Here is a 97,919-nt window from a genome sequence, read left to right on the forward strand (position 1 = left end):
GCCGACTGCTCCTCGCTCCACAAGAACTACCCGTCGGCATCGTAACAACCTCAATCGGATCAATCTTCGTCTTCCTACTGCTCTTCAGAACGGCCAGAAAGCAGCGATAGCTGCTTTCTGATTTGAGGATCAAACGATAGCCAGGGCGTCGTCTTCGAGACGCGTGACAGTGAACACGACATCCTCATAGTCCTGATCGCCACCGCCGGTCAGGTCTTCAAATCCGATGATCATCGATTCGCCGCCTTCGACAATGCCCGACAGCGCGTGCTGCGCGTCGTCAACATTCAACGACGCCTTCTCTGCATGGAACGTGGTTTCGCGTGCGGCCCGGCCATTTACGGTCAGGATCAGATCAAAGTCATCGTCGACATCGGCAACTTCGCCATCGCTTGAGCGAAATTCCAGCACGTCACTGTCGGAAATCGAACGTGCCCAACTTGCTGCATTCTGAACGATAAAGAAGCCAAGACGCGCGCCATCGGCCACGTCATTGATCGTGACAGTCCCGGAGTCTCGGTTGGTGTTGTCATAGATCAGCCGGACATTGGTGATCTCTCCATTGTCCAGAATATCGTAGACACCCAGCACATTGTTGTAGCCGGCATGTCCAATGTCGTTCAACTCGATCCGAAAATCGGTCGCGCCGTCCCCGGCAAGGAATTCCTTGTTGACGATGCCGTTCACCTGGCTGCTGCTGACCCGGTTGCCATCCGAGAGGCTTGGAAGGTACTTGGCATAGCTGATGATGGTATTGCCATCGATGGTGATAGCGAAGATATCCCCACCCGAGCGCGCCTCGGTCAACGAAATCGTCACGTCCACATCTCCATCGCCATCCGTATCGATGGCGATCTCGGAATTGCTGTTGAAGCGGACGTTTGAACGGCCTGTTTCGACACCTTCCAGGATCAGCTTCTTGCCTTCGTCAAAATTGCTGACCGTGTCCCGGTTCAATTCGGCAGGCGAACCGCGCAGAACGCTGTTCGGACCGCTGAATTCAAAATGTTCGCGCGAAGATGTTGGCTCGGGGCCGCTGTCCTGATCGGGAGAATCAACGACGATCACCGGGTCAGAAGGGGCAGGTCCCGCATTGCCACCTGTGTCCAACTGAACGCCTGCCGAGGTGCGGGCAAAGTTCTGTGTGACCATGACTGCCGGATAGCCGTCAAAGGTACCGATCTCGATTCCGATGCCGATATAGTCAACATTTGGGTTCAGGATATTTTCTCGGTGGCCTTGGCTGTTCATCAGCCCCCTGTGCAGATCGACCACGTCATCGCTGAACCCCGGCACACCGCGTTGGCTTTGCCAAGCGATGTTTTCCGCCGTTCGCCAAGACCCCGACAAAACGAAGCCGGAATCGCGAATCCGGTCGGTCGCCGAACTATTGCCGATCCCGGTGTGCGAAAACCGATTGGTATCCAGCATCCATTCGCTGTGATCTTCCGCCGCCGCATTCAGCCGCAATTCCAACTGAACCGGATCCAGCCCGCGCGACGTGCGCTCGGCATTGATCAGGTCGAGCATCTCGCGCTCAAGGGAACTTGCCCGTGACATCCACTGTCCTCCAGAAGTTTTTTGGTATGGTTGGAGGCAATATTGTCAGGATTTGGGCGAAGGCTTCTCACAATTTCATGACCCGCCTCAAGTGGCGAGTTCCTGCCGGTTAATCGGACCGAACCGGCAACATTCCAGCAAAACCGGCCAAAAACAGGCGCGGCTAAGGCGTGACACACCACACGCCACGCATCTGTCTGCAACTACTGCAACTGATCACCGACTCATTTGCCGGGATCACCACGCCAGGCGCTGGAACGAATCCCCTCCGGTTAAAAATCCACACCACGCTGGGCTTTGATGCCGGCCTGGAAGGGGTGTTTTTCTTCGGTCATTTCGGTCACCAGGTCAGCATAGTCGCGCAAGGCCGGGGGTGCGTCGCGGCCTGTCAGGAACACGCTGGTCTTGTCCGAACGTGCGTTCAGGCCGTCGATCACCTGATCAACCGACAAGTATTCGTAGCGCAGCGCAATGTTGATCTCGTCCAGCACCACCAGATCGTAGTCGCCGCTGGACATCAGTGCGCGCGCCTTGTCGAAGGCCGCGTTTGCTGCGGCGATGTCACGCTCTCGGTCCTGCGTATCCCAGGTAAAACCTTCGCCCATCGTGTGCCAGGTCACGAGATCACGTTCCTCAAAAAAGCGCCGCTCGCCGGTTTTCCACTTGCCCTTGATGAACTGGACGACGGCGACCTTCTGACCCCATCCCAGCGCCCGGATGACAACCCCGAACGCCGCCGAGGATTTGCCCTTACCCTTGCCGGTATTGATCAGAACCAGACCGCGACCGGGATCGACGGCCTCGGAGACCTTTTTGCGGTGCTGGGCCTGCACCTTCTGCATCTTTTCCTTGTGATCCTGCGCGTCGCTCATCTGGGCACCTCTTTGATTGCCCGGCCCAACCTAGGCGAAGTTTTCGAAAGGTAAAGTCAGGCTTTGGGGTCCGTGACCGAACGTGCCTTGCCACGTTCGAGGCCCAGTTGGTGTTCGCGCCAGATGACGACCACATTGCCCGCGATGACCAGCGCAGCGCCCAGCAGGATCGCAAGCGTGGGCAACTCGTCAAACCAGACATAGCCGATGACGATGGCAAACAGCATGGTCGTGTAGTCATAGGGCGCCAGCATCGAGGCCTGCCCGAACCGATAGGACGACGTCACAAGAATCTGCGCGACGCCACCGATCAAGCCCATTGTGATCAGTATTAGAGCCTGATTCAGTGTTGGCATGGTCCAGCCCCAAAATGCTGTCAAGGCGGACAACAGCGTGGCCGTCATCGAGAAATAGAAAACGATCGCCGCAGGGTGATCGACCTTTACGAGTTGCCGAATGTGGATCTGCACAAAAGCGCGGGCGATGGTTGCACCCAATACGCAGGCGGCACCGATCGTGGCGGCAACCTCGATTTCGGTGCTGCCCAGCCGGGGCCAGATCATGATCAACACCCCCAGCAAGCCGATCGCGACCGCGCCAATTCGGATCATGCGGATACGCTCGCCCAGCATAACTGCGGCCAGAATCAGCGTGAATATCGGGGTGGCGTAGCCAATGGCGGTGACCTCGGGCAAAGGTAGAAGGCTTAGGCCGGTAAAGGTCAGGCCCATTGCCCCCGTCCCAAGGACCCCGCGCCAGAAATGCCCCATCGGTTTTTTGACGACAAAACCCTGCGCCAACTCCCCGCGTGAGAGAAGCCAGACGATGATGATTGGTATGGCAAACAGCGAGCGAAAGAAAACCAGTTCGCCAGGTGGGAAATCTTCGGACAGCGCCTTGACCAATGCCGACATCGAGGTGAACAGCATCAGCGCAGTCAATTTCAGACCCACGGCCAGCATAGGTCGATGCGATGTTAACGATCGTGCCATTGGCGGCGACCCTGCGCTTTTGGTTTCGAAAGATCAACGGCTGGATTGTACCAATCAGGACGATTTCCAGTGATCCGGCAGCGGCCAGCCAATCTCGTCGCCGAACGCCTCCAGAAACCTGATCATCCGGGTTGCGCGCTCTTGCGCAAGTTCCGCGCCTTTTGTGGTCAGCATGTCGCCTGGCAGGTTCAGCAGTTTGACTTTCCAATGGTCAATCGAAAACGCCAGATCGTCGAGTGGCCGATGTTCGGCAAACGGGTCCGTAGAATCGTACAAAGCCCGCCCCAGCGACCCCGCAACCGAGAATGTCCGGGCGATGCCCACGGCCCCAAGCGCGTCCAGGCGGTCGGCATCCCGCAATATCCGCGCCTCGGCAGTTTCGGGCGCGATCCCGGCCGAAAAGCTATGCGCGGCAATGGCATGTTGTGTCGCTTTGATTTCGGCCTGGGAATATCCCAGTTCATCCAGAATAGACTCTGATTCTACGGCCGAGCGTTGCGACGCAAGATGGCGGTTGGGGTCGTTCTTGGGTAGATTGACAAGATCATGCAGGTAACTGGCGGCCAGCAACACGCGCATATCCGAAGTCTCATCCGCAATCGACTGCGCGTTCATCCAAACCCGGTCGAGATGCGCCAGATCGTGCGCGGGATCCGTTTTCATCCGCTGGGCGACGATGGCCCGCAGATGTGCGCACAGATCAGCCGATCCGTCCACGGTTTTCTCCGATCTGACCGCGATGCAGCAGCAGGTGATCCAGGATCACGCAGGCCATCATGGCTTCGCCCACCGGTACGGCGCGGATGCCGACGCAGGGGTCGTGGCGGCCTTTGGTGATGATCTCGGTCTCTTCACCGGATTTTGTGATGGTCTTGCGTGTGGTCAGAATCGACGAGGTCGGTTTCACCGCGAACCGCACGACGACGTCCTGCCCGGTCGAAATGCCACCCAGAATGCCGCCCGCATGGTTCGAGCTGTATTGCGGACCATTTTGGCCCATGAAGATCTCATCCGCGTTGGCCTCGCCGGTCAATTCGGCTGCGGCCATGCCCTCGCCGATCTCGACACCTTTGACGGCGTTGATCGACATCATCGCGGCAGCCAGATCAGTGTCTAACTTGGCGTAAATCGGCGCACCCAGCCCTGCGGGAACTCCGCGAGCCACCACTTCGACCACCGCACCAACCGAATTGCCGGACTTGCGCAGGTCGTCCAGATAGGTTGCCCAGTCTTCGGCGGCTTGCGCATCGGGTGTCCAGAACGGGTTCTGTTCAATCTGAGACCAGTCGAAATTGGCCCGATCGATCTTGTGGGGTCCGATCTGCGTCATGTACCCGGTAATCTGCACATTCGGCGCGATCTGCTTGATCGCCTCACGCGCCAGCCCGCCCGCCGCCACGCGCGATGCGGTTTCGCGGGCCGAACTGCGACCACCGCCGCGATAGTCGCGAATGCCGTATTTCTGCCAATAGGTGATATCGGCGTGACCCGGGCGGAACTTGTCCATGATGTCGCCGTAGTCCTTGGACCGTTGATCGGTGTTCTCGATCATCAGCTGGACCGGGGTTCCGGTGGTCTGGCCTTCGAAGACACCAGACAGGATTTTCACCTGATCGGGTTCACGCCGTTGGGTGGTAAATTTGTTCTGCCCCGGTTTCCGCTTGTCCAGCCAATGCTGGATCATCGCCGCGTCAATCGTCACGCCCGGAGGGCACCCATCAACGGTCGCACCCAAAGCGGGCCCGTGGCTTTCACCCCAGGTGGTAACGCGGAAGAGGTGTCCAAAGCTGTTCATCGACATGGGGCATGCTCCTTTGAGCGTCGTGATTAGCGGGCAAGGCCCTTGGCCTCAAGCGGATTTGCGGTCGGGGCCAATGAGGCCCCGCCCCTTCTGTCATCACGCAGCAGAAGCCAAAAGCGCGCGGGTCTGGGAGATTTTTAACGCGGCCTGCGCGGCCTCGCGCCCTTTTTCCACGAAATGTTCGCGATAGATGGCGTTGTGATGATCCGTCTCCTGGTACTGATGCGGGGTCAGCGAGACCGACAGGACCGGAACGCCCGTATCCAGCCCGGCGCGCATCAGGCCATCAACTACGGCTTGGGCGACGAAATCGTGCCGGTAAATGCCACCATCCACCACGAAAGCGGCGCAGGCTATGGCAGCGTATCTGCCGGTTTGCGCCAAATCCCGCGCCAGCAGTGGCATCTCGAACGCGCCCGGGACATCGAACACGTCGATTTGGTCGGCGGGGATGAGTTGCTGAAACCCGTCAAGCGCGCGATCAACAATATCGGAATGCCAGTTGGCTTTTATGAAAGCATAGCGGGTGTGTGTCATCATGATCTCCTTTCAGTTTGGTGGCCTGCTGGCGGTCGCGAAAACCGGTTCCCACTTTTCGCTGCCAGCCCGGCATGACACGTCACCCAAGGCGATCACGAGCAGGCGCGCCGCTACGCGACACGCTGCACGTTCTCTTTCATCCGGACTATCACCGTCGGCTCTGGCCTCTCACCAGATCTGCTTGTCACCCAGTCGTGGTTCCACAATTTGTCCGAAAACCGGTTCCCACTTTTCGGATCGTGGACACTGCTGGGCCGCTCGCGGGCTTACGGGTTGATACCCGCATACCGCCGGTGGGGAATTTCGCCCCGCCCTGAGAACGCTGTGGACCTTGCATGGAACGGGCCGCTTCTGCAAGAGATTTGGCAGGAGGTTCCAAATGCACCCAAATCCCGCCTTTCGCGCCGAGGACCGCGCCCGGCATATCGAATTTGCCCGGGACCGGGCGTTTGGTGTGCTGGCGCTATCGACAGCAGACGCGCCGTTGCTGAGCCATGTTCCCTTTTTGCTGAGTGAAGACGGACAGATCGCTGAGCTGCATCTGGTTCGGTCGAACCCGATTCTGCGCGCATTGAAGCAACCGCAAACGGCCCGTATCGCGGTTTCGGGACCTGATGGCTATATCTCGCCGGACTGGTACGGGATCGAAGATCAGGTTCCGACATGGAACTATGTCGCAGTGCATCTGACAGGTACACTCGAACAATTGACACCTGACATGTTGCGCGGTCTGCTGGACCGTCAGTCGGCGTTCTACGAAGCGCGTTTGCTGCCGAAGCCTCCCTGGATGGCCGAGAAGATGTCGGACGAGGCATTGACGAAGATGATGCGCATGATCGTGCCGTGTCAGATGCGGATCGAAGATATTCAGGGCACTTGGAAACTGAGCCAGAACAAACCCGATGCCGTTCGACTGAGCGCGGCCGAACACGTGGCGGCCGATGGTTTTGGCGTTGAACTGGACATCTTGCAGGGATTGATGCGTACCGCCGGGCAAACTGACAATTGAAGGGTTCAGATTTGCGCCGCGACGTCTAAGGTGCCATCAGCAAGGAGACAGGACATGAAGCTCTATCACAGCCCGACCTCACCCTATGTGCGCAAAGTCATGGTGCTTTTGCATGAAACCGGGCAGTTGAATGATGTCGAAGTGCTACCCGCATCGGGCACGCCGATCTCTCCGGCAGGTGAATTGATCGGCAAGGCCCCGTTGACGAAAGTGCCCGCGTTGGAACGACCCGATGGCCCGACTTTGTTCGACAGCCGGGTGATTTGCGCCTTTCTGGACGCGCGCGCGCAGGCCGGGCTCTACCCTGATGGGTCTGCGCGCTGGGATGTTCTGACGCTTGAGGCGCTGGCAGATGGCATTCTGGATGCCGCCCTGCTGATGACCTACGAAGACCGATTGCGCCCCGAAGGCATGCGATGGGACGCTTGGCTCGATGCGCAGTGGGACAAGATCGACCGCGCCTGTGCCTCGCTGACCGAGCGCTGGATGGCGAATCTGTCCGGTTCGCTGGATATGGGGCAGATCGCTGTGGGTTGTGCACTTGGCTATCTGGACCTGCGCCACGACGCGCGGGGGTGGCGAAGCGGCAATGACGCACTGGCCGCTTGGTATGCCGAATTCAGCGAACGCCCCAGCATGGTCGAAACGCGCCCGCCCAGCTGACCTGCTTTGGCACATGAGGGCAGCGCACATGCGGTGCCCCCGCCCGATCAATCGCCAAATGTCGCAAGATAGGCGGCGATGTCGTCGGCCCCTTCCCTGAGTTTGACGCTCATATTCGGGCGGGCTGTGTCATCCTTAAGGTAGTCCTGGATGAAACCGATCGGGTCCAGAGAATAAGCGGCGATGTTTTTCTGGTTCCAGACCAGCCCCTGCTCTCCGGCGCGGATCATGTCATCTGTGAACATTCCCATCGGCAGGCGTTCACTGCCATAACGGTAGTCGTTCTCGGATCCGGCGACACGGCCCACGACGCCATAGAGATTCGGGCCGGTGATGCCGCCCTTTTCAAGAACCTCGCCATCTTTGATGATCGCGTGACAGGATGAACAGCGGTTATACAGGGCCTTGCCTTTGGCCGGATCGCCCGCAGCAAAGGCGTGAGGGGATAGGACAGTTACAAGCAGATAGGCCAAAAGGGTTGCTTTGAGCATGGGGTTTCTCCGTGTTGGAGTTCGCGCAATCCGCGATCTGAATCATTCCCGCGGCGAGTGCAACATGGAACGTGTCGCTCATGGCAGGAATGAAATATCTATTTAAAAATAATATTTTAAGAACTGCGCGCCCTTGCCAAGATCTGCGAAATCTCGACCTTCCCGTGTTGGCGGCATGGCTAAACATTGGCGTATGCCAATTGCTTTGCTCGGCACGGCGACCTGTCGCGCAGGTCCTTGGGTCCGCACGAATCACGAGGGCAGAGGAGGAGGCGAACACCCAAAAAACGCGGCACGGGGACCACGCCATCTTGAATTTTTAAGGCCGCGTTGTGACCTGAATACCCAGATGCGGCGTATTGCGCGCCTTTGACCGCTGGACGAACCGTATTCTCCCCGATAGATAGCGCGGTTAAGACATCGCATTCGTGCGGTGCGCGAGCTATATGCCCGTCCGCGGGCGCCAGACAATCGGAGAGAACCTCGTGTCCCACGCTGAAGACCACGAAGGCACCCGCAGAGACTTCCTGTACTACGTCGCTGGCGGCGCAGGTGTTGTTGCGACAGGTGCAGCAGTATGGCCCCTCGTCAACCAAATGAACCCCTCGGCGGATGTGCAGGCGCTGTCCTCGATTCGTGTGGACGTGAGCGGGGTCGAACCAGGCACGCAGTTGACCGTGAAATGGTTGGGCAAACCCGTCTTTATCCGTCACCGGACCGGTGCCGAGATCTCTGAAGCGCAGGAACAGGACGCCGAAGGTGTCGATGCGCTGCCCGATCCGCTGGCGCGAAACTTCAACCTGAACGCCGACGCTCCGGCCACCGACGCCAACCGCGTCATGCCGTCGCCCGAAGGCGAAGCGCCGGGCGCATGGATCGTTCAGATGGGTGTATGTACTCACCTGGGCTGCGTGCCTTTGGGGGATGCCGGCGACTTTGGCGGCTGGTTCTGCCCGTGCCACGGTTCTCACTACGACCTTGCTGGCCGTATCCGCAAAGGCCCCGCGCCTGAAAACCTGCCCGTCCCGCCCGCTGAGTGGGTGGACAACAGCACAATCCGACTCGGCTAAGGGAGACCCAGAATGTCAGGAATTCCCCACGACCACTATGAGCCCAAGACCGATGGCGAGAAGTGGCTGAACAGCCGTCTGCCGATCGTCGGCCTGATTTATGACACCATCATGATCCCCACCCCCAAAAACCTGAACTGGTGGTGGATTTGGGGCATCGTGCTGGCCTTCTGCCTTGCGTTGCAGATCGTCACCGGCATCGTTCTGGTGATGCACTACACCCCGCATGTTGATCTGGCCTTTGCCAGCGTCGAACACATCATGCGCAACGTGAATGGCGGCTATTTCATCCGCTACCTGCACATGAACGGCGCGTCGCTGTTCTTTGTTGCGGTCTACATTCACATGTTCCGCGGCCTGTTCTACGGTTCGTACAAGGCCCCGCGTGAAATCACGTGGATCATTGGCATGCTGATCTACCTGATGATGATGGGCACGGCGTTCATGGGCTATGTTCTGCCCTGGGGTCAGATGTCTTTCTGGGGTGCGACAGTGATCACCGGCCTGTTTGGCGCGATCCCGTTTGTGGGTGAGGCGATCCAGACCTGGCTGCTGGGCGGACCTGCGGTGGACAATGCCACGCTGAATCGCTTTTTCTCGCTGCACTACCTGCTGCCGTTCATCATTGCGGCGCTGGTGATCGTGCATATCTGGGCCTTCCACACCACCGGCAACAACAACCCCACGGGTGTCGAGGTTCGTCGCGGTTCGAAAGCCGAGGCCGAGAAAGACACTCTGCCCTTCTGGCCATACTTCGTGATCAAGGACCTGTTTGCGCTGGCCGTGATCCTGGTCGTATTCTGGGCCATCGTCGGCTTCATGCCGAACTATCTGGGCCACCCGGACAATTACATCGAAGCCAACCCGCTGGTTACACCTGCGCACATCGTGCCCGAATGGTACTTCCTGCCGTTCTACGCGATCCTGCGCGCCTTCACCGGCGAGGTTTGGGTCGTGCAGTTCGCCAGCTTCATCACCGGCGGCATCATCGACGCCAAGTTCTTTGGCGTGATTGCGATGTTCGGTGCGATCCTGGCGATGGCGCTGGCCCCGTGGCTGGACACCTCGACCGTGCGTTCGGGCAAGTACCGCCCGATGTTCAAATGGTGGTTCTACCTGCTGATCGTCGACTTCTTTGCCCTGATGTGGCTGGGTGCGATGCCGGCAGAAGAACCCTATGCGACGTTCTCGCTGATCGCGTCGGCTTACTGGTTCGCTTATTTCTTCGTGATCCTGCCGATCCTGGGTGTCATCGAGAAACCGCAGGTTCCGCCTGAAACCATCGAAGAAGACTTCAACGCGCATTATGGCAAGGCCAACGCCGACGCCACGCCCGCCGAGTAAGAGGGACAGAGATCCATGTTCAAGAAACTTGCAATCGGTGCCGCGTTTGCCTTGGCTTTTGCGCCCGCCTCGACCTTTGCGGCAGGCGGCGGTGAGCAGCACATCGAAGACTTCGACTTTTCCTTCGAGGGGCCGTTCGGCACCTATGACCAAAGCCAGCTGCAGCGCGGCCTTCAGGTTTACACCGAGGTTTGCGCCGCGTGTCACGGCCTGCGTTATGTGCCTCTGCGTGATCTCGAAGCGTTGGGCTATTCGGAAGAACAGGTCATCACCTATGCGGCCGACAATTTCGAAGTGTTCGATCCCGAGCTGGACGATTTCCGCCCTGCAATCCCGACCGACCACTTCCCCGTCAATGACGGTGTCGGCGCGCCAGACCTGAGCCTGATGGCCAAGGCACGCGCCGGGTTCCACGGCCCATACGGTCTGGGCATCAACCAGCTGGTCAAAGGCATGGGCGGCGCAGAGTACATTGCGTCCCTGCTCGACGGATACACCGGTGAGGAAAAGGAAGAGGCAGGCGCGGTTCTTTATGAGAACAAGGCTTTCCCCGGTGGCTGGATTTCCATGGCCCCGCCCCTTTCGGATGATCAGGTCGAATATGCCGACGGCCACGCCGCGACGGTCGAAGAAATGTCCAAGGACGTCTCTGCCTTCCTGATGTGGGCCGCCGAGCCTAAGATGATGGACCGCAAGAATGCAGGCTTTGTCGGCGTTCTGTTCCTGACCGTCCTGTCCGTGATCCTGTATCTGGTCAACAAGCGTCTGTGGGCGCCGGTCAAGGGCAAGAAGAGCGTCTGATCCAAATTCAGAACCGAATTCAGAGCCCCCGCACCATTTGGTTGCGGGGGTTTCTTTTTTCTCAGGGCTAGACACATGAAATCCAATCTCCAAATAGCGAAGAGAAACCGCTGAAGGAGTGGGCGATGGGTGACCGGATCGAAACCACGAACAAACAGGTTGTTATTCGTCACTGGGACGGCAGCAAAAAGTACATGATGGCCCCAAACGAATATGTTGGCGTCGTCGTCGGCAAAGAAGCAACCAACGGTGAATACGTGATCTCAGATGGTGTCATGGCCCCTGGCGGCGCGGTGCCCGACCACTATCACAAATGGGAAGACCAGACGTTCCACATCATCGAGGGCACAGTCGATGCCAAGATTGGGGATGAATGGATCACTGCCAGCGCAGGGGATACGATCCACTGTCCGCGAGGCGTTTCGCACTACATGAAGAACAACTGCACCCAGACCGTGCGAATGATCAGCTATATCTTCCCGGGCGACCGTGCCGAAGAATTCATGGCGGAAACGTCGCGGCAAAATGAAACAGGCGAACGGAATTTCGATTTGATCGAGCGCGAGTTCGGCGTTGTCTATCTATGATCGCCGCGCATTGAGCCCTACGCCTGAAGCTGTGTATTGGTGCTGCCGCTGATCAACGCCGGTACGATTTCGCCCTCGGTTTGGTGTTCGGAGAAACTGACTTCGGTGAATTGTTCAGTGCGGCCCATATGCGGGTTCTCCATCAAAACCTGATGGGTCTTTCCGATCTGGGCACGCAGATGTTTGACGACCTGGGTTTCACCGGCAGCACGCAGGCGCGCTGCGCGGTCCTTGATAACGTTTCCGTTGATCTGCTGCGGTATCCGCGCCGCGGGCGTGCCCTCTCGTTTCGAATAGGGGAAGACATGCAGCCAGGTCAGGTCGCAATCACGCACCAGTTTCAGCGAGTTCTCGAAATGCGCCTCGGTCTCGGTCGGGAAGCCTGCGATGATGTCGGCCCCAAAGGTCATTTCGGGGCGCAGCTTTCGCGCCTCTTCGGCAAAGCGTATCGCGTCGTCGCGCAGGTGGCGGCGTTTCATTCGTTTCAGGATCAGGTCGTCGCCATGCTGCAACGAAAGATGCAGATGCGGCATCAGACGCGGTTCCGTCGCAATCGCTTGCATGAGGTTTTCATCCACTTCGATCGAGTCGATCGAGCTGATCCGCAGGCGCGGCAGGTCCGGCACCAGCTTAAGGATACGCATCACCAGATCGCCCAGTTTGGGCTGCGCAGGCAGGTCCGCGCCCCACGAGGTCAGATCGACACCGGTCAGGACTACCTCGTTGTACCCACGGTCCACCAGCCGCTTGATCTGGTCCACCACGACGCCCGCAGGGACGCTGCGCGAGTTGCCACGGCCGTAGGGGATAATGCAGAAGGTGCAGCGGTGGTCACAACCGTTCTGGACCTGCACATAAGCGCGCGAGCGGGTGCCAAAGCCATCGATCAGATGCCCGGCGGTTTCGGTGACGGACATGATGTCGTCGACCTGAACCGCCTCGGTCTCACCGATGAAATCCGCAGCCATGCCTTTCCAGGTATCGGGTTGCATTTTTTCGGTGTTGCCAATGACCGCGTCGACCTCATCCATTTGAATGAAGGTCTCAGGCTCGGTCTGCGCCGCACAACCGGTTACGATCAGGCGCACACCCGGGTTTTCCCGACGCAGCTTGCGGATCTCCTGCCGGGCTTTGCGAACAGCCTCAGCCGTCACCGCGCAGGTATTCACGACAACGGCATTGCTGAGCCCTGCCTGCTGCGACAGCTCTTTCATCGCCTCGGTCTCATAGGCGTTCAGGCGGCAGCCCAATGTGGTGAACTTGGGGACGCTCATCCCAGCGACCTCAGGAATTCAGGCGTTAGCGTGCCCGAGAACACATGGCAGGTCGGACCGGTCATCCAGACACCGTCCTCGCGCCAGTCAATCCAGATGGTACCGCCGTCCAGCTCGATCTGTACCTTGCGACCGGTCAGCCCGCGCCGCGCCGCGGCCACGGCGGTCGCACAGGAGGACGAGCCCGAGGCCAATGTTATCCCGACGCCTCGCTCCCACACGCGCATGCGGATGTGATCAGGCCCAATGACCTGCGCCACCTGCACGTTGGTGCGTTCGGGGTAGAGCGGGTGGTGTTCATAGCGTGCGCCAAATTCGCTCAGCGGAATCGCCTCGGCATTTTCCACAAAGAATGTGCAATGAGGATTGCCCATACCGGTGGCCGTCGGGCCGCCTTCGATCGGCAGTTCCAGAGTATCCATCTGCTCGGCCAGAGGAACCTGATCCCAGGCCAGCTGAGGTTGCCCCATATTGACCGAGGTAAGGCCATCTCCGGCGTCCCTAGCCAGCAGGGTGCCACGTTCGGTTGTAAGCGTAAGCTCGGGTTTGCCGGTTTCCTCCATCAGGAAACGGGCGATACACCGCGTGGCGTTGCCGCAGGCCGCCGAGGTTGATCCGTCAGCGTTGTAGAATACCAGATGCGCGTCCCCGTCACCGTTTTCGATGATGGCCAGCTGGTCAAAGCCGACGCCAAACTGGCGGTGCCCGATTCCCTTTGCCATAGCCGGAGTAATCGCCGCGGTTTGAGCGCGGGCGTCCACGATGACGAAGTCATTTCCCAGCCCGTGCATTTTCATGAAGGGCAAATTGGTATCGTTCGAGCGTTGCATGGCGGGCATATAACGCTGCGCAAGACCTGAATCCACCCCGCCCTGAAGATTCCTGAAAAAAGGACTTGACCCCCCCGCGTCCCCTGCCTAATTAGGCCGCCTATCGGGGCGCCGGACCAAGGGTACTTGTCGGCGAAACGAGGTGCGAAATTAGGCCTTGAACCCAGCCGGGAAAATGCCTTACAGAGCGCCACGGATCCAAAAGATCCAACAAAAGAGTGGGCCGTTAGCTCAGTTGGTAGAGCAACTGACTTTTAATCAGTGGGTCGCAGGTTCGAATCCTGCACGGCTCACCACTTTTTAGCCATTAAAAACAGAGACCTGCGGTACGTATATCTCTTATACGTATGGATTGACGTGCGCCGAACTTCCGTGTTGGGGGACATATGGGGGACAAAAGGGGTGATTTTCGCCCTATTTTTTCGCCTGTCTCTGGGTAGGTAAATTTGCCGACCCTGAATGTTGGTTGTCCCCGCTCTCCATTTTCACCATTATTAAATGGCTACATGCAACTGAGACCTTCTAAGGCATCGGGACGCTGCAACCACATAGCATAAAAGGCCGCGTCGACCGGGACAATGAGAAACCAGACCCACAGATAGATACTTGCATGCCAAGTCAGGCGAGAAACGCCTCGCATTAACTCCTGAGCGTTTTTTGCAAGCTCCGCTGGCGAACTCGCTATTTCGATGTGAGATTGCGCCCCTGGGGTTTCCATTTCTTTGGTTTTCTCCCGAAAGAGTTCCTTAACTTTGAACGCGAAGAACTCTAGTTGGGAGTAAGGCCTGTTTTTTTCCTCGTCTATCGTGCCCTTGTGTATCTCCTTTCCTGGGTGGTTCCATGCGCGAAAGCTGCTGAAATCGCCAAGCCACGAAAGCACATGGTTGACTAGCAGAAAGCCAATCATGAGGTTTGTGATGGTCGTCAGTTGCGACAAGTTCGGTGACACACCAAGGAAGGTAAAACCCTGCAGGCATACTCCCGAATAGACCGTGAGGATTTTTGCGAGCGCCAACGCCATAAGGCTTCTATTTGATACATACGTTGCTCTTGAAATGAGTTCTTGTCCCTGAAAATTCACGATAACCTCTTGATGGATTCCGAATGACTTGGCCTAATGTTGGCGGGCGATAAATAAGCCCGGTCTGATTATTTATACTCTAAATTCAACGGCCAACTGTTTGCCAGAGCATCAAGGATTTGCCCGTGCATGAAACTGTAAAGAAGATGCTTCGAATGGTGGCCGGGGGCTTCCCGCTAAACCAACCAATCATAATCGATGACGGCAGCGGCACACCTTCGGTGGTCGCTTTCTTCTCAGACCTGGAACTCGACGTTTACATGCTGCGTTTCGTTGATGACGGGGCTGTTGAACTGGTTACCGACGGGTTTGAACATGTAGCCTTTACAGCGGATATCCTGACTAGCATCGAGTACATGATAGAAGAAGGTGACGAGTTATGGAACAAACTGGACCCGTTCTGGAGCGACGAGGCGCAGAACTGGGTCGGCTGGGAACATCTTGCCACGCAGCCCGAGGATATCGAGTGATAGCCCGTCATCCACCGTTAGAAAACGGTCCCCAATGAAACAACCGCCCCAAAACTGGGGCGGCTGCAAGCTGGGGCATTCAGCTTAACTCACGATACCATTCGTTTACTTCGTCCAAGTCCAGACAGTATGGCGAGATTGGTGACCTAGCATGCACCTTTCCGCCCGTGCTGTGGTCGGTGATTTGCGTCCGCACTGCGGACAAGGCCGCCACAAAGTACGGCTCGTAATGAACCCGCTTCAGGGCCTAGCGGTCATTGGTTGGCTTAACCATTTGCTGTCCGCATTGAGGCGTAGTACCTTCTATTCCCAAGGCAATTGTTGCTCAAACTGTCCAAGTGCGACACTCTTTGCCAAAATCCAACAACGTCGGCAACTTTTTGACGCCGGAGTTAGCTACGTGGAATTGGCCACTGTCAGCGTTTTTGACCACGAATGCCCAGTTTCGTCCAGTAATGAAATCTCGTAAGTTACCGCCCAAGTGCCCTTCGGGAAGAACCGGCGGACATAGTACGAAGCCCGCTCATCGCTATCAATTCCGGGAGTTCTTGTGACTCCCCGAACAGTTTCGGCAGGCACACGCCACTTTTCTCTTGGGATTTTTTCCTGTTTCGAGCTATTGCCTGCGCCGTGAGTAATTATTTCTACAGACGGTTGCGGGTTCCAAATCGTATAAGCACCTGTATTCTCCAATGTGACCATCAAGACGTGCATCAGTTCGTCGGTGTCAGTTGGATGTACAAAAGCCTCCGCGTGCAAAATTGCCTTAGGTGAAAAAATGCGCCCATGGAAGAACTTGAAGTAGGAGAACACGGCTCCGAATGAAATCACAATTGTGGTCGTAATGCTTTGAATTGCCGAAAAAGCCTCCCTATTTCTCGCCAGTGATTCAAGGTTCAGAAAACCAAGTTTCCAAAGTATTGCGAGAACTAATGCTATAATCGCTAAGGACAATGCTGCGACCGTCACAGCAAAATGGCGGGAATGCATTTCTACGCGAATATGAAAACAACCACCAATAGCGCGACGACTGCCGCTAATCCAAGAATCAGGTTCTTACTAATCTTTGGTTTTTGAGGAACGTGACTCATCCATAATCTCTTTGCTGCATTGCGTTAGAGTTTACATAATCAACCAAGATGGCTGGGACTTCATTTCCTGTCAAGTTTGAGCCCAATAGAATGCTCATCGAAGCGACTGTATTAAGTTCTCGAAACCCCGATAATACGTTTTTTTTGCAATAGCCTACGGGAGACAGCGCTCTTTCGTTATGGTTGGTGACGTAACCAGTGCAGGCTTCTGTGCATCGCTCAACACCGGTGAATATGGGCTCGAAGCAGACATAAGATAAGCCGCCGAGTTCAAGGACGGCGGCTTGCTCTTAGTCACCGAAAATTTCTATGCGCTCGTTGGTAAGCTGCCGCGCTTTGTCTTCCCAATATGGACTTATATAAAAGGCGTGCTGGTAGCTTAGATGTTCACGTACCCGAGCAGCCTGTCTGCATCGGCGCGGATAAGTCGGTGGTGATTGTCATCAACAACCCCGTCAGAACGAGCTGATATCCGGCCTTTGATAGCTAGGTCTTTGAAGTCCCGCGATGGAATTTCCATCATCTTGTCTTCAAGTGCCATGAACTCGTCGCAGAGAGGCTCAACGCACTCTTTGTAGTGGTCTTCTATCAGTCCGTAGCGGTCTGGATTACTTTCAGCCAGCAAGCGTTTTTCAACCGCTTGGTTTTCGTCAATGGCGTTGCCGTATCGGTTTCCAAGGTCCGCCCATTGGGGATACAGGCGTTGAATGGGCGTTGCCGCTTCTGGGTCAAGGATTTCACCTGCCAACGCACCCGTTGCGATTGCTGCCGTCAAAGCAGGAAGGCTCGATTTCAACATTGTTCTACGGTGAATAGTCATGTGGTCACCTTTCAGGCTAGGGATTTCAGTGTGGCGATAACGTTGCGCAGGACATGGACGTCCAAGTCCCCACCGACATTTCCGGTCAGGTCAAAGTTGGCTTCGTCGCTCAGTGCGAATTCCAACTGGGCGGCTGCGCCTACTGCGGTTGTCGCAGGTGTCAGGCAGATGCGGTGTTCAATTTCTCTAGCCCGCGCCCAATCAGGGTTATCATCTTCAATGTCCGGCGCATCAGGCGCGAACACGCGGGTCAAGATTGCCTTGTGTTCTGCGACCCATGCGGAATGCGGGTCAGATGCGTCCGCTGCGACTGTGCCAGCAAGGGCAACAAGCGGCGCGGTTTGAATGAGGGTGCGTCGGTCAATCATGATGTATCCTTTCGGGCGGTTGCGCTTTGGGTTCTCAGAGGGTCATTCGGTCAAGGGCTTTGTTCAGCCGGGCCGAGTGAGTTATCGCCATTTCGGTTAGCTGTGCCTGCTCATCCTCAGAGCCGGGGATGCAGAGCATTGCGTTGAGTGTCCGCAGTAGGTTTTGGACAATCACAGCCTCGGTTTGCATCTGCTCTGTGGTCATTGTGTTCTGGCTTGCCATTGCTGGCCCTCCTATTGCGTGAAGTGGTGAATGTGGCCGTCAGCGGCGATACGGGACACGGTTGCAAGGTTCACAGAGCGCGGGGCCTGTGCCTCGGTGTCCCAGACCGCCAACAGGTGCGGGTGGCGACGTGCGCGCGTCTCAATGGCCTTGCGGGCCGCTTTGGACGCTGAATCGCCTTTGACGTTCTGGCGCAGGGTGGCGGGCTGTACGCGCATGGTGCGCTGTGTGCCGTCCTGCTTGGTGAAGGTGACAGAAACAAACCGGCCCTTTGCCTTGGCAATCAGGTCGCGCTTCTCGGTATAGTCGTCTGCCTTGGCTTCGTGGTCCTGCGCAACACGCAAGGCCAGTACCAGTTCGTCACGCTTGCGATAGTCCGCCTGCGTCCACGTGTCTTTGTTATCCAACAGGTTCATGGCTTCGCGGATATGGTCAACCTCGGTCATGCTGGCACGGCGTACGTCCTCTTTCGCCTCGTCCCATGCCTGCCAAAGTGCATTGCGCCAGATAACACGGTGAAACTTGCGTCCTGCCATGATGGCCCAGGCGCGGTTCATGATGTTCTGGCGGTCATACATGGTGAATTTCCTTACCTTGTTATCAGGTGACTACATGTGTATTTAATAGATACAACCGTATTCGTCAATACACTTGTATTCAAAATGGAGAGTTTCAGGGATGGCGGAACTAACACCAGCCGCAAATCGGGCAGCTCGCGGAATTGCTGGCTGGTCAATTAGAGAGCTTGCGGACAATGCAGATGTGGCCTTTTCTACCGTGCACCGCTTCGAAAAGACTGGCGTTGCGACGGACACAACCAAAGACAAGTTGAAGGCCGCGTTTAGGACTGTTGGAGTTGAGATAACCAACGGCGAGGGAACCGGAGCCAGATTGCGGCCTGGGTTTGAAGACCCGAAAGCCGACAAGAATCAGAGCGACCAGTGAGCATATCCGACCACCCCAAGCGGGGCACGATTGTCACCGCCGACTAGAAAGTTGCGTCAATCGTCGGGATGTGGTGCAATACAGAAATACTTGAAAGTTTACGGATAGCTTAGTGGTTTCGAAGAAAGATTTGCTTGCCCGCATGGAGGCAAACCCAAAGGCGGATTGGCGCTTTGCTGATTTCGAGACTGTTGCAAAGCAACTCGGGCTTCGCGTAAAGAGCCCGCGCAGGGGTAGTCATTTCACAATTTCCAGTGAATACTTGCCCACAATACTGCCGGTGCCATTTAAACGGCCCATTAAGCCCGTATATGTAAGAAAGTTCGTGAGATTTGCGAAATCACACAAACAAGCTAGGGGGAGAAAAGCATGAGTATTCGTGATTATCCTACGCTCGTAATGCCGCTGTCCGAAGAAGACGGCGGCGGTTATGCTGCGTACATCCCTGATTTGCCGGGTTGTATGGGCGACGGGGACACGCCGGAGGCAGCAGTTTCGGATGCGTACGAGGCGGCAGAGGCGTGGCTTGAAGCCAACGAAGACCTGGAACGCGAAGTACCTGCGCCGGGGTCTTCTATCGACGCTGCGCGCGAGCGTCAGGCAGCGCTACTTGAAGCGCTGAAAGCCGCTCTCCACTACGCCGACCATGCAGACGGGCGCATTGCGAAACTTGAGCGGCAAATACAAAATCTAATCGCCCTTATGAGCGATGACCGAAAGAGCATCGATATGACCGTCGCGCTCGATAGCCAAAGGCGGAACAAACAACTTTGCCACTAGGCGTGGCGGCACTGCTGCAAAGCATCCGCATTAAGACCCTACCAACGGCCACTGGCCATCAGGACGAACGCAAGTCTCCGGCCAGTGCTGAATACGGCCCCGCTTCGGCGGGGCCTTTGCTTTTGAGTGTACTTTTACCAAATTGGTAAATGGCCACTTTTCACGCGCTTTCCCGCGCATCGTAAAAATGCTGTTGAAGCATTTCGACAATCTCAGGGTACTCGCCAGACTTCTGCTTGAAACCCATTGTTGTCTCAAGAACTTCGCAGCTAAACAGGATCTGTTCCCATTCCTTCAAATCCTCTGGCTCGGCTTTGCTTAGGTCTATTGTTCGGTCATACTCAAGGCCGATGTCACTAAACTCCATCTGCAAGCCGACCCCGGTTTTAGCGACGTCCACCAAATGCGTTATTGCCGTCATCACATACTCATGAATCTCTTCAGGGCTTAACTGGGTCATATCAACTCATCCACTGTAAATAATGGGATTCTAGTGGCCCTGGCGCGACCTCGCAATCAACTTGTGCACTGTGTAACCCGCATCACTGACGGCCCAGCGGAAACGGCCATAGTGGGGACATTAACGAGTAAGCGTTGGTGTATTTGAGAACGCTAGGTTTTGGTAATTCGTTTGGTGGCGCGCGCTTTTGGGGAGCGTGCCCTTTTTTCTTAGGGCCAAAAACTTCAACAGTGCTGAAATTGGCAGTTACGCACTGTTGTGCCTTTGGCAGCCAAATCAGTGGTGGTGATGTCCATGTCCACCGTGTCCTTCGTTGTGGTGTGAGTGGTGATGCGAGTGGCCGTGCCCGTTGGAATGCGCATGATGGTGTGGTGATGGCTGATACAGAGGATACGGATAGTACGGCGGGAAATGGCATTCCGGGTCTTGAGGTGCATGGTAGCAGTACGGTCCCGGCGCTGGATGGTAAGGGTGGTAGTATTGGTTCCAGTACGCGAACCAAGGATACGCCTGATAGTGGTTTTCCCAATATGCCTGACTGAATTCTACAATTGCGATACCCAGTGCCGCAGCCAGCACAGGGTTCATTACCTTCTTTTGCCCATCACTCTCGGTAAGAATGTAGTTCGAGGAGATCCAGCCACGCGCAGAGTTCCACGAAGTGTCGCACCAGTTATACCCGGTTTGGCATCCATAGATTTCAATTGTCGCATCTTGAGGTAGCGTCGCTACAACAGGATAGTTGGTCCCAGGGCCAGCGCGCATGTGTACAGTAGTAGTTGTAAAGCCTTGGGTTTGCGCATTCGCTGATGCAATCATCAGTGGGAACAAAAATAAAGTAATCAGCATCGACACGATGTAACGCATTTTGGCATCCTATCCGGTTTCTCAAGCAAAATTAGTACATCGTCGGAAGGGGACACAGTCAAGTTGCCCAGCAAAGAACCTTACCCCATCTACTGCAATCCCCTTTGAAGGGGGTATGCTTTGCCGGATATAGGGTTTCTGCCCCGAGAACGTCTCATGAGTGTCAAACTTCACTGTTCTTTGATTGCTAGAATGTTTGATGTACTGAACGAGTATCCAGATGAGGCACTGATGAAGCACGTTCCCGCTACAACCCAAACAGTCGTTTCCCACGCATATAGACTCGGAGACAACGATGCAGAGAGGCATGTCGCGCTGTGGGCGGGAAGCCAACTTATGGCTCTCTATGGCAGCCGTGCAAATATCTATCAGGAACACGCTGATATCTGGGCTGAAAAGCTCGAACCCCGAGCACCTCTTTCTGCGGCGAAGAAATGAAACAGCGCTCCCCAGAACGCATAATCGAGGTGTCGGAGTACCTGAAAGCCTTCACACACGATGCCCGCCTGCAAATCCTTTACCTGCTTGCCGATGGTGAGAAATCTGCTGGGGAATTGATTGACGCCTTGTCGAAGGGACAGGCATCGGTTTCTCAAAGTGTCAACCGCTTGCGTCTTGGGGGCATGATAGAGGCGCGCCGAGACGGCCACCATATGCACTACAAAATCTGCGACGAGCGGGTACACCAAGTTCTCAAATTACTTGATAAGCTGTTTTTCAAAGACCAGAAGACCAACTAGAAAAGTTACCTCGGAGACTTGCCCGGTCCTCTTTGGGCCGGGTTCTTTTTGCCCTCGATTTGGCAGGGCCCAACAAACCCATTTCCTTCTGTTTACACTCGCGTCGCTGCCGCTTGGCTCGACACATGTAGGTTCCGAAAATCCCCTCTCAAATCCACCGCGTATGTCATTGAGTGTTTACCCTCTGGTAGCGCCATATCTGCAAGGGTTGTGGTCATGAGAATAAGCAAAATTTAACCAAAGGCTGAACTCCGCTTAAAAATTGCTCAGCATCGTTCAGACTTACACAGCGAGGGTTGGAAATCGGCTGAGTGCAACCAACACTTTCTTAGCGTCTAGGTGAGGCAAAGGCCATGGGTGGAACAAAGAATCTGGTGTTAACCGCAGGTGCTAGTTTGTTGATAGCGTCAGTCGGAATAGCCGAGGAGACGTATATCGGCTGCGGTACGACGGAGTTGCTGCATAGCAATACATCCATACGCTTCGTTGGAGCCAATCCCGCAAAGGCACAAGTGGGCGACCGCCGCATCCTACATTGGTATCTTGAGGATCTAACTGGCCTCTATGTTGGCTCATTCGATGTCGTGACAACTGTCTTGGGCGGGACTTCTGAAATGGGCCATTATGTTCGCGTTGATGGTTCGTTGGGTCTTCCTAATGGAAATATATTTGTCGTCACGCGAACATCTCTTGACGACGCGACGGACACACTAAGTTCAGGCAAAGCACATGACGTCATTGACTGGGCCGTGGTTGGGGGAACAGGCGATTTTTCGAATGCAAGTGGGGTTGTCTCTATCGAAGTGCCGGACCAAGGGGTTAACCATCTTGAGAACCGCCCAATGACCTTGGCCATAAACTGTTAGGTGATTAGTTTCGCTGGAGCGGTAAGTTTTTTGGTTACGGAACCAGATTGCCAATGCAACCGTGTTTACACAAACAAGCTATTACACCCGTTCCACTTGCCGTGCCAGTGCTATCAGCCGCTTACGCTCAACCCATACGGCTACATTGGCCTCGGAGATGCGTTTGCGGCCCTCAGCGGTCTTTGCCCCAGTAGATGCCCCACCGTGCTTGTGGCAGCGTGTCTTGCCCTCTACGGGAGCCGCTATGCATACACCGTCCTTGGTCCTGGCTCCGCAAATCTTCGTTTCGCTTGTCATGTTGTGCCTCCTGTCTGGATTGTGGCGGGGCGAGTTCCTACCTTGGTGTTATGCGTAGATTGATTATCGCCCTTGCCATTGTCCTCATTTTGCTCTGCGCCCCGATTACCGTCTTTGCTGTCGGCTGGGGATACATGCAGATTTACCATCAGTTCGGCTTCATTCCTTTTTTCATCGCCTGCATCAGCGGTACGGTGTGTGTGCTAGGGGCCGCTTGGCGCTCTGATACAATCCAAGAGCGGTCGCACCAGCCACCACACGGCCAATAAGCTGGGCTTGTGCGTCTTTGATGGGTTGACCCTTTAGCGCCTCCCTAACGGCTTTCAGCGCGTCCTGTGCGTCCTTTCCCTTGATACCGGTGAGGGCTTTTGCGATTTCGGCAAACATGCCCCGTTCACGCGCCGACATGCTGCGCGGATCTATTGCAGCGATGGACTGCGTAACTTCACGCGCCGCGTCGAGAGGATTGCCCAGATTGCCCGTCGTGCGACGCACAAGACCGGGCGCGGTTTCTTCTGCCACTTGGCCTTGAATGGATTGACGAATGGCTGTTTTGGAGTTCTGAGCTACAGCCGCCCGCAGCTCCAACGCCGTTGCCGAACGGTCCAGTTCCTTCAACAGACGCTCCGCACGTGGTCCACCGAGGACAAGGCGCAGTTTCTGGATGTTGGCCCGGCTGGACATTTCCTTAACCAGTTGCATGGCCTCTCGAGCATCAACATTGGGGTCTGTGATGGTTCGACGAACATTAGACAGGTTTTGCTCAATGGCTTCCCTGACCCCCTGCCTCACGGCCTGACGTGCTTCATTGGATATGCCTTGGGTCAGGAAGGTTTTGACGTCTTCAACAGTAGTGTTTTTGAACAGGAGGTTTTTACCCAGGGCTAAGCCTTCGTCCTGCTGAACCTTATCGCCACCGATGCGCAGCGCACGGCCATAAATGGGGTTGGCCTCTTTCAGCGCTTCCCGCAATTCGGTAGCCAGTTTACGGGCTCTGAGACCTGCTGAGGTGAGCCTGCCGAACTGGTCAACGGACTCTCGGGCGATACCATCAAGCGCCTTCTTGATTTCGTCCAATTGCTGGACATTCGGCATTTCTTGAAAGGTCACGCTACCATCATCTGCTATCTGAGCCATAATTTGCTGATTGCGTTGACCATTGGCGGTCATGGCTTCGTTGGCCTCATCAATCGCGGATTTCAATGTGCGAGGCGGAACGCGGGACAGAACGGATTCAATCTGCCGTCCTTTGGCGTTGGAGTAGTCAATCGGCTTGGCATAGGCCGCGTCATAGGCCCTCTGCCTTGCGGAGGCAGTGCCCTGTGAGATTTCCCTGGCGGCTGTTTTGATGCCCTTGGATTTGCCAAAGACGCTATCCAAAACACCGGGGAGACGCTTGCCAACCACGGCTGCGCGCCCGTCTGCGGCCTCTCTGGCGCTGTTGAGGGCCTTTCCGCCTGTAGTGGCCGCTGCATCCAATAGAGCGCCTGTAGACGGCCCTGCATCGGCCAAGAGTGCATCTTCGCCCAATTGGGCGAGACGTGTCTGTGCCTCGTCCAGATTGTCGCTCATGATGCCTTGTTTGACGATACGCGCCGCCTGCGGGGAAATGCCCAGTTCATCGGCAATGGTTCGGACATCCAGTTTCTTTACGCGCTTGGCGACATGGACAACACCTTCACCCGCCCATGACGCGACAGGACCAAGAAACGCCGCCAGTGTTCCACCAATGCCCGCGCCTTTTGCGCCTTCAATCGCGCGGTTGCCGTCATCTGCGCGACCGGCAAAGCTGGCAGCACCTTCAACGGCACCAGCGGGGGCAGCAACCATGCCAGTCCGAGCGCCACGCGTGAGCCAGTTTGCACCTTTGGCAATGAAGTCTGCGGCCTTAGCGCCACCTGCACCCGCAACAAGCGGAACTGCTGTTGCGATACCACCTGTGACATTGAGAGCGGCGGATTGGCCGGGGTGTTGACGTTCCATCGCGTCGGACGTCAGGCGCATGTTTTCCGCTGCCTGCGGGCTTACCATTCCAACGGCCTCGTCAGCCCATTCACCGACAAGTGGGGCACCCTGAACGAATTCCTGAGCCCGAGCCGCAATCGGGTTTTCTGCGATACGTTCCTGGTCAACGTCACGCTGAATCAGATCCACCGGTTTTGCACCCTGCATGATTTCCGCGATACGGGCTTGGTCATTCGTGGCATAGCCCGGCGATTTGAACGACAGCGACCCGTCCTCAAGCTTGAACACCCGCCCACCGTCATCCGTGGTGGCGACAACCTCACCTGAAAGCTGCTGTCTACGCTTGGCAATCCGGTCCTGTACCGATGGCCCAGTGCCTTGCCCGGCCAATTCTGCGCGCCGCTTGGCGATGCGCTGTTGAACATCCCCACTCATAAGCCCAACTCCTGAAAACGGCGCTCCAAAGCGTCAAGCTGGGGTCCGGTCATCCTCTCAATTGGCACTTGAATAATCTGCGTCCTGTCCATCTGCAGGATGCTTTCGGGCGTGTAGCTCATTGCTGGTTGGCGGCTCAAATAGCTTTGCCAATCACCCTCTGGGTTGGCTTTGATGCCGTTACCGTCTTCCGAGATAAGCGGATTATCCCGCATGTACTCGGACCAGACCTCTTGTGCGCCCTCCAGGCTGCCATGCTTACGCGCCCAGTTCTCGAAGAATGCAGCGCGAGATTGCGCCCTTGCAGCACCGGCCTTCATGACCTGAGCAATTGCCTTGTTGCCGTCTTCGGTCTGACTAAGGTTGGGAACGGCGGCACGGAACATACCCATTTCCCGGTCTGTGATTGCGCCTTTCGTCTTTTCCGTGAAAGTCAGTTGGGCCTCCATTGCCAGCGACTTGAACGCGCCACGTGCGCCGCTGCCACCAGGCAGGAACCCAACCAAGTCATCAACGAATCCGTAAGCCTCGCCACCAGGGCCGGTGTATCCAACCTGCGGAGTAATAGTCTCAAGCTGGGTCGCAAGGCTTTCGAGGTCTGTTGCCGTACGTCCTGCCGCGTTGATTTCCTCAAGTGCGGCTGCGTCCTTCTTGGATAGCTCTTTACCCAATTGAGTGGCGTTGCGAGGTGTGCCAGTTGCGTCGGGGTTCTGGCCGGGAGGTATATCTCCTTGCCAGCCATGCGTAACGGTTGTTCCGTTAGGTGTGGTTACGCTGAAACCGGGCGTTCGCTGGCTGCTTCCAACAACTGAAGGACCGCCTTCGGTAGAAAGGTCGTAGAGCTGATTGCCAACGACTTTGAAGTTGCTGAAGTCCTGCTCTTGCGGTTGGAACTGTGCAAGGACCTGTTTTTTAATAATATCAGGCACACGCGGGCTGTTAAGTATTTGCGCTGCGCGTTCCGGGGAAAGATTGGCGAAGCGTGGCTGCGGTGTCTCACCCGGCATTTGAATGCTGCGGGCAATCGCCTCCACTTTCTGCCGGTAGTGCGGATCTGTTGCGTATCCCGACTGACCCAGAGCCTCTAACTGAGCGTCCAGGCCCTCAGCGGCCAGCATATTCGAATAGCGGGGATTGCTTTGGAGAAAATCGACATACCCGGCAACAGAGTCACCCATGCCGCCGTATTGACGAAAACTGCCGCTGGTTGAAAGCCGCGTACCGTTTTCAAACTCTGTTGTCGCCAGCACATTACCGCCGGGCAGTCCATGAGATTTGATGCCAAAGAAGTTGTTGCCCGGTGCAGACTTGCCGTAACCCGTTTCCAGCGCGGATTGTGCAACGATTAGTCGGGGGTCTAATCCTGTAGTTTTCCCGGCTTCGCGGGCATATGGCAGCATGGCCGTAATGAAGCTATCCCGGTCCCCCGGCGTAAACGACGCCTTGCCAAGCGCTTTCATGGTGTCAGCACCAATTCCGGCAGGGGTATTGTTATCAGGTGGTGTGTAAGAGGCGGTGTTGCCCTGCATGTCTCTGAACAAATCAGTTGTCAGCTTCAGGCCTTCTGTGCGCTCAGCTTTCTCGCGCGCGGCCTCCTGCTCCAAACGGTTCGACTGCATCAGATGATTCATGACCGGAGCAGCGCTTCTGCCCCCGATGATTTCGCCTAAGCCATAAAGCAGCATTGCCCGTTTTTCTCGGTTCTCCGGCCCCATAAGCGCAGAAAGCCCGCCGCCGTCTTTAGGTGAGCCGCTAAGCATTTTGGTGAGTGCGCCCTGCCGGTCTTGTGTGGCAATATCTGTGAGTGTCATTATTGATTTCCTGTCCAAATCCGTTTCATTGACGCAGCCTCCAGCCCAAAAGCAGGTGATTACCCACTTTGGCTGGAATCTCGCCATTGACGACAAATCCCGCCTGTAGGGCATGCCAAAGGCTGTCTACGTCTTCGTGGATGATAGCCGTCACGTAGTCCGGCTTCTCAGCCAGCCAGAAGGCCCGAAGTATGTTCCCGACAACTTCACCTTCCCGGTTCCACTCTTGGAAATCATCCAAAAGCATGAAGGTGGCATGCCAAACGCCATTAACTTCAGTTTGGCGCAACGTGACCAAGACGCCTTGGCCTTCCCAGAACTGATACAGGTCGTCAAAGACTGAGGCATCCAGCGAAAATGCGGCAACGCTTGGCATTTGCTCGGGCAAGACCCGTCTCGGCTTCCCGCCGCCAATTTGCGTTTCTTGTGTGCCCGTCATTTGTGCCTCCGATGACTGCAGAGGTATCATATTACCGCTAAAAATGCAAGAACGAATAGGGGGTGTTAGCGGAACATAAAGGGATTCTGAGATTGGTGCGCACAAGCTTCGGAATCGTAGTACCGTGACGATTATGGATTGTATTTAATGCGCCTATTTTTGGCCAAGGAGATACCAATGGAGATTACCAAGGAAATTATTGAACTGATATTGAAGGCTTCACTTGTTGGATTTGCAATATTGGCAAGCGGCTTAACGGTGGTGTTTGGCATCCTTTTCTGGAAAAACGCGGATGGAAGTATCGAGAAAATTGGACTTCTCGCAGAAAAGATGCAGCTTCTTAAGTTTGCCACGACAATTCTAATCGTTCTCTCTGCATCCCTTTTGGGTCTGCTAGGTATAATTGAACCCAACGCTGTGGTTGCTGTTTTGAGCGCGATAAGTGGTTATGTACTTGGCTCGGAAACGGCTGCTCGTCGAGACCGACCGGCAAACCCAACACCCAGTGAAAGCTGAGTGCCTGTCCGAAAAATTTCAGCAATGTCTTAATGCAAGGCTACCGCGTGGCAATCAAACGCCACTCGTAGCACCATAAAGCTTGAAAGATCCTTCGCCGCATATGTCCGCGTCGCCTCGCGCCAATTCCAGTTCAAAAATCTCAATCAGTGGAGCAATTAACTGCGCATCCAGAAGATAGAACGACATAGCATCCCTGGCACCACGAGATAGGACATTGTCCGCATTCCACCCCCAATGCCCTCGGCCAGCGTGGGTATTGAGCCAAATCTGAATCTCATCAATCCGACGGCCAAAGCCCTTTGGCGGGACACGCACGCGTATTCTGATTGGGAAGAACTTCTCGTCTGATGTTTTCTTTCGGGATCTGCTGCGCGTGGCCATCAAGCGTCAATCGATTCAATAAGCTCAGGCCCGTCGTCATCTCTGCCAATGGGAGCGACCTTGTAACAGCGCATCCTGCCGTCCCACTCGGTTCCAAGTTCCTGAGCTGCGTCGTGGTCGATGTCGCCCGACATCCAGGGCACCAAGTTTTCATTGGATAGAATAACCGGCGACCTTGCGTGGATGTGTTCGATTTGATGCAAAGCAGGCCGGGTCAGAATTGTGCAGGTGTGCAGGCCGGATTTCAGTCGTGAATACAGCCCTGCAAAGTACATGCAGGGATCATTGGTTTCGGTCTTAATAACCCAGGGCTGTTTGGCACCTTTGGGACCAGTCCATTCATAGTAGAAACTGGCGGGGATAATGCACCTGCTGTGCTTCAATGCCACCCGGAACGACCCCAACTCGTGCACCGTCTCAATTTTTGCATTGAACGTAGTGGGTTTCCATTCCTTCAAATCACCTTTGAACCAATGCGGTACAAGCCACCACCTAGCCGTTGAGCTTATGAACTTGTCATCTCGCAGAAAGCCGACATCCACCATCTGCGTTGGCTTCACATTCCAGCTCATCGATAGGTCTTGAGCATTCGGATCGCGTTCTGTCGGGATTGGAACGCCGTTCACGATCCAGTTCTGCAGAGCATAAAGCTCCGCCCAAGTCATTTCAGGTCTACCGATTCGCCCGCACATGGTTTGAGCATAGCGAAGTAACCGGAACGTTTGGTGAACTCATTTCCCTAATTTGGCGTTCCAGTTGGCCAGAGTTGCCGTTGCCTCCCCATTTATAGCGGGCTGAATATGAAGGGGTTCCTTGGGTACACTTCGATTGCGTCCCAGTCTGAAAGCTGAGCAATCCCACCTTCTCACAAATGATTGAGAGTGACGGTGGGGCGAGGGGCTGGCTGAGGGGGTAGAAGCCAGCCCCTCTTCTTAGACTCGAGGGGGTGTGAGTGTTATTTCTGAATCCAAGATACGTGTTTTGCGAGTTGGACGATATTCGGGGATTCCCGTAAAGCTGCAAATTTGTGCGAAACGGTTTGTTTCCACTGTGCAAACTGTAAGTTTCGTAATGAGTCGTGGACACAATTCTGCCGCAATGCGATATTCATGACGTGGGCGGCATGTCTTGATTTTAGCACGTTCTGGTTTTTCCAACTGGATTTGAGGGGGTTATCTAGTACGACGTGTCGCCCAACGACCTGCACGACAATCTGATAACAATAAAGATTACGTTTTTTGAATGTCGCGCCGTTACCGCAGATTTCTTCTAACGGTCGTAATCAGAACACTTCACACAATTATCAAGATGACGCGGCGCGCCTTGATGGGGTTTAGCGATTTCAATGAGGGGGTACGAGTTTGGCGCGTCGCACCCTAAATCCCCACTGTCCGACGAGCATGCATGCGGCGTGAAACTCACGCAATTCGGTGTTACTATTGTACTGTACGAGAATATGCGTTCTTTGATTGGCGAACAGATGGAAATCGGTGACAAAGTGATAGCCAATTTTCCTGACAATACCAGGAGCGAAGTTGGAACGATTGTGGAAGGCCCAATCGTGAGAAATGGGATGGCGGCTTTTAAGGTTCACTATGTCGGCTTCGACAACTGGCTACCCGCCGCTTGGTTAAAACCCTACCTTCAGGCCGTTAATGAAAAATAGGGGCCGCTGTAATCGCTGCGGGACACGCCCTAGACTGCAAAAAAATACTCAGGGGGTCGTTACAGGCACCTAGAGACACCAGCGGCCAAATCACGGCTCAAACGGGCCAGTTATTGTAGGTAGCAAATTACAGCAAATAAATACAATATCTTGATAGCGGCTAAGCTAACAGTTAATACTGTTGGAGAAACTTTATATATTTTTATGTAGTGATGGCAAAGATGCTTTTTAGAAGCGTGGTAGCGTGTATTTTGCTTTTTCTATGCTCAGCTTTGTCTGCGCAAGACATCGGGCTGGTGGCAGGCGAGGATCGCTATATCTCCCTGAATTATAGTGGAATTACACCAGATAATCAGAGGATGTATTCAGGACACGTCACAACATTTGATGCATCGCGCGGCTTTGTGCATAGAAAAACACTTGGCTTTTTGGATCAAAGCGGAAGCCAAATGAACTTGGAAATGCAAGATAATCCTGGCCCGTTTGCTTCGCTTTCCAATGCGTATGTGCGCTCATCTGTTGACGGCAATACAGCATGGCAAGCTCCGGATGCATGTCCATACTGTAACTTATTGGGTACAACCTTTAGGAGAGACGCTGGGGCGCTAGAGTACCTCAGGCAATACGAAAGAAATCTTTCAACAAGTTCACTTGAACCGAGAGATTACCTAAGCTTTTCAGCTGCTTCTCAAGTATTCTGTAAAGCGGGATTTACGCAGTTTTGCAATCAGGCGCCTTCAGTTGGGGTTGTGATGGATAACTCTCAAGTTGGAGCTCTAAAGATTGTAGCATCTGCGTTAGGCGCAGATAGCAGTATCGCAACTTTTTCAAGCTCTGATAGTTTTAGTGCGATGGTTGTTACAGAGCCCAAAGTTCTTTCAGCGGCGTTTCGATCCGTCGGTACAAACCTGAGCGACGGTGTGCTGGATTTTAATGAATGGCGGGTAGTCCCTGCAGCTATGAGCGTGCCAAAGGGATTTCACAAAGTTCGGATTGAGGTGACCCACGATCCTGAGTTTTTTGGAGATATACTGGATCGTTCGCGTGCCATTAGTGAAATCAATAAAAAGATGAAGGATTTTTTCTTAGAACTAACTGAGGATGCGGATTCTTGCAGCTACAACTATGTGGATTACACGCCTACTATCGAGTGTTTTTTGCATAGTGGACTGTTACCGATCAACTTCAACTCTGTTTGGGTTAGGGCGTACTGCAGCGCCGTGCTTCGCCGTTCCCAGAACGGAATTGTTGGTGACTTGTTTTTTGTTTTTGAGCGAAAGTTTGATGCAAAGTCAAGAAAACCTGACCCTTCACTCTACACAGACATAAATTATGATGATTTGAATGAGGCATTGCTTGCACAAAGTGCTACAAACTACATAGCGAATAAGCTCCAGGCATACTTTGAAACACGAATTAGTGTCGGGAGGTAATATTCATGCCCAGAGGCGTGGTAGCTCTGATAGCCGGATTGGTTCTACTAAGCGGACATGTTCTTCTTTTCATAGCAGTTTTTTCAAACAGTTCCATTAGCCCTTCGTCGAAAAACGACATTGTCGCGTTAATAATACCGCTAACTGTTGCAGCGTTTACCAGTGCAGCGCTATACGCCGCACGCAACGCTGAAATTGACCTAAGAAAAACTAAGAAGGTGAACTCTTTTTTCGTTACCTTTGCGATTCTGGTTCCAGTGATTTTTCTAGGGTTGTTGCTTTATGGCATATTTAACTTGGACGGTGAGCAAAGTGTTAAAAACTTCAAAGGTTATATGGTTGCAGCCGAGGGTTTCTTTGGCGCAGTGTTTGCAATAATGACCGAGGCAGTATTTAGCACTTCGAGAACGCGACAAGAAGCGCAAGAGGGCGAAAACAGTGATGAGTCCAACGAGGGTGGAACAACTCCAAGCGGTGAATAGTGCGGTTCGCGAGAAGTTGCTTAACGTTACATTGACTCAGGTGGTGTAGGTGTTACATAATCGTCACCGTCTAGAGGTTTAACAATGTCAAACGGAATAGAGATTTATCTTATTGATAACCCAATGGTTTTGGCGCTTTTTCTTGCTTGTCCAGTAGTTATTGTTGCGGCCATATTTGCGCTGCGCGAAAACTTAAGACGTCCATAATAGGGCGTTTCGCTCAAATTGGTTATCACCCATTGGCGTAAACTGTGCCAGAGTAGTTCAATTGTGGCACAGTGTTTTACTATTTCTCACCTAGTAACGCCTGCTCAGTTTTGCGCGCCATCAGACTCAGTCTTCTGACGACTTCCAATGAAACGCGAAGACCTTGGTTTCATTAGAAAACCCTTGTTCACGCCGCACTTTCTGGACATGTGCGTCCAATTGCTCTTCGGTCAGTCCCGGCTCCACCCATGTGTAGTGTACCTTTGATTCAGATGAACTGGCTTCCAGTTTCTGCAACCGGTTGTTCAGATTAGGCATTCGAATCTCCATTATCTTTGAGCTTGGCCAGCAAGTTTGAATCGTGTGCAGCTATCACGGCTCTAAGAGCATCGTTGCAGGCCTTCAGTGTCGGGCCGTCCATAAGCTCATAGAAAGCGCCGGAGTGCCCTGAATGCGCCTTTACTAGTTCAAGGTGGACACGCTGCCTAAATGCGGCTTCTGCTTCGCCTTCCAACCGATTTACCTGCGACAGCCCAAGCTCGGGTAACTCGGCGACATTCACTTTCCCGGAAGGCTCTGCGACAAACCTGACAGACAAGGACTCCGCCTCAATAGGAGCGGCCCTCTCCAGCTTTCCAATTCTCGTTCGGATACTCATTCCAAACCCTCCACAACACGGTCAGCACGGGCTTTGAATTCATCCCGCGTTTCATCCGCGTGTCTTGAAAGTTGGCTACCGGCCTTTGGGCCTTTCTCAATGTATGCCACCCGAGGTTCACCACCATCTACAGTTTCTTCATCCTTAGACTGCAGTTCGCATAGATAGATGACGCTCATCTCAATGCCTCGCTTCATTCCGGATCTGCCTTCGATTTTTTTGACTCGTGCTTTCAGTCTCATCTAGCTGCCTCCAATGCAGTGATCCTGCGCTCAAGTTCCGTCGTTTCCAGAACCCGCCTGTACTGCTCGACCAGACCCATGACAGTTGCACCTTCCAGTGGGGTTACTTCACCCTGAGAAACTGCCTGTAGAACCGCCTGTGCCGCCTCCGAGGCATCCTCGGCGGATTTGATTGGCGGAAGGTCAAAGTTGACGGGCGCGTCTTTTCTCGCGGGTGCTATCCGCTCCAGGCAAAGGCGCAGAGCCGTGCCGTCGCCCTCAAGCGCCATCTCAACCGCCTTCTGCGTGATTGCCTCCGATTGGCCCTCAAGCAGCTCCTCAACCGCCCGTGTGACCCTGTGCCGGGTTCCTCTCGGCTTGCCGGGGTTGCCGGTGGCAAAGGTGCCGTCAGAGTTTCTCTCGTCCGTATTCGTTCCGCTTTTGCGGTCAGTTTCATCCGTCATCGCTCATGCCTCGCTGTGTTGGATTGTTGGTGTGAAAGGTGTCCGTTTCCCCCAGACCCCCTGGTAGGTTAAGGATGTCATCATTATTGGGACGGAAGACCCACCGAATTGGGGTGTTCTCGGCACAGTTTTTGGGACGGGCCGTCATCATTTTTGTGCCGCCTCTGCTGTTCCCGGCACAAATTTTAAGACGGTGCCGTCACGGTTTTGATGACGGGATTTTTCTTTTCCGTTGGTCCCTTTGGGATTGTGAGTCGGGGCTTTGACGACCGGGAAATCCGCGCCGTCAGACCACTGCTTGTATAGCCTGCGACCACTGTTCCCATTCGCCGTTGGCAAGGAAATCTCTGTCAGCTCGAACTGCGGAGAAGACGCCACTCCACTATCGCCCAGTTTGGGTGGTTGGGTGACTGCGATAAAGCCCTTGGCCTGTAGCTCGCGGAAGGCGTTCGAAGTTGTGTTGCGGGTCACACCAAGGCACTCTGCGGCCTGCCGGACACTCATGCTGATCCTACCGTTGTTGTTGCTGTCCGGGCCTTTCCATTCCAGCTTGAGCCACGGGTACAGGGCCTGCGCGGTAGATGAGAGGGCCCGCCAAGCGGGCTCCTCCATCATGTTTCGCGCCATCTTGGTCCAGTGTTCACCACGGCGCTCGTTTTTCTTGTCGCGCCCCATCTAAGCAGCCTCCGTCTTCCTGAGCGCGTCAATGAACTCCGGCAGCAATTCAGCCTTGAAGGCTACACCCTGCTTGCCGGGCAGCATCTCTCCGTCTTTTGAGACGAAGAACACGCGGATGTTGATGAGGTCATGCCCCTGGAAGTCATCTCGGCTGACACGAAACTCCTCCCGGCTGTTTTTGGGGATCTGGGTGATGAGGGCCATTAGCGGCCCTCCCCATAGTACAGCGTTGCGACGATGCGTGCAGCGGTCTCTGAGAGGCCATGTTTGCGGCGAAGGGTAGATACTTGCAGGTCAACGGTTCTCATGCCGCCACCTCGCGTGTCTCAATCAGCTCAACTTTGCTGATGAGGAAATAGATGCCGAACTTCTGGCGTCCGGTGTCTGTATCGCCTCGGTACATCTTGCATTCGATGTTCACGCCGTCATCGCGTCGAAGAGGGAGCACCTGGTCCGACAAGCGGCAGTAGCTGGCCGCGTATATTGGCGACCGCATAAGACCCTCAAGGACTTGGCGCTTGTGCTTGGAAGCGTAGATTTCACGCGGTTCCTGACCCGGATCGGTGACTCGGTACAGCGCCGGGGCTGTAAGGTTGGGAAGGTCTGCCCAGCGATACACTCGCAGTGCGTTTGTCGGGGGTATTTCTGCTTCTGTTGTCTGGTTATCTTTGAAAACCATTTTTTATTGTCCTTCTATTGTTGAAAGACATCGGGTTTTCGGCTACGCTTTCAGTACCACCTAAAAGAATTCGCCTCTGCCCGTGCCTCGGGTGGGGGTTTCTTTTAGGCGGCAACACGCTGCGATTTTGCTTCTTCAATTAGGCTTTGAATTTCGCTTTGTACCCAACGCGTAGTTCCATCCAGCTTAACCGGCTTCGGGATTTTTCCTGCTGCTGACCTGCGCCAAACAGTGGCGACACAGCAGCCGAGAATGGATGCTGTTTCACTCGCCGAAAGCAGGCGGTCTCCTGTGATTGCGTTCATTTTCAACACCTCGCGGTTGTTTGCGATGAGTTGACCCTAAGTGATTGTAATACCTAGTAAACGATGCAAAAACGCAGAAATGCCGCTCAGTGTTTTTGCGTGGAGTTTTTGCGTGAATTTCTTACATTATTGCGGTCTGAAGGGTACGAAGACTTACAATAGGTAGGCCCTTTTGTCTGAGAATCTCGTTGACCTCATCCAGCGCTTGAATCCACTGCAGCCCCTCTGCCTCATGGCCATCTTCGAAGCGACGCCAATACTCAAGCGCAGCAGCTTTGCTCTTATTGGGAGCTCCGGAGATCCCCTTTGGCAAAAGGCTAGCCAACCATTGCTCCACGTCTCGAGCTTTAACGACCGGCAACTTGCCAACGAATCCAAAGCAATCGTCATTGCGTTCGATAACGCCATACCAGAAGCAGTTATCGAACGCCTCAGTGTCTGTTTCTATTTCTCCGGGCCAAGCAGCACTTGGGATCACAGAGTTGGTTTCATAGGCGCGCGCTAGAATCTCTCCCTCGCGCAAGGCGTTCAGCAACCTTAAAGGTGACTTCGCAACCCAATCACTGCGCTTGACGTCAAGGTTTTCAGTTAGAGCTTCAATTGCGTGACATATCTCAAATAGTCGAATGAACTTATCATCATCAACTTTGGGAACGTCTTCAAACAGGCCCCAAATACAATTCGAACGTGCATCTGCGATTGCGGAAAGGACTTTGGCCGGGACTTTACTCATGCCCTCCCTCCAATTGCCAACACATCCGCGCTTTCCTGCGTTACCAGTTCTGCCCACTTATCCAGCGCTACAGCGCGTTCAGCGAGCAATTCAGCCTGATTGTAGACTCGGGCAACAGCGCTTGGCTTTGATCCGGTTGCAGCGTGGTTCAAGATCCGATCCACAACAGACTCAGATATACCGCGTTCGGCCATGTGTGTTGCGAATGCAGTACGTATGTCGTGAAAGCGCCAGTGTTCGAATTCGTCACCTAGAAGCTTGTCCAAGCGAGATTTCGCTTTGCTCCAGCCTGATACTGGTGTTCGTCCGGTAGTGCTGAACAGGTAATCCTCGTGCGCATCCTCCATCTGACCCAGCCGCTTTAAAGCGTGTTTGACCTCAACCATTGTTGGCGGCGATAGATGCGTTATGTGCGCTCGGTCGTTCTTTTCGTCGGAGATGGCCTTCTTGAACCGGGTGTTCGTAAGGTCCAGTTCACTCTTGCGTAGTCCTGTGACAGAACTGCGGCGCTGTACAGTAAGCAGTAGCAGCCTGAGCAACGGTCCCCATAAGTCACCCAGTTCGAACGACTTGGTCCAGATTTCGCGAACCTCAGCGAGCGATAGAACTCTCTCACGAATGCGCTCTTTCGTGGCTCGCTCTAGTCGGTCGCCCACATCCTCTTTCAGATACTCGCGTCGCCATGACCAGCGCGTGAAGTGCTTAAGTGCGGCCCTGATGCGGTTAGCCATAAACAGTTTGCCTTCCTTGGCCTTGTCATCAATTGGCTTTTGGAGGCTGGCGCGGGTCAGGTCACCAACCGAATGCTCAAGGTGATTTGAAAGTGCGTCCAGTAGCTGGCGCTTTCGCTCATCTCCTGATTTCAGGTTGGAGAGGTGCAACTCAGAATATGTATCCAGCACATTCTGGACCGTTTGTACGCTCGCCGCAGCTTTCTGCTGTTCCCGCCGTGCGTTCTCCGCGTCCAACACGCGGTCAAACCCTCGAGCAGCTTCCGCCTCGATGTCGAGCGCCACCCTGCGGGCTTCCGCCAATCCAATTGGGCCTGTCTCACGCTTTCCTGCGGCACTCCAAGTGCAGTAGACGCCCAGCGTGTGTTTTCGTTTGGCACCAGCCTTAACCCGCTTTTCGTACATCCAGACTGCCCGACCTGACGAGTACACTCTCAGTCGCAGACCAGCGCGCTTCGTATCCGATATCTCAAGCCGACCAACCTCCGGCGGCTCCAGCCTCTTTAGATAGGGTTCGTTTAGCTCAAGCTTCACTGAAATCACCTCTGGGGGACTCGTGGGGGACAAAATTCGCTAGATTGCATGATACGGCTTGAGACTAGCTTAGACACTCTATGACCGGGGGACAATAGAGTTTGGTCATATTTTAAAGGCGTATGAACCAGAATTCGCGGCTACGTGAGACGACATGACACAAGCTGCAATTCATTGTTGAATCGATGGTGTTTCTGACTTTTAATCAGTGGGTCGCAGGTTCGAATCCTGCACGGCTCACCACTTTTTTCAAAGACTTTGTCATTAACGCATAAGCGTGCAAATGCCGTGTTTAGCGGTAGATGTCACCGCAAAGCTGCGTGATCGTTTTGGACAGATTTCATAGCAGGCGGGCTTAGTTTTAAGCTTTTTTCAGGCAGTTTGCCCGAATCCAAGATAGCTTGCCGGCACCTTATCTGTGAGCCAGACACCATTGTCTGCACAGAAGAATTCGAAGCCGTCGTCGAACATTCGCTTAGCTTCGACACGTAATACAACTGGCTTGCCGTGCCGCTGACCAACGCGCTCGGCGGTTTCAGGGTTGGTCGAGAGATGTACTTGACGACGTCGCCCAGGGTTTAGTCCATCGGAAAAAATTGCATCTAAATTTGCACTGGCTGTTCCGTGGTATAACTCGTCTGGTGGACGCCGAGATTCTAAGCCAAGGTCCACATCTACCGAATGACCTTGCGCTGCCCTAATCCGGGAACCATCCTCAGACAACGTGAACCGTTTTTTGTCGCTGCTTTCCACAAGCTGAACGAGCTCGTCGCGACTTAGCTTTCGGTTTGCCTTTTTCAGCTTTCGCAGCAGTTCTTCAACGAGAACCCACCCATGCTTATCTAGCTGAAGACCGATCTCTTCAGGTTTGTGCCGAAGCACTAGGCTTAGGAATTTGCTCTCTCTACTCATACCCAATCCGCGAATGCGCGTTAGTCCTGTCGGTGCTTAACACGAACACCGTCGCCTAGGAATTTTATAGTTAGGCCTTACTGGTCCGTGGGTTACTTGAGCGCAATACATCAGCAGTCAAATCAGCTATCCGACTGAAAAGGGGGGCTTGGACTTCACTTCTGTGAATGAATTCAGGACTCGGAATGGCGCACCTCTCCAAACTAGTTCATCGTCCATCTGTCGAAAGTGGGTCGCTGCGGGTATAAGGTTCTCATCTGGCCATGGGACAAGGGCATTCGGATTATGATAAATCTCAAGCTCATCTGCCCAGTTTTCCTCGTACTCACCATTCTCAATGTTCAGGTCGAATGGAATTCCTTCTAGAGCTCCGGGCTCTGGATTAGAAAGTGTGCCGGTTCTTCTAACCGCAACTGTTGGATCACCAAATCCTGCTAGAGTTCCCATGCGAGTGAACTTTGCTTTTGTACCCGCATTTGAAAAAATCACAGCCGAAATATTCTCGCTACCAGGCTGAGCGAAGAAGTTCGCTGGAATTGATTTCTTGCCCTTGACATGTGTTTGAAGCGGTTTTGGCATCGCGACCGGCTGTCCGTCAGGACCCAGGACCTTCTCAACGCTGGTTCCGTACAGATAGATTGAAAGCGCAGTTTGGGACCAGATCATGGAACCCGGCGCGTGAAAATCGGCAATGGCAAGAGCAAATGGATAGCCCTTCACATGCTCCTTCTCCCAGTAGGATTTCTGCAACTTTGAAAAGAGCGGAGAACCAAAGATAATCGGCATGTCGTTTTCGATGAACTTCCAGAAATCATCCGGCCTCGGCGTAGGGCCTGCTGTCAAGTCCACAACCTTGTTGCTACGGGCGTTCGCAGTGACCGCTTCGACGAACAATTTCTGGCCATCTAGCTCCAAAGCAAAGTCGGGTATCGCGACCGTTTGGTCAATTTTCATGTCTAACGCATGAAACACCCTAAATAGGTACAACTCCCAAAGACGCGCGTCCGTACCGGCTGTCTGAAATTCTCTTACAAAGTTACCGTCCCCATCGACGAACCAATGCGCGATCTCTTGAAGCTGTTGTCTTGCTGCCTGCGAATGCTCCGTATCCCGGATGTTAACAAAGACAGGACTCAATTCTCCGTCATGACTTGTTGTGAAAAGATCGACGCCCGGCTTTCCCTCGCCGGCTGGACAGGCCAGTTCGGTAGTCCTCTCTTCAATTCCTTTGAGTTTCTGACAAATAGAAGTCTCACCCTCCCGCAAAGTTCGGAATGGGATCAATGGTCCGTAAGGGACAAACCTGTGCTGATCGTTTCGCAGGCACAGCATCCCTAAATAACTATCAGCTTTCTCTACATAAAAAAGCGCCGCCAAAGCGTCTGAGTCGTGTGTCGACCAGTATGCGACCTCGTTCCAGTTCTCTTCGTCACCCGAGCCTCTAAATCCAAATGTAAACTCATCAAATCTTGCTTTTTGGATACGCGTGGGCATTTGAAATCTCATTGATCGGTGCAGGTTATATCAAATCTGGTTAAACAAACCCATTTGAACCATCAATCGCTGTCGCCAGTTCTGCAGTGCAACCCTTCAACGCCGCCGTACTCTGCAGCAGCCAACAGGATGCGCGCCCAAAGTTCAGAGGAACGCTCAAAGACCACCGCTTGCGTAGTAGAAGCAAAGGAAGTGGTGGGACATTCGTCCCACCTAGGCGACGAGTTGAGCGACACTGACGAGTAACGCAAGCACCGCTATAACGAGCATGATGCGGCGGTAATTCGTTTCGTTTTCCATGAATATACCCCTATCAAGCCCGCGAACGGCGTTTCTTTAGGCCGGGACGTTCTGCTGCCCGCTTCGCCGCTTTTGCCAACTTCTCAGCTTGCTGCATGTCTTCGACAATTGGTTGGAGTTTCTTCACAAGCGGAGAAAGATCGTATTCGTTAGAAGTTCGCCCGCCCGTACTGTGATAACGTTCCTTGCGTAGGACGAGTCCGGCAGCTTCAAGATTGACGATTGCACGTTGCACTGTCTTTGTACTGACCATTAGGCGCTCGGCGATTTTGCCCTTTGAGGGCCAAGGCATGTCCTCGGGCCTCCACCAATAGTCCATCAAATGGATAAGGACTGCCAGTTCGTTTGCACCTATACCAAGCCGCGCTTGGCCGCGCAGCAAGGCAGAGGGGACTACTGTGTAGCCTAAATCGACCGTTGCTTTCCCCCATTTCTTTGAGAGTGTCCGAGGATCATCTGTTTCCTTGTTGTGGTTCTTGCTGATGGGAATGACATTTTTGGTTTCGGTTGACATTTCCGCCTCCGTTTTAATTGCGTCTGCTCATCAGATGAGGCATAAAACTGTGCAATGTAAGAGCTTTATAAGATGTACCTATGGACATATTTGTCCTAGATAGTGGACTTTCAAGTCCATGACCCATATGGACGACATCGTCCACTAAATAAGAAGCCCTTTAGTTATCAGTACGAAGGCTATTAGGACGCGAATATAGACCCTTTACCCCCGGACACAATTGTCCATAGCATAAGCTTATTTTGGGGCCCAAAAGTGCCTTTCGCCGGTGCAATCGGCCCAAACTTTTCCGGCTACTCCATGCAGATTAGCCAAACGTAGTAGAGAACGAGGGAGCCGGGACCGTGTCGCGACGAACTGGTAACGACAATTGGCTTTGGATAGCCCTTGGCGCTGGCGTCGGAGCAACGGCACTTTTTTTTCTCTTGTTGTACGCTCCAAATGGGATGTGGAAGCTAGCACTTGTTGTTTTACTCGTGGTCGCACTCGTTGTTTTGCTGGCCAATCCACGCAATCGACAGCTGGCGATTGGCACTACATCCGCCCTCACCGGGCTCGCCGGCTTTGTGACGGACATCTCGTTCAGCTTATCAGCAACTTTTCCGGGAGGCGGCATCCTTCAGGGTGGAGTTGAAGGCGGTACGGATATTCCCCCGGTTTATTTTATTCTGCTTTTGATCGTCGGGCTGGTGGCAATTACGGTGGACGCAATTGGCCGGGGATGGATTTTCCCATCCTTTCGAAAGAAAGATGAGACACGCCCCGAATTGTCGTTCGTCTTGAGTGACGCGGATGTCATGCTCACTGGCGGGCTTTCAGGCAACGGTCAAAAGCGGTTCCACATTCGGCTTTCCGTCTCCAAAGATTCGGGCAACGCTGTGAAGCTCAATAGTGTCGTGATCAAAGATGCGACAGTAACAGAATTTGCCATCGGATCAGGCGATGGGGTGCAAGTATCTCAGACCGTCGAAGGGAGCAGTGCATCAGAAATGAGCATATTGGGTGATTTTCCACGAGCGAAGCTGTCCCGCGGCAGAGCAAAGCGCAAGGTAATCATTGTGGATGAGTTCAGCCGTTACTGGTTGGCTGGAACGGTTAGACTGCAGGACGCAAGTTAGATGCCTGTGAGACCTTGCATGAGTTGGAGCATCAGCGAGTCATCCGTTTCCCGACTCGAGTCGGGCAGGATCACTTTGACTTCAACCACGTCCTGGCTTCCGTCGTATTCATAGCCCACAGTGAGGTCTGCGACCTGAAGCCGGTATCGAGGCAACTCGTTCGATATCGGTATCGCATCTGGTGGAATGGGGTTAGCTACCAACGAGCGAAGCTCCGGGATCAGCACGTCTCTAGAGCGCTGATCTAAACCGTTAAACACGCTTCGTGCGGTGGCTCCCAGAATAACACGTCTCGAATGATTCAACGGACCTTATCGCGCCTCTTACTTACCCTGTTCAGCGATTACGTTTTCAAGATCATAGAAAGTCTGATCTGGGTTTCGATCCGCCTCATCCATAGCTGCGTTTACGCGCGCGTTTTCCATCAGATGCACGAGCGCTACCGCGACTTTCGAATACTGAATAGGGAGAACAGTCGCGACTTCCTTCCCGTAAGACGTCAGAATTGCGCCGGCAGTGTTGTGGCTTACTCGACCGACGATTTCTCTTTGCTCTCGACGGAACTCTTCTACGCCCTTTCGTTCGAGCGAACCACTTACCTGTGCCCAAATCTCATCTATCAACTCAGATGACAGCCCTTTTTTTCCTACTGGGAGGTCCGAAAAGTCGAGTTTCATCTCTATCCCCTACCTGCTATCTTGAACCTATAGGTCCTAGAAGTTTGTGAGAACCTATAGGAACTATAGTAATTTTAGGGCATATGTCAAGATACACCGCCAGACAGCTCCCTCTGCAGGTGCTCGACGGCCTTCGTCTCCCACTCTCCAAAACCTTCCGGGTCCGCCCAGAAACTGTCCCAAGCCTGGTTTAGACAAAGTGCGACACCAACGAGCCTGCTAGGTTCGGCACGCTTTAGTCCGATGTCTTCGAAGGCCATAAACGCGCTGCTTACAACTTCTTCGAGAATGACGTCCGGAAAACACTGGCGAAACGCCATGTCTTCAGCATGTCCTGTTGTTTGAACTTGGTTGATCCACAGTGCGGAGCAACGATCGGCATCGTCATCGAACCCAAGACGTCGCAAGCCCACAAGCATAGCATTCATTCTAGCGGCATTTGGCGGGTGCTCTACTTTCGCTTGGCTTGGCGTCGCGAAAGGATTTCCCGGAAGCTTGAGGCACAAATGACAATTCGACCAAGCATATGCGGGTCCGAGCGTAAAAACCGCAAAGAGGTCACAGTAGAATTCTTCCAGCCAGTCCGGCGCCCAAGATGCAAGCCATGCATTCAAACGAACCATTTCCTGCGCAGGTCCTTCCCTCCGATCAAGTTCTTGCATCTGTTGCGTCAGTGCTTGGCTCCTGTCGTACATCATGGTCGAGAACTGAGTTCGAAAAGGCTTCAAATTGGGCAGTTGGTTGTACTCTTTTGAGAACAGCGGATGGCAAAGCTCATGGTAGAGATCCGGCAAGTGGAGCAGAAACCGGCTCTCCAAGGGCGGAACAAACATAAGATTAAACCGCCGCTCGAAACGATAGTGAGTGCGCGATGTTTGGCTCACGGTCGGTGCAAGCACGGGAAACCCTATGTCGCTGCAGACCTGCTGCGTCAGTCGGGTCAAAAATGCGTCGCTCTTTGGCGAATGGATCAAGGAGAAGACGCCATTTCGCTCGATGATGAAAACCTGATCAGAAAGATGTCTGTAAAGGTCTAGGGCTACCGACGCATCCTGTCGCCAAATGTCTTCGATATCCGAAAAAAGCAGATCGATGTCGGCCAATGTGTTTTTCAGCCTTTCAAGACACTGCCTTTGGATATCCCGTAGATCCGGGCGCGGATTTGCAACTGCGACCTCCTGCAAATGGAGCGCGCGTTTCTTGACCTGCAGCACCGCCCCCAGAAAGAGATCAAACACCATCTTTCTAAGCGCCTCCGTAACGATGTCGTGCGGAGGTTCGTTCGTTCTCTAGAGACTCAGCTATGCTCCTCAAGCGTTCGCTTGTTTTCTCTGAGATGCTTCCGTCCAAAAGGCTTTGCCGAAGTTCTCTCAAGTCTGCGTCCTTGAACCCGAGACGCGTTCGCAAAAAAACCTGAAACACAACCGCATCCAGAGTTGCGTTTTCTCGCTTTTGTGGCACGAGCAGATCTGCAAATGCCGACAATGACGTCGTATCCGGCGTACTGAGTGACAATGTTGCTCGTCGGGCTTTTGTTGCCATTAGGCTGTATTCGTCTAGTCGGTCCGCGACAACCGATAGACGCGTATCTCCGCTCACGCGGAGGCCTCCCCTGTATTGCCATCGGCAAAGCGCACCACGTCCATGTCGTAGTCCGCCGCGTCATCAAAGAGCGCAATATCGCAAAGCTTGATGGTCAAAGGCAACCGCATGCATCCGTCAGGCTTAGGCCACGTCAGGCAGCTCAGATCGAACACATCTTTCAGAGCGTCTTCGATCGACATGGTGCCAAACGCTCGTCGCACGTGCAGCGGATCCGCGGTTCCCTGGAGCAATAGCGGGGCACCGGTTGTGCAGATGTACCCGTCTTTCTCGGAGAGTTTTAACCATGAACCCAAGACAGGATTGATCACACCGTTCGGGTTGCCTTTTGTAGGTTCTTCGAAACTAAAGAGTCGCAATGGTGCCGGAGATGACTTCAAGACTTCAAAGACGCTCACCTCGACATCGGCTGCTACCAGGCCATCTTCAGCCATCGCGGCAAAAGCCCTTCTTGCGCCGGAAATCTCTGGCTGCCAGGCGCGCCCGTCGCGATGAATAACGACCCGTCGGATCGGGTTCCGCATGTCGGGGAGATCCTTTGCAAGCATCTCCGTTATCACTTGCGTTACCTGCCCTTCCAACAGTTGCTCGCGCTGCCTCGAACGGGACCGTTGAACTCTGACGATCCGACCTCCCTCGGCGACCATGGTGAATACGGCCATGTTGTTTTTCACGTCTATCCCGATCACGACATCTGCGTGAAGCGGGTTTTTAAGGACGAACGGCCAGCGGCTGTTTCCAAGGCATACCTTGTTCAAAGCGGCCCCCTTAAGGTAGCCCTTTATGTTCATCCCACGTCCTTTTTGCTGGACGTAAACAGGCTTGTCATCTCTGAACACCCGTTTATAGCCACGACCGGGGCTATCAGAATGGATGACTTGGACGCGCTTCCCGTACCGAGCCTCAAACTCATTACACACCATGGCTGCAAGCTTGTCCTGCGATCTAGGCGCTCCGTTGATCCTGTTCAGCATAACGAGAACGTCGCCGGACAGTATCTCACCGCGTTCGGCGACTTCAATGAGTGCCTTCATCTGGCCAGGCACTCCCCCTCCATGCGCTTTGTCTTTGTATTCGACGACGTCTGGACGGTATCCGCCAGCCGGATAAAGGTCCTGCACGGTGTTCATGAAGTCTGAGACAAATGCGGTGCCCCAGCTTTTGTTGACACTTTCCGGTACTAGTAGTGTTTGCGGCGGCAGCGGCGCCTGATGGTAGAATCCTACTTTCTTATCGAGCATCATTGTCCGACGCTTGCTCGAATATTCTTGCATCGCAACAAAGCGGTCTTTGCTAGAGTCTGGAGCCAATACCACACCATTTCCGAAGCTCAATGCCGGTGGCAAGTGCGTCTCGGTGAAGAAAGCATGTGCGCGCGAACCGACCGATAGCTTTACATCGCCGATGTCCAAGTCAGACAGGTAGCGCCTGATGAAAGCATTCACCCGGGATCGTCGTTCCGATGGCGATAGGATTGTTTGACGTTGAAAGCGCGCCGCTCTTTTCCCATGCGTATCTTCAATCAAGAAACAAAGCTCTGCCGGTGCCATGCGTCGCTCGTTGGTCGAAGTGAAGTACTCCAATGCACCCCCATCCGGATCAAGATCAATAACGCTCTTGGGCGCGGCGTTGCCTGCGGTTCTGACGAGCTGCTGTGCCAAACTGATCGGGACATCGCCCTCGAACAGTGAGGGCTCACCGACTTTCCAGTCTGATACCGCGTCGATCCGGAACTGATACCAATAGTCCCCCATCTTGTAGAGACAGCTTCTTTTGATGAGCTTGCCGAGGCGCTTTCGATCTGAGCGCGCGCCGATCGGTGCGCGTGTGATGAACTTGCTGCGTGCGTCACATACAATGCCAAACCCACCCTCTGGGTGGCGTGCCGCACGGACTGAAACACCATCGTAAAGATCTATGTCATCAAGACGCTTGAGCGGCTTTTTGTGGAAGAACGGTTGTCCTGAGCCGGGTTGCCAAAGGTGATGGTTAGCGAAAAGCGGTCGCTGCAGAACGAAATCTAGATACCTTAAGCGCAACCCATCATATTCGTCATCAGAAGTGTCGAACCGGAGGTGTAGCGGTTGGCCAGTTGGTACTAATTTTACCATCGCTCGAACAACGCGATGATCGACGGGAAAGTCGGTTACGTCGCTCGGCACCGCAATGAACTGTTCATCGTCCCGCGTCAGCGCGACAAAAGGTGCCCTCATCGTGAAAGACAACCGTCGCACAAGGAGATTTACGTTCTTGTGGTACTCCGTTTCATCTAGGCCACTGAGCCCTTTGACCGCATACAACTGATAAGACGCTGTCAGCTTTTCTAATCCTTCAAGTGGAAAGAGCGTTGTCTCTAAAGTCATTGAACTACCTCCATGCAAAGGGCCTGATATACGCAGGCTTCGCAAGCTGTGCCGTCATGAGCCGTTCGAAAGTCACTGATATCTAATTCGGCGTATTTCTTTCCTTCAGCGAGGCACTCCATCTCATAAAATGATGATGCGATGAACGTCTCCACATCCGCGACATCTTCTTCGTCTAGCTGATAATGTGTCAGCCGATCTAGGAGCAGTTGTGCCTCGATGAGGTCAATCTCGGTAGCCGGCCGCTGCCAATTGGGCGGGAAATCAAAATGTGCTTTGCTGCACATACTCAGCGCGAGAGCGTATACCGCAAGCTGTCTGCGCGCATTGTTCCCGGCGTTTGCATGAACCTTCCAATCAATGATTGTTGGTGGCTTGTCCGCGAAAAAAGCAATTAGATCGGGAAACGCGACACCCTTGGCGCCATTTGCTAGCTCAAAGCTTATGGAGCGTGGCTGAGAAACCAGACCTGTTGCTTCGTTCAGAACAGACCAAATGGTTTCTGATTTCCAAAAGTTTGCTAACGAAGTCTCGACTTCCATCCAGGCGCGCTGGAAATCGACTTCAGACAGTGGATCTTGAAACTCGTTTTCAAAGAGGAGTGCGAACTTGTCCCCTTCTTTGCTGATCGTCACATCTGTGGTGGCCGCGCGATGGATTTCGGCATACGCTCTCTGCTCGTCGAACAATCGGCGGGCAATGCCAAGGCCGGCTTGCAAGCTCATTGGCTCTTCGTTCAGTGGATCACTGAGCGATGGCACCACATGCGACGAGATAACCGTATCAACCAATCTGCCCCGCCACGCGCTAATTGTATTCAACTGGCCGTAGTACAGTGCTCGACGCCTTACCTGGTCTTTGACCCGTGGCTGCGCTGCAAAGTTGCTGTAGAACCATTGTCGCTGACATCGTGCGAAGGTTCGTTGTGCAGAGTAGGACCAAATCATGAACGTTCCGCACTTCGTTGGCGAAGGAACTTAAGGTAGTCAATCAATGCATCGGCCTCAGAGGGACTAACATCACCAATCCGGGATGCAAGTTGACTGGCTGTCTTTGGCAATTCCGGGCCCGATCCTTTGGGTACAGGATATCCCGCCAAACTCATGTAACCCTCGTAGGATGCCTCGTAGAGGACCGACAGCTTGTGTAAGGTGCTCGGTGACGGCGTCTTGATCTTCCCAGTCTCGAGCTGGCTGACGTAGGCATTCGAAACGCCCGTAGCGGATTCAACCTGTCGAAGTGTCAGCCCCTTGCTCTTCCGGTCTGTTCCAAGTGCTGCTGCAAGATCTTTCATGCGATGCCTCCTTCTTTGCTAAGTACATCAAGCATGCTCAGTTTGTCAAGCATTCGTGCCGCAAGCATGATTTAGGCGACTGTTCGTGCAGATAAGTTGACTAATTCGTTGCCCACACCTGCCAAAGCTAACAAGTCCCCTTAGGCCAGACGCCGCGATGGTTTTTTGACACGAATCTGCGACTCTCCCTGTAAACCTGCGATGCGGCTTGCCCCAATTCGAAGCTCAAGGATCCTGGGAGTCCAGTTTTACGTGGTCTCTAAGCATTTCAAGAATCCCGTTGCGCAGATTGTCCCTAGCGTAAGTTACAGTGAGCAGTACTTGGTCAATCTTTTCGTCGTCGCCGGTTGAAAATGCCTCCTGCAGCAATGCAAATTGGGCTTTGCTGTCCTTTGCGAAAGCGTACTCTTCCTCGATACTATTGATGACATGTTCTCCGGTATCAGTTAGCGGCAATGATCTTACTGACCAAAATACCGAAAAAAAATCGATGGCAATATCTATATGTTGTGTTCGCCTGCTATCCCAGTGTGATAACTAAATCTTGTCGAGCTTTCTCAAAGTATTCTCGGGACTTAGCTATTCAGCTACGAAGTAACATGTGGAGAATCCAACAGAAAAAGTCAGCTCATATGTAAAAAGTCAATTTAATCATTAACTTAATTATGTCAGCATGACTGTCCTAGATACTCTTGACAGGGGATTCTTGAGCGTTGCAGAACATAAAAGAGAATTAAGCTTAATGCCTGCATTCGGTGGTCTCCCTGCTATGATGACACTAGATATAGAGCTGCATAAACAAATCCTAGATCGCTTGCATGAGCGTGGTGTCACGCTTGCCCAGGTAGCTCGCGAGCTCAAAAAATCTCCAACTTTGGTGACATATGTTTCACAGGGGCGATGCCGTAGTCGACCTGTTGAAACTGCCATCGCCAGGCATTTGGACTGTGACGCGGCCGACCTTTGGCCAACGCGCTATCAAAAGAAGGAGGACAAATGAACACCGAATAAATGCAAAAGGTCCGGAGGTTGCAGCCTCCGAACCCTTAAAAATCCGGGTATCAAGGACACCCTTCTCTGACTTCCTTGATCCCCTTTTTCGAGCTAACAGTCAAGCCTTTGGTGTCCTCACCAGGCCACCAAAGCGCTTGACCTGTACGAAAACAGGAGAGGCACGTGCTGAGTAAAACTCCAGGGAAACAACCTTATTTTCACAACAGGCAACCACATCTGCCGGACGCTGGACATAGTGTCAGACCGCTTGCGCTAAGTGTCAGTCTTCAAAAGAGAGAAACGCCGCAGTCTTTTGTGTCCCGTCTTTCTGTGCGCAACGGCTGCGCGACGGTTCAGGATTTTTGCCGCCATATGGGCATCAAATGGATCGACGTCGTAACCGGAAAAGGAGCAACGCTTCAACATGTCGGTTTCTTAGTCGGCACGAGTGCCGATGATCTTGAACGGTTTGCAGTTAAGACCCAAGGCTACCAGCGATACACCGTAAATGGCCAAACGCTCACATCTTGGACAACCCGGCGACAAGATCTTCGCTTGTGTCCTGCATGTTACGTGGAGGACATCCAACAAGATTGCGCAGATGCAGCTTATGGCCGCGTAGAGTGGCAGCTAAGCGGATTTCGAATTTGCCCTCGCCATTCGCTGCAGATCCTGACGCTGCCGGCATCAGAATATCCCAGGTCACCCTACGATTTCGCGGGTAGGGTTTCAGATCATCATCAGAGGATTCTCGCAGCTGCAGAAGAAGCGAAACCTCAAACACAGCAAGCTGTGGTCGAACCCTACTTGATCACCCGCTTGACCGGCGGCTCCAGCGCATCTTGGGTCGACCGCCTGGATTTGGACATTGCTTGTAAGTTCATCATGACACTTGGTGTCGTGCTTGAGTTTGGCGCCCATACAAGGCCAACAACACTTACCGAAGAGCAGATGTCACAGGCTTGTGGTGTAGGTCTTCAAGCGGCGGGTTCGCGCATTGATGATTTGTGCTCGACATTCGAGCTGATTGCCAAGCGCTCTACAACGTCCGCCAAGAATTTTCACAAAGACTTTGGTGCTCTGTCATGCTGGTTGTCGCGTGTCGATCACAGCGATGCCCGTTATGAAATACTGCTCGATTGTCTGTCGAAGTTTGCCTTTGATCACTACCCGTTTGCGTCGGGCCACAATCTGTTCGGCCGAGATTGCGCGCAGCGCAAAGTCCATAATCTTGTCAGTGCTTCGGCAGAATTCGGCGTTACCATCAGTCGCCTCAGAAAGTTCCTGATTGCAAAGAAGTTGCCGCACAACACGTTTGACATTGGCGTTGCCTTTTCGGCTGAGCAGTATCGCAATGAGCTAGTAGAGTTCGCTCAGTGTCTCTCAACCACCGAAACCGCTGCTAAACTGGGGCTCAGCTACGATGGTTTCAAAAGAGTCCGCCAATCAGGAAAGCTCGCAGCTCGTTTCAATTTGCCGGGTATGAACTGCTGTTATCATCCCGATGACATCGAAGCATTTTGGGCTGATGTTCTCAAGCAAGCGACCCAAGTTAGCTGCGTACCGGCCAACTACGAGTGTTTGACGTCGTTGTGTAGAAAAACCAGATGTCCGGTAGATGAGATTCTCGACATCATCGCTTCAGGAAAACTAAGTTCCCTGGTGTATTCTGACCGCCGCCTCGGATTTATGGGGCTGTATGCGGACCCTGAAGAGATTTGGAATCAGCTAACACTAGAGCCGCCGAATGGATTCAGCAAAGCCGAGCTAAAGCGGCTGCTACGCATCAACGATACGACCATAAAATTCTTGGTGAACCGGGGTTTTCTGAACTCGAAAACGATCAACCGCAGTCACACGAGGCGCCCGATCGGCATAGTTAGTGGTCAGTCGCTGCAGAAATTCCTGCAAGACCATGTCACGTTGGGCCTGCTCGCTTCTGATGCCGGCGTACAGGCACAGGGTGTCTATTCTCAACTCAGTTGCCTCAAAGTCAGCCCTCTGCCGCTTCCGAGTGGGGTCAGCATAATTTACTCGAGATCTGCGTTTTCTGATTGCAACTATGTACTAAAGAGTCCCGCCCGGCATTTCGAACACGTTGTTCAGCGTTTGTACCGGGAACTACGCCCCAACGCGACAAGTTCATCAGCGTCCACCATCAAATACGCGGGGGCCGAATGATGCGCGATGAATTGCATATCGAACACGATGCCTGGGCTTACGGCTTGCCCAAGATCAGGTCTGCGGGAAAAATCGAGCTTGGTCCTGTTTATGGTCTCTTGCCATTCAGCGGTGTTCGCAACCCAATCTCCGTCAGCAATACATCTCAAAAAGTTATGCTGCCTTACAAGACAATGGCGAATAGTTGGGTGCCCAAGGTCGGCGCAGCTGAGAGTGCTGCAGAGGCTGCGGTTGCGGAAGAAGCGCTCGTTCCCCCGCAAATCTATGATGTTGAATTTCAACCGGTCGAGTTTGGATATGAGTTTCCAGCCGGCCGACGGCGCAGCCATACGATTGACCTGCGCCTTACCTTCAAATCAGGTCTCAAGAGATTTGTTTTTGTGCGCAACCGGCGAAGCTTGGAGAAAGCTGAAACTCAGGACGAGATTGAAGCGATAAAGCTGGCCGTGCCCAGAGAGGAAGCGCACCAACTCGCCGTTGTTGATGCTGACGCGTATTCGCGACCGCGCCGAGACAATCTACGAAGAATGCACCGCGCCGTTTGCTTTGAACCTGATCCACTTGCCGATGAAATTGTTTCGCAGGCAGTAGAGCGGCTGCCGAACCTGTGGAGAATGTCAGACATTGGAAAACTGGTAGAAATCTCAAACGCGCGTGTTTTCGATTCATGTCTGCGTCTGATTGCCAATGGCGTGCTGGCGGCAAACATGGATGCCGTGATCTGCCATCACTCTCGGCTTTGGAGAGCGGTGCCATGAAAAAACCTAACTACTCAATTGAGGACAGAACGAAGCTTATGATCGCCGGGCAAACACGAACCGCGATTGCGCGGAGTGACGATGCCTTTGACATCATCAATGAAAGCAACGGATCCTGTGTAGTATGGAGCTACAACGAAGTTTTGAGCTTTCTGACAATGCCTGGAGCGTCAACGGGGCAGTTTTTGAGTTCTGTGTCTGCTGCTGCCGCAAAGGTTAGAGACGGTGGTCGCACTTTCAAGGATACACTGTCACCGGTAGCGCGCGATCAGATCGATTTCCGCAAGGCGCTTATCTTTGGCGTTGACGCATTGGAAGCCAGCGGGCTGGAAGTGTACGCTGCGGCATTGGACAAAAAGGAGTATGTCCCGAAGATCATCGAGGTGGCGCAGAAATTCTATCGAAGGCTCCCCATTGTCTCCAGAGAACAAGGAAGGTTGGCAGTTAGGGGTGGTTCTTCGAAACACGTGGCGGTGATGCCGCAGGGACGGACAATCTGGAAGTATCGCGAAGACTACCATGACTCCGGCTGCAATGAGATGGTCTTAGCAGATAAGACCCACCTTCGCGGAAATCGGACAAATCACGGTGTGTCCCCACGCGTTTGGGAACTGATTGCTCAAGCAATTGAAGAAACGTACCTAAACCGAAAGGCCCCCCTGCCTGCGGCCGTTCTGACAAAGCTACAAACCCTGATAACCGAAGAAAATTTCAAAAGAGACGCCCTGGGCCTACGTCCACTGAAGACAGTATCCTATCCAACAATACAGCGTCGTATAGCAAGGATTAGTCCCACCGCTCAGGCCGTTGCCCGAGATGGATTGAACGCTGCATCGAATGCTCGCATGAGAGGGCGCACGGACACGAGAGCCCTTAAAGTGGGTGAGCTGCTTGAAATTGACGAGTGCAAGTTGTCGTTGATGACAGCCTGCAAAAAACAGGGGTGGTGGGAACGTTTCACCGCTGAAGAAAAGATTGCCGTCGAAGAAATTGAAGAGATTATCAAAACTAGGTTGTGGCTGATTGTTGCACTAGATGTCGCCACACGTATGCCACTGGGCTGGGCATTGACGGACAAGCCAGGCCATGAAGCAACTTTGGAAGTTCTGCGAATGGTTACGCGGGATAAAACCAAAGAAAAGGTTGTTTACGGCTGTGAATCCGATCCAATGCCTGCCGTTGGTATCGGTGCAATTAAAACGGACAACGGGTCTGGCCTGCGCAACTCAAAAGTCAAAGAAGCAACGCTCGGCCTACTTTCTCAATCCATGGATTGTCGAACCTACAGTCCGGGAGAACGACCCCACATCGAGAAACTCTTTGATTCATTTGAAAGCACGGTTGCAAACCTGATCCATGGTTATACCGGCCGTAAGGCCGGGCATTTAAAAGGGTATGACCCAACCAAGAATGGCGTCTTCGACACAGACGAACTGTTTGGAATAGTTACCAGGTATTTTGTTGATGAATACCCTTTCAGGCCTCACGGCGGTAAGACGATGTGTGGGATGCGCCCAATCAAAGCTTATGAGCGAGCCAATGAAGAATATGGTTGTATCCAGTTGATACCTGAAATGGATCGCCGTATCCAACTTGGCTGGCGAAGTGAGGTGACAGTTACGGACGAAGGGGTCACGGCATTTAGTTTGCCTTATTGGTCGCCAGAGCTTCAAGAATTAAGCGACAGCCCAAATAGAAAGGTCACTGTCTATTCAGATCCTGACAACGCCAATGAAGTCACCGTTTTAGTTGAGGGTAGAAATGAACCCATACTTGGTGTCTTAGCATGGACGGCTTTGTCAGACCTGACCATCCCGGAGGCGCTTGAATTTCAAGTGATGACTTGTGCTGAAGAACCCGGTGAGACGAAAGATTTTGAAGCGCGGTTGGCGCGGGCACGGAGGCGACGTTTCGACGAAGTAGAACGAAAGGGTGTAGAGAAAAAGCTTGCTCGTAGTTTTATGACCATCGCAGAAGCTGAAGCCAAAGCTGATACAATTGTGTATGCCCGGAGCCCGCATCAAGGCCCTCATCCGGGTTCGATACCACCCGGAATGATTGGCTCTGAATTCACCACTGATGGCGTCCACAATATCGGCGATGGCTTCGACGATGCGTTGGATGCTCAGACGAGCGCGAGTGATGAGCCACGGCCGATGCAGCCGGTCCGTGAGTATGGTCGACCGAATTCGGAGGGCAAGCTCAAATGACGTTCGTCAATCAAGCCAAAGCGAAGCATTTGAAGATTTTGAAGGATGCTCACTATGAATTTCCACGGACGCATCGGCTCAACGAAGCAGTTGAATGGGCATTTACGGACTATTTCGTTAACGCGGAAATTCGACAAGAAACAGGAAAGGGGTTTGAAGCCAGAGCCTTGCTTGTTGTTGGACCTTCGCGTGTGGGAAAGTCCGTAGAAGTCGACCAGATTCGTTACGAGCTGGATCGTTGCAAATTATCGATGCCGGATGGGCGTCCCGCGAAAATGGTCAAAGTTACTTTGCGCGGTATTTCATCGTGGAAATCGCTTGGGACACACACATTAAGCGAGTTGGGTTTCAATAGCAGAAGTTCTTCGAACCAAAGCCAGATTTGGGATCTTGTCGCGTTCCATGCCCAGGCTCATGGGGTGGTCTGCATACACTATGATGAATGTCAGCACATCTTTTCTGGTAAGTCAGCCGATGTTCAAGACAATCTGATTGACTGTTTCAAATCACTCCTCAAGCAACCTGCCTGGCCCTTAATGCTCGTGTTTTCCGGCGTGCAGCAGCTCAAAGAATTTATCCTGCGGGAAGAACAGCTAAGGTACTTAGTCAGGACTGTCACTTTCAATGAAATAGACCCCCTTTGCGAAGAAGATCTGATCGAGCTGAACAAGCTTTGCTTCGCCTACGCCGATCGCGTCAGCGTAGATTTTGCGGAGATCAGCAACTCAGATTTTCACCAACGCCTCTCTTATTCCTGCGCTGACCGGTGGGGCCTGGTTATAGAACTCTTGATTGAGGCTCTGACATTGGCAAAAACAGAGAGCCAAAGAAAGATTGAGAAACGGCATTTCTGCAAAGCATTTACTGACCGATTTGAACTCAAACCAAACCATTCACCTTTTTCAATTGAGCAATATGAAGAGTTCTTCCGTCGCGAAGCTATCTTGGAGATGTGGTTGCGCGATCAAGACTAAGCACTTCCAGAAGTCATGCTGTGACACCCGCTTTCAGCGGGTGTTTTTTTGTCGGCCTGCATGTGTTTCTGCAAGGTTATGAGTTTCGCCTGCACGCAAATGGTTAAATAGCTGATGGTTCGGGGATTTTCTACATATTATCAGATGGTTAATTGTGTTTCATTTAGATTGGATCAAAAATTGCACTCTTATGCGTTACTGACAGACTTACGGCAGACAAGCTGCCAAAGCGTCTTGATTGGGTACCGCTGTGGGTACCAAATTCATCGCTGATCGTATCGAAATCCGCAACTCGTTTAAACTCGCGGACTGGAATTTCCGACACAGCACTTCTTCGAGCCTCTCACATAATTCCGTGGAAAGATTGCCCCGCAGACGCCGAGCGCTTAGGCGTTCATATCGGACTTCTACTGTCAGCTTTGTGGGACGCCGATTTCGATCGTGGGCTGGTCACTTTTGACGACAGCGGTCGCCCTGATTTCTCATCGGCTCCCAGCGCCTCAGCGGTGGACGAACTGCAGTGGACCGAACCTTTTCCTCTGACCGACAATCATCGAGAGCGTCTCGAGTACCATCACTCAAAAGTGTTTAGGCCCGCCGACTACACACACGACCAACGCAGGTCTATTGTAACGTTCTGTAGGCACCTAACCCTCTAACTTTCCGCGATTTTTCGAGAAGAACTGGTGCCGCTGAAGGGACTCGAACCCCCGACCCCATCATTACGAATGACGTGCTCTACCAGCTGAGCTACAGCGGCTTTTGGGACCCTACTATGGCCCTACTAGTTCTACTCCTTTGCCGCGAATTCTTTGGTTTCGCAAGCCATTCTCGCGGGGACCCGCTAATTACGAAGGACCTGCTCTACCAGTTGAGCTATTGAGGCAAACCAAGCGTGCATTTAGACGGTTGGCGCGTGTCTTGCAAGTCGGATTCAGATCGGATTACCACCCAAGTCGGCCCAACAAGCCCGGTCGCAAAGCCTGGCCCTTAGACTGTTGCGCCCTTCAGGCGGATCGCTGTGCCCAGACTACCAGCGCAGACGCCCACGATTACGGCAATCACCAATTCCAGCGGTTCAACATGCGCGAATTGCCAGCCCGCAAAAACCAGCGTTTCAAGCACACCGATGACACCGCCCATCAGCGCACCGAGCCACAGTTTGCGGGTCATCATTCCCAGCGCCAGTCCCAGAATGCCGGGCAGGCTGAGGATGTTTCCGCCGATTGTTCCAAGAATATCAAGCATATCTACCCCACCTCAGTCAGTGGTCGTGTTCAGGAAATCGCGAATGTCATCACCGGCCGCCGCGTGTTTTTCGAGCCGGTCGCCCGCGCGCGCGCTAAGGCCCTCGGTGACGTTCTGGTACTCTTCCAGGTATCCAGGAGGCAGGCTGTGGGCGATGCCCTGATGGCAGTCGATACAGGTCATGTTGTTGTCGATGGCGCGTTGATGTTCCGAAGCGGCGCGGGCCTCCTGAATGGTGAAGTCCATATAGTCGAAATTGTGGCAATTCCGGCACTCGCGACTGTCCGAGGCTTTCATCTTTTTCCAGACCGCCGCCGCCATGCTCAGCCGGTGTGCCTCGTATTTCTCGGGGGTGCTGATGGTGCCGGCCAGTTCGTGATAGACATCCTTGACCGCCATGATCTTGGCTTTGATCTTGTGGTTCCATTCATGCGGAACGTGGCAATCGGAACAGATGGCGCGCACGCCCGAGTGGTTGTTGTAGTGGATGGTCTCGCGATATTCGCCCAGATTGACCTCCATCGTGTGGCACGAGGTACAGAATTCCTCGGTATTGGTCAGTTCGAGCGTCCAGTGAAACCCGCCCCAGAACAGGATTCCGCCCAGAAATCCGGCGATCAGGGTGAAACCGACACTGAGAACCGGGATCGGGCTCCAGAACCAGTTCCAGAGACGACGGATGAATCCACGGTTGTCTTGGGAGTCTGCCATCTTACGTGCTCCTTTTTCGATCCGTTTCGGTCAGTTGTCGTAGGACGGGACAAAGACGTTCTCGACCAGCGGGTCGGTATCGGCCTGTGGAACATGGCATTGATTGCAGAAATACCGTGTGCCCGCGATGTGATCCAACTCGCGGCCTTCGCGATCCAGATAATGGGTCATCGAAAGGGTGGGGGCATTGCGTTCGCCAGCCTTGGTCCAGTCGTGGCAGGACAGACACTGATTGGTGCGGATATCGATCTGATATTGCGAGGTCGAATGCGGAATCAGCGGAGGTTGCTGGCGGTAGTTTCGCACCATTCGCCCCTCGCGGCCTTCCCATTGCAGTTTCGTATCCACGATACTGGGCGCATCCACTGGCGTGCCGCGCAGATCCCGAACCTCTTGCGCAATCGCGATGGTGCCAAGCGCGGTCAGAAGGGCTGCGGCTGTCGTGACTATCTTGTTCATCTTGCAGGTTCCTTGTTGCTTGTCCGGATGGCGCGGTTCAGGCGCGTTCCACTTTGCAGGCACATTTCTTGAAGTCGGTCTCTTTCGACAGCGGGCAGGTCGCATCGAGGGTCAGCTTGTTGGTCAGCTGGCCTTCGTCGAACCAGGGCATGAAGACCAGACCCCGCGGCACCTTGTTGCGGCCACCGGTTTCGATGCGGCTGTTGACCTCACCGCGACGGGTGGACAAAACGATCTCTTGCCCTTTGCGAAGGCCACGGTCCTTGGCGTCTTCTGGATGCATATAGACCACCGCGCCCGGGTAGGACCGGTGCAACTCGGGCACTCGACGGGTCATTGAACCAGAATGCCAGTGTTCCAGCACGCGTCCGGTGCATAGCCAAAGATCGTATTCCTCGTCCGGCACCTCGGGGGCGGGTTCATAGGGGGCAAAGATGATCTTGGCCTTGCCGTCCTTATGCCCGTAGAATTTGACGTCGGCCCCGGCAGGGACGTAAGGATCATACCCCTCGCGGAACCGGTAGAGCGTTTCCTTGCCGTCCACGACCGGCCAGCGCATGCCGCGCACCTGGTGATAGGTCTCGAACGGGGCAAGGTCGTGGGCGTGGCCGCGTCCGAAATCGGCATATTCCTCGAACAGACCTTTCTGGACGTAAAAGCCAAAATGTTCGGATTCGTCATTGTCGAACCCGTCGGCGGTTTCCGACAGCGGGAACTGGTCGACCGAGCCATTGGCGTACAGCACATCGAACATCGTCTTGCCACGATGTTCTGGCATCTTGGCGAGCAACTCTTCGCCCCAGACCTCTTCTACGGTGAAGCGTTTTGAGAATTCCATCAGCTGCCACAGGTCGGATTTCGCCTCACCCGGGGCCTTTACTTGCTGTCGCCAGAATTGGGTGCGGCGTTCCGCGTTGCCATAGGCGCCTTCTTTCTCAACCCACATGGCTGTGGGCAGGATCAGGTCGGCCGACAGCGCAGTAACGGTGGGATAAGGGTCCGACACCGTGATGAAGTTTTCGGGATTGCGATAACCGGGATAGCCTTCTTCGTTGATGTTGGGCGCGGCCTGCATGTTGTTGTTGCACTGCACCCAATAGGCGTTCAGTTCGCCATCCTTCAGCTTGCGGTTCTGTAGAACGGCGTGAAATCCGGGCTTGGGCGGAATGGTGCCTTCGGGGATCTTCCATGCGGTTTCGCAGATCTGGCGATGCTCATCATTGTTGACCACCATGTCAGCGGGCAAGCGGTGCGAGAACGTGCCAACTTCGCGTGCGGTGCCACAGGCCGAGGGCTGACCGGTCAACGAGAAAGGCGAGTTGCCAGGTTCGGAAATCTTGCCTACCAGCAAATGCACATTGTACATCAGCGAATTCACCCAGGACCCACGTGTGTGTTGGTTGAACCCCATGGTCCAAAGGCTCATGACCTTGCGGGTCGGGTCGGCGTATTGCTGAGCGAGCCGCTCAAGCTGTTCTTCTGGGACACCTGACAGTTCCGAGGTGTATTCAAGCGTATAAGGCGCAACCGCTTCGGCGTATTCTTCAAAACTGATCGCTTCCAACTCGCCGGAATCCGGATTCGCCGCCTCTTGCTGCAGCGGATTGGTTTCCCGCAGGCCATAGCCGATATCGGTCGCGGTTTTGGTGATGTTGACGTGGTTGCGAACGAAGAACTCGTTCACCGCGTTGTTCTGGATGATGTAGTTGGCGATGTAGTTCAGGATCGCCAGATCGGTTTGCGGCGCAAAGACAATGCCATTGTCAGCCAGTTCAAACGAGCGGTGTTCGAACGTGGACAGCACGTGGACCTCGCAGCCCGGCTTGGTCAGGCGCGTATCCGTCAGGCGAGACCACAGGATCGGGTGCATCTCGGCCATGTTCGAGCCCCAAAGCACGAATGTATCGGCGGCCTCCAAATCGTCATAGCAGCCCATCGGCTCATCAATGCCGAAGGTGCGCATGAAACCGACCACAGCAGAAGCCATGCAATGCCTCGCGTTAGGGTCTATATTGTTGGACCGGAACCCCGCCTTCATCAGTTTCGATGCGGCGTAACCTTCCCAGACCGTCCATTGACCAGACCCGAACATGCCGACGCTGGTCGGCCCTTTGTTGGCCAGCGCCTCTTTCCACTTGGTGGCCATGATGTCAAAGGCTTCGTCCCAGCTGACCGGTTCGAACTCGCCATTCTTGTCGTATTCGCCGTTGGTCTTGCGCAGCAACGGCGTGGTCAGGCGGTCCTTGCCGTACATGATCTTGGACAGGAAATAACCTTTGATGCAGTTCAGCCCGCGGTTCACCGACGCATCAGGGTCGCCCTGCGTTGCGACCACGCGCCCGTTCTTGGTGCCAACAAGAACCGAGCATCCGGTGCCGCAAAACCGGCAAGCGGCCTTGTCCCATCGGATATCGGGGGTCCCGATCTGCGCATCGGCCGGTCCGGTCGCAAGCGGCAGGCCAGCCGCCGAAGCCGTCGCGGCGGCGGCGGTTGATTTCAAGAAGGTCCGGCGGGATTCAGAGATGGTCATGATAGGGTCTCCGGCGTTACATCTGGCGAGAAGCGTTGAGGTGCGGACGTGTCTCCGCAGGGTCTTCGAAATGGTGATAGGTCAGCGACAGGGTGATCACACCCGGGATCTGGTGCAGATCCATGATCGTCTCCGAGGCGAGACGGTCGGGCGTGTCTTCGACGACGACGACAAGGCGGCCGTCATCAGTGGCGGCGTGAACTTCGGCTCCGTTCACGTTGTTGATTGCGTCCTGCGTGTTTTGCACCAAGGCGGGCGTGACATGGACAAGACAGCCGCAAATATTCATTGCGCACCCTCCGGGCTGGTGTGTTCATGACGCTCGAAACTGACGGCGCCGACGGGGCAGGCGCTGGCGCAGGCGCCGCAACCGGTACAGGCATCGAGGTCCAGAACCGGTTCGGCCCTTCCGCCGAGTTGCGGGCGAAAACGCAATGCGCGCGCGTCGCAGGCGTCCTGACAGACGCGACAGCTTACGCCGTTCATTGACAGGCACGTCGCTCCGATGCTCGCCCGCCACGGCCAGTTGGCCATCTGTTCAGGGTCCAAAGCGCCGGTCGGGCATGAGGTCGCGCACTCTCCGCAAAAGGTGCAGGGGCTGGTGTCCAGACGAACCTCGGGCCAGCCTTGCGAGTCCAGGGCGATGATGTCCTGCGGGCACGCCTCAATACAGGCGTCGCAGTCTACGCACAGGTCGAAAAACCCGTCAGCCACGGCACCGGGTGGCCGGATAGCGGACGGGTCCGGACGCAGCACTTTGCCGCGTAAAAAAGCGCGCCGGCTTGCTAGCTTGTTCATTCGCTTGCTACCTCTGGGTCGACGGACGCCGTTCCTGACATCCATGCGCAATCATTAGTCTAGCACGACGAATTCGAATTTGACTCAGATCATTTCGATAAAGCTATAAATTTAATCATATATTGGAATTTAAGGTCTGATCTTTATCAATAAGTGGCCTGCTGCGGGCCCAAGCCATACCGCGCAGCGCGTCCGAAAGGAGGTCACGCCCGTTTTTCACCGATCGACGCCACACCAAGCACTGCCAACACCTTGGCCTCGATCTGTTCGGCGTTCATACCGGCAGTTGCGTACATGTCGTCCGGGCTGGATTGATCAATGAACGTATCGGGCAGGACCATCGACCGATACTTCAAACCCTGATCAAAGACACCTTCATCCGCAAGCAACTGGGCCACATGACTGCCGAACCCGCCGATTGCACCTTCTTCAATGGTGATCAACGCCTCGTGCCCGGCGGCAAGGTCAAGGATCAACTCTCGGTCCAGAGGTTTGGCAAAACGCGCATCCGCAACCGTTGGCGTGATCCCGCGCGCCGACAGCGCCTCGGCAGCTTTCTGAACCTCCGACAAACGTGTCCCAAAGGACAGCAGAGCAACGCGTGCGCCCTTCTGGATCAGGCGACCCTTGCCGATTTCAAGAACCTCGCCGCGTTCCGGCAAGTCGACGCCGACACCCTCGCCACGCGGATAGCGAAATGCGATCGGCCCATCGTCATGAGCAGCGGCGGTGGCGACCATATGCATCAGTTCTGCCTCATCCGCCGCGGCCATCACCACAATTCCGGGCAGGTTCGACAGGTAGGCGATGTCGAACGACCCGGCATGCGTCGCACCATCGGCGCCCACCAGACCCGCACGGTCGATGGCGAAGCGCACCGGCAGACGCTGGATAGCCACATCGTGTACGACCTGGTCATATCCGCGCTGCAGAAAGGTTGAATACATCGCGCAGAACGGCTTCATCCCGCCTGCGGCCAGCGCCGCCGAGAAGGTCACGCCGTGTTGCTCGGCAATCGCCACATCGAAACAGCGCGAGGGGTAGCGTTCCGCAAACAGGTTCAGCCCGGTGCCGTCGGGCATGGCGGCCGTCACCGCAACAATCTTGTCGTCGCGTCCGGCCTCATCCACCAGCGCCTTGCCAAACACCGAGGTATAAGAGGGCGCATTGGACGGGGTCTTCTTCTGCTCACCCGTCACCACATCAAACTTGGCAGTGGCATGGCCTTTGTCGCGCGCCTGCTCGGCGGGGCCATAGCCCTTGCCCTTTTTGGTCAGCACATGGATCAAGATAGGACCGGTCGCCTTGGCCTTGACCGTGCGCAGGACCGGTAGCAGCTGGTCCATATCGTGCCCGTCGATCGGACCGAGATAGGAAAAGCCTAGCTCTTCAAACAGCGTGCCGCCTACAGCCATGCCTTTCAGCATTTCCTTGGCGCGCTTGGCGCCTTCGCGGAACGGTTCGGGCAGCAGCGACACCGCGCCTTTGGCCGCAGCTTTCAGATCGTGAAACGGTTCCTCGGCATAGATGCGCGATAGATAGCTGGACAACGCGCCGACCGGCGGTGCGATACTCATCTCGTTGTCGTTCAGGATCACGATCAGGCGTTTTTTCAAGTGGCCTGCATTGTTCATCGCCTCAAAGGCCATTCCTGCCGACATCGAGCCATCACCGATCACCGCAATCGCATCGCCCAGACCTTCGGGGGTGACGCCGCCCAGATCGCGCGCCACAGCAAAGCCCAAAGCGGCACTGATCGAGGTGCTGGAATGCGCCGCGCCAAAGGGATCGTAGGGGCTTTCGCTGCGTTTGGTGAAACCGCTGAGCCCGTCTTTCATGCGCAGGGTGCGGATACGGTCGCGGCGCTCGGTCAAGATCTTGTGCGGATAGCATTGGTGCCCCACATCCCAAATGATCTTGTCGCGCGGTGTGTCGAACACCGCGTGCAACGCCGTCGTCAGTTCCACCACGCCCAGACCTGCCCCCAGATGGCCGCCGGTAACGGACACGGCCGAGATCGTCTCGGCCCGCAATTCCTGCGCAACCTGGTGCAATTGCGCGTCCGAGAACTGCTTGAGGTCCGCAGGGCGGTTCACAAGGTCCAACAGAGGCGTATTCGGGCGGTCAGACATTTGGCGCGTTCCTGGCTTAGCTGTCCCGGGCAATAACGAAGCGGGCAGCCTGCTTCAAGGTTTCAGCCGATGCGCCGTACCCGTCTAGGGCGGCACAGGCCTGGTCCACAAGGTCTGCAGCACGGGTCTTGGCCGCATCCAGACCCAGCAGCGAGACAAAAGTCGCCTTGCCCGCATCCGCGTCTTTTTGCAGGCGCTTGCCAGCCTTGTCGGCGTCACCTTCGACATCCAGAATGTCATCGGCGATTTGAAAAGCAAGGCCAAGGGCTTGGGCATATCGGCGCAGCGGCGCAGGATCAGCCTGCGCCAATCGCGCCCCGGCGCAGGCCGACCAGGTGATCAGTGCACCGGTTTTTCCGGCTTGCAGGCGTGTTATTTCTTCCAGCGTCAGCGGGTCTGTGGCTGTTTCGGCGGCGATATCCAGCGCCTGGCCCAGCACCATCCCCTGCGCGCCGCTTGCTTTGGCCAGTGTTAGAGCCAATTCCGCCCGTACCTCGGCCGCGCCAACCTCGGGTCGGGTACAGAGCTCAAACGCCAGAGTCTGCAGCGCATCCCCTGCCAGCACCGCCGTCCCTTCATCCCATTTGACATGCGCCGTCGGACGTCCGCGCCGCAGGTCGTCATCATCCATGCAGGGCAAGTCATCATGGACCAACGAATAGGCATGGAGCGCCTCGATCCCGGTCGCCGGCCAGATCGCGCGGTCGGCATCGATGCCGTGAAGCCGCGCCGTTTCCAGCACCAGAAACCCGCGCAGTCGCTTGCCACCTTGCGTGGCATATGCCATCGCCCGGGTCACATGCAGATCGTCCAGAGCACCCAGAACCAGGTCGAACTGCGCCTGAATGCGGGCCGCATCCTGCGCGAGACTTTTGTCAAACATCTACTGGCCTTCGACGGGCGTCGTTCCGGTTGGCTGACCGTCCGCATCCAGCGTGATGGCGGCGACTTTTTCTTCAGCGCGCTTCAGCTCATCCTCGCAGCGCTTTTTCAACGCGGCCCCGCGTTCATACAAAGCAATGGACTGATCCAGCGCCACGTCGCCGCGCTCCAGCTGGCCGACCACGGCCTCAAGCTCTTTCATCGCCTGTTCGAATGTCATCTGCTCAACTGGGGTATCGGTCATCGGACTGCCTTCATCAGTTCTTCCACATGGGCGCGTGTCGCCTCGGCCAGTGCGTTCAGATCATACCCGCCTTCCAGAGTCGAGACGATACGACCATCACAAACCTCATCCGCGATCCTGCACAGCTGGGCGGTGATCCAGGCGAAATCGCCGGTGGACCAGTTCAGATTGGCCAGCGGATCGTCCTGATGCGCGTCAAAACCGGCCGAGATGATGATCAGTTCCGGTTTGAACGCCCGCAAGCGTGGAAAGGCTTGTGCCTCATAGGCGGCGCGCATTTCGGCGCCGCCCGACCCCGGTGACAGGGGAATGTTCAAAACCGTCTCGAACGCGCCGGTCTCATCAGGTCGCCCCGAGCCCGGCCAAAGTGGCATCTGTTGGCTGGTGATGACCAGCGCGCGGCGCTCATCCCACAACAGGTCCTGCGTGCCGTTGCCGTGATGCACGTCGAAATCCACCACCGCAACCCGGTTCAATCCATGGTGATCCAACGCGTGCTTCGCCGCCAACGCCGCGTTGCCGAACAGGCAGAATCCCATCGCTGTTTCTTTCTCGGCGTGATGCCCGGGCGGGCGAATAGCGCAGAACGCATTCGGGGCCTCACCGCCCAGAACCAGATCGACCGCTCGCACCACGGCCCCGGCTGCGCGATAGGCGGCATCGACAGAACCCGGGGACATGAACGTGTCCCCGTCAATCTGAGCAAACCCTTCGGTGGGGCGGGTATCGAGAATATCGCTGATATGGCTTTGCGGATGAACCCGCAGCAGGTCGTCATCCGCCGCCATGGGTGCAGTGACGCGGTTCAGTTCCAGCCCCTCAAGTGCGTGCAGTACATTCTCTAGCCGCGCGACCCGTTCGGGGTGTCCTTGCGGCGTCACATGGCCAAGACAATCGGCATGGGTCAAAAGGGCAGTCTTCATCGGAATCCCATCTTCATCTGGCTAAAACCATCCTCACCGAAGGCAAAATAATCGCCGCACAACGACTGTCTCAGTCCGGTGCCAGCATATAACCGGCCCCGCGCACGGTCTGCAAATACCGGGGCTGCTTGGGGTCCTGTTCGATCTTGCGACGTAGCCGAGTGATCTGCACGTCCACCGCGCGTTCCTGCGCCTGACCCTTGTCGCGGCCCAGATCTTCGACCAGCTTGGCCCGGCTGATCGGTTCGCCCGGCTGGGTTGAAAAAATCTTCATCAACTGGCTTTCCGTGGCGGTCAGCCGCACCGGATCCTCGCCCTGCCACATCTCGCCCCGCTCGACGTCATAGCGGATCGGGCCCAGATGCAGGATCTTTGCCGCCGCATCCTGCGCCGGGGTCTCGGGCATACGCCGCAGAATGGCATTGATCCGCAACAGCAATTCCTTGGGCTCGAACGGCTTGGCTAAATAATCATCCGCCCCGGCCTCAAGCCCGGCAATCCGATGCTCGGTTTCACCCTTTGCCGTCAGCAGCAGGATCGGAGTGGTGTGCGTTTCACGCAGCGCGCGTGTCAGGCTGACGCCATCCTCGCCGGGCATCATCACATCCATCACGATCAGATCGAAATCCAGCCCGGACAGAACCCGCCGCGCATGGGCCGCATCACGGGCCGCAGTGACCAGAAACCCGCTGCGCATCAGGAATTTCTTGAGCAGATCCCGAATGCGCTCGTCATCGTCGATAATCAGAAGATGGGCGTCCATGTCACTCATGAAGTGGTATCCCGCAATTTGGTATAGGCATGACGCATATCAGCATCCATCATCGCTTCAAGCACTTTGCGAAACCCGGCAACGGCCTCGGGACCTGCATCCTTGAAGGCCGCCCGCATCCGCGCTCGCTGAGCGTCAGACAACCGGGTTTCCAGCGCTTTACCCTGTTCCGTCAAAAATAGGTGTCTTTCGCGCTTGTCCAACGTGCCCACACGGCTTTCAACCAGGCCATCTTCGACCAGAGTGCGCAATACACGATTCAGAGACTGTTTTGTGACCCCAAGGATCGCCAGCAGGTTGTTGACGGTTGTCCCGGGCGCGCGGTTGATGAAATGAATTGCCCGGTGATGCGCGCGGCCATAGGCCATCTGGGCCAGAATACGATCGGGATCGGCGGTAAAGCCGCGATAGGCAAAGAACATTGCCTCGATACCTTGCCGTAGCTGCTCATCCGTCAGAAACAGCAGACTTTCCCCACCAAAGACCGGAGCGGGCCGGATTTCGGACATGTCGCGCCTCATTGCTTGTGCGGGCCAAGCTTATGTCAGCGTTGTTGACATTCCAAGGCCGCAGGAGTATCGATCCCCGGATTTTGCGCAACATTTACGTGAAATTCCAACGGATTTGCGCAACATCTGAAGCTTCATCCCGGTTCAGGAGGGTTCGCATGGCGGGGTACGACGATCGTGACGGTGTCATTTGGATGGACGGCAAACTGGTGCCGTGGCGCGACGCCAACGTCCACATCCTGACGCATGCAATGCACTATGCGTCCTCGGTTTTTGAGGGTGAGCGCGCCTATAACGGCAAGATTTTCAAAAGCCGCGAACATTCCGAGCGTCTGATTGCCTCGGCCGAGGCGCTGGACATTCCGATGCCCTACTCGGTCGACGACATTGAAAAGGCCAAGGAAGAGGCGCTGGAAGCCAGCGGATTGCAGGACGCCTATGTGCGCGCTCTGGTTTGGCGCGGGTCCGGTGACGACATGGGTGTTGCATCGGCCAAGAACCCGGTCCGCATGGCCGTCGCGGTCTGGCCCTGGGGTGCCTATTATGGTGATGCCAAGATGCAGGGCGCCAGGCTGGACATAGCCGAATGGAAACGCCCCAGCCCGGACACCATTCCGGTGCATGCCAAGGCGGCGGGCCTTTACATGATCTGCACCATTTCCAAGCACAAGGCCGAAGCCAAAGGCTGTTCCGATGCGCTGTTCATGGACTGGCGCGGTTACGTGGCCGAAGCCACGGGCGCCAACGTGTTCTTCGTCAAGGATGGCGAGGTCCACACCCCGCTGGCCGATTGCTTCCTGAACGGTATCACCCGCCAGACAGTCATTCAGATGCTGAAAGACAAGGGCATCACCGTGCACGAACGCCGCATCAAGCCAGAGGAAATGGCCGAGTTTGAACAGTGCTGGCTGACCGGCACCGCCGCCGAAGTCACTCCGGTTGGTCAGATCGGTGACTACACGTTCGAGGTCGGCGACCTGACCCGCGAAATCGCCGAGGATTACGAGCAACTCGTACGCGCCTGACGCACGGGTTCCGAAGCAATCACAAACCCTCGCTCTCGGCGGGGGTTTTCTTTTTGCAGCCTATTGAAATTCAAGATAAAAACAGTCAGATAGATGCTGCCCATCAGGAACGATTAACAGGCCAATCAAAATACACCATCTGTGGGTGCGCAGTCGTCAGTGCTCAGGACTTGCTGAGCGTGGATTGGCTTTTGCGCCATGCCAGATCCGTCTCGCCAAAAGAAGTTACGCGACCGTGGTCAAAGATAAGCTTGAATTCTTGCAAAATCGTCCAACAACTAAAGTCGTTTGGGTTTGCATCTGCTTGTTCGGACAATTGACGCTCACTACCAGCGCCTTGGTTCATGAATATCATCGGAGCGTGCAATGAGGCCTGTTGGCCGTTGTTGAATTGAGTGCATCCTATGCTCTAGGTTGATCCACAAAGGTGCCGCCTGTCTGGCGCAGCGCAAGTGGGGGTTCGTTAGAGTGACCGCGGAGTCAAAATCCGAACTGAACGAAGCGTTGGGGGTCGACGACGAGGTGACCGTTTGGCTGGGCGACCGCCTTGGTGACCGGCTCGAAGACGACGCCCGGACCCTGTTGGCGTTTGCCTATGCGCTGGCACCTCAAAAGACCTCATCGACAGGGCTGGTTTCAACGTCGACGGTATTCTTGGCGGCGATCGAATGGGGTATGGCGGAGAATCCTTCGACCGAACCGCCGCTTCCTCTGCGAAATCTGGCAACATTTGTTCGAAACCACGCCGCAGACGCTTACACGGAAACCAGGGCCACCTTCTTTCGTGATGGCGTTGAGCTCCCCGATGCGACCCTTCTTGCGCGAACCGATTTCAGCACGATTGCAACCGCGTCGAACAATCTGGACATGCTCGTCGGTTTGATTGGCCTAGATGGCCGCTCGGCGGATGCGGCGCAAGTGGTGCTTGAGTTGCTGAATTTCGTTCAAGTCCGGGACTATCAGGGAGACTCATTCCACAATCTGCTCAGGCAGCTTGGCGGATTGCAACCGGTGCACTATGCGGCGGCGTTGTTGCGGCGGGGTGGCGTGGACCATGCGCTAAGCAACGACAACAGCGAATTGTCGACTGCTTTGACCGACCGACCCCTTTGGCTGTGCCAGTATCGCCGAACCGACAGCACCCAACTGGAAGGGCGAATGAGCCCGGGATCGGTGGAATCTTGGGATATCAAACCCAAATCGTCGAGCGAGCTGCAAAGCGCCATGAGGCCAGGCGATGTGGTGGCAATCTGGCGAACGGTGGACAACAAAGAATACAGCGGGAAACCCTCCAGCCGCGGCGGCGTCGTGGGATGGGCGCAGATCGAGGCGCTTCCGACGTCTGAGAGCGATCAGATCTCCCTGCGCCTGCGCGACAGTTTTCCGAACTCACCCATTTCACGCGACAACGTTCTTCGTTTTGTTGAAAACACGGGCAAAAACTGGCCGGGTCAAATTTCGCTGCGAGAGCTCGAACAGGGTGAGGCCGAAATATTCCGGCATCTTTTTTCGGTTGCGGAAGATCCCGGCGCAAGCGGGGATCGCCCGACCGAAGTGACCCTGTCCTCGGACCGGGCCGAGACGACCCGTGATCTGCTGGATCGTGGACCGCTGGCCTTTTCGCTGGCCTCGCTGATCAACGCGGTTCAGGACGATCTACTGGCCGCAGGCGACAGCGGCAAGGTCCCGTCCGAGGCCGCCTTTGTCCTGCATATCGACAGCCCGTGGGGTGGGGGCAAGACCACCTTTGCCAATTACATCACGCGGATGCTGAACCCGTCGCAATACGGGATCGATCTGCATCAGTTGGGCAAAGACCCCGGCGGCGACGTTTCGGTCTTTGCTGCGGTGGCGGAAAAAATTGCGTCGCGCTGGCCCCCGCGCTGGCGCGAACGCAAATGGATTTCAGTGCCGTTCAACGCGTGGCAGCACCAGCATGTGTCACCCCCTTGGTGGGATTTCTATCAGACCATCCGAAAGGGATACCTGGAAACACTGCCCTGGCCAAAGCGGGTCGTGAACCACCTCTCGGAAAGTTGGTGGCGCCTGCGGATGCCGGGGGTCTGGATGCCCTTTGTCGGTCTTTTGATATTCGCGGCGCTCTTGTTTGTGGTCGCAATTCTGACCAACGCGTTCAGCGGACAAGAGGCTGCCGACCAGAACTGGTTCAGTTCGCTATTTATTAAGTCAGAATCCGGCCCGGTTGGTTTCTGGCCCCTGTTTCTAACCCTGGTCGGCGGCGGCTCGGGTCTGGCGCTGATCAACTCGCTGCGCAACGGATTGCAGAACGTGATCGTGACGGCAGGCAGCGCTGTGGATTCTGAAAAACTGGGCGATTCTGACCCGCTAGATCGCCTGCGCCGCCGGTTCGCCAGCCAAGCCGCCAAGTTGAGCCGGCACGCTCAACGCCCGCTTGTCGTGGTAATCGATGATCTTGACCGATGCGAGCCGGAATATGTGGTCGAATTGATGCGCGGCCTTCTGACCGTCTTCAGGTCACCCTATGTGGTTTACCTGCTGCTGGGCGACAAACATTGGATCGAGGCGTCCTTTGCGCAGGTGCACGACAACATGAGGGACGCGCATCGCAGCGAGGATATCTCGTTTGGGGCTCGGTTTGCCGAAAAGGTCATCCAGTTGTCGTTTCTTTTGCCCGAAGCAGATGAGTCCGTGCGCGATGCCTATTTTGGCTATCTTCTGACCGGCGAACGCAAGGGGCCGCAGCAAAGCGATCCGGCGCGTGACGAACAGCTGAACGCGTTCGTGACCGAAGCCCGCCAGCAGCTGGCAAACCGGAGAAGCGCGAAAGAGATCGACGCCGAAGCTGAAAAATTGATCCAGCAGGCCGGTAACCAGTTCGGAGGTGATGCTGAAACCCTGCGGTCGTTGACGCGAGCGATCAATACCGAGGCTGTTGTGAACACCGCTTATTCCGAAGACGTGCGCCAGGACGTGGCCCATCGCCTGATGGATTTCCGTCGATGCCTTCCCGAAAATCCACGGCGCATCAAACGGATCATAAACATGGTCGCGATCTATCAGGGCAGCGCGCGGGTCCTGCAGGCCATCACGCCCGGGACGGACAAGTGGAGGCAGCTTGTACTTTGGATCATTCTCATGTCGGAACACCCCGGCCTTTGGCAGGTTCTGGCCCGTGATCCCAGCATCGCCGACCTGCTGCTTGCGGCCCGGAAAGACGGCGTGAAAAATGTCGCCCACGACAAGAAAACGATCGACCTGCTGTCTGCGCATCTTCAGAACGACGCGGCCATGCGCATATTGTCGGGGGGCAGCGCCGAAGAGATTCCGCAGCTCGATAGCGCGGCGGTTTCCTGGCTGGTAAAGCTGACGCCGGTATGACAGCAAAAGGCAACGCGCGCGCGTGCTTGAGGCATTTCATATGCCAGATGTTCCGGCAAAGGGCTGCGCAGTTGACCCATTTGTTCTGATCCAGCATCCTTGACTGTATTGAAACTGCCTCTGGTCCGGTGATCGGGGTTTTTGGTTGCCCATCAATTGTTTGGCAAGGTTGAACATATGCCCGACACCTCGAAGAAGGCGTATCTGCATGATACCCACAGGCTGCGAAGCCCCGAGCAGACGCTGGCAACAGTTCAGCCCTATCTCGGAAAAATGGGTATTACCCGGGTTGCCGATCTGACCGGGCTCGATCGGATCGGATTGCCAACGGTGATGGTGACGCGACCCAATTCGCGTTCGGTTGCGGTGTCTTTGGGAAAAGGCCTCTCACCCAGCGCCGCGCGCGCTTCGGGCGTGATGGAGGCCATCGAGTCCTGGCATGCAGAACGGATCGACCTGCCGCTACGGCTGGCCAGCTATGTCGACCTGGCTGCCACGGCCAACGTCGTTGATACCACTCGTTTGCCTCGGGTCATTGGCGGTCGTTTCGATCCGCATGACCGCAGGCTGTGGGTCGAAGGCTTGGATCTGAGGACTGACAGCGCTTGCTGGGTGCCGTATGAGATGGTGGATACGGATTACACCACGCCTCCCGATGGGCCGGGTCGCGCCTTTCCCCGCACCACCAACGGGCTGGCATCGGGCAACAACAAGGCCGAGGCCAGCTGCCACGCGATCTGCGAGGTGATCGAGCGGGACGCAACCACGCTTTGGCACCACCGGGGGCCGGGGCAGCGCATAGATACGGAAACGGTGGACGACCCGAGATCGAGACAGGCGATGGACCGGATTGCCGAGGCAGGTCTGCAGCTTGGTATTTGGAACACCACGTCGGATACCGGGGTCGCCTGCTTTCGCTGCGTGATCTGCGAACAGGGCAGCGCCCAAGGCCATATCGGCATCGGAGATGGATGCCACCCCGACCGGGATATTGCCCTGTTGCGAGCGGTGACTGAGGCCGCGCAGACGCGCTTGACCTATATCTCTGGCGCACGGGACGATCTGGACCCCGCCGAATTCAGCGACGCCGCCCGATCCTGGCGCGGCGACTATGTCAGTGACCTGATATCCGGTTCCGCTCCGGCAGAGGATTTTCGGTCATGCCCGACACATGTCACCAGCTCTTTCGAAGAGGATCAGGCGTTCCTCGTAACCCAGCTTGCCGTCATCGGAGCGCCGCAGGTGGTGATCGTCGATCTGTCCCGGCCCGAATATGACATCGCCGTCGTCCGTGCGGTCATCCCCGGGCTGGAGGCCCCGCACGACGATCCAGACTATGTCGCAGGCCCCCGGGCGCAAAAGGCAGGTGCGCACCCATGACCGCTATCGTGTTCACCGGACCGACGTTGTCTGCCACCAGTGTATTGGAACATCTGGACGCAGTTGTGCTGCCCCCTGTGCAGCAAGGCGACGTCTATCGCGCGGCGCAGGACAAACCTCGCGCAATCGGTATCATCGACGGGTTTTTTGATGGCGTTCCATCGGTCTGGCACAAAGAGATACTCTGGGCACTGGAACAAGGCATCCCCGTTTACGGCAGCGCCAGCATGGGGGCCTTGCGGGCGGCAGAGCTGGTGGATTTCGGGATGATCGGTGTCGGCCGCGTATTCGAAGACTACCGCAGCGGCGCAATTCAGGATGATGACGAGGTTGCGGTTCTGCACAGCCCGGCGGAATTGGGGTTCAAACCGCTCAGCACGCCGATGGTTTCGATCCGAGCTACAGTAGACAATGCGCGCGATCAGGGAGTGTTGCCGCCCGACAGCGCAGTCGAAGTGCTGAAGCTGGCTAAGGCGCTGCATTACCGCGACCGGGAATGGCGTACCATTCTTGAGGCCGCAAAGCGCGTGCCCGGTTTGGACGCGTTTGGTCAGTGGTTGGCGACCGGGACGGTGGATATCAAGGCCAATGATGCACGCGAGATGTTGGCGCTGATGGCGCAGCATCTGAACCAATGCGCACAGGCACCAACCGATCCCGCAAGGGTGGAGCAAACGCTGGCGTGGCGCGAGCTGTGCGCCCGCATCGACTCCGAGCCGCCAACGGATGTGCCCACAGATCACGCTGTGCTGGACGAGGTACGGCTGAACCCGCAACATTTTGCGCTATTGCGCGAACAGGCGGCGCTGCGGCTTTTGGCCCGCGATGACGGGTACCAGCCGGACCGGGAGGACCTGATGCGGCAGATGTCGGACCACCGCGCCAAATCCGGGTTGCCGCGTCAGGCTGACCTCATGCGCTGGCTGAACGAAAATGATCTGACGCTGCAACAATACGAAGCGCTATTGTCCGACCGGGCACGGTCCGAGGCCGCGATCAATGCGCGACAGACTCAATTGGACGCGCTGGTATTGGATGAGCTGCGGCATTCAGGCGGATATGCCGCTTTGAAACAGCGGGCAGGCCACAAGCGGACCGCGGTACAACCGGCACCATCACGACAGGACGAACCCGCCCGCCACTTGCGGGCGTTGATCTGGTATTTTGAAACACGGCTTGACCGCGCGGTGCCCGATGATCTTGAATCCCATGCAAAGGCGCTTGGTCTGGACGGGCGCGACAGGTTTATTGAACTGATTGAAGCTGAATATGCATATTGCCATTTGAACGGGTCGCCGGACTGAGACCCTGAAGGGATAGATGGATGAGCTGGCTCGAGACCCCCGAAGACGACGAGGCACCCGGAACCCGGTTTCTACTGTACCCGCAATCCCCCTTCCTTGAACCCGGCATGCAACCCGAGATGGTCGAAATCTCGGCCCCGCCAGGTAGTATCGGCCCCGGCCCGTCCGGCCCGCGCATGTATGCGATGAACCCGGTTGGTAAAACCACACCCTATGGCGCGATAGTACCCGGACCCAATGGCCCGCAGATGTATCTGCCACCATGGGACGCCTATATTCAGCCGCCGCCCGAACCCGATGAGTTCGGCAATTTCATCCACATCACCCCAGACGATCCTGCATTCGAAGCCGCGCACCTGTTCGGATCGGCCCATTTTACTATGGATGTATGGGAGGGCTATTTCGGCCGCCCGATCCCCTGGCATTTCGCCCGCGACTTCGACCGGCTGGAACTGTCTCTTCTGCCCAGTCTGGACAACGCGCATATCGGCTGGGGGTTTCTGGAAACCGGCGGCACCTGGGATCACGGCGATGAATACCGGCCCTATAGCCTGAATTTCGACGTTGTGGCGCATGAGATCGGGCACGCCATTATCTACAGCGTGATCGGAATGCCGTCGGACGGGGATGCCTCAGGCGAGTATTACGGGTTCCATGAATCCGCTGCCGATCTGGTGGCCCTTCTGGCCTCACTTCACTTTGGCTCGGTTGTCGAGGACCTTTTGGAGAATACGCGCGGCAATCTCTATTCCTTCAACCGGCTCAGCCGCTTTGCGGAACTGTCCGAGAACGCGCAAATCCGTATCGCCACAAACAACAGGGTGCTGTCCGAGTTCTCTCACGGCTGGTCGAGCGAGCATGCCTTGTCGGAACCCCTGACCGGTGCAATGTTCGACATTCTTGTTGATATCTATCACGAGCGTCTGCTGGTCCACGACCTGATCTCGCCCGAAGAAGAACACCTGTCCGATCAGCTTGAAGGCTCGCCCGAGTACGAACAGGTGATGCAGCAGATCTTTGACCAGCGGTATGCCGAAAATCCCGAAGGCTTCCGCATTGCGCTGCTGGAAGCGCGGGATTTTCTGGGCTCATACCTTGCCGATGCGTGGGAGAAGCTGGATGCGGACATGCTGAGCTATTTCGGTGTCGAGCGCGCGCTTCTGGCCGTCGATCAGGAGATTACCGGCGGGGCTTTTCAGCAGATCATCCAGGGCAATTTCCGCATGCGCAAAATTGGCCTGACCACCGCCGGCCCACGCCTTGAGGAACCGGATGAGACAAGCCACGCGTCCTCGGTACGCACCATGGTTCCGGACTGACGGGGGCTTAATGTCTTTGTTTTTTGCGTGTTTTGTGGCAGTTTACGCGCACGGGATGATGATTTTTGAAATTAGGCACGCACAACCTGCGCGCCAATAAGGGGGGAGATGAGGTCCTTGGCGTCGTCGATCCTTTAGTCGGGAGAAAATGATATGTCTGAGTCCTTGCTCAGTTTTTCAGAAGTGTTGTTGTTTGGACGTCTTATTCAGGAACTGCAAATTTCGTCTTTCGAGGCCAAGGTGGCAAGCGAAGAGAATATCGCCGATCTCAAGGGTCTGAGCGTGAACGGCCAGCAGGTCTATGCCGGAGATTGGATTCTGATCAAGAACCAGTCCAGCAAGAGCCAGAATGGCCTATATCGGGTGTCCAGCAACGACAGCAACGACTGGATCGACAAGCGCCAGTTCGAATGGGGCACTGTGATCAAGGTGATGGAAGGATCGCAGGCCGGGTTCTGGAAACAGGTCGGCAACTTCACCAAAGGGCGCCAAAAGTTCAAGAAAGTGCCCAGACGCCGCGGCCAGGGCGCGAACAATTTCCTGGGCGACCAGTTGGGCAAGGGCGCACGGTTCGCCCGGATTTACGGGTTCTCTTATGAAGGTACCTATTACGACCTGCCAGAGCCGTCGATTTTCCTGGTCCATGGCGAGGGCGAAAGCGCCACCGACATGAACAATCCGGGCAATCTGGCGTCTCGGGCCCCGAACAACCCGTCGCTGGGGGGCGTTGCCGCTGCGGATTACCAGATGGCCGACGACATCCGCGTTTGGGACTATGACAAGGCCGACTACACGATCCGCATGGACGTGATGTCCGGGCAGTTCGAACAGGTGCTGCTGGACCTGTATTTCGGTTTCGACAGTCCGGCCATCAGCGGTGCCAAGGTCAGCGGTGCCAAAGTGAGTGGCGCAAAGGTCAGCGGTGCCAAGGTCAGTGGTGCAAAAGTCAGCGGCGCGAAGGTGAGTGGCGCCAAGGCGCGCGGCGACTGAACCTACCAGAAAAGGAATGGCGAAGGGCGCTTTTTTCGAGCGCCCTTTTTTAGAACCCGGCCTTCTTCAGACCCTCGACAAAGTGCTGGGTGTCATCCGTCAGGCGGTCGGGCTGTACCTTGGCCCAACGCGTTAGCGAGAAGTTCGGGTGTACGATCCGGTGCCTGTCCGCGATCTGGCGCGCCATGTCCATATCGCCAAGCTGGGCATAGCTGGCAGCCAGCACGCGCTGGCCCTCGGTCGGGTTATTCATCTTGTTGACCGACGCGATGACCTCGTCATAGCGTTTGAGGTTGTAATAGGCGCCGCCAAGGTGCCATAGGTACTGATCCGGGAAATAAGGGTTCAGGCGCATTGCCTGTTGCAAATGTTTGATCGCGTTTTCGTTGTCTCCGGAATGGGCCAACGCATCGGCATAATCCGAATGCATGTCCGCATCATTTGGATTCAGTGCCAAGGCGCGTTTGTAGGTTTCAAGCGCCGAGTCGTGTTCCTTACGATAAAGCTGCACATAGCCCAATTCACCAAACCCGCGCGCGTCCGTCGGATCAAGCTCGACCGCGCGCTGCGCCAGGGACAGCGCCTTGTCCAGCGCGCTGTTGGGGTCCTCGGTCCAGGAATAGCGCCAATCCAGATTCAGCGTGCGTGACAGGGCGGCTGCGGCACGCGCATAGCCTTCGTCGCGCTCGAGCGCAGATTCGTAGAAATTCTGCGCCTTGCGGTTATCCAGACGTGTGTATTTGAAGATGTGATGCTGCCCTTGCAGGACCGATCCATAGGCCTGCAAGTCTGAAGGGACCGCCTGCACCATCCGCTGCTTTTCGTGCGACTCGATCATCACCGCGGTGGCGGCAACGATACATTCTGTCACCTCGTCCAGAATATCAAAGATGTCATCGATCTTGCGATCAAACCGTTCGCCCCAGATGGTACGCTCAGTGCTGGCGTCGATCAATTCGGCAGTGATCCGGATACGGCTGGCCGATCTGCGGACGCTGCCGCGCGCGACGTAACGTACATTCAGACGCCGCGCCGCCTCTTGCGGTGACATCGACTGCGTCTTGAAAAAGAACGACGAGTTCCGCGCGATTATGAACAGGTTCCGGAACTTTGACAGGTTCATGATGATGTCGTCGGTCAGCCCTTCGGCCACCCAGGCGTCATCCTCGTTGTTGCCCTGACTTGCAAAAGGCAGCACCGCGACCGAAGGGATATCGGGGCGCTCCAGCACCTCGATCTGCATATCGGGGCGCAGCGTTGCCGCCATTGTCGCGCCCTCAACCTCGCTGCGGACACAATAGGTCGCGACCGGAGACAAAATGTTCTTCAGCTGCTTTGGTCCAAGATACTCATAGCCATACCGCAAGCGGTTGCGAATCTGTTCGTATACGGCCGAACTGACATAGACCCGCTCGGGCTCTGCAATTTCTTGAAGACGGGCCGCGATGTTGACATTGTCTCCATGCACACCGCGCTCGTCCAGCAACACCTCACCCATATGGACGCCAGCCCGGAACTTGATCTGCTCATGCGTGGCGCGGTCCTGATTGTGCTGACCGGCAATCCGATGCAGCTCGATGCTGAACTCGACCGCACTGGTGGCGGTTTCGAACAGAGCCAGAATCCCGTCACCCCGGACCTCGACAACATTTCCCTGATAATTGGGGCAAATCTGTTCCAGATGAGACAGCAGAGATTTCAACGCGTTATACGTATCAATTTCGTTCTCGCTCATCAGTCGCGAATAGCCGACAACATCCGCAAACACGACGGCACCAAGCTTTTGCCGGATCGGAGTTGTTGATGGTGCACGATTCACTGCGGATACTCGCCTAAAGGCCGTCGTCGATTCTGACAGCAAACATATAACAAATTCGGGTCATGCAAATGCCTGACAATTCTGCAGGGGCTGGTCAAGTCAGGTTCTCCGGGGTGGCCAGCACCAACTGGTGCTGCTCACGTCGCCAAAATACACCGTGGTGTCCGGAGACAATTCCTTGGCCAGTTCCGCACGCCGCGCCATCCATTCCTGCCGCAGCAGCCCAACAACAACCATGTCGTGATAAGCGTCATCCGCAAACCAGGCCTGCCGCATCTTGCCCTCAACCTGGCAGCCCAGCTGGCTGACAAGATCGCGGGTGCTTTGGTTGTCCTCGCGGTAGTACGAAGTAATCCGGTGCAGCCCCAATTGCCGGAACGCAAAGTCCAGCGTCAACGCGGCCGCGCGTATTCCAACGCCGGATCTGCGAACGGACTTGTCCACAAACAGGGGGATGACCGCATCGCGATTGGTGTTCGATATCGCCTCGAGCCCGGCCAAGCCCATCGGCTGCGCTTCCTCGGTTTCGATCATGAACCAGCACTTGCCCGAGTTCTGATCGCCTCCAACCGCATCTTTCCATATCTCATCGGTTTGCGCCCGGTTCAGGGGAACCCGCAAGGCCCGGTCAAACAAGGCCAGATCCTGAACGTCCTGAAACCAGATCGCCACGGTTTCAAGATCCGCTGCTTCCAGAGGGCGGAGTCGGAAACGCCTTTGCAGAGTGTCGGACAAAGGACCAAATTCCTCCAAAATGAAAAATCAATAAACTATATCGGCGACCATAGCACACAATCACCTAGAAAGAGAAAAAACTTGTTCTGATCCCCGTGAACGGGTGTCCGGACTTCGAGAGCATAGCCTTAGCAGCGTCCTTTGACAGCTTTTTGGGACGGCAGGCTTTGGCAACGGATCTCGTGCAACGCGTCCCAATTCGCGATCTTTGCATCCACAGAATTCTGCGTCTTGCGCTGGATTGCACGAAGAATGAAGTTCGGCGAACTTGGGCGATTGGGTACTTTTCTGGCGACCCCGGCAGGATTCGAACCTGCAACCTGCCCCTTAGGAGGGGGCTGCTCTATCCAGTTGAGCCACGGGGCCGCGCGGTGCTCTGTGTAACTTGGTTTCCCGGGGTTGTCATCGGCTTTGGTCAACAGTTGTAAATTGCGTTCTGTTTACGCTACCATCGGACAAAACAACTTTGCAGGTGCCTTCCCGTGACAACTGAAACCAAACGCCCGCTTACCCTTCGTGATGTCTCGGAAGCGTCCGGAGTGTCGGAAATGACGGTCAGCCGGGTCCTGCGCAATCGCGGCGATGTGTCGGACGCCACCCGCACCCGGGTTCTGGCCGCCGCGAAAGAGCTTGGATATGTACCCAACAAAATCGCGGGCGCGCTGGCCTCGAGCCGGGTCAATCTGGTCGCAGTGATCATCCCGTCCCTGTCAAATATGGTCTTTCCCGAGGTGCTGACCGGCATCAATCAGGTGTTGGAAGATACCGAGCTGCAGCCGGTTGTTGGCGTCACCGATTATCTGCCCGAAAAAGAGGAAAAGGTTCTGTACGAGATGCTCTCGTGGCGGCCATCGGGCGTGATTATTGCCGGGCTTGAGCATACCGAGGCGGCCCGGGCGATGCTTGATTCCGCAGGTATTCCGGTGGTCGAGATCATGGATACCGACGGCAAGCCGGTCGACGCGATGGTCGGCATCTCGCACCGCCGCGCAGGTCGAGAGATGGCGCAGGCAATCCTGAAAGCAGGGTATGAACATATCGGGTTCATGGGCACCAAGATGCCCTTGGATCACCGGGCGCGGAAGCGGTTCGAGGGCTTTACCGAAGTGCTGGGCAAGCACGGGATTGAGATCGAGGATCGGGAATTCTATTCCGGCGGCTCGGCCCTGGCCAAGGGGCGCGAGATGACGCAGGCGATGCTGGAACGTTCGCCGGATTTGGATTTCCTGTATTATTCCAATGACATGATCGGCGCGGGTGGGCTGTTGTACCTGCTGGAACAGGGCATCGACATTCCCGGGCAGATCGGTTTGGCAGGTTTCAACAACGTCGAATTGTTGCAAGGGCTGCCACGTAAGCTGGCGACGATGGATGCGTGCCGGCTGGAGATCGGGCGTCAGGCAGCCGAGATCATTTCGGCACAACTGAACGACCCCGAAGCCGAAGTGGAAACGCGCGTGACGTTGACCCCCAAGATCAGCTTTGGCGACACGCTCAAACGGCGCTGAGCGCTTTGACCCTGCCGCAACTGGACAACAAGGCTGCGCGGGCTCTTTTCATGGACCGCCACGCCCTGCTGGAACAACCGACAGGGAACGCCAAAGGAGGCGACCTGCTGACGCTGATCCGGCGGCTGGGCTTTGTACAACTGGACAGTATCAACACCGTCGCCCGTGCGCATGACATGATCCTGTTTGCGCGCAGGCCCAGCTATCGCGCCCGCAACCTCAAACGCCTTTACGAAGCCGACCGGGCCCTGTTCGAGCATTGGACTCATGATGCGGCGATGATCCCCATGGAGTTCTACACTCATTGGCATCTGCGGTTTCTGCGCGATACGGAACTGCTGAAGGCGCGATGGAAGAACTGGCGCCGCGACGGATATGAACAGCGGTTCGAGGACGTGTTGCGCCATATCCGCGACCACGGACCCGTCAGCTCGTCCGATGTTGGCAAGGATGAGAAAAAGGGATCCGGTGGGTGGTGGGACTGGCATCCGTCCAAGACCGCTCTCGAATACCTCTGGCGGTCGGGCGCATTGACCGTGATCGGGCGCGAGGGGTTTCAGAAGCGCTATGATCTGACCGAGCGGGTGATCGAGACGCATCTCTGCCCCGGCAATCGCGACTGCGACACGGCGGCCACCGTGGATTGGCTGTGCAACGCCGCGCTGGATAGGTTGGGGTTTGCCACCTCGGGTGAACTGGCCGCCTTTTGGGATACGGTCACGCCAGCCGAGGCAAAGCTCTGGTGCGAACAGGCTCTGACAAGGGGCGATGTGGATGAAATTGAGATGACCTGCGCCGATGGTCGCAGCCGCAAAGTGCTGGCGCGGCCTGGTGCTTTGGATGCGGCAAACTCCCTGCCCGCACCGTCGGGGCGGATCAGGCTGCTCAGCCCGTTTGATCCCATGCTGCGCGACCGTAACCGGGCCGAGCGGCTGTTTGGTTTTCACTACCGCATCGAGGTTTTTGTGCCTGCGCCAAAACGGACATATGGCTATTATGTTTTTCCGATGCTCGAGAGCGACCGTTTGATCGGTCGGATCGACGCGAAGGCGCATCGCGACCAAGGCACGCTGCGGGTCAGGGCCGTCTGGCCCGAGCGGACCGTGCGCTGGTCTGACGCCCGAACGCGGCGGCTTGAGGCCGAACTGGATCGTGTCCGGCGGTTCGCCGAACTTGACCAAGTCGTGTTTGAAGACGGCTGGCTAAAATCCGCTAAATAGACTCTGTTTTTAGTCCAGAAAATTGCTTTCGCGGATCACGCGCAGGACGTCTTTCAAAGAGTCCTCGACCCGACGTCTGGACGTATCCAACCGCACCGAAGCCTGCGCATATTGCGCCTCGCGGCTGGCAAGGATCGACTTTAACTGGTCCATCGCCGCCGGATTGTCTTTCATCGGGCGCTCATCCCCTTGTGCGCGGACGCGGTCCATATGTTCTTGCGGGGTAGCACGCAGCCAGATGGTGTGAAACCGGCCCAGCAGCGTCGAATAGGTGCCGGGTTCCGCAACGATGCCACCTGCCACAGCAAGAACCAGCCTGTCATGCCCATCGATCACGCGGTCAAGGGCCTGCGCTTCAAGCTTGCGATATCCGTCCTGACCATAAAACGCCATGATGTCGGGCAAGGGCATTCCGGCCATATCTTCGATCACCCGGGTGAGTTCGACAAAGGGCACGCCCAGCGCCCGGGCCGCCATCGCACCCAGCGTCGACTTCCCGGCCCCGCGCAGTCCAACCAGGCAAACCCGGTCAGCGCGGCTTGGATCCACGGGCTGTGGACGTAGCAAACGCAACACCTCGGTACGCAGGTCAGCATCCGCCTGCTGAAATAATCTGGCCACGTTCAAGGCTTCGGAATCCAATGGCGCATCTTCGGCAATCAGGGCTTCGATCTTGTGGCCCAGCGCCTGTGCCACACGCTGAAGCAATCCAACCGAGATATTGCCCTCGCCGGCCTCCAGCTGCGCCAGATACCGGGGTGAGACACCAGATTCTTCGGATAGAACCCGGCGCGAAATGCCACGGTTCTGCCGCGCGGCGCGCACGCGCTGACCCAAGCGCGCCGACAGTTCTGGGGGCTCGGTGACATCCTTCTGAGTTGCTGGCGCTTCCGGAGGCGTATGATCTGTCATCAAGCCCTACCCAACTGCGAACAAGAGAATGCTTTGGTCCAGCAGGCAATGATTTCAAAGTAGCCGTTCATCCAGTGACCAGTTCAAGCGTCGATTCAACTATCCAACTCGTGTAGTTCGCCCAGTATATCCAACAACAAATCGTGCCGCTCGGGTCCCAGCTTGGTGCGGATACGCTCGGCCTGGCCGACGCTACGTGCGATATTCGCGCGGATGATCTGCAAGCCCCCTTCGCTGATCTCAACGATCTGGCGCCGACGGTCCTTGGGCGCGATGCGTCTGACAATCAGGCCCTTATCCTCGAGATTTCGCAGGATACGCGTCAGACTGGGCAGCAACAGACAGGCGCGCTCGGCAATCTGGGTCGGCTCCTGCGGCCCTTCTTCTTTCAGAACACGCAGCACGCGCCATTGCTGTTCGGTCACGCCCGCATCAGCCAGAATCGAGCGGATTGGGCCCATGACCTTTTCCCGCGCCCGCAACAACGCGATTGGCAGGGATCGTGACATCAATGGCAAGTCGTCTGTCATGCTTAATCTTCGCGCAAATCCCGAATTTTCGCAACGTTCGGCAAAATATACGTTTTTAAGACCGCATCGCCAAAGCGGCCTGGGCGTAGCCGCCCGTCGCACCATCGACAAAATGCACGTGATCGTCCCGCATTGCAGAAGGGACGAAACAGGTCATCATCGCCTGTTGCTGAACAAACAGACCGTATCGGATTTTGCCGGTGTCGCGCGCTGCATCCAGCAATCGCGTGAGGCGTCCAAGCGTGTCGTCGTCACAGTCCAGCGTCATCTTCAGCCCGTCATCGAATTTCCGAAAGTCCGAGTTCTGGCTGACCATGCGCTGGTAATGCAGGGGCTCGAAATTGCCCAGACGCAATCCGGTCTTGAACAACACCCCGATCAAAAAATTCTCGCCAAGCAGACGCAGCTTGTGCAGAAAAAGGTTACGCCCAGCACGCGAGACATGAGCGTCCAGATCGACGCCCGGCGGAGGCCACTTCATTGGCGGGCCGTTTTCCGGCACCGGATGACCCGCCCGATCCAGCCCCTCGATCGTGGACAGAACAGACCGGGAAATTTCTGAAAAATCGGCTTCGTCAGACTCTGATGTTGGCTGGATCACCAAAGAAACGATTTGACCGTGGCGGGCGGTGCTGTTCGACCAACGACATGACAGCCCGGTTAGATCCGGCAATGCGTCTGGCTCTGCCGGGGGCACCTCGTACAATCCCGCCTTCATCTGCGCCTCGGCCCAGGCTAGCCCGCCGCCGCCGAACATCGCATAGTCAACCCCGGTCGAGGGCGCGTGTCGCGCTACGCGAAGATCCCGCCCGGCCTGCCGTATGTCGCGCACAGGTACGATGGCTGCGCGCAGCGGCATGTCAAACTCGGCTTTGGACCAGCTACGCAGGGTGGACAGCGTTAGCCGCGCCGCCGCTTCGTCCTGTGCAGGGATGGCAAACGCGGCGCCGTCGCCGCCGAACACATAGGGGAAACTGCGCCCTTTCAGGGTGTTGATCATGCCCGAGATCACCGCGGCACCGACCATGTTCACGGTCTTGTAACGTCCGCGCGCAATCTCGCCGGTCGAATCGACGATATCCGCAACGCCAACCAGCCAACTGTCCGGCAAAGCCGTGAACCGGTCCGGCTCACTCAAACTCAGGAAATCGACGGAAACCGGAACCGTCTCATAAAACGAAGCGTCAGCGGCGTTCATCCTGCCCTCAATGCACTTTTTGAACCATGCCATCAGACATAGCTCGGAAATGGACGATGTCCCTTGCCTGATCCATTTCACGCGCTTACGCGACGGAACGCAACACACAGGTCGCTCCGGCGGGGTGGTGAACACCAGTTGTTACGGTCCGCAAAACGGGTGTGGGCGGGCAAGCGGGGATTCGATTCTTTGCCGTCACCCTTGCCTTTGGCTGTACGATCCATCTAATCAGCCGATAGAGCATGGACTGGCGGTATCGGAGACAACAGTGCGGGAAATCGAGGTCATCGCGCCCAATCTAAAACACAGCCTTTCCGGTGTAACCACAACCGTGGTCCGTCTGCTTCCGATACAGGACAAGATGATTGGCATTCGCGCAACCGGACCCGGGTTGCCGGCCGAGATCCCCCACATCAGACTCTGGAAAGTACCGTTCTTGTCGCGACGGATCCGGCGTGTCTGGCACGCGCGCCGCAACACCGAGATGCTGATGGGGCTCATGCTGAGATCGATCTTTCGCTGCAATTTCACGCTGCTCTTCACCTCGGCGGCGCAGCGAGATCACTCGGGGTTTACCAAATGGCTGATCTCGAAGATGGACGCCTTGATTGCGACGACTCCGCAAGCGGCCTCGTTTCTGGAGCATCCCTCAACCGTCATCATGCACGGGGTAAATACCGATCTGTTCCACCCCGAAGATGACAAGGGCGCTCTGCGCGCCAGACTGGGGCTGCCCGGCGGTACGCTGATCGGCTGTTTTGGCCGCATCCGCCCCCAAAAGGGGGTCGATCTGCTGGTGGACGCCGCTATCCGCGTCCTGCCGTCCTACCCCGACGCACAGATCGTGTTTACGGGCCGCGCCACAAAGGAATTCGAAAGTTTTCAGCAGGAGCAGGAAGCAAAACTTGCTGCTGCTGGACTGACCGACCGAGTGCGTTTTTTGGGCGAACGTCCTTGGGACGAGATTGTCCAGACCTACCGCGCACTGGACCTGTTCGTGGCCCCGGCCCGCCACGAGGGCTTTGGCCTGACCCCGCTGGAGGCGATGGCGTCGGGCGTTCCGGCGATCGCCTGCCACGGTGTCGGGGCCTTCAGTGCGCAGATCGAAGATGGCGTCACCGGCCGATTGGTAGAGAAAGACAATGCAGATGCGCTGGCCGTCGCCTTGTCCGACATGTTGTCCGACCCCGAAAAACTGGCTGACGAAAGCCGCGCCGCGCGCGCGCATATCGAACACAATTTTCGAATCGAAGGTGAGGCGCAGGCGATTGTCCGGGTCTATCGTTCGCTGCTGGATGCCACCTGACCGCGCCCATTTGCCTCAAATCGGTGTGACAGGCCGAAAACCTGCGCAATAGGCCTTTTTTCTTTGCCGCAACGCAGCTATGAACGCGCGTCCTTAACATTGGAGACATGAAATGGGCTATCGCGTCGTCGTCGTCGGCGCCACAGGTAACGTGGGCCGCGAAATGCTGAACATCCTGGCGGAACGCCAGTTCCCCGTCGATGAACTTGCCGCTCTGGCAAGCCGTCGTTCGCTGGGTACCGAGGTGACATTTGGCGACAAGACGCTCACGACCAAAGACCTGGACACCTTCGATTTCACCGGTTGGGACATGGCGCTGTTTGCCGTGGGGTCCGAGGCCACCAAAGTTTACGCCCCCAAGGCAGCGGCGGCTGGCTGCGTGGTGATCGATAACTCGTCGCTTTATCGCTATGACCCGGACATTCCGCTGATCGTGCCTGAATGTAACCCGCAGGCGATCCACGACTATAAGAACAAGAACATCATCGCCAACCCCAACTGCTCGACCGCGCAGATGGTTGTCGCGCTGAAGCCGTTGCATGACCGCGCCAAGATCAAGCGCGTAGTTGTCTCGACCTACCAGTCGGTTTCGGGTGCCGGTAAAGAGGGTATGGACGAGCTTTGGGATCAGACCAAAGCGATCTACAACCCCACCACGGATGTTGAGCCGAAGAAATTCCAGAAACAGATCGCCTTCAACGTCATTCCGCAGATCGACGTCTTCATGGAAGACGGCTCGACCAAAGAAGAGTGGAAGATGGTTGTCGAGACCAAAAAGATCGTCGATCCGTCGATCAAGGTCACAGCCACCTGCGTGCGCGTTCCGGTGTTCGTCGGCCATTCCGAGGCCGTGAATATCGAGTTCGAAGAGTTCCTCGACGAAGACGAGGCCCGCGACATCCTGCGCGAGGCACCGGGCATCATGGTGATCGACAAGCGCGAAGAGGGTGGCTACGTCTCGCCCATCGAATGCGCGGGCGATTTTGCCACCTTCATCAGCCGCATCCGTCAGGATTCGACCATCGAGAACGGTCTGAACCTGTGGTGCGTCTCAGACAACCTGCGCAAAGGTGCAGCCCTGAACGCGGTACAGATTGCGGAACTGCTGGGCCGTGAGGTTCTGAAGAAGGGCTGATCCACAAACGTGCAATAAACTTACAGGGCCACTCTTTCCGGGTGGCCCTTTTTCGTTGAGCTTGTGATTGCCGGTTCCCACTGCAACCTTCGCGGGAAAGACTGACAATTACATCGCGAGCTATTAGCAAACGCGTGATCTACGCGCTGGCCCTTGTGCCCAACTTCGCCAGTGCCGAAACGTTTACAATCGGTACCAAAGTCACCGAGGTGACGGTCTAAAGCCGAAGCGCCGAAGTGATCCGCACCGGACTCTTCAACACTCCTGCCGGGCAGCACCGGCTTGTGCTGCTGGGTCTCCCCGCCTCGGACCGGGAACGCAATCGGCTATGATTCAGGTAAGTGCGGACGGCGTGCGCCAGACCGCGCTCTTGCGCCGGTTTGAAAATGTGCAATTGCAGGATTACCAGTCACAGCACGAAGCGCCGGAATGAGATCAACGCGCATATCAACGCGGTTCAGGTTGCGGCGAATGCTGCCCAGTTGAAAGGACGGACGGCCCGGAAAACCCTGGCGTTTCTGGGGAATCTGGGCGGGAATGAAGAGCTTGCCGGTGCTCAGGCCGATGACCTGCGCAACATGGCCCGTACGATTGGTGATGAACCCCTGCAGGCCGAACAAACAGCACACGCCGAAATTGAGGCGTGGGACGCCGAGGATCAGTTAGAGAATCTGCAAAAACAACTCGACGCCACCGGCACCGACCTGAATGCGCTGGCGCCCGAGACCGAAGATCGGATGTTCCTAGCAGTGGATGTTGTCGCGGATACGCCTGTCGAAGGCGAATTGACGCTATCCTATCTGGTTAGTTACGGCATCGAGTGGCAACCTAGTTTTGAATTTCACCTGAAAACGGGTGACGCGCCAGAGGTGCGGATAGAACGAACCGCGCTGATCACCCAACAGACAGGTTAAAACTGGACCGACATAACTCTGCATCTGCCGACCCTGCAGCCTGCGGGCCAGAACGGCGCATGGCCCTTGTTCGCAAGGTGCCAGCCCATCGTCGAGCCGCGTGCGGAACCGGTCATCGAAGCTCCCATTGTCGTGGAAGAAACGCAATCTTTCCTAACGCGTAGTTCTTCGGTCGAAGGAACCGGCGTGACCTACACGCTGCCTCATACGGTCTCGATTTCCACCGGGCTTGCCTTTGCCGAATTTTCGATCGGTCACGTGACCCAATCGGCAGAGATATTTGCTTAAGCGACGCCAGGCACGTTTCCACAGCATTTAGAACAGCCCGATTCACCAATCCCCGAGATCAGAACCTGATAGGCTCTGAACCGGCAAAATGGTTTGTCGATGACTTTCTGGTTGCCGCAAGCGGCACCGAGGAAATCGGACCTTCGGAACAAGTCGAGATGGGGTTCGACCCGCTTTACGGCTTGACCGTAGAACGCGACATACTGGATTGCAGCACCGGCGATACCGGCCTGATTACGCGGTCCGACCAGAATGTCGAACGCGCGGTGATCCGGGCCGAGAACCGGACTCATCGCTCATGGCCCCTGTGCGTCATCGATCTGGTTCCGTATTCCGAACAGGACGATCCGGAAATCTCGTGGACAGCCAGTCCGCGCCCATGTGAAGAGAACGTAGAGAACAGGCGCGGCATTCTGGCTTGGAATGTCGAACTGGCTCCGGGACAAACCGGGCAAACTGAACTGAACACGACCCTATACTGGCCCGAAGGAATGGCGCTGGATTGATGAACCAAAGTCGATCCTACAGGATGCGGAATGCGGCGTTCGGGCCGCATTCCATTAAACTGATAAATCACATCGCCGATTGCTCCGACACTATCTCTCCGAATTTGGTGAAAAACTTGCCGGACAGCTTTTTGGATGTCCCCGCAATCAGGCGGCTTCCCAGCTGGGCGATTTTTCCGCCGACATTCACCTTTGCCGTATAGGTCAGAACCGTTTCCTCCCCCTCGTCGCTCAGCATGACATCGGCGCCACCTTTAGCGAAACCGGCGGCACCGCCTTGGCCTTCGCCAGACAATGAAAACCCGTCAGGCGCGTTTGAGGTGTCCAGCGTGACCGCACCTGAGAAACGCGCCTTGACCGGACCGATCTTCAAAACAATTTTAGCCTCAAGCTCATTTGGCGCGGATTGCGTCAGCTCCTCACAACCTGGAATGCACTCGCGTAGCACATCCGGGTTATTCAACGCCTTGTAGACTACATCCCGTGATGCCGAGATTCGGATTTCGTCAGTCAGCTCCATCAAAGGCGTCCCTTTCTAAACAGCATCTTAGACACAAACTTTTTGTCGCGACTTTGCAGTCATCTTGGGTGCGGTAGCCACAATACTCGCAACCGTTCGCGTGGTGTTTCATCATGGGATGCTTATTCAGGTTTGTCGATATTTCCACAAAGAAGAGTGTTTGCCAGATCAACTATTGAATGACCGCGTTTTCCCAGGCCGAGATGAACTTTTGACGTTTCAGCCGGTCCAGAAACGTCAACAAAGCGGGGTTCAGACCAATTGCCTCGCGCTCGGTCGCGGCATCCGTGGTCGACAAAAGCGGAAGCGCCGGTTTGCTATCTGGTCGCGTGGACTCTCTGGTCGTCAGGAACCTGATAAAGCTTTCGGCAGCATCGGCCACTTTGGTCGTCGCAGAGGCCATGACCGTTCGCATCATCGTGGTTTGAAAGTCGGTCGGCAGAATGACCGTCAATGCGTCTGTGCCTTCGGTCTGAACTGCGGCGTAGCTGCCCAGAACATTGTAGGCCACCAGTATTTTCCCGTCGGCCAGATCGCGGATCATGTCGCCGGAACAGCAATAGAGGCGCGTGTCCAGACTGCCCATGACCTCCATCAGACGCCAATAGGTCTCGGACGCCCGCGCATCCTGCGTGGCGAACAAATAGCCAAGCCCCGACTGCCGCACGTCGTAAGTGCCGATCTTGCCGCGAAACGCATCGGGCCGCTCGCGCAGCGCTTCGATCAGACCCTGACGGGTCTGCGGAATAGGATGATCCTGAAAGGCGGATCGGTTCAGAACGATGGTCGCGGGCTCGGTGGTGAAGGCAAACAGGCTGTCATGCCATTGCGCCCAGGCGGGCACCGGCACGTTGTCCAGCGGCAGCGCAAACCCGTCATTGGCAAGCTTCAATTGCAGGTCCATGGCGCTTGAAATGACCACATCGAAATCGTCCGGCGTTGCGCGCACGCGTTCGTTGATATCGGCGGTGCCCGAGACCAGATACTCGACGCTGATCGACGGGTTTTCGGCGACGAAGTCGCGGATAAGGGGTGCAAACAGAACCGTGTCAGTGCTGGACAGAATGCGCAGACGCGCGCCTTCGGCGTCTTCGTTAAATATCTGGCGATCCTCCCAGTCCTCTGCCAATCCAGGCAGGGGAAGCAGCCACAGGATCAGAGCGATAAGGTAACGCATGCGCCGCCCTCGGGTTGGTTGGTCAACTCAAGCGCGCCGCCATGCGCAACCGCCACGTCCTGTGCGATGGTAAGGCCGAGACCCGAGCCGATGGTCCCTTCGGCATTCTGTCCCCGCTCGAACCGTCGCGTCAGCATGTCAATCTGATGGGGTGGAAAGCCGGGGCCTGAATCGGTGACGGTGATCTTTGTTTCCGGATTGGCTGCAACGTTGATCTCGACCGTGCTGTCGGATGGTGCGTATTTCAGTGCGTTGTCGACCATGTTGCGCACCGCGTTCTGCAACAGGATCGGATCGCCGGAATATGGAACCGTGGTATCACCGGTCAGCGACAGCGACAGGTCCTTCATCTCGGCAATCGGCGTCAGGCGCTGCACCAGATCTCGGGCCAGGGCGACAAGGTCGATATCTTCCCGTTCAAGGTGATCGGCGCGGAAGGTGATCATGGCATGATCCAGCAACTGCCCCGCCGCGCGCGAGCTTTCGTCGATGGCGCGAACCATGGCGCGCAGCGCCTCGCGGTTTTCCTTGCGTTCGACCCGATGCAGCGTTGCTTCGGCATAGGACCGGACCGTGGCAAGCGGCGTACGCACCCGGTGCGCAGCCTCGGCGATGAAATCCTCGGACTGGCTAAGGGATTGATCCAACCGTCCCATCAGCGAATTCAGCGAGGCAACAAGCGGGGCCATTTCGCGCGGCACCGGTTTACGGAACGGGCTGAGGTCTTGCGGACCACGCCGCGTTACCGAAGTTGTCAGCCTGTTGAACTGCCCGATCGTTGTGGAGGTCACCCAAACCGACATGGCGGCCGTCAGCAAAAAGAAGCCAAGTCCCAGCAAGGCCGCATTGCGCGAGATTTGATCCAGAGTTTCGGCCAGTGCGTCTTGCGTCTGGGCCAGCACCACCTCGATCCGGGTCTGTTTACCCAGTCCCACAAGCGTACGCCCTGCATTGACCTGCCGGATTTGTTCACCGCGCATCTCACCGGCCTGAAAGCTCCAGCTTCCATCTGCCGTCCCGGTGGCAACCCGCAGGTCTTCATAGCCTGAAACAAAATTCCCATCCTGAAAAATTGCATAGAAAACGCGATCATCGGCCGGGGTGGTCAGCATCGAAAACGCAGCATAGGGAATATCGACCTCCAGCTGCCCATCCCGCAGCGCCGCCGCATCGAGGATCGAAGCCACCGACGCGCCAAGGATGTTGTCCTGCCCTTGTTGCGCCACGCGGATTGCATAGCTGCGAACCGCAAAAAACAACAGGATCGCAAGAATCGCAGCCCCGCCGATCAGGGTCAGCACAAGACGGTTCCGTAGCGATCCAGAGACAGTGGGACTAGCTGCCATGGTCCAGCCTGTAACCCAACCCGCGCAGCGTGGTGATCTTCAACTCGGACCTTTCCAGATGCTTGCGCAACCGTCCAACATAGACCTCGATCGCGTTGTCCGAGACGTCGTCATCGTAAGAAAACAACCGGTCGGCCAGTTTCTGTTTCGAAAACACCTGTCCGGGGGCATTTATGAACAGCTCCATCATCCGCAGTTCGCGGTTCCGCAGCGAAATCGTGTCGCCCCGGACAATCAGGTGCCCTGCCACCGGATCAAAAACAATGCCGCCAAGCTCGATCCGCGACTTCGCAATTCCGGACCGGCGACGCAGAACGGCGCGACAGCGGGCCTCAAGCTCGGCGTGATCAAAGGGTTTGGTCACGTAGTCATCCGCCCCCAGATCAAGCGAGCCGATTCGATCCGAAACCTGACTGCGCGCGGTCAAAACGATGACAGGCGTGTCCAGATCACTGGCGCGGTGACGTTCCAGAAAGTCACGCCCATCGCCGTCAGGCAGCATGATATCCAGCAGGATCAGGTCGTATTCCTCGACCTCGGCAAAGGCTGTCGCGTCGTCCAATTTCGCAGCATGATCAACCACATGACCGTCCAGTCGCATGCGAGCACACATGGCGTTTGCCAGATCCAGATTGTCTTCAACCAGAAGGAATTTCATCAGCCCCGAAAAGTATCTTTGCGCATGACAGGTTGATGTCAGGTTCATGTGTTTAGGTTCGGAATAATCTGAGCCGCCGAGCGGCCAGTTGTCAAATGGGAGGAGATCATGACAACACTCAAACTGGGCCGTCGTGCCCTGATCGCAGCTGTGGCCGCTATCGGCCTGACCGGACCTGCGCTGGCGCAGGATCAGGTCGTTGACAGCATTCACTTTCTGATCCCCGGCGGTGCCGGCGGTGGCTGGGACGGAACCGCACGCGGCACTGGCGAGGCGCTGACCAACGCCGGTCTTGTGGGCACTGCGTCCTACGAGAACATGTCCGGCGGTGGCGGAGGCAAAGCCATCGGTTATCTGATCGAAAACGCCGAAAGCAATCATGGCACGCTGATGGTCAACTCGACGCCCATCGTGATCCGTTCGCTGACCGGCGTTTTCCCGCACAACTTCCGCGACCTGACGCTGGTATCTGGAACGATCGGTGACTATGCCGCGATTGTTGTCGGCAAGGATAGCCCGATCAATTCAATGGCGGACCTGCTGGCGGCCTATGACGCCGACCCGGGCGCCACGGCGATCGGTGGCGGTTCGGTGCCAGGCGGCATGGACCATCTGGTTGCGGCCATGGTGATGGAAGCGGCTGGCAAGGACGCGCTGGGCGTCAAGTACATTCCCTATGATGCAGGCGGCAAAGCCATGGCGGCGCTGCTGTCGGGTGAAATCGCCGCACTTTCGACCGGATTCTCGGAAGCCGTCGATCTTGCCAATCAAGGCGAGGTCAAGATCATCGGTGTAACCGCAGAGGAACGTGTCGATGCAGCACCTGACGCGCAGACCATGAAGGAACAGGGGATCGACACCACTTTCGTCAACTGGCGCGGTTTCTTCGCCGCCCCCGGGCTGCCCGAGGACAAGCTGGTCGCCTATCAGGATGCCATCACCAAGATGTACGACACGCCGGAATGGGAAGAGGTCCGCGCGCGCAATGGTTGGGTGAACATCCACAACTCGGGTGACGACTTTTCCGCGTTCCTTGAAGAGCAGGAAAAGCAGATCAGCGACCTGATGAAGAAGCTGGGCTTCCTTTGACGACACCTTTGGCAGAGCGCTCATCCGCTCTGCCATCACCAATAAGAATTCAAGGGAGGGGACACCATGGCGCTGGATCGCTGGATCGCGCTCGTTCTGCTGGGCATCTGTTTGACATATGGCTACGCCGCCTGGTTCACGATGGATGGCAGCTTGCCTCCCTTCATGCAACGAAACCCCATCTGGCCCAGCACCTTTCCCAAAGTGCTGTCTGTTCTGGGTATCGTTGCCTCGACAGTCATCCTGCTGGGCTTTGAAAAGAGCGAATTGAAAGAGGCGGAAATCGATTACCGCCGTCTTGGCGACTACCATCTGGGTCAAGCCATTGCGCTGTTGGTTCTGATGGTTGTCTACGCGCTGTGCCTGCGCCCCGTTGGGTTTCTGATCGCGACATCCGCTTTCCTGATCCTGGGCTCTTACATTCTGGGTGAACGCAAATGGCACATCATGCTGCCTGTGGCGCTGATAGCGACCGGGTTCGTCTGGTATCTGGTTCAGCAGGTTCTTGGGATTTACATGCGCCCCCTGCCGGGCATTTTTGGAGGCTGACATGCTCGAAGGACTTCTGATCGGCCTGCAAACGGCATTCTCAATCCAAAACCTGCTGATGGTCATCGCGGGATGCCTGATCGGCACATTTATCGGCATGCTGCCGGGTCTCGGCCCGATGTCGATCATCGCAATCATGATCCCGGTCGCCATTTCGATGGGCGATCCGTCCGCCGCGCTGATCCTTCTGGCGGGCGTCTACTATGGCGCTATTTTTGGCGGCTCGACCTCCTCGATCCTGCTGAACGCGCCGGGGGTCGCGGGGACCGTGGCCTCCAGTTTCGACGGTTATCCGATGGCGCGTCAGGGCAAGGCGGGCAAGGCGCTGACCGTTGCAGCGATTGCCAGTTTCGCCGGCGGTACGCTGGGTGCCATCCTGCTGATGGTCTTCGCCCCCAGCCTGTCTGCAGTCGCATTGCAATTCCATTCGGCAGAGTATTTTGCGCTGATGGTCGTCGGCCTGTCGGCCATCGCCGCCTTCGCAGGCTCGGGCCAGGTGGCCAAAGCCCTGATCATGACCATTCTGGGACTGATCATGGCAACGGTGGGCGAGGGCGCTCTGTTCAACCTGCCGCGATTCACCATGGGGATCATGGACCTGCAATCGGGCTTTGGGTTCATTACCCTCGCCATGGCGATGTTTGCCTTGCCCGAAGCGCTGTTTCTGGTCCTCAAACCCAAGGACCTGCAAGGTGACGAGGGCGAAATCAAGGATCTGCGCATCACCAGGAAAGAGGCCAAGGCCATCGCACCCGTGATCGGGCGGCAATCGGTTCAGGGCTTCTTTATCGGCGTTTTGCCGGGGGCGGGCGCAACAATCGCCAGCTTCCTCGGCTACGCGGTCGAGCGCAACATAGCCCCGAAAGAGGAACAGGAAGAGTTCGGCAAAGGCTCGATCAAAGGTCTGGCCGCGCCAGAGACCGCGAACAACGCCGCCTGTACCGGGTCTTTTGTACCGCTGCTGACGCTGGGGATTCCTGGCTCGGGCACGACGGCCATTTTGCTGGGGGCGCTGATTGCGTTGAACGTGACGCCCGGTCCGCGTCTGATGCTGGATGAGCCACAGATCTTCTGGGCGGTGATTATGTCGATGTTCATCGGCAATCTCGTTCTGCTGATCCTGAACCTGCCGCTGATCCCTTACATCGCCAAAATCCTGGCTGTTCCGCGCAACTATCTGATTCCGTTCATTTTGTTCTTCACGTTGATGGGGGCCTATATCGGCCAGAACAATGCTACAGAACTGCTGATACTGGTCGGATTCGGCGTCTGCGCGACCGCACTGAAATTCGCCGATTACCCGCTGGCACCCTTGCTGATTGGCTTCATCCTTGGTGGCATGATGGAGGACAACTTTGCACGATCCATGCAGCTGTACGATGGTATCGCCTTCATCTGGCAACGCCCGATGACCCTTGGCCTGCTGTTGATTGCGGTTCTGCTGGTGCTGTTGCCAAGTTACCGCGCGCGCCGCGCCAAGGCCCGAGCCGCCGGGGTGGCCGATGGCGACTGAGCCACTGAGCGGGGTCCGGGTTCTAGACCTGACCAACGTTCTGGCGGGGCCATATTGTTGCTATCAACTGGCGCTTATGGGTGCCGAGGTGATCAAGGTTGAACGCCCCGGTACCGGCGATCTGGCCCGCGTGCTGGGGGCCGATGCAGACCGCAACAAGGCCGGGATGGGCATCAGCTTTCTGGCCCAGAATGCGGACAAGAAATCCGTCACGCTGGACTTGAAAGCCGACCAGGGAAAAGCCCTGCTCAAGCGTCTCGTCAAAACCGCAGATGTTTTGGTTGAGAACTTCCGGCCCGGCGTGATGGACAGGCTGGGGCTGGGATACGACGTTCTGCGCGCCGAAAACCCCAAACTGATCTATTGCGCGATCAGCGGATTCGGACAAGACGGGCCACGCCGGGACGATCCGGCCTATGACCAGATCGTTCAGGGCCTCAGCGGCGTCATGTCGATCACTGGCGGACCAGACACTGCGCCCTATCGCGTTGGGTACCCGCTGGCCGACACCGTTGGCGGGCTGACCGCCGCTTTTTCGATCTGCGCGGCGCTGAACGCCAACCCGCGCGGCACGTTTCTAGACGTCGCAATGACCGAAGCGGTCGTGTCGACCATGGGGTGGGTTGTTTCCAACTATCTGGTCGGCGGCGTCACCCCCGCCGCGCATGGTAATGAGAATACAACCTCGGCCCCGTCCGGCACCTTTGCCACGTCCGACAGCCCGATCAACATCGCCGCCAATCGCGATGAGCAATGGCAGGCACTTGCCAAGCATCTGAATCGCGCCGACTTGCTGACCCACCCGGATTACCTGACACGCGACGATCGCAAGGCGAACCGACAAGCGCTCCGCGCGGAACTCGAGCGAACACTTTGCAAATGCCCTGCCCGCGACTGGGTGCGCGAGTTGAATGCGATCGGCGTGCCAACCGGGCAGGTCCTGACAGTGCCCCAGGCGCTGTCGGATCCACAACTTTCAGGCCGTGGGCTAATTGGGTCCTTGCCATTTGGTGACCATGAGCTGCGGCTGGCTGGCAGCCCGGTTGTCACGGATGGTGAACGCAGGATGCCGCAAACTGCACCACCGGTTCTTGGCGCGGACAACGCAACAATCTGGTCCGAAATTGGACTGTCTGAGGCCGAGATCGACGCCCTGCAGGCCGAAGGAATCCTGTGAACGCTGGTTGACGCAACGCCGGCATCGGGCGTAACCCCCAGCACTATTCGTGCAGATCAGGCTTGTTTCTGGGTGTCGGCCTCGACCGGTTCGGCATTCGCCTCAATCACATCATCTGAGTCGGAGCCTTCGGCGTCCTCAGCCTCGTCCTCGGATTGATCCTCAAGTGCGCCGACAATCAAGGGCAACATATGAACGCCGGTCGCGGTTGCAATCTCGGTGGTCTTGGGCGTCTGCCAGCTGAGCGTGTCAAAGCTGCCGCAATTGTCGCAGACCGGACCCCATTCGGGCTGAATGTCGTGACAATTGTCGCAGACCCACTGCGGACCGCGCGGCGCGTTCAACGCCTTGGCCAGCCAGCCCTTCACCACAGTGTCTTCCGAGCCCTCGCCCCGTTCGACCGCCGCCATCAGCGTGTAGGCCCGCGCATCTGCCTGATTTTCCACAACATCACCCAGGGCGCGTCGGGCTTCGGGGAAATCCTCGGCCACGATGTTCAACTCGGCCAGGATAAGTCGGGTTTCCAGGTTCTGCGGGTGGATACGCGTCAGTGCCGTGAAACGCTTGACCCGCTGTTCCGGGGTTTCGTCGGGCGCAATTTCGGCAAAAGCGTGGGCCAGATCGGGATGTGGCCGGACCTCCCACGCTTTCTTCAGGATTTTGGTGGCGGCACGCGGTTTGCCCTTTTCGATATAGGCACGCGCAGCCATGGCCGCCGCCGGCACCAGATCGGGCGAAAGCTTGTTGGCTTCGATCGACTTTTCCTGCTGCTCTACCGTGGCGGAGTCGTCCAGAATGCCGCGCGCCTCGGACAACGCCAGAACAGCGTCACGGCGTTTGAACACATCGCGCGGCAGGTATCCCGCTTTCAGTTTCGACGTCAGCGTCGACCGCGCACCCGCCCAATCCTGCGCTTTGGTTTGCAGGTTCAGCAGCACGTCTTGAGTTTCGGCATGTCGCGGTTTCAGGGCCAGCGCTTTTTCCGCCAGCTTGCGGGCGGTTTCATCATCGCCCTCGGCCAGCTTTTGATTCATGATGCCGCGCACACCGACAAAGCGCGTGGCGTTGTTGGTCACCAGCTTCTTATAAGTCTCTTCGGCCTTTTTGGTATCACCCGACATTTCCGCAGCCTGCGCCACCAGCAGGTTGGTCAGTTCGGGCTTGTTGAGCAGCCGTTCGGCCTTGTGGGCTTTGGACATCGCAGCGCGCCCTTCGCCCGATGCCAGCGCCATAAGCCCATCGGCCAGCGCCTGATATCCACGCCGCTCGCGGCTGCGGTCGAAATACCGCGTCAACGCGGTTTCATCGCCGTTGAGAAACTTGAGCGTCGCAACCAGAAGGCTGAGCAATTTGAAGAACAGCCAGACCGCAAAGACCAGCAGGCCCAGCGCGATGGCCGATTGCAGAGGTCCAAGGGTGTATTCGGTCCCTGCGACGGTGACCTGCACGCCGCCACTGGATTCCATCAGGAACCCGGCACCCATGGCCAGAAGGCCGATAATCGCAACAAAAACAAGGATCTTTAACAATGACCACAGCATAGCAGGTCCTTCAGTTCGAGTTCACGCTTGCGGCAAGCGAATTTACGGCATTCACCGCAGTCAGACGGGCCTGAGCCGCCTTTTCCCAGTCGGCCATGGCCGTTTTTGCCGCGTCGGGCAAGGTGCCGACCAGGGTCAGAGCGCCCGAGACATCCCCACTTGCCAGCGCGGCCTGCGCGCGCGACAGAATTGCATCCGGGTCATCGCCGTCCTGCGGCGTCACCGACCGCGCACCGGTCTGACGTTGCAGAAAGGCAACCAGACCCGTGCCCTTGTCCGCGTCCCGGGCATCTGCCAGCGCCGTCCGCGCCGCCGGAGCAAAACTCGCACTCAGCGCCGAGATTGTGGCCACGCCATCCTCTGCCGACGCGCTCAGTGCGTCCGGAACAGTAAAACCCCCGGCCTGAAGCTCGGACACCAGATCGTCATAGGGCTGACCAGCGTCCAGCTTGCCTTGCAATCGTGTCAGTAGCGCCGTGTTGGTCGCGGCGCGCGCTTCGGCTGCGGCTTTGGCCTCCAATGCCTGCGCGTCGGACACCATTTTTTCGATTTCGCTGCGCTGCGTGGTCAGCGACTCCTGCAGTTTCTTGAGTTCGGCCTCAAAGGCGGCAGTCGTCTCGGGCGAGATATTGGCTTCGATCGGCGCTTTTTCGAGCGCCGCAAGGCGATCCCCCAGCGGGCCAACCTGCCCGCTCAACGTATCGACACTGGATTTCACCGCGCTCAGATCACTTTCGACCGGTGTCAGTTTGTCGGACAAGGTCTTGATCTGATCGGACAGGCCGGAGCTGTCGGGGATCTGCCCCAGCGCCTTGGTCAGTTGGTCGATCTGATCCGATTGCGCGGCCAGCTTTGTCTCGAGCGCAGCAAGTGCCTCGGACGTGTTCGAACCTCCCGGCAACAGACCGCCCTGGCCCACAGCAAACCCGATCCCCGCCGCAACGACGCCGCCGATCAGAGCAGGAACAAACCCGCCGCGCTTTTCAACCGTGCGTTCGACGACCTTTTCCTCGACCGGCGCAGGTTGAGCTTCGGCTTCGGCTTCGGCTTCGGCTTCGGCTTCGGCTTCGGCTTCGGCTTCGGCTTCGGCTTCGGCTTCGGCTTCGGCTTCGGCTTCGG

At 56.1% G+C, this 97,919-nt stretch carries 102 protein-coding genes, 3 tRNA genes and 1 riboswitch; of the genes, 40 read left to right on the plus strand and 65 right to left on the minus strand.

Going from position 1 to position 97,919, the window contains the following annotated elements:
* Positions 1-129: 129 nt before the first annotated feature.
* The 6 genes from ACR0JA_RS21210 to ACR0JA_RS21235 form a co-directional block, all read right to left on the minus strand.
* Positions 130-1,560 (minus strand): CAP domain-containing protein, encoded by a 1,431-nt coding sequence (locus ACR0JA_RS21210; protein WP_480579401.1) that lies wholly within the window; start codon positions 1,558-1,560, stop codon positions 130-132.
* A 272-nt stretch (positions 1,561-1,832) separates the two neighbouring features.
* Positions 1,833-2,432 carry a cob(I)yrinic acid a,c-diamide adenosyltransferase gene (cobO, locus tag ACR0JA_RS21215; protein ID WP_480579403.1) on the minus strand — a complete coding sequence of 200 codons (600 nt, stop codon included), beginning with the start codon at positions 2,430-2,432 and terminating at the stop codon, positions 1,833-1,835.
* A 56-nt stretch (positions 2,433-2,488) separates the two neighbouring features.
* Positions 2,489-3,424, minus strand: coding sequence for a DMT family transporter (locus ACR0JA_RS21220; RefSeq protein WP_480579405.1), 936 nt, complete (start codon positions 3,422-3,424; stop codon positions 2,489-2,491).
* A 54-nt stretch (positions 3,425-3,478) separates the two neighbouring features.
* Positions 3,479-4,141: an HD domain-containing protein gene (locus ACR0JA_RS21225; protein WP_480579407.1), complete on the minus strand. Its 663-nt coding sequence runs from the start codon at positions 4,139-4,141 to the stop codon at positions 3,479-3,481.
* On the minus strand, positions 4,125-5,225 hold the full coding sequence (gene aroC / locus ACR0JA_RS21230) for a chorismate synthase (RefSeq protein ID WP_480579409.1): 1,101 nt from the start codon (positions 5,223-5,225) through the stop codon (positions 4,125-4,127). The genes ACR0JA_RS21225 and aroC overlap by 17 nt, the downstream gene beginning before the upstream one ends.
* A gap of 96 nt (positions 5,226-5,321) precedes the next feature.
* Positions 5,322-5,762, minus strand: a complete 441-nt coding sequence (locus ACR0JA_RS21235; protein ID WP_480579411.1) for a 6,7-dimethyl-8-ribityllumazine synthase — start codon at positions 5,760-5,762, stop codon at positions 5,322-5,324.
* A 127-nt stretch (positions 5,763-5,889) separates the two neighbouring features.
* Positions 5,890-6,090, minus strand: a riboswitch (FMN riboswitch).
* Positions 6,091-6,144: 54 nt separating this feature from the next.
* On the opposite strand from ACR0JA_RS21235, the gene ACR0JA_RS21240 reads away from it, so the two are divergent.
* A complete protein-coding gene (locus tag ACR0JA_RS21240) occupies positions 6,145-6,774 on the plus strand; it encodes an FMN-binding negative transcriptional regulator (protein WP_480579413.1) in 630 nt (209 codons plus the stop codon).
* A gap of 54 nt (positions 6,775-6,828) precedes the next feature.
* Positions 6,829-7,437, plus strand: coding sequence for a glutathione S-transferase (locus tag ACR0JA_RS21245; protein ID WP_480579415.1), 609 nt, complete (start codon positions 6,829-6,831; stop codon positions 7,435-7,437).
* Positions 7,438-7,484: 47 nt separating this feature from the next.
* On the opposite strand, the gene ACR0JA_RS21250 is transcribed toward ACR0JA_RS21245, so the two are convergent.
* Positions 7,485-7,928: a c-type cytochrome gene (locus ACR0JA_RS21250; RefSeq protein ID WP_480579417.1), complete on the minus strand. Its 444-nt coding sequence runs from the start codon at positions 7,926-7,928 to the stop codon at positions 7,485-7,487.
* A gap of 485 nt (positions 7,929-8,413) precedes the next feature.
* Between ACR0JA_RS21250 and petA the strand changes: the two genes are divergently transcribed.
* The 4 genes from petA to ACR0JA_RS21270 all read left to right on the plus strand — a co-directional run bounded on the left by petA (position 8,414) and on the right by ACR0JA_RS21270 (position 11,730).
* Complete coding sequence (gene petA, locus ACR0JA_RS21255) at positions 8,414-8,998, plus strand: ubiquinol-cytochrome c reductase iron-sulfur subunit (RefSeq protein WP_480579419.1); 585 nt, start codon at positions 8,414-8,416, stop codon at positions 8,996-8,998.
* A gap of 12 nt (positions 8,999-9,010) precedes the next feature.
* Positions 9,011-10,342 (plus strand): cytochrome b, encoded by a 1,332-nt coding sequence (gene petB / locus ACR0JA_RS21260; RefSeq protein ID WP_480579421.1) that lies wholly within the window; start codon positions 9,011-9,013, stop codon positions 10,340-10,342.
* Positions 10,343-10,357: 15 nt separating this feature from the next.
* On the plus strand, positions 10,358-11,143 hold the full coding sequence (locus ACR0JA_RS21265) for a cytochrome c1 (RefSeq protein WP_480579423.1): 786 nt from the start codon (positions 10,358-10,360) through the stop codon (positions 11,141-11,143).
* 125 nt (positions 11,144-11,268) lie between these two features.
* Positions 11,269-11,730, plus strand: a complete 462-nt coding sequence (locus ACR0JA_RS21270; protein ID WP_480579425.1) for a cupin domain-containing protein — start codon at positions 11,269-11,271, stop codon at positions 11,728-11,730.
* Between the two features lie 17 nt (positions 11,731-11,747).
* Here the strand turns inward: ACR0JA_RS21270 and mtaB are convergent, their stop codons facing one another.
* Together mtaB and dapF are read right to left on the minus strand one after the other, a co-directional pair.
* A complete protein-coding gene (gene mtaB / locus ACR0JA_RS21275) occupies positions 11,748-13,004 on the minus strand; it encodes a tRNA (N(6)-L-threonylcarbamoyladenosine(37)-C(2))-methylthiotransferase MtaB (RefSeq protein WP_480579427.1) in 1,257 nt (418 codons plus the stop codon).
* Positions 13,001-13,843: a diaminopimelate epimerase gene (gene dapF, locus ACR0JA_RS21280; RefSeq protein WP_480579429.1), complete on the minus strand. Its 843-nt coding sequence runs from the start codon at positions 13,841-13,843 to the stop codon at positions 13,001-13,003. Before dapF ends, mtaB begins: the two co-directional genes overlap by 4 nt.
* Positions 13,844-14,054: 211 nt before the next feature.
* On the opposite strand from dapF, the gene ACR0JA_RS21285 reads away from it, so the two are divergent.
* Positions 14,055-14,130, plus strand: a tRNA-Lys gene (locus ACR0JA_RS21285).
* Between the two features lie 206 nt (positions 14,131-14,336).
* On the opposite strand, the gene ACR0JA_RS21290 is transcribed toward ACR0JA_RS21285, so the two are convergent.
* A complete protein-coding gene (locus ACR0JA_RS21290) occupies positions 14,337-14,915 on the minus strand; it encodes a hypothetical protein (RefSeq protein ID WP_480579431.1) in 579 nt (192 codons plus the stop codon).
* A gap of 125 nt (positions 14,916-15,040) precedes the next feature.
* Here ACR0JA_RS21290 and ACR0JA_RS21295 point away from each other — a divergent pair, with 125 nt between their 5' ends.
* A complete protein-coding gene (locus tag ACR0JA_RS21295; protein ID WP_480579433.1) occupies positions 15,041-15,385 on the plus strand; it encodes a hypothetical protein in 345 nt (114 codons plus the stop codon).
* A 396-nt stretch (positions 15,386-15,781) separates the two neighbouring features.
* On the opposite strand, the gene ACR0JA_RS21300 is transcribed toward ACR0JA_RS21295, so the two are convergent.
* The 5 genes from ACR0JA_RS21300 to ACR0JA_RS21320 form a co-directional block, all read right to left on the minus strand.
* Positions 15,782-16,339 (minus strand): hypothetical protein, encoded by a 558-nt coding sequence (locus ACR0JA_RS21300; protein ID WP_480579435.1) that lies wholly within the window; start codon positions 16,337-16,339, stop codon positions 15,782-15,784.
* Between the two features lie 516 nt (positions 16,340-16,855).
* Positions 16,856-17,296: a hypothetical protein gene (locus tag ACR0JA_RS21305; RefSeq protein WP_480579437.1), complete on the minus strand. Its 441-nt coding sequence runs from the start codon at positions 17,294-17,296 to the stop codon at positions 16,856-16,858.
* Positions 17,297-17,307: 11 nt separating this feature from the next.
* Positions 17,308-17,664: a hypothetical protein gene (locus ACR0JA_RS21310; protein ID WP_480579439.1), complete on the minus strand. Its 357-nt coding sequence runs from the start codon at positions 17,662-17,664 to the stop codon at positions 17,308-17,310.
* Positions 17,665-17,698: 34 nt separating this feature from the next.
* Positions 17,699-17,887, minus strand: a complete 189-nt coding sequence (locus ACR0JA_RS21315) for a hypothetical protein (protein WP_480579441.1) — start codon at positions 17,885-17,887, stop codon at positions 17,699-17,701.
* 11 nt (positions 17,888-17,898) lie between these two features.
* On the minus strand, positions 17,899-18,465 hold the full coding sequence (locus ACR0JA_RS21320) for a hypothetical protein (RefSeq protein WP_480579443.1): 567 nt from the start codon (positions 18,463-18,465) through the stop codon (positions 17,899-17,901).
* Between the two features lie 736 nt (positions 18,466-19,201).
* Between ACR0JA_RS21320 and ACR0JA_RS21325 the strand changes: the two genes are divergently transcribed.
* The gene (locus ACR0JA_RS21325) at positions 19,202-19,612 is read left to right on the plus strand and encodes a type II toxin-antitoxin system HicB family antitoxin (RefSeq protein ID WP_480579445.1); all 411 of its coding nucleotides are present in this window, start codon (positions 19,202-19,204) and stop codon (positions 19,610-19,612) included.
* Between the two features lie 160 nt (positions 19,613-19,772).
* On the opposite strand, the gene ACR0JA_RS21330 is transcribed toward ACR0JA_RS21325, so the two are convergent.
* Together ACR0JA_RS21330 and ACR0JA_RS21335 are read right to left on the minus strand one after the other, a co-directional pair.
* Entirely contained in the window at positions 19,773-20,072 is a 300-nt protein-coding gene (locus ACR0JA_RS21330) for a hypothetical protein (protein ID WP_480579447.1), read from the minus strand.
* Between the two features lie 276 nt (positions 20,073-20,348).
* Positions 20,349-20,939, minus strand: a complete 591-nt coding sequence (locus tag ACR0JA_RS21335) for an SH3 domain-containing protein (RefSeq protein WP_480579449.1) — start codon at positions 20,937-20,939, stop codon at positions 20,349-20,351.
* 156 nt (positions 20,940-21,095) lie between these two features.
* Here ACR0JA_RS21335 and ACR0JA_RS21340 point away from each other — a divergent pair, with 156 nt between their 5' ends.
* The 3 genes from ACR0JA_RS21340 to ACR0JA_RS21350 all read left to right on the plus strand — a co-directional run bounded on the left by ACR0JA_RS21340 (position 21,096) and on the right by ACR0JA_RS21350 (position 22,545).
* Positions 21,096-21,377 carry a hypothetical protein gene (locus ACR0JA_RS21340; protein WP_480579451.1) on the plus strand — a complete coding sequence of 94 codons (282 nt, stop codon included), beginning with the start codon at positions 21,096-21,098 and terminating at the stop codon, positions 21,375-21,377.
* Complete coding sequence (locus tag ACR0JA_RS21345) at positions 21,374-21,679, plus strand: ArsR/SmtB family transcription factor (RefSeq protein WP_480579453.1); 306 nt, start codon at positions 21,374-21,376, stop codon at positions 21,677-21,679. The genes ACR0JA_RS21340 and ACR0JA_RS21345 overlap by 4 nt, the downstream gene beginning before the upstream one ends.
* A gap of 353 nt (positions 21,680-22,032) precedes the next feature.
* Entirely contained in the window at positions 22,033-22,545 is a 513-nt protein-coding gene (locus ACR0JA_RS21350; RefSeq protein ID WP_480579455.1) for a hypothetical protein, read from the plus strand.
* Between the two features lie 81 nt (positions 22,546-22,626).
* On the opposite strand, the gene ACR0JA_RS21355 is transcribed toward ACR0JA_RS21350, so the two are convergent.
* From ACR0JA_RS21355 to ACR0JA_RS21370, 4 genes are all read right to left on the minus strand, one after another.
* The gene (locus ACR0JA_RS21355) at positions 22,627-22,842 is read right to left on the minus strand and encodes an HGGxSTG domain-containing protein (protein ID WP_480579457.1); all 216 of its coding nucleotides are present in this window, start codon (positions 22,840-22,842) and stop codon (positions 22,627-22,629) included.
* 183 nt (positions 22,843-23,025) lie between these two features.
* On the minus strand, positions 23,026-25,242 hold the full coding sequence (locus ACR0JA_RS21360; protein ID WP_480579459.1) for a hypothetical protein: 2,217 nt from the start codon (positions 25,240-25,242) through the stop codon (positions 23,026-23,028).
* Positions 25,239-27,053: a glycoside hydrolase family 73 protein gene (locus ACR0JA_RS21365; RefSeq protein WP_480579461.1), complete on the minus strand. Its 1,815-nt coding sequence runs from the start codon at positions 27,051-27,053 to the stop codon at positions 25,239-25,241. The genes ACR0JA_RS21360 and ACR0JA_RS21365 overlap by 4 nt, the downstream gene beginning before the upstream one ends.
* Before the next feature lie 25 nt (positions 27,054-27,078).
* Positions 27,079-27,492, minus strand: coding sequence for a hypothetical protein (locus tag ACR0JA_RS21370; RefSeq protein ID WP_480579463.1), 414 nt, complete (start codon positions 27,490-27,492; stop codon positions 27,079-27,081).
* A 177-nt stretch (positions 27,493-27,669) separates the two neighbouring features.
* Between ACR0JA_RS21370 and ACR0JA_RS21375 the strand changes: the two genes are divergently transcribed.
* Positions 27,670-28,008, plus strand: a complete 339-nt coding sequence (locus ACR0JA_RS21375; protein ID WP_480579465.1) for a hypothetical protein — start codon at positions 27,670-27,672, stop codon at positions 28,006-28,008.
* Between the two features lie 383 nt (positions 28,009-28,391).
* Here ACR0JA_RS21375 and ACR0JA_RS21380 read toward each other — a convergent pair whose 3' ends face one another.
* Entirely contained in the window at positions 28,392-29,084 is a 693-nt protein-coding gene (locus ACR0JA_RS21380; RefSeq protein WP_480579467.1) for an SOS response-associated peptidase, read from the minus strand.
* Positions 29,085-29,803: 719 nt separating this feature from the next.
* Here ACR0JA_RS21380 and ACR0JA_RS21385 point away from each other — a divergent pair.
* From ACR0JA_RS21385 to ACR0JA_RS21395, 3 genes are all read left to right on the plus strand, one after another.
* On the plus strand, positions 29,804-30,058 hold the full coding sequence (locus tag ACR0JA_RS21385) for a hypothetical protein (RefSeq protein WP_480579469.1): 255 nt from the start codon (positions 29,804-29,806) through the stop codon (positions 30,056-30,058).
* A gap of 212 nt (positions 30,059-30,270) precedes the next feature.
* Positions 30,271-31,491 carry a hypothetical protein gene (locus tag ACR0JA_RS21390; RefSeq protein WP_480579471.1) on the plus strand — a complete coding sequence of 407 codons (1,221 nt, stop codon included), beginning with the start codon at positions 30,271-30,273 and terminating at the stop codon, positions 31,489-31,491.
* 5 nt (positions 31,492-31,496) lie between these two features.
* The gene (locus ACR0JA_RS21395; protein ID WP_480579473.1) at positions 31,497-31,973 is read left to right on the plus strand and encodes a hypothetical protein; all 477 of its coding nucleotides are present in this window, start codon (positions 31,497-31,499) and stop codon (positions 31,971-31,973) included.
* Between the two features lie 333 nt (positions 31,974-32,306).
* Here ACR0JA_RS21395 and ACR0JA_RS21400 read toward each other — a convergent pair whose 3' ends face one another.
* The 13 genes from ACR0JA_RS21400 to ACR0JA_RS21460 form a co-directional block, all read right to left on the minus strand.
* Complete coding sequence (locus ACR0JA_RS21400) at positions 32,307-32,498, minus strand: hypothetical protein (protein ID WP_480579475.1); 192 nt, start codon at positions 32,496-32,498, stop codon at positions 32,307-32,309.
* Positions 32,491-32,838, minus strand: a complete 348-nt coding sequence (locus tag ACR0JA_RS21405) for a hypothetical protein (RefSeq protein WP_480579477.1) — start codon at positions 32,836-32,838, stop codon at positions 32,491-32,493. Before ACR0JA_RS21405 ends, ACR0JA_RS21400 begins: the two co-directional genes overlap by 8 nt.
* The gene (locus ACR0JA_RS21410; protein WP_480579479.1) at positions 32,835-33,080 is read right to left on the minus strand and encodes a hypothetical protein; all 246 of its coding nucleotides are present in this window, start codon (positions 33,078-33,080) and stop codon (positions 32,835-32,837) included. The genes ACR0JA_RS21405 and ACR0JA_RS21410 overlap by 4 nt, the downstream gene beginning before the upstream one ends.
* On the minus strand, positions 33,077-33,523 hold the full coding sequence (locus tag ACR0JA_RS21415) for a DUF5681 domain-containing protein (RefSeq protein ID WP_480579481.1): 447 nt from the start codon (positions 33,521-33,523) through the stop codon (positions 33,077-33,079). Before ACR0JA_RS21415 ends, ACR0JA_RS21410 begins: the two co-directional genes overlap by 4 nt.
* A gap of 147 nt (positions 33,524-33,670) precedes the next feature.
* On the minus strand, positions 33,671-34,198 hold the full coding sequence (locus ACR0JA_RS21420) for a hypothetical protein (protein ID WP_480579483.1): 528 nt from the start codon (positions 34,196-34,198) through the stop codon (positions 33,671-33,673).
* Positions 34,199-34,405 (minus strand): transcriptional coactivator p15/PC4 family protein, encoded by a 207-nt coding sequence (locus ACR0JA_RS21425; RefSeq protein WP_480579485.1) that lies wholly within the window; start codon positions 34,403-34,405, stop codon positions 34,199-34,201.
* Positions 34,406-34,505: 100 nt separating this feature from the next.
* Positions 34,506-34,880 (minus strand): hypothetical protein, encoded by a 375-nt coding sequence (locus ACR0JA_RS21430; protein ID WP_480579487.1) that lies wholly within the window; start codon positions 34,878-34,880, stop codon positions 34,506-34,508.
* A 104-nt stretch (positions 34,881-34,984) separates the two neighbouring features.
* Positions 34,985-35,185: a helix-turn-helix transcriptional regulator gene (locus tag ACR0JA_RS21435; protein WP_480579489.1), complete on the minus strand. Its 201-nt coding sequence runs from the start codon at positions 35,183-35,185 to the stop codon at positions 34,985-34,987.
* Positions 35,186-35,306: 121 nt separating this feature from the next.
* A complete protein-coding gene (locus tag ACR0JA_RS21440; RefSeq protein ID WP_480579491.1) occupies positions 35,307-35,918 on the minus strand; it encodes a hypothetical protein in 612 nt (203 codons plus the stop codon).
* Complete coding sequence (locus ACR0JA_RS21445; protein ID WP_480579493.1) at positions 35,915-37,192, minus strand: tyrosine-type recombinase/integrase; 1,278 nt, start codon at positions 37,190-37,192, stop codon at positions 35,915-35,917. Before ACR0JA_RS21445 ends, ACR0JA_RS21440 begins: the two co-directional genes overlap by 4 nt.
* Positions 37,193-37,555: 363 nt before the next feature.
* Positions 37,556-38,095 (minus strand): RNA 2'-phosphotransferase, encoded by a 540-nt coding sequence (locus ACR0JA_RS21450; RefSeq protein WP_480579495.1) that lies wholly within the window; start codon positions 38,093-38,095, stop codon positions 37,556-37,558.
* 126 nt (positions 38,096-38,221) lie between these two features.
* Complete coding sequence (locus ACR0JA_RS21455) at positions 38,222-39,589, minus strand: hypothetical protein (RefSeq protein WP_480579497.1); 1,368 nt, start codon at positions 39,587-39,589, stop codon at positions 38,222-38,224.
* A gap of 313 nt (positions 39,590-39,902) precedes the next feature.
* Positions 39,903-40,403 (minus strand): helix-turn-helix domain-containing protein, encoded by a 501-nt coding sequence (locus ACR0JA_RS21460; protein ID WP_480579499.1) that lies wholly within the window; start codon positions 40,401-40,403, stop codon positions 39,903-39,905.
* Between the two features lie 344 nt (positions 40,404-40,747).
* Here ACR0JA_RS21460 and ACR0JA_RS21465 point away from each other — a divergent pair, with 344 nt between their 5' ends.
* Positions 40,748-41,521 (plus strand): hypothetical protein, encoded by a 774-nt coding sequence (locus ACR0JA_RS21465; RefSeq protein WP_480579501.1) that lies wholly within the window; start codon positions 40,748-40,750, stop codon positions 41,519-41,521.
* A 323-nt stretch (positions 41,522-41,844) separates the two neighbouring features.
* On the opposite strand, the gene ACR0JA_RS21470 is transcribed toward ACR0JA_RS21465, so the two are convergent.
* The 5 genes from ACR0JA_RS21470 to ACR0JA_RS21490 all read right to left on the minus strand — a co-directional run bounded on the left by ACR0JA_RS21470 (position 41,845) and on the right by ACR0JA_RS21490 (position 47,457).
* A complete protein-coding gene (locus ACR0JA_RS21470; RefSeq protein WP_480579503.1) occupies positions 41,845-42,198 on the minus strand; it encodes a hypothetical protein in 354 nt (117 codons plus the stop codon).
* 86 nt (positions 42,199-42,284) lie between these two features.
* On the minus strand, positions 42,285-43,439 hold the full coding sequence (locus ACR0JA_RS21475; protein WP_480579505.1) for a hypothetical protein: 1,155 nt from the start codon (positions 43,437-43,439) through the stop codon (positions 42,285-42,287).
* 354 nt (positions 43,440-43,793) lie between these two features.
* Positions 43,794-46,163, minus strand: coding sequence for an argonaute/piwi family protein (locus ACR0JA_RS21480; protein ID WP_480579507.1), 2,370 nt, complete (start codon positions 46,161-46,163; stop codon positions 43,794-43,796).
* Positions 46,160-47,110 (minus strand): PD-(D/E)XK nuclease family protein, encoded by a 951-nt coding sequence (locus ACR0JA_RS21485; protein WP_480579509.1) that lies wholly within the window; start codon positions 47,108-47,110, stop codon positions 46,160-46,162. The genes ACR0JA_RS21480 and ACR0JA_RS21485 overlap by 4 nt, the downstream gene beginning before the upstream one ends.
* Complete coding sequence (locus tag ACR0JA_RS21490; RefSeq protein ID WP_170674386.1) at positions 47,107-47,457, minus strand: helix-turn-helix domain-containing protein; 351 nt, start codon at positions 47,455-47,457, stop codon at positions 47,107-47,109. Before ACR0JA_RS21490 ends, ACR0JA_RS21485 begins: the two co-directional genes overlap by 4 nt.
* A 772-nt stretch (positions 47,458-48,229) precedes the next feature.
* Here ACR0JA_RS21490 and ACR0JA_RS21495 point away from each other — a divergent pair.
* The 6 genes from ACR0JA_RS21495 (at position 48,230) to ACR0JA_RS21520 (ending at position 55,232) form a co-directional block, all read left to right on the plus strand.
* The gene (locus ACR0JA_RS21495) at positions 48,230-48,457 is read left to right on the plus strand and encodes a helix-turn-helix domain-containing protein (RefSeq protein WP_480579593.1); all 228 of its coding nucleotides are present in this window, start codon (positions 48,230-48,232) and stop codon (positions 48,455-48,457) included.
* 176 nt (positions 48,458-48,633) lie between these two features.
* Positions 48,634-50,631 carry a TniQ family protein gene (locus tag ACR0JA_RS21500; RefSeq protein WP_480579511.1) on the plus strand — a complete coding sequence of 666 codons (1,998 nt, stop codon included), beginning with the start codon at positions 48,634-48,636 and terminating at the stop codon, positions 50,629-50,631.
* Entirely contained in the window at positions 50,631-51,389 is a 759-nt protein-coding gene (locus ACR0JA_RS21505) for a hypothetical protein (RefSeq protein WP_480579513.1), read from the plus strand. Before ACR0JA_RS21500 ends, ACR0JA_RS21505 begins: the two co-directional genes overlap by 1 nt.
* Positions 51,386-53,599 (plus strand): Mu transposase C-terminal domain-containing protein, encoded by a 2,214-nt coding sequence (locus tag ACR0JA_RS21510; protein ID WP_480579515.1) that lies wholly within the window; start codon positions 51,386-51,388, stop codon positions 53,597-53,599. The genes ACR0JA_RS21505 and ACR0JA_RS21510 overlap by 4 nt, the downstream gene beginning before the upstream one ends.
* Positions 53,596-54,573 carry an AAA family ATPase gene (locus ACR0JA_RS21515; RefSeq protein WP_480579517.1) on the plus strand — a complete coding sequence of 326 codons (978 nt, stop codon included), beginning with the start codon at positions 53,596-53,598 and terminating at the stop codon, positions 54,571-54,573. Before ACR0JA_RS21510 ends, ACR0JA_RS21515 begins: the two co-directional genes overlap by 4 nt.
* A 314-nt stretch (positions 54,574-54,887) precedes the next feature.
* Entirely contained in the window at positions 54,888-55,232 is a 345-nt protein-coding gene (locus ACR0JA_RS21520; protein WP_480579595.1) for a hypothetical protein, read from the plus strand.
* A 25-nt stretch (positions 55,233-55,257) separates the two neighbouring features.
* Here the strand turns inward: ACR0JA_RS21520 and ACR0JA_RS21525 are convergent.
* The 13 genes from ACR0JA_RS21525 to ACR0JA_RS21585 form a co-directional block, all read right to left on the minus strand.
* Positions 55,258-55,333: transfer RNA gene (locus tag ACR0JA_RS21525), tRNA-Thr, on the minus strand.
* A 230-nt stretch (positions 55,334-55,563) separates the two neighbouring features.
* The gene (locus tag ACR0JA_RS21530; RefSeq protein WP_480579519.1) at positions 55,564-55,821 is read right to left on the minus strand and encodes a hypothetical protein; all 258 of its coding nucleotides are present in this window, start codon (positions 55,819-55,821) and stop codon (positions 55,564-55,566) included.
* A gap of 12 nt (positions 55,822-55,833) precedes the next feature.
* Positions 55,834-56,532, minus strand: coding sequence for a NapC/NirT family cytochrome c (locus tag ACR0JA_RS21535; protein WP_480579521.1), 699 nt, complete (start codon positions 56,530-56,532; stop codon positions 55,834-55,836).
* Between the two features lie 30 nt (positions 56,533-56,562).
* Entirely contained in the window at positions 56,563-56,991 is a 429-nt protein-coding gene (locus ACR0JA_RS21540; RefSeq protein ID WP_480579523.1) for a nitrate reductase cytochrome c-type subunit, read from the minus strand.
* A gap of 37 nt (positions 56,992-57,028) precedes the next feature.
* Entirely contained in the window at positions 57,029-59,521 is a 2,493-nt protein-coding gene (gene napA, locus ACR0JA_RS21545; RefSeq protein ID WP_480579525.1) for a nitrate reductase catalytic subunit NapA, read from the minus strand.
* Between the two features lie 16 nt (positions 59,522-59,537).
* Positions 59,538-59,810, minus strand: coding sequence for a chaperone NapD (locus tag ACR0JA_RS21550; RefSeq protein ID WP_480579527.1), 273 nt, complete (start codon positions 59,808-59,810; stop codon positions 59,538-59,540).
* Positions 59,807-60,319: a ferredoxin-type protein NapF gene (napF, locus tag ACR0JA_RS21555; protein WP_480579529.1), complete on the minus strand. Its 513-nt coding sequence runs from the start codon at positions 60,317-60,319 to the stop codon at positions 59,807-59,809. Before napF ends, ACR0JA_RS21550 begins: the two co-directional genes overlap by 4 nt.
* Positions 60,320-60,522: 203 nt before the next feature.
* Positions 60,523-62,451 carry a 1-deoxy-D-xylulose-5-phosphate synthase gene (gene dxs, locus ACR0JA_RS21560; protein ID WP_480579531.1) on the minus strand — a complete coding sequence of 643 codons (1,929 nt, stop codon included), beginning with the start codon at positions 62,449-62,451 and terminating at the stop codon, positions 60,523-60,525.
* Between the two features lie 16 nt (positions 62,452-62,467).
* A complete protein-coding gene (locus tag ACR0JA_RS21565; RefSeq protein ID WP_480579533.1) occupies positions 62,468-63,334 on the minus strand; it encodes a polyprenyl synthetase family protein in 867 nt (288 codons plus the stop codon).
* A complete protein-coding gene (locus tag ACR0JA_RS21570) occupies positions 63,335-63,577 on the minus strand; it encodes an exodeoxyribonuclease VII small subunit (RefSeq protein ID WP_010443127.1) in 243 nt (80 codons plus the stop codon).
* Entirely contained in the window at positions 63,574-64,500 is a 927-nt protein-coding gene (locus ACR0JA_RS21575; protein ID WP_480579535.1) for a histone deacetylase family protein, read from the minus strand. The genes ACR0JA_RS21570 and ACR0JA_RS21575 overlap by 4 nt, the downstream gene beginning before the upstream one ends.
* Positions 64,501-64,570: 70 nt before the next feature.
* A complete protein-coding gene (locus ACR0JA_RS21580) occupies positions 64,571-65,272 on the minus strand; it encodes a response regulator (RefSeq protein ID WP_480579537.1) in 702 nt (233 codons plus the stop codon).
* A complete protein-coding gene (locus ACR0JA_RS21585) occupies positions 65,269-65,781 on the minus strand; it encodes a MarR family winged helix-turn-helix transcriptional regulator (RefSeq protein ID WP_480579539.1) in 513 nt (170 codons plus the stop codon). Before ACR0JA_RS21585 ends, ACR0JA_RS21580 begins: the two co-directional genes overlap by 4 nt.
* 158 nt (positions 65,782-65,939) lie before the next feature.
* On the opposite strand from ACR0JA_RS21585, the gene ACR0JA_RS21590 reads away from it, so the two are divergent.
* The 6 genes from ACR0JA_RS21590 to ACR0JA_RS21615 all read left to right on the plus strand — a co-directional run bounded on the left by ACR0JA_RS21590 (position 65,940) and on the right by ACR0JA_RS21615 (position 75,159).
* The gene (locus ACR0JA_RS21590) at positions 65,940-66,806 is read left to right on the plus strand and encodes a branched-chain amino acid aminotransferase (RefSeq protein WP_480579541.1); all 867 of its coding nucleotides are present in this window, start codon (positions 65,940-65,942) and stop codon (positions 66,804-66,806) included.
* Positions 66,807-67,274: 468 nt separating this feature from the next.
* A complete protein-coding gene (locus tag ACR0JA_RS21595; protein ID WP_480579543.1) occupies positions 67,275-70,166 on the plus strand; it encodes a KAP family P-loop NTPase fold protein in 2,892 nt (963 codons plus the stop codon).
* A gap of 177 nt (positions 70,167-70,343) precedes the next feature.
* Complete coding sequence (locus ACR0JA_RS21600; protein WP_480579545.1) at positions 70,344-71,546, plus strand: YcaO-like family protein; 1,203 nt, start codon at positions 70,344-70,346, stop codon at positions 71,544-71,546.
* Positions 71,543-72,850: a TfuA-like protein gene (locus ACR0JA_RS21605; RefSeq protein WP_480579547.1), complete on the plus strand. Its 1,308-nt coding sequence runs from the start codon at positions 71,543-71,545 to the stop codon at positions 72,848-72,850. The genes ACR0JA_RS21600 and ACR0JA_RS21605 overlap by 4 nt, the downstream gene beginning before the upstream one ends.
* Before the next feature lie 20 nt (positions 72,851-72,870).
* Positions 72,871-74,169 (plus strand): gluzincin family metallopeptidase, encoded by a 1,299-nt coding sequence (locus tag ACR0JA_RS21610; RefSeq protein WP_480579549.1) that lies wholly within the window; start codon positions 72,871-72,873, stop codon positions 74,167-74,169.
* Positions 74,170-74,322: 153 nt separating this feature from the next.
* A complete protein-coding gene (locus ACR0JA_RS21615; RefSeq protein WP_480579551.1) occupies positions 74,323-75,159 on the plus strand; it encodes a hypothetical protein in 837 nt (278 codons plus the stop codon).
* A 49-nt stretch (positions 75,160-75,208) separates the two neighbouring features.
* Here the strand turns inward: ACR0JA_RS21615 and ACR0JA_RS21620 are convergent, their stop codons facing one another.
* From ACR0JA_RS21620 to ACR0JA_RS21630, 3 genes are all read right to left on the minus strand, one after another.
* Positions 75,209-76,978, minus strand: a complete 1,770-nt coding sequence (locus tag ACR0JA_RS21620) for an adenylate/guanylate cyclase domain-containing protein (RefSeq protein ID WP_480579553.1) — start codon at positions 76,976-76,978, stop codon at positions 75,209-75,211.
* A 99-nt stretch (positions 76,979-77,077) separates the two neighbouring features.
* A complete protein-coding gene (locus tag ACR0JA_RS21625; RefSeq protein WP_480579555.1) occupies positions 77,078-77,713 on the minus strand; it encodes a GNAT family N-acetyltransferase in 636 nt (211 codons plus the stop codon).
* Between the two features lie 289 nt (positions 77,714-78,002).
* A tRNA-Arg gene (locus ACR0JA_RS21630) sits at positions 78,003-78,079 on the minus strand.
* A gap of 116 nt (positions 78,080-78,195) precedes the next feature.
* Between ACR0JA_RS21630 and ACR0JA_RS21635 the strand changes: the two genes are divergently transcribed.
* A complete protein-coding gene (locus ACR0JA_RS21635; protein ID WP_480579557.1) occupies positions 78,196-79,221 on the plus strand; it encodes a LacI family DNA-binding transcriptional regulator in 1,026 nt (341 codons plus the stop codon).
* A 5-nt stretch (positions 79,222-79,226) separates the two neighbouring features.
* Complete coding sequence (locus tag ACR0JA_RS21640; protein ID WP_480579559.1) at positions 79,227-80,441, plus strand: winged helix-turn-helix domain-containing protein; 1,215 nt, start codon at positions 79,227-79,229, stop codon at positions 80,439-80,441.
* Positions 80,442-80,450: 9 nt separating this feature from the next.
* Here the strand turns inward: ACR0JA_RS21640 and ACR0JA_RS21645 are convergent, their stop codons facing one another.
* The 3 genes from ACR0JA_RS21645 to ACR0JA_RS21655 form a co-directional block, all read right to left on the minus strand.
* Entirely contained in the window at positions 80,451-81,353 is a 903-nt protein-coding gene (locus tag ACR0JA_RS21645; RefSeq protein WP_480579561.1) for a helix-turn-helix transcriptional regulator, read from the minus strand.
* Positions 81,354-81,448: 95 nt separating this feature from the next.
* On the minus strand, positions 81,449-81,883 hold the full coding sequence (gene hpaR, locus ACR0JA_RS21650) for a homoprotocatechuate degradation operon regulator HpaR (RefSeq protein WP_480579563.1): 435 nt from the start codon (positions 81,881-81,883) through the stop codon (positions 81,449-81,451).
* Between the two features lie 55 nt (positions 81,884-81,938).
* A complete protein-coding gene (locus tag ACR0JA_RS21655) occupies positions 81,939-83,081 on the minus strand; it encodes a DUF3095 domain-containing protein (RefSeq protein ID WP_480579565.1) in 1,143 nt (380 codons plus the stop codon).
* Between the two features lie 268 nt (positions 83,082-83,349).
* On the opposite strand from ACR0JA_RS21655, the gene ACR0JA_RS21660 reads away from it, so the two are divergent.
* The 5 genes from ACR0JA_RS21660 (at position 83,350) to ACR0JA_RS21680 (ending at position 87,230) form a co-directional block, all read left to right on the plus strand.
* Entirely contained in the window at positions 83,350-84,387 is a 1,038-nt protein-coding gene (locus tag ACR0JA_RS21660; RefSeq protein WP_480579567.1) for a glycosyltransferase family 4 protein, read from the plus strand.
* Positions 84,388-84,499: 112 nt separating this feature from the next.
* Positions 84,500-85,522: an aspartate-semialdehyde dehydrogenase gene (locus ACR0JA_RS21665; protein WP_480579569.1), complete on the plus strand. Its 1,023-nt coding sequence runs from the start codon at positions 84,500-84,502 to the stop codon at positions 85,520-85,522.
* A 482-nt stretch (positions 85,523-86,004) separates the two neighbouring features.
* Positions 86,005-86,436, plus strand: coding sequence for a hypothetical protein (locus ACR0JA_RS21670; RefSeq protein WP_480579571.1), 432 nt, complete (start codon positions 86,005-86,007; stop codon positions 86,434-86,436).
* A gap of 66 nt (positions 86,437-86,502) precedes the next feature.
* Positions 86,503-86,724 (plus strand): hypothetical protein, encoded by a 222-nt coding sequence (locus ACR0JA_RS21675; protein ID WP_480579573.1) that lies wholly within the window; start codon positions 86,503-86,505, stop codon positions 86,722-86,724.
* Between the two features lie 158 nt (positions 86,725-86,882).
* Positions 86,883-87,230: a DUF4139 domain-containing protein gene (locus tag ACR0JA_RS21680; RefSeq protein ID WP_480579575.1), complete on the plus strand. Its 348-nt coding sequence runs from the start codon at positions 86,883-86,885 to the stop codon at positions 87,228-87,230.
* Between the two features lie 67 nt (positions 87,231-87,297).
* Here ACR0JA_RS21680 and ACR0JA_RS21685 read toward each other — a convergent pair whose 3' ends face one another.
* The 4 genes from ACR0JA_RS21685 to ACR0JA_RS21700 form a co-directional block, all read right to left on the minus strand.
* A complete protein-coding gene (locus tag ACR0JA_RS21685; RefSeq protein WP_480579577.1) occupies positions 87,298-87,750 on the minus strand; it encodes an SRPBCC family protein in 453 nt (150 codons plus the stop codon).
* Positions 87,751-87,922: 172 nt separating this feature from the next.
* Positions 87,923-88,927 carry an ABC transporter substrate-binding protein gene (locus ACR0JA_RS21690; RefSeq protein ID WP_480579579.1) on the minus strand — a complete coding sequence of 335 codons (1,005 nt, stop codon included), beginning with the start codon at positions 88,925-88,927 and terminating at the stop codon, positions 87,923-87,925.
* Positions 88,906-90,273, minus strand: a complete 1,368-nt coding sequence (locus ACR0JA_RS21695) for a sensor histidine kinase (RefSeq protein ID WP_480579581.1) — start codon at positions 90,271-90,273, stop codon at positions 88,906-88,908. Before ACR0JA_RS21695 ends, ACR0JA_RS21690 begins: the two co-directional genes overlap by 22 nt.
* Positions 90,263-90,931, minus strand: a complete 669-nt coding sequence (locus ACR0JA_RS21700) for a response regulator transcription factor (protein ID WP_480579597.1) — start codon at positions 90,929-90,931, stop codon at positions 90,263-90,265. The genes ACR0JA_RS21695 and ACR0JA_RS21700 overlap by 11 nt, the downstream gene beginning before the upstream one ends.
* Before the next feature lie 108 nt (positions 90,932-91,039).
* Here ACR0JA_RS21700 and ACR0JA_RS21705 point away from each other — a divergent pair, with 108 nt between their 5' ends.
* From ACR0JA_RS21705 to ACR0JA_RS21720, 4 genes are all read left to right on the plus strand, one after another.
* The gene (locus ACR0JA_RS21705; protein ID WP_480579583.1) at positions 91,040-92,020 is read left to right on the plus strand and encodes a Bug family tripartite tricarboxylate transporter substrate binding protein; all 981 of its coding nucleotides are present in this window, start codon (positions 91,040-91,042) and stop codon (positions 92,018-92,020) included.
* A gap of 66 nt (positions 92,021-92,086) precedes the next feature.
* Positions 92,087-92,569: a tripartite tricarboxylate transporter TctB family protein gene (locus ACR0JA_RS21710; RefSeq protein WP_480579584.1), complete on the plus strand. Its 483-nt coding sequence runs from the start codon at positions 92,087-92,089 to the stop codon at positions 92,567-92,569.
* 1 nt (position 92,570) lies between these two features.
* Positions 92,571-94,082 (plus strand): tripartite tricarboxylate transporter permease, encoded by a 1,512-nt coding sequence (locus ACR0JA_RS21715; protein ID WP_480579585.1) that lies wholly within the window; start codon positions 92,571-92,573, stop codon positions 94,080-94,082.
* Positions 94,072-95,259 carry a CaiB/BaiF CoA transferase family protein gene (locus ACR0JA_RS21720; RefSeq protein ID WP_480579587.1) on the plus strand — a complete coding sequence of 396 codons (1,188 nt, stop codon included), beginning with the start codon at positions 94,072-94,074 and terminating at the stop codon, positions 95,257-95,259. The genes ACR0JA_RS21715 and ACR0JA_RS21720 overlap by 11 nt, the downstream gene beginning before the upstream one ends.
* A gap of 56 nt (positions 95,260-95,315) precedes the next feature.
* Here the strand turns inward: ACR0JA_RS21720 and ACR0JA_RS21725 are convergent, their stop codons facing one another.
* Together ACR0JA_RS21725 and ACR0JA_RS21730 are read right to left on the minus strand one after the other, a co-directional pair.
* Positions 95,316-96,800 carry a heme biosynthesis HemY N-terminal domain-containing protein gene (locus tag ACR0JA_RS21725; protein ID WP_480579589.1) on the minus strand — a complete coding sequence of 495 codons (1,485 nt, stop codon included), beginning with the start codon at positions 96,798-96,800 and terminating at the stop codon, positions 95,316-95,318.
* A 10-nt stretch (positions 96,801-96,810) separates the two neighbouring features.
* Positions 96,811-97,919, minus strand: a 1,109-nt coding sequence (locus ACR0JA_RS21730) for a COG4223 family protein (RefSeq protein ID WP_480579591.1), incomplete at its 5' end; no start/stop codon positions are given.

The organism is Ruegeria sp. AM4, assembly GCF_056540665.1.

Bases quoted from the DNA above. Each gene is read 5' to 3' on its own strand.
- ACR0JA_RS21210 (WP_480579401.1), bottom strand. From the start codon at position 1,560: ATGTCACGGGCAAGTTCCCTTGAGCGCGAGATGCTCGACCTGATCAAT.
- cobO (WP_480579403.1), bottom strand. From the start codon at position 2,432: ATGAGCGACGCGCAGGATCACAAGGAAAAGATGCAGAAGGTGCAGGCC.
- ACR0JA_RS21220 (WP_480579405.1), bottom strand. From the start codon at position 3,424: ATGGCACGATCGTTAACATCGCATCGACCTATGCTGGCCGTGGGTCTG.
- aroC (WP_480579409.1), bottom strand. From the start codon at position 5,225: ATGTCGATGAACAGCTTTGGACACCTCTTCCGCGTTACCACCTGGGGT.
- ACR0JA_RS21235 (WP_480579411.1), bottom strand. From the start codon at position 5,762: ATGACACACACCCGCTATGCTTTCATAAAAGCCAACTGGCATTCCGAT.
- ACR0JA_RS21240 (WP_480579413.1), top strand. From the start codon at position 6,145: ATGCACCCAAATCCCGCCTTTCGCGCCGAGGACCGCGCCCGGCATATC.
- ACR0JA_RS21245 (WP_480579415.1), top strand. From the start codon at position 6,829: ATGAAGCTCTATCACAGCCCGACCTCACCCTATGTGCGCAAAGTCATG.
- ACR0JA_RS21250 (WP_480579417.1), bottom strand. From the start codon at position 7,928: ATGCTCAAAGCAACCCTTTTGGCCTATCTGCTTGTAACTGTCCTATCC.
- petB (WP_480579421.1), top strand. From the start codon at position 9,011: ATGTCAGGAATTCCCCACGACCACTATGAGCCCAAGACCGATGGCGAG.
- ACR0JA_RS21265 (WP_480579423.1), top strand. From the start codon at position 10,358: ATGTTCAAGAAACTTGCAATCGGTGCCGCGTTTGCCTTGGCTTTTGCG.
- ACR0JA_RS21270 (WP_480579425.1), top strand. From the start codon at position 11,269: ATGGGTGACCGGATCGAAACCACGAACAAACAGGTTGTTATTCGTCAC.
- mtaB (WP_480579427.1), bottom strand. From the start codon at position 13,004: ATGAGCGTCCCCAAGTTCACCACATTGGGCTGCCGCCTGAACGCCTAT.
- dapF (WP_480579429.1), bottom strand. From the start codon at position 13,843: ATGCCCGCCATGCAACGCTCGAACGATACCAATTTGCCCTTCATGAAA.
- ACR0JA_RS21305 (WP_480579437.1), bottom strand. From the start codon at position 17,296: ATGACTATTCACCGTAGAACAATGTTGAAATCGAGCCTTCCTGCTTTG.
- ACR0JA_RS21310 (WP_480579439.1), bottom strand. From the start codon at position 17,664: ATGATTGACCGACGCACCCTCATTCAAACCGCGCCGCTTGTTGCCCTT.
- ACR0JA_RS21315 (WP_480579441.1), bottom strand. From the start codon at position 17,887: ATGGCAAGCCAGAACACAATGACCACAGAGCAGATGCAAACCGAGGCT.
- ACR0JA_RS21320 (WP_480579443.1), bottom strand. From the start codon at position 18,465: ATGTATGACCGCCAGAACATCATGAACCGCGCCTGGGCCATCATGGCA.
- ACR0JA_RS21325 (WP_480579445.1), top strand. From the start codon at position 19,202: ATGAGTATTCGTGATTATCCTACGCTCGTAATGCCGCTGTCCGAAGAA.
- ACR0JA_RS21330 (WP_480579447.1), bottom strand. From the start codon at position 20,072: ATGACCCAGTTAAGCCCTGAAGAGATTCATGAGTATGTGATGACGGCA.
- ACR0JA_RS21335 (WP_480579449.1), bottom strand. From the start codon at position 20,939: ATGCGTTACATCGTGTCGATGCTGATTACTTTATTTTTGTTCCCACTG.
- ACR0JA_RS21340 (WP_480579451.1), top strand. From the start codon at position 21,096: ATGAGTGTCAAACTTCACTGTTCTTTGATTGCTAGAATGTTTGATGTA.
- ACR0JA_RS21345 (WP_480579453.1), top strand. From the start codon at position 21,374: ATGAAACAGCGCTCCCCAGAACGCATAATCGAGGTGTCGGAGTACCTG.
- ACR0JA_RS21350 (WP_480579455.1), top strand. From the start codon at position 22,033: ATGGGTGGAACAAAGAATCTGGTGTTAACCGCAGGTGCTAGTTTGTTG.
- ACR0JA_RS21355 (WP_480579457.1), bottom strand. From the start codon at position 22,842: ATGACAAGCGAAACGAAGATTTGCGGAGCCAGGACCAAGGACGGTGTA.
- ACR0JA_RS21360 (WP_480579459.1), bottom strand. From the start codon at position 25,242: ATGAGTGGGGATGTTCAACAGCGCATCGCCAAGCGGCGCGCAGAATTG.
- ACR0JA_RS21365 (WP_480579461.1), bottom strand. From the start codon at position 27,053: ATGACACTCACAGATATTGCCACACAAGACCGGCAGGGCGCACTCACC.
- ACR0JA_RS21370 (WP_480579463.1), bottom strand. From the start codon at position 27,492: ATGACGGGCACACAAGAAACGCAAATTGGCGGCGGGAAGCCGAGACGG.
- ACR0JA_RS21375 (WP_480579465.1), top strand. From the start codon at position 27,670: ATGGAGATTACCAAGGAAATTATTGAACTGATATTGAAGGCTTCACTT.
- ACR0JA_RS21380 (WP_480579467.1), bottom strand. From the start codon at position 29,084: ATGTGCGGGCGAATCGGTAGACCTGAAATGACTTGGGCGGAGCTTTAT.
- ACR0JA_RS21390 (WP_480579471.1), top strand. From the start codon at position 30,271: ATGGCAAAGATGCTTTTTAGAAGCGTGGTAGCGTGTATTTTGCTTTTT.
- ACR0JA_RS21395 (WP_480579473.1), top strand. From the start codon at position 31,497: ATGCCCAGAGGCGTGGTAGCTCTGATAGCCGGATTGGTTCTACTAAGC.
- ACR0JA_RS21400 (WP_480579475.1), bottom strand. From the start codon at position 32,498: ATGCCTAATCTGAACAACCGGTTGCAGAAACTGGAAGCCAGTTCATCT.
- ACR0JA_RS21405 (WP_480579477.1), bottom strand. From the start codon at position 32,838: ATGAGTATCCGAACGAGAATTGGAAAGCTGGAGAGGGCCGCTCCTATT.
- ACR0JA_RS21410 (WP_480579479.1), bottom strand. From the start codon at position 33,080: ATGAGACTGAAAGCACGAGTCAAAAAAATCGAAGGCAGATCCGGAATG.
- ACR0JA_RS21415 (WP_480579481.1), bottom strand. From the start codon at position 33,523: ATGACGGATGAAACTGACCGCAAAAGCGGAACGAATACGGACGAGAGA.
- ACR0JA_RS21420 (WP_480579483.1), bottom strand. From the start codon at position 34,198: ATGGGGCGCGACAAGAAAAACGAGCGCCGTGGTGAACACTGGACCAAG.
- ACR0JA_RS21425 (WP_480579485.1), bottom strand. From the start codon at position 34,405: ATGGCCCTCATCACCCAGATCCCCAAAAACAGCCGGGAGGAGTTTCGT.
- ACR0JA_RS21430 (WP_480579487.1), bottom strand. From the start codon at position 34,880: ATGGTTTTCAAAGATAACCAGACAACAGAAGCAGAAATACCCCCGACA.
- ACR0JA_RS21435 (WP_480579489.1), bottom strand. From the start codon at position 35,185: ATGAACGCAATCACAGGAGACCGCCTGCTTTCGGCGAGTGAAACAGCA.
- ACR0JA_RS21440 (WP_480579491.1), bottom strand. From the start codon at position 35,918: ATGAGTAAAGTCCCGGCCAAAGTCCTTTCCGCAATCGCAGATGCACGT.
- ACR0JA_RS21450 (WP_480579495.1), bottom strand. From the start codon at position 38,095: ATGAGTAGAGAGAGCAAATTCCTAAGCCTAGTGCTTCGGCACAAACCT.
- ACR0JA_RS21455 (WP_480579497.1), bottom strand. From the start codon at position 39,589: ATGCCCACGCGTATCCAAAAAGCAAGATTTGATGAGTTTACATTTGGA.
- ACR0JA_RS21460 (WP_480579499.1), bottom strand. From the start codon at position 40,403: ATGTCAACCGAAACCAAAAATGTCATTCCCATCAGCAAGAACCACAAC.
- ACR0JA_RS21470 (WP_480579503.1), bottom strand. From the start codon at position 42,198: ATGAAACTCGACTTTTCGGACCTCCCAGTAGGAAAAAAAGGGCTGTCA.
- ACR0JA_RS21475 (WP_480579505.1), bottom strand. From the start codon at position 43,439: ATGGTGTTTGATCTCTTTCTGGGGGCGGTGCTGCAGGTCAAGAAACGC.
- ACR0JA_RS21480 (WP_480579507.1), bottom strand. From the start codon at position 46,163: ATGACTTTAGAGACAACGCTCTTTCCACTTGAAGGATTAGAAAAGCTG.
- ACR0JA_RS21485 (WP_480579509.1), bottom strand. From the start codon at position 47,110: ATGATTTGGTCCTACTCTGCACAACGAACCTTCGCACGATGTCAGCGA.
- ACR0JA_RS21490 (WP_170674386.1), bottom strand. From the start codon at position 47,457: ATGAAAGATCTTGCAGCAGCACTTGGAACAGACCGGAAGAGCAAGGGG.
- ACR0JA_RS21495 (WP_480579593.1), top strand. From the start codon at position 48,230: ATGACACTAGATATAGAGCTGCATAAACAAATCCTAGATCGCTTGCAT.
- ACR0JA_RS21505 (WP_480579513.1), top strand. From the start codon at position 50,631: ATGCGCGATGAATTGCATATCGAACACGATGCCTGGGCTTACGGCTTG.
- ACR0JA_RS21510 (WP_480579515.1), top strand. From the start codon at position 51,386: ATGAAAAAACCTAACTACTCAATTGAGGACAGAACGAAGCTTATGATC.
- ACR0JA_RS21515 (WP_480579517.1), top strand. From the start codon at position 53,596: ATGACGTTCGTCAATCAAGCCAAAGCGAAGCATTTGAAGATTTTGAAG.
- ACR0JA_RS21530 (WP_480579519.1), bottom strand. From the start codon at position 55,821: ATGCTTGATATTCTTGGAACAATCGGCGGAAACATCCTCAGCCTGCCC.
- ACR0JA_RS21535 (WP_480579521.1), bottom strand. From the start codon at position 56,532: ATGGCAGACTCCCAAGACAACCGTGGATTCATCCGTCGTCTCTGGAAC.
- ACR0JA_RS21540 (WP_480579523.1), bottom strand. From the start codon at position 56,991: ATGAACAAGATAGTCACGACAGCCGCAGCCCTTCTGACCGCGCTTGGC.
- napA (WP_480579525.1), bottom strand. From the start codon at position 59,521: ATGACCATCTCTGAATCCCGCCGGACCTTCTTGAAATCAACCGCCGCC.
- ACR0JA_RS21550 (WP_480579527.1), bottom strand. From the start codon at position 59,810: ATGAATATTTGCGGCTGTCTTGTCCATGTCACGCCCGCCTTGGTGCAA.
- napF (WP_480579529.1), bottom strand. From the start codon at position 60,319: ATGAACAAGCTAGCAAGCCGGCGCGCTTTTTTACGCGGCAAAGTGCTG.
- dxs (WP_480579531.1), bottom strand. From the start codon at position 62,451: ATGTCTGACCGCCCGAATACGCCTCTGTTGGACCTTGTGAACCGCCCT.
- ACR0JA_RS21565 (WP_480579533.1), bottom strand. From the start codon at position 63,334: ATGTTTGACAAAAGTCTCGCGCAGGATGCGGCCCGCATTCAGGCGCAG.
- ACR0JA_RS21570 (WP_010443127.1), bottom strand. From the start codon at position 63,577: ATGACCGATACCCCAGTTGAGCAGATGACATTCGAACAGGCGATGAAA.
- ACR0JA_RS21575 (WP_480579535.1), bottom strand. From the start codon at position 64,500: ATGAAGACTGCCCTTTTGACCCATGCCGATTGTCTTGGCCATGTGACG.
- ACR0JA_RS21580 (WP_480579537.1), bottom strand. From the start codon at position 65,272: ATGAGTGACATGGACGCCCATCTTCTGATTATCGACGATGACGAGCGC.
- ACR0JA_RS21585 (WP_480579539.1), bottom strand. From the start codon at position 65,781: ATGTCCGAAATCCGGCCCGCTCCGGTCTTTGGTGGGGAAAGTCTGCTG.
- ACR0JA_RS21590 (WP_480579541.1), top strand. From the start codon at position 65,940: ATGGCGGGGTACGACGATCGTGACGGTGTCATTTGGATGGACGGCAAA.
- ACR0JA_RS21600 (WP_480579545.1), top strand. From the start codon at position 70,344: ATGCCCGACACCTCGAAGAAGGCGTATCTGCATGATACCCACAGGCTG.
- ACR0JA_RS21605 (WP_480579547.1), top strand. From the start codon at position 71,543: ATGACCGCTATCGTGTTCACCGGACCGACGTTGTCTGCCACCAGTGTA.
- ACR0JA_RS21610 (WP_480579549.1), top strand. From the start codon at position 72,871: ATGAGCTGGCTCGAGACCCCCGAAGACGACGAGGCACCCGGAACCCGG.
- ACR0JA_RS21615 (WP_480579551.1), top strand. From the start codon at position 74,323: ATGTCTGAGTCCTTGCTCAGTTTTTCAGAAGTGTTGTTGTTTGGACGT.
- ACR0JA_RS21645 (WP_480579561.1), bottom strand. From the start codon at position 81,353: ATGACAGATCATACGCCTCCGGAAGCGCCAGCAACTCAGAAGGATGTC.
- hpaR (WP_480579563.1), bottom strand. From the start codon at position 81,883: ATGACAGACGACTTGCCATTGATGTCACGATCCCTGCCAATCGCGTTG.
- ACR0JA_RS21655 (WP_480579565.1), bottom strand. From the start codon at position 83,081: ATGAACGCCGCTGACGCTTCGTTTTATGAGACGGTTCCGGTTTCCGTC.
- ACR0JA_RS21665 (WP_480579569.1), top strand. From the start codon at position 84,500: ATGGGCTATCGCGTCGTCGTCGTCGGCGCCACAGGTAACGTGGGCCGC.
- ACR0JA_RS21680 (WP_480579575.1), top strand. From the start codon at position 86,883: ATGGGGTTCGACCCGCTTTACGGCTTGACCGTAGAACGCGACATACTG.
- ACR0JA_RS21685 (WP_480579577.1), bottom strand. From the start codon at position 87,750: ATGGAGCTGACTGACGAAATCCGAATCTCGGCATCACGGGATGTAGTC.
- ACR0JA_RS21690 (WP_480579579.1), bottom strand. From the start codon at position 88,927: ATGCGTTACCTTATCGCTCTGATCCTGTGGCTGCTTCCCCTGCCTGGA.
- ACR0JA_RS21695 (WP_480579581.1), bottom strand. From the start codon at position 90,273: ATGGCAGCTAGTCCCACTGTCTCTGGATCGCTACGGAACCGTCTTGTG.
- ACR0JA_RS21700 (WP_480579597.1), bottom strand. From the start codon at position 90,931: ATGAAATTCCTTCTGGTTGAAGACAATCTGGATCTGGCAAACGCCATG.
- ACR0JA_RS21705 (WP_480579583.1), top strand. From the start codon at position 91,040: ATGACAACACTCAAACTGGGCCGTCGTGCCCTGATCGCAGCTGTGGCC.
- ACR0JA_RS21710 (WP_480579584.1), top strand. From the start codon at position 92,087: ATGGCGCTGGATCGCTGGATCGCGCTCGTTCTGCTGGGCATCTGTTTG.
- ACR0JA_RS21715 (WP_480579585.1), top strand. From the start codon at position 92,571: ATGCTCGAAGGACTTCTGATCGGCCTGCAAACGGCATTCTCAATCCAA.
- ACR0JA_RS21720 (WP_480579587.1), top strand. From the start codon at position 94,072: ATGGCGACTGAGCCACTGAGCGGGGTCCGGGTTCTAGACCTGACCAAC.
- ACR0JA_RS21725 (WP_480579589.1), bottom strand. From the start codon at position 96,800: ATGCTGTGGTCATTGTTAAAGATCCTTGTTTTTGTTGCGATTATCGGC.